Raw genomic sequence first — 87,275 nt, forward strand, 5'->3', positions numbered from 1 at the left:
CGTCTTGTTCTTCTCCAACGCGTCCAGGTCACCCGTGAACTGCGGAATCGTGCACGGATTGATCGGTACGTGGTCGGCCATGCCCCCGCCCCCAGGTATGGATCTGCCTGCGCCAGCCCAACTGTCTACCGACGGGCGTTCTGAGATGCAAGTTCGAATTCCGCGTGTCAGGCGCCTAGCGGCGCCAGAACAGGTGGTGGGTCACCCCGCTCGGGCTGGGGACCACGTCCCGGTGGAAGCGGTCGAGGAGGTCGTCCGGGGACTCCCACAGGCGCAGGCCGGAGCCGAGTTCCACCGGCGAGACCGCGACGTGGAGCGTGTCGACCAGGTCGGCGTCGAGGAACTCGCGGACCGTGGTCACCCCGCCGCCCAGACGGACGTCCTTGCCCTGCGCCGCCTCGCGCGCCCGGGCCAGGACGGTGGCCGGGTCGGCGTCGATGAAGTGGAACGTGGTGTCGGAGACGGTGAGGGAGGGGCGCGGGTGGTGGGTCATGACGAACACCGGGGTGTGGAAGGGGGGTTCGTCGCCCCACCAGCCCTGCCAGTCGGGGTGGTCCTCCCACGGGCCGCGGTAGGGGGTGAACTTGTTGCGGCCCATGATCTCGGCGCCGATGTCGCGGCCCCAGTCGCGGGTGAAGCAGTCGTCCAGGCCGCGGCTGCCGCCGGGTTCGGTGCGGCCCGGCCAGCTGGCGGTGGCACCGGCCCAGGAGAACAGGGCCGAGGGGTCGATGGCCGAGCCGAAGGGGTGTTCCAGGCTCTGGTCCTCGCCGGCGCCGAAGCCGTCGCGGGAGACCATGAAGTTGTGGACGCGGAGGAGCTGGGGGTGGGTCGTCATACCGGTCGCCTCTTCCTCTGGTGGTGGAAGGGAGACTGCCGGTCCGGGCAGAACTCATCGGTGCGGACGCGGAACGGCGCGCGTACACGCCACCTTCGGCGTAACACCGGCGCGGCGCCGTCGGGACCCGTGCCTGGCATCGCCGTATGGGTGTGGACATCACGGTCCTGGTCGTGAACCGGGACCACTTGACGGACCTGGCCCCGGAGGACCGGCTGCGGGTGGTGCAGGAGGCGGCGTACGGCGACGGCGATGCCGTACGGCGAGCTCGCGGGGCGGGAGCCGGGGCAGTGGATCGCCGGGTTCGAGGAGTTCGCCGAGCTGGTGCGCGGCCGGGCCGAGGTGGTCGACGAGGCGGAGCGCCGGGGTGGGGGGTGGGGGGGATCGGTCTGCCGATCTGGTCAACGGCGACGGCGTCGGCGTGGCCGGTGCCGTCAGAGGATCGCGACCGGGGCCACCGGGGTGCCCGTGCCGCCGACGAAGGGTTCGGGCATCGCCGACAGGAGGAAGGTGTAGCGGGACGCTTCCGCACAGGCTGTGGACAGTGGTTCGAGGTTCCAGTTCTGGCCTTGGTGCATGCCCATCTCGACCAGGTGCAGCGCGTGCACCGGGAGCCAGAGGCCGTCGATCTCCGGCGGGAAGATCTCGAAGGTCAGGGTGTCGTTCGCGACGGCCGCCACGTCGCGGGCGTGGAACCACTCCGGGGTGCGGACCGACAGCCCGGGGGACGGGAAGCCGTAGCCGTGCTTGTCGCCCGCCAGGTAGACCTGGATCTGGCCGGTGCGGACGAGGACGACGTCACCCGCGCGGACGGTGACCCCGCCGAATTCCTCCGCCTCCGCCAGGTCCTCCGGGGTGACGGCGTGGCCGCCCGGGAGCCGGTCCAGGCCCTTGGCGCGGGCCACGTCCAGCAGGACCCCGCGCGAGACGATCGGCGCGGCCTTGTCGATGCCGCTGAACTCGGCCCGGCCGTGCGCGGTGATCGTGGAGGCCGGGCGGCCGTTGTAGATGCGGCCCGAGTGCGAGACGTGTGTCAGGGCGTCCCAGTGGGTGGCAGCCTGGAGCCCCATCGTCACGGCGTCGTCGCTGCACGCCACGGTGCCCGGGCCGAACAGCTCCTGGTTGATCTGGACCATGGTGTGCAGGGGGTTGATCCGCCCCGGGATCATTCCGGCCTGCACGCCGTCCTCCCTGAGGGGAAGCGCCAGGGGGACGCGCCGCCCCGTGCGGGCCTCGGCCGCCGCCGCCCGTACGACCTCCTCCGTGATCAGGTTCAGGGTGCCGATCTCGTCGTCGGCTCCCCAGCGTCCCCAGTTGTTGACGCGCTTGGCGATCTCGTGGAACTCGGGGGGCAGGGTCATGGCCGCCATCCACTCCTTGAACGAACAGGGGCTTGTGGGAAGGGATCTGACTGGTCATAGAATCTAACGGACCGTCAGAAAAAGCGGGAAGGGGCCGGACGTGGGGAACTTCTTGGCAGGCAGGGTCGTGGCCGTCACCGGCGCCGGCCGGGGCATCGGCCGGGCCGTTGCGCTCGCCGCCGCCACCGAGGGCGCCAAGGTCGTCGTCAACGACTACGGCGTCGGGATCGAGGGGAACGCGCCCACCAGCGAGGTGGCGGAGGACGTCGTCAAGGAGATCCTCGCGGCCGGCGGCGAGGCCGTCGCCGTCGCCGACGACATCTCCACCATGGCCGGCGGCCAGCGCATCGTGGACACCGCCCTCGCCCGGTACGGCCGCCTCGACGGGGTGGTGTGCGTCGCGGGCATCCTGCGCGAGCGGATGCTCTTCAACATGTCCGAGGAGGAGTGGGACCCCGTCGTCGCCACGCACCTGAAGGGCACCTTCACCGTCTTCCGGGCCGCCTCCGCCGTCATGCGGCGGCAGGGCTCGGGCACGCTCATCGGGTTCACCAGCGGCAACCACCAGGGCTCCGTCGCCCAGGCCAACTACAGCGCCGCCAAGGGCGGGATCATCTCCCTCGTCCGCAGCGCCGCCCTCGGCCTCCACAAGTACGGGGTCACCGCCAACGCCGTCGCCCCCGTCGCCCGCACCAGGATGTCCGCCAACGTCCCCATGGAGCTCAAGGAGATCGGCGAACCCGAGGACGTCGCCGCCCTCGTGACCTACCTGCTCAGCGACCGCGCCGAGGCCGAGGGCATCACCGGGCAGGTCTACACGATCGCCGGACCGAAGATCGCCGTCTGGGCCCAGCCCCGCGAACTGCGCGCCGGGTACGCCGAAGGGGCCTGGACCCCCGAGAAGATCGCCGACTTCCTCCCCGGCACCGTCGGCACCGACCCGATGCCGATGCTCGCCCAGCTGGAGGCCATGGCCAAGGCGGCCGCCGCCAAGGACCGCCCGAACGCGTAGAAGGGGAGGGGGCGTGGACTTCAGCTTCGGGGCCGAAGCCGAGGAGCTGCGCGGCCGGGCCGCCGCCTGGCTCGCCGGGCACCTCGTCGGCCCGTACGAGGAGGCCCTCGGCCTCGGCGGGCCCGGCAGCGAGCACGAAGGGGTGGAGGCCCGCCGCGCCTGGGAGCGGGAACTGGGCCGCGGCGGCTGGATCGGCCAGGGGTGGGAGGAGGAGGGCTACGGCAACCGGCGGCTCTCCCTCACCGGCCAGGTGGTCTGGGCGGAGGAGTACGCCGCCGCGCGCGCCCCCGCCCGGGTCGGACACATCGGGGAGAACCTCCTCGCCCCCACCCTGATCGCCTACGGCAGCCGCGAACAGAAGGACCGCTTCCTGCCCGGGATCGCCCGAGGTGAGGAGCTGTGGTGCCAGGGCTACAGCGAACCCGGCGCCGGCTCCGACCTCGCCGGGGTGCGCACGGCCGCCGTGCGGGACCCGGCGGACGGGCGGCTGCGCGTCACCGGTCAGAAGATCTGGACCTCCCTCGCCCGCGAGGCCGACTGGTGCTTCGTCCTCGCCCGCACCGGGGCCGGCTCGCGCCGCCACCACGGCCTGTCCTTCCTCCTCGTGCGGATGGACCAGCCGGGGCGGGTGGAGGTCCGGCCGATCCGGCAGATGTCGGGGACCGCCGAGTTCAACGAGGTCTTCTTCGACGGGGCCGTCGCCGAGGAGGTCGTCGGCGGCGAGGGCAACGGCTGGACGGTCGCCATGGGGCTGCTCGCCCTGGAGCGGGGGGTCTCCACCCTCGTCCAGCAGATCGGGTTCGCCGCGGAACTGGAACGCGTGGTCGCGGCGTACGCCGCTTCGGGCACGCCCGATCCGGTGCTGCGCGAACGCCTCGTACGGCAGTGGGCCGAGCTGCGGACCATGCGGTGGAACGCCCTGCGCACCCTCGGGCGGGCCGGGGACGCCGGGGCGCCCAGTGTGGCGAAGCTGCTGTGGGGCGGCTGGCACCGGCGGCTCGGCGAGCTGGCGGTGGCCGTCCGCGGTGCGCGGGCGACCGCCGGGCCGGGGCTGTGGGCGCGCGGGGTCCCGTACGAGCTCGGGCTCGACGAGGAGCAGCGCCTGTTCCTGTTCACCCGGGCCGACACGATCTACGGCGGCTCGGACGAGATCCAGCGGAACATCATCGCCGAGCGGGTGCTCGGCCTGCCTAAGGAGCCCAGATGAGGGGCGTCGTGTTCGACGGCAAGCAGGCCCAGGTGGTCGGGGACCTGGAGATACGGGATCCGGGGCCGGGGGAGGTGCTGGTCGCGATCGGCGCGGCCGGGCTGTGCCACAGCGACCTGTCGGTGATCGACGGGACGATCCCCTTCCCGCCGCCGGTGGTGCTCGGGCACGAGGGGGCCGGCGTCGTCGAGGCGGTGGGGGCGGGGGTGACGCACGTGGCGCCGGGTGACCACGTGTCCCTGTCCACCCTGGCCAACTGCGGGGCCTGTGCGGACTGCGACCGGGGCCGGCCGACGATGTGCCGCCGGGCGATCGGGATGCCGGACCGGCCGTTCTCGCGGGGCGGGCAGCCGCTGTTCCAGTTCGCGTCGAACTCGGCCTTCGCGGAACGGACCCTGGTGAAGGCCGTGCAGGCGGTGAAGATCGCCGAGGACATCCCGATGACCTCGGCCGCGCTGATCGGCTGCGGGGTGCTCACCGGGGTGGGGGCGGTGCTGAACCGGGCGAAGGTGGGGCTCGGGGAGACCGTCGTGGTCATCGGGACCGGCGGGATCGGGCTGAACGTCATCCAGGGCGCGCGGATCGCGGGGGCTTCGGTGATCGTCGCCGTGGACGCGAACCCGGCGAAGGAGGCGGTGGCGCGGCGGTTCGGGGCGACGCACTTCGTGGACGCGTCGGCGGCCGGGTCCCTCGCCGACACCTCGGCGGCCGTCCGCGAGGTCCTGCCGACCGGCGCCGACCACGCCTTCGAGTGCGTGGGCAGCGTGCAGCTGATCCGGCAGGCGGTCGACCTCCTCGACCGGCACGGGCAGGCGGTGCTGCTCGGGGTGCCGGGGTTCAAGGAGGAGGCGTCCTTCCTGGTCTCCTCGATGTACCTGGACAAGACGATCATGGGCTGTCGGTACGGGTCCTCGCGCCCGCAGCGTGACATCGCGCTCTACGCCGAGCTGTACCGGAGGGGGGACCTGCTGCTGGACGAGCTGGTGACGGAGGTCTACCCGGTGGAGGACTTCGCGAAGGCGGCGGACGACGCGCACCACGGGCGGGTGGCGCGGGGGGTGCTCACGTTCTGAGGAGACCCGGTGGCCCGGTGTGCGTCACGCGCGCCGGGCCACCCACACGACGGCGAGGGCCGGGGCCGGGACGGCGAGGACGGTCCACAGGCGGCTGAAGCCCGCGACCTCGGTCCCCAGGGCCACCGGCAGCAGGGCGAGGACGCCGAGGAGCAGGACGGCGAGCGCGGGCAGGTGGGTGGCGGGCTCGAAGCGGCGCAGCCGCCGCAGGGCCGCCGGGGACAACTCCGACGCGAGGGAGGCGCCCGCGATGATCAGCCAGGGCCCGAGGAGGGCGCACAGGCCCACGGTGACCAGCGGCGCCGTGCGGTGGAAGACGGACCGGGTGCCGACGCCGACCTCGGGGTGGGCGGGGGCGAACCAGACGTCGACGGACGCGCCCGGTGCGGGGGCGTCCTGCGTGAGGACGGCCCGCACGGGGACCTCGCGGGGCCCGTCGTCGTAGGGGACGCGCAGGATCGCGTCCGTCTCGTAGTAGCCGTCGTGGTCGTCGGTCGGCGGGGTGCGGTCCGGCTCGCCGGTCAGCCGGACGATCTCGGCCCCGTGGCGGTCGTACCCGGCCCGTTCCAGACGTTCGGTGCGCCGGCCCTCCTCGCTGGAGCCGGTGACGGCGACGACCACGGCGGCCGCGGTGGCGAAGGGGACGCCGAAGGAGAGGAGGTACCGCAGCACGTGGCCCGGGCGGCGTGCCGCGGGGGCCGCGGGGCCGGGCGGGGCCTTGACCAGTGAGACCTTCGGCGGTCTGCGGCCGGCCAGGTGGGAGGCCGCGGCCCAGCCGGCGGCGAAGAGGGCGGAGGCGGCGGCGAGGGCGGACTCGACGGCGAGCGGCGGGTACGGGCTCACCCCGGCCAGGCTGCACACGACCGCCCCGAGGGCGCTCGCCAGCATCAGCCATCCCGTGGTGGCCGTCCACCGGGTGCGTCGTGGTGCGTACGTCCTCTTCATGGCCCCCGCCCGTTCGAGACGGGAAGGATACCGGGGTCAGTCCGCCAGGCGGCCGAAACGGCCCTTGTGGAAGAGGAGGGGGTCGCCCTCGCCCTCCGCCCCCATGGCCTCGACGCGGCCGACGACGATGAGGTGGTCCCCGCCGGTGTGGACGGCGTGGATCCGGCAGTCGATCCAGGCGGGGACGGCGTCGAGTTGCGGGGAGCCGGTGGCGGGGGCGGGCCGGTGGGAGACACCGGCGAACTTGTCGGCGCCGCTGACGGCGAAGGCGCGGCAGAGGTCGCCCTGTTCGGCGCCGAGGATGTTGACGCAGAACACCCCGGCGCGGGCGATGCGCGGCCAGGTGGCCGAGGTACGGGCCACCATGAAGGTGACCAGGGGCGGATCGAGGGAGAGCGAGGCGAAGGACTGGCAGGCGAAACCGGCCGGGCCCTCCTCCCCGTCGGCGGCCGGGGCGGTGATGACCGTGACCCCGCTCGCGAAGTTGCCCAGGACGGCACGGAACTCGGCGGGGCCGACGGGCGCGCGCTCGTCCTCCCCGACGGCCCGCAGATCGGGGCGCGGAAGGGCGTCGACGTGCGCGGAATCGGGCTCCCGGGCCGCGGAGGTGGGGGAGCCGGCTGACCTGAGGTATCGGACGACGGTGGCCGCCATCCCTGCGTGTCCCATCACCCCACGATTGAACCTGACGGTTCGTCAGATGAGAAGGGGCGGGAAGGGGCGGCGCCGAACGGGTGAATCCGGACGGGCGTGGGGGCCCGTGCGCCCTGCGGTGCGCGGGGGCTGGGCATGGTGGCGAGCGACTGCGTGGCGCCTACCTGTGGAGGAACAGATGCTCGGCACCGACTTCCGTACCGGATCGCCCAACTGGCTCGACCTCGGCAGCCCCGACACCGGTGCGGCCGCCGCGTTCTACCGGGCGGTCTTCGGCTGGGACTTCGTCTCCGCCGGGCCCGAGGCCGGCGGGTACGGGTTCTTCCAGCAGGGCGGCCGGACCGTGGCCGCGCTCGGACCGCTGACGGAGGAGGACGCGGACTCGGCGTGGACCGTGTACTTCCAGAGTCCCGACATCCGGGCCACCGCCGACGCCGTGATGCGCGCGGGCGGGCAGGTGCGGGTGGCGCCGATGGACGTGATGGGGGAGGGCTGGCTGGCCCAGTTCACCGACCCGCAGGGCGCGCGGTTCGCCTCCTGGCAGCCCGGGAAGACGGGTGGGCTGGAGGTGGCCTCCGCCGAGAACAGCCTGGTGTGGGTGGAGCTCCACGTGCCGGACCCGGAGGCGGCCCTCGGCTTCTACGGCCGGGTGTTCGGATGGCGCTCGGCGGAGATGGAGGCGCCGGGGATGACGTACCGGGTGCTGAGCCTCGCCGAGGGCGACCAGCAGGCCACCTCCTTCGGCGGGGTCGCGACGCAGGGGGAGGGGGCGGGCGGGGCGTCGGCGATCCCGGCCCGCTGGGTGCCGTACTTCCACGTGGCGGACGCGGACGCCACCGTGGCGGCGGTCGAGGGGGCCGGGGGCGCGGTGCTGATGCCGGCGGCGAACGTGCCGGACGTCGGGCGGATCGCCTGGGGGGCGGACCCGGCGGGGGCGGTGTTCGCGGTGCTGAGGCCGGATCCGCGGATGTAGGTCCGGCGGCGCCCGCCTCAGCGGCCGAGGAACTTCGGGGTGCGGCGTTCCACGAAGCCGGCCACGCCCTCCTGGGCGTCGGCGGTGGCCATGTTGAGCTCCTGGGCGGTGGCCTCGGCGGCGAGCGCCGTCGCGCGGTCGCCGTCCAGGGAGGCGTTGACCAGCTGCTTCGTCAGCGCGAGGGCGCGGGTCGGGCCCTGGGCCAGGCGCTCGGCCCATGCGCGGGCGGTCGCCTCCAGATCGTCGGCCGGGACCACCTTGTTGACGAGGCCCAGGCGGGCGGCCTCCGCGGCGGGGACGGCGTCGCCGAAGAACAGCAGCTCCTTGGCCTTGTGGGGGCCGAGGAGGCGGGCGAGCAGGTAGGCGCCGGCGCCGTCGGGGACGAGGCCGCGGCGGACGAACACCTCGATGAAGCGGGCCGGTTCGGCGGCGATGACGAGGTCGCAGGCAAGGGCGAGATGGGCGCCGATGCCGGCGGCGGTGCCGTTGACGGCGGCGATGACGGGCTTCTCGCAGTCGAGGACCGCGGTGATCAGGCGTTGGGCGCCCAGGCGGATCATGCGGGCCACGTCGCCGACGACGCGGTCGGCGGCGGTGGCGGGGGCGCCCCGGAGGTCGGCGCCGGCGCAGAAGCCCTTGCCGGTGGCGGTGAGGACGACGGCGCGGGTGGCGGGGTCGGCGGAGGCGTCGGCGAGCAGGGCGATGACGCGTTCGCGCTGCTCCCAGGTGAGGGCGTTCATGGCGTCGGGGCGGTTGAGGGTGATCCAGGAGACGCCGCTCTCGAAGCGGTGCCGGATCTCGTCCGAGGGGGTCTCGGGGGTCATGGAACTCCGTTCGGGGGGTTGGTGCCGGGTGCCGGGTGCCGGGTGCCGGGTGCCGGGTGCGGCCGGGCGGGCCGCTGCGCGGGGCGAGGTCCCCTACCCTCCCCCAGCCTCCGTCCGGGGGGACCCCCACTTCCTCCGTTCCCAGGGGCGGAGCCCCCAGGAGCGGGGGCCGGGGCTTGGCCCGGGGAACGGTGGAAGGGCGGGGTGGGGAGGTCCGGTCGGGCTAACGACAGATGGCCAGGGCGTCCAGTGCCACCGCCCCCTGCCCCCGCGGCAGCACCATCAGCGGGTTGATGTCCAGCTCCGACAGTTCGTCGCCCAGTTCCAGCGCCATCCGCTGGACCCGCAGGACGACCTCCACCAGCGCGTCCACGTCCGCCGGCGGAGCTCCCCGTACGCCGTCCAGCAGCGCCGCGCCGCGCAGTTCGCCGAGCATCGTGCGGGCCTGGTCCTCCCCGAAGGGGGGCACGCGGACCGCCGCGTCGCGCAGGACCTCCACCAGGACGCCGCCCAGGCCGACGGTGACGGTCGGGCCGAAGAGGGGGTCCCGGGTGACGCCGACGACCATCTCCACGCCGCGTTCGACCATCTGGCAGACCAGGATCCCGTCCAGCGGGACGTTCTCGTAGCGGGCGATGTCCGTGAGCTCGCGGTAGGCGTCGCGGATCTGGCTCGCCGAGGTGAGACCGACCTTGACCAGGCCGAGTTCCGTCTTGTGGGCCAGCTGGGGGCCCGAGGCCTTCATCACCACCGGGTACCCGACCAGGCCCGCCGCGCGGACGGCGGCCGCCGCGCTGGTGACCAGCTGCTCGCGCGGCACCCGGATCCCGTAGGCGCGCAGCAGCTGCTTGGCGGCGTGTTCGCTGAGCTGCTGGCCGGGCCGCATCAGGGCCCGGGCCTTGCGGTGGGAGGGGGACGGGGTGCGGGGGGCTTCGTCGAAGGGGGAGCGGTAGGCGGCCGTGAAGCGGTGGTGGCCGAGGTAGGCACGGACGGCGGTGATGCAGTTGCCGAAGGTGCGGAACGTGGCCACGCGGGAGGACCCGAGGAGGGTGGTGCGGTACGCCTCCTCGGTGCCGACGGGGGAGCCCCAGATGACGCAGACCAGCTTGTCGGTGGCTTCGGCGGCGTCGGCCAGGTCCTGGGCCAGCTTGTCGCTCATCGGGGGGAAGGGGCCGGTGATCGGGCAGATCAGGACGCCGACGGAGGGGTCCGCCAGGATGGCGTCGATGATCTTCCGGCCGCGCCAGTCCCCGACGGGATGGCCGCCGTTGTCGACGGGGTTGGCGACGTTGAGGTACGACGGGATCCACTGGTGGAGCTCGGCCTGTTTGGCCTCCGAGAGGGTGGGGAGGGTGAGGCCGGCCTCGGTGGCCAGGTCCGAGAAGTGGGCGCCGGTGCCGCCCGAGATGGAGTAGACGACGACGCCCTCGGCCTGCGGTGGCCTGGCCCGGGCGAGGAGGGCGGCGGTGTCCTGGAGTTCGTCGAGGCCGTCGACGCGGATGACTCCGAACTGGCGCATGGCGGCGTCCACCACGGTGTCGGCGCCGGTCAGCTTGCCGGTGTGGGAGGCGGCCGTGCGGGCGCCGGTCTCGGTGCGGCCGACCTTGACGGCGACGACGGGGACCCCGTTGCGGGCGGCCCGGTCGGCGGCGAGGAGGAAGGAGCGGCCGTCCTTGAGGCCTTCGACGTAGCAGGCGATGGCGCCGACCTCGGGCCGCTCGGCGAAGTAGGAGATGAAGTCTGCGGTCTCCAGGTCGGCCTCGTTGCCCGTGGGGGCCCAGTGGGAGAGGCGGATGCCGAGTTCCTGGAGGGCGTGGACGGGCCGCCCCTGGTGGCCGGACTGGGTGATCAGGGCGATGGCCGGGCCGTCGAGGTCCTCGCGGAACCTCTCGAAGGCGTTGAGATTGGTGTTCGGGCCGAGCAGGCGCAGGCCCGAGCGCCGGACGGCGGCGGTCAGCCGGGCCTGGGCGGCGGCGCCGCTCTCGCCGGTCTCGGCGAAGCCGGAGGCGAAGGCGACCGCGAACTTCACCTTGGTGTCGGCGAGTTCCTCGATGACCGGGACCGGGTCGGCGACCAGGAGGACGGCGAGGTCGACCTGTTCGGGCAGCTCGGCGACGGAGGGGTGGCACGGCAGCCCGAAGACGGTGGTCCGGGTGGGGTGCACGGGGTGGACGCGGGCGCCGACGCGGTCGGCCCACGCGATCAGCTGCCGGGTGATGCCGGTGTTCGGCCGGCCCTCGGTGTCGGAGGCGCCGATGACGGCCACCGACTCGGGCCGGAAGAACCGGTCCAGGTCGGGCACGTCGGAGTGCAGGGGCCGGCCGCTGACGTCCAGTTCGGCCGCGTCCCCGGCGGTCGGTGCCGCCGTGGAGTGGACGGCGGTCCTGGGGGTCTCCCCGCAGGCCTCGACCCGTGCGCGGAAGTCGGTGGTGAGGGTGCCGTGAGTGGATCCAAGCATCGCTTCGCCCGCCCTGCTCGATGAACCTCGATGGAGTCGTCGGTAGCTGACGTCATGTCAGATTACTGAACTGACGTGCCGTCAGGAACAGGGATGCATCGGAAAGGTGGTGGAGGTGGTGTGCCTGAACCGTGGCAGAGGTGTTCGGGCGCCGTCCAGACCGGAACCGGCCGAGGGCCTGTCGCGACCGGGAGGGTTCACCGTGACCGGAAGTCGGCTCGCGGGACGGGCGGACGCGGAGCGGCTGGTATTACTGGGGCATGCAGGAAGAGATTGCACGCTCCGCGATCGACACGTTCATCTCGGCGTTCAACGCCTCGGACGACAGCCATGTGACCGCCCTGCTCTCCCAGGCCCTGACCTCGGACGTGGTCTTCTGGGGGCCGTTGGGTCGCAGCGAGGGAATCGCGGCGATCGAGCGGTTCGTGCTGGACATCCGGCGCCACCCGGCGGGGACCGGCACGATGGTGCGCTGCTCGGCGGTGGACATGCCCGACGAGTGGGCCCGGTACCAGTGGGTCTTCACCACGCCGGACGGAGGTCCCCGCCTGGCGGGGACGGACGTCGTCCATCTGCGACGGAGCCTCATCGACCAGGTCATCGTCTTCGCGGGCGAGATCGAACCGCGCACCCGGTGAACCCTGCGACGACACGCTCTAGCGCGCGAGGGCCCTGGAGATGCGGCGGGCGTCGCGGGCCAGTTCGCGGAACATGCCGCTGAGGGGGTTGGTGTAGCCGGTGAAGTACAGGCCGGGGGCTCCGGGGGTGGTGCGGGGGCCGTGGGCCAGGGGGCGGCCGCGGTCGTCCAGGACACCGAGGTGCCCCACCAGGGCCTCCAGGCCCCGGCGGTAGCCCGTCGCGGCGATCACCGCGTCCGGGGTGATCGCCGTTCCGTCGGCGAGGAGGACGCGGTCCCCGTCGAAGGAGGCCACTGCGGCCACGGGTTCCACCCGGCCGGTGCGGACCGCGTCGATCAGGCCCACGTCCTGGACCGGGATCGCCCCCTGCCGCGCCCGGCTGTACAGGCCGGTGGCCGGGCGCGGGAGCCCGTACGCCGACAGGTCGGGTATCGAGGCCTTCGCGACCAGCGCCCCGAGGCGGTCCACGAGCCGGACCGGGAGCCGCCGCACGAGGATGCCCGTGCGCTGCGCCGGCCAGCCGAGCGTCGAGCGGCGCACGATGTGCGGGGCGGTGCGGACCGCGAGGCGCACCCGGGCCGCCCCGCCGTCGGCGAGGTCCACGGCTATCTCCGCGCCGGTGTTGCCGACGCCGACGACCAGCACGTCCCGCCCCGCGTACGGGGAGGGCTCGCGGTAGCCGGAGGCGTGCAGCAGCCGCCCGGTGAAGCTGTCCGCGCCGGGCCAGTCCGGCAGGTGCGGGGTGTGGTTGAAGCCGGTGGCCACCACCACCGCTCCGGCGGCCAGGAGCCGGCCGCCGGAGGCGTGCAGGGTCCAGCCCTCGCCGTCGGCGGCGCGTTCGATCCGGGTCACCTCGACGCCGGTGACCAGTTCCAGCGCGTGGTGCTCGGCGTACTTCTCCAGGTAGCGGACCACGTCGGCCCGGGCCACCCAGCGTCCGAAGCGGCGCGGGATCTTCAGGCCCGGCAGGGCCGACAGCCGGCGGGTGGTGTGCAGGCGCAGCCGCGCGTAGTGGCCCCGCCAGGAGGTGGCGACCGCGTCCGACCGTTCGACGACCACCGCGCGGATCCCGCGGGCGCGCAGCGCGGCGGCGACGGCCAGGCCGCCGGGGCCCGCGCCGATCACGTACACGGGGCGGGGCTGGGTGCTGGTCAGGTCGGGTGCGGGCGCGGGCATGAGGAGTGAGCGTATCGACACACAGGGTTGTTGGGTCTCGGTCGAGGAGGGAATCGATTGCGGATCGGTCACGGGGCCGGAGGGCGGGCGCGGAGGGCCCGGCGCGGCTCGGCCGCAGAGGGGAGCGAACCCTGACAAAGTGGGTCGTTCCGGTGGTCCGGTGACGGAGAGGAGCGCGTGATGTGGCAGCCCGACGGGTGGGACGTGCGCGTCCGTCTCGGTGTCCTCACCCCGCACGCCGACGTCGGCCCCGAGTCGGAACTGCGCGCCATGGCCCCGGCAGGGGTCGGCCTGCACTACGCGCGGGTGCCGTTCGGTGCGATGGGGCGCGGCGGTGCGATGGCGGAGACGATCCCGCTGGCGCCCGTACGGGCCTTCGCCGAGTCCCCGCGGGTGGACGAGGCCGCCGCGCTGCTCGCGGACGCGCCGGTGGCGGTGCTCGCGTACGCCTTCACCAGCTCCTCGTACGTCATCGGGGCGCGCGGGGAGGCGTACCTGCTGGCCCGGCTGCGGGAACGCGCCCACGGCCTGCCGGTCGTCGCCACCTGCGCCGCCGCCGTCGAGGCGCTGCGGGCCCTCGGGGCGGGGCGGGTCGCGCTCGTCGACCCGCCGTGGTTCGACGAGACGCTGAACGAACTGGGGCGGGGCTACTACGAGGAGGCCGGGTTCGAGGTCGCCTACGCGGCCCCCTGCGGGCTGCCCGGCGGGCAGGCGCAGGTGACGCCGCGGGCGCTGCACGACTGGGTGGCGGGGCAGGTCGGGGACGCGGCGGACGCGGTGGTGATCGGCGGGAACGGCTTCCGTGCGGTCGGTGCGATCGCGGCCCTGGAGGCCACCCTGGGCCGTCCGGTGCTCACCGCGAACCAGGTCCTGCTGTGGTCGGCGCTGCGCGCGGCGGGCGCGGGGGCGGGCGGTGTGGAGGGGTACGGGCGGCTGTTCACGGAGGTCGTCTGAGGCCTTGCGGGATCGCCGCCGATCCGCTGAACTGACGTACCGTCAGATCGAGTGGAGGGTGGCGGTCCATGCAGACCATCTGGCTCAGCGGGGCCGAATGGCTCGCCGTGCTGCGCACAGGCCTCGGCCTGTGGTGGCTGGAGAGCTGGCGGCACAAGGACAAGAAGGGCTGGTTCGAGCGCGGCACCGGCATCGCCTGGGCCGCCGACGTCGCCGGCAGGCACCGGTGGTCCTTCGTCAGGACCGGTTTCGCGTCGGTCGTCCAACCGCGGCCGCGGCTGATGGCGTACGTCGTCGTCTACGCGGAACTCGCCCTGGGGCTCGGCCTGGTGCTGGGGTTCCTGACCCCCGTCGCCCTGATCGGCGGGCTGCTGCTGAACCTGCTCTACCTGGTGCTGATGATCCACGACTGGGCCGAACAGGGGCAGAACGCCATGATGGCCCTCATCTCGGGCGTGGCGTTCTTCGCCATGGCCTGGCAGACCTGGTCCCTCGACGCTGCGATCGGACTCTTCCTGTGAGCACGGTGCGGTACGACCTCCCCGAGTCCGACGAGTTCACCCGCACCTACTGGGACGCCGCCGCCGAGGGGCGGCTGCTGCTGCGGCGGTGCGCCGACTGCGGGCGCGCCCACCACTACCCGCGCGAGTTCTGCCCCTTCTGCTGGGCCGGTGAGGACCGGGTGGCCTGGGAGGGGGCGAGCGGCCGCGCGACCCTCTACACCTGGTCGGTGGTCCACCGCAACGACCTGCCGCCGTTCGGCGAAAGGGTCCCGTACACGGCCGCCGTCGTGGACCTGGAGGAGGGGCCCCGGATGATGACCGAGGTCGTCGACTGCCCGGCGGAGGAGCTGCGCGTCGGCATGCCGTTGCGGGTGGCCTTCCGGGAGGCGGCCGAAGGGGTGTGGATCGCGGTGTTCCGTCCCTGAAGGGGTGGTTTGTTCGGGCGTCGAGCTCTGAAAACCCTCAACTCTCTTGTCCGCACAGCGGGCGGACCGACAGGATCGGGCCAGGCAAAGCGCCACCGCACATCCTCTGACCAGGGATGTTCCGTCACACGGGCTGAAACCGTGTGGTGTGGGGAGGGCGCGGGAAACGCCTTCTGTGCTCAATGAGGGGAAATTCAGAAATGATGAGCATTTCGCGCAAGCTGAAGACGGGCGCCGTCGCCGTCGCCGCCACGATCGCCCTGCCGGTCCTCGGCCTGGCCACCGCCACGCCGGCCGCCGCCGGCAGCTGCGACTTCGGCGGCGGCGCCGGTGACAGCTGCACCTCGCGGTTCGTCCCGACGGCGGCGAACTGTGCGGGCATCTTCGACTACCTGCGCTCGCACGGCGGGAACATCGGCCGGATGAGCAACACCTTCCAGAACGAGTGGCGCCAGTGCGCGGCCGGCCCGATCGCCGGCGGCTTCGGCAAGGGCTGACCGGCCCCCGCAGCATCGGACGGCGCCCCCGCGAACTCCCGCGGGGGCGCCGTCCCGCGTCGCGCCGCAGGGGGCCGGGTTCACGGCCAGAGCAGCTCGCGGGTCCAGTCGCCGGACCCGCCGCGGCGGTAACGCAGGCGGACGTGGCGGCGGGCGGCGTCGCCCTGGAAGAACTCCGCCTCCGCCGGCTCCAGGACGTAACGGGTCCAGGTCGGCGCCGGGGCGTCCGGCTCCGTTCCCGCCCGCTCCCAGGCCGCCGCCGAAGCCTCCACCAGCTCCTCCCGGGATCCCAGAACCTCGCTCTGCCGGCCCGTGAGCGCCGCCGCCAGCGCACCGCGCGAGCGGACCGCCAGGTCCGCCCGGCTCTCCCGCTCCCCGCATGCGGTGACCCGGCCCCGGACGCGGACCTGCCGGCCCACCGCCGGCCAGTAGAAGACCAGCGCCGCCTCCGGCCGCCCGGCCAACTGGCGGCCCTTGGCGCTGGTGGCGTGCGAGGCGAAGTGCCAGCCCCGCTCGTCCGCCTCGTGCAGCATCAGGATCCGCGCGTCGGGCCGGCCGTCCGCGTCCGCCGTCGCCAGGGTCATCGTGTGGGGTTCGGCCTGCCCCGCCCGGGCGGCGTGCACGAACCACTCCCGGAACAGCTCCACCGGCCCCGCGGGCGCCGAGGCCGCGTCGAAGGCGGGCAGGACGGTGTCCCAGACGCGCAGGGAGTGCAGGACCTGGTGGAACTCGGAGTCGTCGCCGGTCATGCCGCCAGGCTAACGGGGCCGTCGGGTCCGGCCCCGTCGCGGGCCGCCGGGCCGGTGACCGCCACCGCCCGGGCTCCCCGTAGGGTGCGGCCCATGCGCACCTCCCGAGCCGCCGCCCGCACCCTGGTCGCCGTGGCCGTGGCGGTGGTCCTGGCGGCTCTCGCCGCCGCCGGCTGCCACCGGCCCGGAGGAGCCGCCCTCGCGGCCGAACTGGACCACCCCGTACTCGCCGCCGTCCTGGCGGCCGTCGCCCTCACCGGGGCCGCCCTGCTCACCTCCCGCCGTCCGGCGGTGCGCAAGGGCGCCGCCCTCGGCCTGGCGGGGGCGGCCGTCGCCGGGGTGCTGGCGGTCCCGGCGTACGCCGTGGTGGCCGACCCCTTCCCCGGCCTGGAGTGGGACGTCCCGGCCCCCGACGGCTCCGGCCGGCGCCTGGTCGTGGAGCGGGGCCTCGGGTTCGGCGACGCGGCCTGGAGCATCCACATCGACACCGGCCCGCTGCCCGCGGCACGCCGCTGGCCGGTGGCCTCGTACACCCCCGCGTACCCCAGGGGCGTCCTTGAGGCGCAGTGGCGGGACGCGTCCCACATCCGGCTGATCGACTTCGACCATGCCCACCACGACCTGCGTATCGCCCCCGACGGAAGGCCCCTCGACGCGCTGGACTGGTAGCCGTGGCCCCGAGCCCGCCCGGATCAGGCGATCGGGACCGCCGTGCCCGTCACCTCGATGCCCGCCGCCGGGTCCGCCGGCACGCCGACCGTGATCAGGCTCGGCCGGCCCATGTCCACGCCCTGGTGGACGGTGAGGACCGCAGGGACGTCCACCAGGTCCAGGCTCCGCAGGTACCCGCCCAGCGCGGCGGACGCCGCACCCGTCGCCGGGTCCTCCACCACGCCCCCCGGCGGGAAGGGGTTGCGGGTGTGGAAGACCGTCGGCGACTCGCGCCGGACCAGGGTGATCGTCGTCCAGTCCCGGCGGGCCATCAGCGCGCCCAGCGCCGCCATGTCGTAGTCGAGGTCCGCCAGCCGCTCCCGGCTCGCGGCCGCGATCACCGGGTGCCAGGCCCCCGCGTACGCCGCCCGCGGCGGCAGCTCCGGGTCCAGGTCGGCGGCCGACCAGCGCAGCGCGGCCAGCAGCTCCGCCAGGTCCGCCGCGGAGATCTCCGCCGTGCGCGGCGCCACGCTCACCAGCGTGGCGACCACCGCCCCGTCCGGGCCCGCCGAGGTGGTCACCGGCACCGGGCCCGCCTGGGTGTGCAGCAGCAGCCGGCCCACCCCGTACCGCTGGGCGTGTGCGACGGCGGTGGCGATGGTGGCGTGCCCGCAGAACGGGACCTCGGTCTGCGGGCTGAAGTAGCGGATGTCGAGCTCCCCGTCCTGCCGGGGAACCACGAAAGCCGTCTCCGAATAGCCGACGTCCGCCGCGGTGGCGGCCATCGCCGCCTCGTCCATCCCGGTGGCGTCCAGCACCACACCCGCGGGGTTCCCGCCGAGCGGGTCGGTGCTGAAGGCCACATAGCGCAAGAGGTCCATGCGGGGAACGTAGCCGTGCGCCTACCGGGCGTCAAAACCATTCGGTCAAAGGTGAGTTGACGCAGGCCGTGGCCGGTCCGCGCTCACGCCCAGGTGAGCAGTCGCCCGTTCGTTCCGACGCCCACCGCGAACCCCAGGGCGATGCGCCGCGCCCCCCGGCTCGGCCGCACCGCGTGGAAGAACCGCGGATCCAGCAGCAGCGCCTCCCCGACGCGCGGGGCCAGCTCGATCGACTCGGCGCCCCGCACCACCGTCTCGTCGTACCCGTAGTACGCCGACAGCCGGTGCGCCTCGTCCTGCGGCTGCCAGCGGTGGCGCCAGATGACCGTCTCACCGCCCTCGGGCGGCACGCTCAGGTACAGGTTGAACGCGAACTGCCCCATCAGCGGCACGTCCAGCAGATCCCCCTCGTACTCGCGCAGGGCGTCGTCGAAGTGCACCTGGAACCCCTGGTTCGGCTCCCGGGCCACCCCGTCGCCCATCGCCCGGCCGCCCCTGCGGCCGACCTCCACCCCGCCCGGCCAGGCCGCCGCGAGCGCCTCCCGGCTCGTACGGAACGGGTCGAACGACAGGCCCAGGCCCCGCCAGGCCTCGTGGTGGCCCTCCAGCGCCTTCCAGTAACCCTCGGCGACCCCGCCGTCCGCCATGTGGTCGCTGACGCCCACCCCGAACCGCATCACCGGCGGATCGATGCGGGCCTGCTGGTACGAGTCGAACGGCTGGGCCTCCAGCGCGGCGAGCACCTCCGCGCACCGCTCCTCGGAGAGGAAACCCGGGACCCGCACCGCCGCGCAGCGGCCGGCGGCGAGCCCGGCGAGCAGCTCGTGCGTGAAGGCGGGCGCGGTGACGGCGCGGAAGAACGGGTCGTGGGGCGGTTCCGGGGCGGCCGACACGCCCCGCGTGGATCGTTCTGCTTGTTCTGACGTCATTCGACGGCCCCCCGGGCGCTCGGAAAGACAACAGAGAACAACAGCACTTACACGGGATGCGTCCCACTGGTCGTACGGAAGGCCGACTTGGCGTCGAGCTCCAGCGCCTGGCGGCCGGCCTCCAGGGCCTCCATCGCGATCCGCCGGCCGACCTCCGCCTGGAGCTCCTCCAGCGGGCTGCCCGGCGCCCCCCATCTGAGGGACTGGTCGTCGTTCGTATCGGCCGGGACAGCGGTCATCGGCGGACCTCCGCGCATTTCGGTGTGGGACGCGTCACACAGGGTGAGGCACCGTCAGGCTACGCGCAAGCCCGCACCGGCCGCCGGGGTTCCGTCCAAGCAGCCTGTGCTTACGCAGTTTTGACGGTCCCTCAGGTGGGCATCTCGCGCAGCGTCCGCTCCAGGAGCGCCCTGGCCTGCACCGACAGCGGATGCTCCGACGTCACCACCCGGTCCAGGTCCCGCACCAGGGCCTTCAGCTGGTTCACCGCTTCGGGCGTACGCCCCCGGATCCCCAGCAGCACCAGCACGAACGTGAACCGGAACCGCATCACCAGGTTCGAGTCCGGCGGCTGCGACGCGTCGCGCAGTGCCGCCCGGATCACCTGCTCCGCCTCGTGCGCCCGGTCCTGGCGCAGTAGCGCGTGCGTCAGCGTCTCCCGCGCCCGCAGGATCTCCGGCGTCGACGGCGGCCAGTGGTTGCGCCGGCTGATGTCCAGGATCTGCCGGGCCTCCGCCTCGGCCTCCGCGTGCGAACCGAGGGCGAGCATCGTACGGGCGAGGGTGTTGCGCATCACCAACGTGTCGTAGTGCTCCCGGCCCCGGACCTCGTTTTCCGCAGCCACGATGGAGCGCAGCATCACCTCCGCCTCGCCCTCCCGCCCGGACTGCTCGTTGATCGCACGGGCCAGCTTGTGCCGGCTGGCGAGCGTGTCGGCGTGGTTCTCGCCCAGAATCCGCGTCCGGGCCCGTACCACCTGCTCCAGCACCCGCTCCGCCTGCGGCAGCTGCTCCCGGTCCAGGTGGATACGGCCCTGCTCGTGGCGCAGGCCCAGGATCTCCCGGTCGTCCACGTCGAACCCGAAGGAGCCGCAGCGCTCCACCATCGGCAGCACCAGGTCGTACGCCGACCCCAGCAGCCCCGTCGCGATCAGGTAGCGGGAGGTCAGCCGGGCCAGCTCCAGGGCCTCCGCGCGCACCGTGCGGTCCGACAGCTTGAGGTCGCCGAGCAGACAGGCCCGGGACACCTCCAGCGCGTGCGGGGCGAGAGCCGCCCACAGCGGCCAGTTCGCCGGATGGTCGGGATTGCGCAGATGGGTCGCCGACAGCACCAGCTGCACGGCCAGCCCGTAGTACTCCGCGGACCGCTCCCGCACCTCCCCGTCCTCGCGCAGTACCCCGTGCACCACGGGGTGCATGGTCAGGACGTGTGCCAGGTCGCGTTCCGCGACGCCCTCCCGCTCGTACGCCTCCACCAGCCCGAACTCCTCCAGCCCCGCGAGGGCGGCGCCGGTGCGCGCCGGGGTCACGCCGGGGAAGAGGGAGGAGCGGGCGAGCGCCGGGCCGGACAGCAGGCAGCGGTAGGGGATCGGGGCGATGCTCAGACAGGCGAACACCTTCAGCAGGGCCGCCGCCTGCCCCAGCTCCCGCTCGCCCAGCAGGTCCAGGGCGATCCCGCAGGACTTCTCCACGATCTCCCGCCCCAGCAGCTCGCTGAGGTGCGGCCCGTCCTGGCCCGCCGCGAGGTCGACGCGGGCGGCGACCGTGGCGCGGAAGGCCTCGAAGTCGCGGATGTCCGTGGCCAGGGAGATCTGGCTCTCGCTGACGGCCCGGATCACGTCGGCGGCGTGGCGCAGCGCCAGCGGCAGCCCGCCCAGCTCGCGCGACAGGCGGCGCGCGTCCTCGTTCGTCCCGCCCAGACCGCCGGTCCGCTCCAGCAGCATGGACGCGCCGTCGGTCTCGTCCAGCAGCGGTACCGGCAGGACGCGGGTCCAGTCGCCCCAGGCCTGCTGGCGACGCACCCGGCTGGTGACCAGCACCGTGCCGCGGGCGTTCTGCGGCTTGCGCAGCCAGCCCGTCCCGCTGGAGACGGGGCCGTCGCGGGGGCCGAGGCGGTCGGGGTCGTCGGCGTTGTCGAACACCAGCAGCCAGGGGTCGGGGCACTCGTTCAGCAGGGTCCAGACCAGGTCCATGGCCGTACCCAGCAGCCAGGCCCGTTCCACCGTGATCGACGGGGCCCCCAGGTCGCGGGCGATCATCCGCATCCGCAGGCTCAGCTCCGGCATCGACACCCACCACACCCGGCGCCCGTCGCGCTGCGCCCGGTCGGCCGCCTCCAGGGCGAGCCGGCTCTTTCCGGAGCCGCCGAGTCCGGCGAGTACGTGGACCTGTCGGCGGGCCCGCTCCGACAGCAGGTCCGCCACCAGCCCGAGCCGTTCCTGCCCCTTCAGCTGGCCCTCCTCCAGCTGCCCGTACGGGGGCGGCGGGAAGGGCGCCAGGTCCGGCTCGCCGGCGGCGGGCGCGGGAAGCTCGGGCCGCCCGTCGGGCTGGCCGGGGACGCGCAGGGCGATGTCCCTGAACTCGGCGTCCGCCTCCTCCCCTTGGGCCACCCGCTCCAGCGCCTTCCGGACGGCCAGGTAGGAGGCGGCGGTGCGGTCGGCGGGCTGGATGATCGAGAAGTGGTCGGCGGTGACCACCCCGCCCTTGGGGAACACGCCGCGGGCGACGACGGGCGGCACGATGTCGTCGGCCGACCCGCCGTAGGCGCGCACGGGGATCGGGCACTCCTGGTCGCCGTGGGAGCGGGCGTGCACCACCGCGCTCAGCACCGTCCGCTGCGCCTCGGTCACCGCCCGGTCGAAGGGGCGCAGCTGCCTCTCCTGCGGGTGGTGCCAGAGCTTGAGCCGTTTGCGGACGGTGAGGAAGAACCCGGAGCCGGTGTTGGGGCAGGCGAACATGGTGAAGTGCTTGATGCGGTGCAGGTCGCGCCCTTCGCCGTTCCACAGCTTCCGGGCGAGGAAGCGCTGGACGACGAGGCCGCCCTGGCTGTGGGTGACGATGACGATCCGCTCGGCGTCGGCGAGTTCGGTCTCCAGGAAGGTGCCGAACTGGTCGGCGATGTCGTCGGTCTCGGCTACGCGCCGGTCGGGGCGCAGGCGCACGAGGGGGGAGTCGTACCGGAAGCGGTGGACGCTGAGCCAGCCCGCGAGCTCGGGGTCGGTGGCCAGGAGCCCGTGGAACGCCGTCCACACGCGTGCGGAGGAGAACAGGCCGTGCACCAGCACGAGGTGGACGCGTGTCCGTACCGCCATCGCGAACCTCCGCAGCCATGAAGGGTGTTGAAGCAGATGGAATTCGGTCGCAGATGAAGAGAACCGGCCGGGTCAATGATGCATGAGGCGCGTCCGGGCGAACCACAACGGGACGCGCCCGGAAACGGGACGGCGGCGGCCGGCCCGCCGGCGGACGCCCCCGCGTCCCCCGGCGTCCTCCGACCCCGCCCGATCGTGCCCCCGTCCGGCCCCCGCGCCCCCGCGGGGGCGCACCGGCGGTTGCTGACGACTGGCGGCGGAGCAAGACTGGTGGTATTGGCGTGAAACGGCGCCCGCTCGCGTTCCGGGATCACCCTCGCGCAAATGATGAAATGTCAAATGATGAATTCTTAACCGTCGGTCCTCTCGCTCAGGAGGTGCCCCATGAGCAGGACCCGCCCGATCAACTGCATCATTCCTCCGTACATTCTCGACAAGCTCTTGGAAAGCCCGGACAACGACGTCCGACAGGCCGCCCTGGACACCCTGCTGACCACCGCCCGACTGCGGGGTGAACGCATGGTCCGCGCGTCCCTCGCGGGGGCGACCGCCACCGCCGGTGACGGGCGGCGCACCATTTTCGACTGCGACGAGGGGGTGACGCTGCGCCGCGCCACCCTGGTCAGGACGGAAGACGGACCGGAGTCCGCGGACACGGCGGTCGACCGGGCCTTCGACGGGCTGGGCCTGACGCGCGATTTCTACCGGGAGGTCTTCCGGCGCAATTCGATCGACGACAACGGAATGCGCCTGGACGGCTACGTGCATTTCGACGTGCAGTACAACAACGCGTTCTGGGACGGCCGGCAGATGATCTTCGGTGACGGGGACGGGAAGGAGTTCGGCAATCTCACCGGATCCCTCGACGTGATCGCCCACGAGCTGACGCACGGCGTCACCGAGAGCACCGCCGGACTCGAATACCACAACCAGTCCGGGGCCCTGAACGAATCGATGTCGGACGTATTCGGTTCACTGGTCAAGCAGTGGTCGCTGAAGCAGCGGGCCGAGGACGCCGACTGGAAGATCGGCGCCGAGGTGTGGACCCCGGGAATCGGTGGTGACGCCCTGCGGTCGCTGAAGGAGCCGGGCCAGGCGTACGACAACCCCCAGTTCGGCAGGGACCCCCAGCCCGACCGCATGAGCAAGTTCATGCACCTGCCCGACACGCCGAGGGGGGACTCGGGCGGGGTGCACTTCAACTCCGGCATCCCGAACAAGGCGTTCTACCTGGCCGCCGTGGGCATCGGCGGATTCGCGTGGGAGGGCGCGGGACACGTCTGGTACGACGCGCTCAGGGCGTCGACCGCCGACGCGAGCTTCCAGGACTTCGCCGACACCACCTTCCAGAAGGCCGGGGAGCTGTTCGGGGCCGGCAGCCCCGAACAGTCGGCCGTGCTGGCGGCATGGGCCGGGGTGGAGATCCAGATCAGCGGTGTCCCCAAGGCCCGGGCCTTCGCCGTCAGCGGGAACGGCCGCGTGGGCCGCGAGGACGGCATCGCGGCCCTGTCCCGCCAGCTCGGGGAGCTGAACGCCAAGGTGACGGCGCTGGCCAAGGACCTGGCCACGATGAAGGCCACCAGGTGAAGGTGACGCTGGAGACGTACGGCGGGCTGGCGGCGGCGAGCCGCCGCCCGCCCGAGGTCCTGGACACGGCTGCCCTGCCCGCCGCCGCGGCAGCGGAACTGGGCCGCCTGATCGCAGCCGCCGCGGCGGACCCCGCGGCGGCCGCGGACGGCGGCGCGAGAGACGCGATGGGCTACACGATCACGATGGAGGACGGGCCTCGAACGACGACCCTCGAACAGTCGGACGCCACCATGACCCCGGCCTTCAGGAGCCTGCTCACCTGGCTCAGGGCGCGTACGGCCGGCGGATCCCCTCGTCGCTGAGCACGTGCTCGCGAGGGCCGCGCACCCCCTCAGCCGCGCCCCAGCAGCACCGTCCCCGATGAGCAGAACCAGCCCCCCGTGCCCGACGCCAGGGCCACCTCGGGCAGGCCTTCGCCGCCCCGCCTGGTGACCTGGCGGTCCGGGCCCGCCTCGCCGCGCAGCTGGCGGACGGCCTCCACCAGCAGGAACAGGCCGCGCATGCCCGGGTGGCAGGCCGACAGGCCGCCGCCGTCGGTGTTGACCGGGAGCTCCCCGTCCCGCAGCAGGCGGCCCTTCCCCACGAAGGATCCGCCCTCCCCCTTGGCGCAGAAGCCGAGGTCCTCCAGTGTCACCAGGGTCATGTACGTGAAGGCGTCGTAGATCTCGGCGAGGTCGACGTCGGCCGGGGTGAGCCCCGCGCGGGCGAAGGCGAGACGGCCCGAGACGGCCGCGGGGGAGACCGTGAAGTCCTCCCACTCCGACATCGTGGTGTGGGACACGGACGTGCCGGTTCCCAGGACCCAGACCGGGGTCTTCGCGCTGTCCGGTACGTACTCCTCCGCCGCCAGGAGCACCGCGCAGCCGCCGTCCGAGCGGATGCAGCAGTGCAGCTTGGTGAAGGGGTCGGCGATCGGGTCGGACGTGAGGACGTCCTCGACGGTGATCGGGTCGCGGAACATCGCGTCGGGGTTGGCCGCCGCGTTCGCCCGTGCCTGGACGGCCACGGAGGCGAGCTGTTCCAGCGTCGTCCCGTACTCGTGCATGTGCCGGCGTGCGGCCATGGCGTACTTCGCCACCAGCGTGTGCCCGTACGGCACCTCGAACTGGAGCGGCCCCCGCGACCCGAACGACAGGTTCGACGTGCGCCGCCGGGCCTTGACGTCGGCGCGGGCCGTCGACCCGTAGACCAGCAGGACGGCGTTGGCGTGGCCGGCGGCGATGGCGTCGGCGGCGTGGGCGGCCATCACCTCCCACGTCGATCCGCCGACGGACGTCGAGTCGACCCAGGCGGGCCGCAGGCCGAGGTACTCGGCCACCTCCACCGGGGCGAGGACGCCGAGGCCGGCCGAGGCGAAGCCGTCGATGACGGAGCGGTCCAGACCGGAGTCGGCCAGGGCCCGGCGGGCGGCCTGGGCGTGCAGGGCGTAGGGGGTCGGGCCGTCGACCCGGCCGCAGTCCGAGAGGGCGACGCCGACCACCGCGACCCGGCGGCGGGGTGCGGGAAGGGACGGGGGCACGGGCGGTGCAGACAGGGGTCCAGGCATGGAAGGACGGTACATCTGACGATACGTCAGATGTAACCCCGCGCCCCGCGTCCGCCCCCAAGGTGCGTCCTCCGCACCCTGTGCATCTCGGCCCCGCCGCCCTAACATGACGCCCCGTCAGAAACGGGAGGAGCCTCGACGATGGATGCCGCCTTCACCGCGGAGCAGGACGAGATGCGCCGTACCCTGCGCGAGATCCTGGCCAAACACTGCGGCCCGGACGAGGTCAAAGCCGCCGTCCGGACCGGCGCCGGACACGACCCCGGGCTGTGGCAGCAGCTCTCCCGGCGGCTCGGCCTGCCCGGCCTGGCCATCGCCGAGGAGTACGGCGGCGTCGGCTGCGCGCCCGCCGACCTGGTGCTGGCCTGCGAGGAGACCGGGCGCGTGCTGCTGCCCTCCCCGCTGCTGGCCACCGCCGCGCTCGCCGCCCCGCTGGTCGCCGCCCTCGGCACCGCCGCCCAGCGCTCGGCCCTGCTGCCCGCGCTCGCGGCCGGGGAGCTGACCGCCGCGCTCGCCGTCCCGGGCCCCGCCCTGTCCACGGCCCTCGCCCTGACCGGCGACAACGCCCCCGGCGACTGGGCCGGCGGGGGCCGGGCGGGCGGGGTGCAGGCCCGGGCCGTGGCCGGCGGCTGGCGGCTCTACGGGGAGGTCGCCCAGGTCCTCGACGGGCACAGCGCAGGCCTGCTCCTGGTCGCCGCGCACACCGGCGGCTTCGCCCGGGCCCGGACGCTGCTGTTCCTCGTACGGGGCGACGCGCCCGGACTCGTACGGGCCCGGCAGACGACCCTCGACGAGACGCGCCCGCAGGGACGCGTCCAGCTGCGGGACGTCCCGGCCGAACTGCTCGGCGCCGACCCCGACCCCGGCACCGCCCCCGGCGCCGCCCCCGACCCCCTCGCCGCCCTGACGGCCGCCGGCCGGCACGCCGCCGCCGTCCTCGCCGCCGAGGCGGTCGGCGCGGCCGGGCACGCGCTGGCCCGCACCGTGGACCACGTGCGCCGGCGCGAGCAGTTCGGACGGCCCGTCGGCTCCTTCCAGGCGGTCAAGCACCGCCTCGCCGACCTCTACGTCCAGGTCCAGGCGGCCCGCTCCGCCGTCTACTACGCCGCCTGGGACGCCGAGCAGGGCGGCCTGGCCCTCGCGCAGGCGCTGGAAGCCCTGCGGGTCACCGCGGGCGAGGCCATCCAGCTGCACGGCGGCATCGGCTTCACCTGGGAGCACGACGCCCACCTCTACTTCAAGCGGGCGGCCGGCGACGAACTGCTCTTCGGCCCGGTCCACCGGCTCCGCGGGCACGCCGCGCAGCAGGCCGGCCTCTTCGCCGCGGCCGGCCCGGCGACCTCCGACCCCTCCGCGACTCCCGAGAAGGCGGCCGTCTGATGGCTCCCGGTGCGACCCTCCCCGTCAAGCTCGTGCAGAAGGTCTCCTCGACCCGCCTCTTCGCCAGGATCGCCCCGCACTTCATCCCCGCCATGGACAAGGCGGTCCACCGCCTCACCGGCGGAAGGGTGCTGCTCAGCGCCCGGATGCTGCCCGGGGTGATCCTGACCGCCCGGGGTGCGAGGAGCGGTGAGCCCCGGACCACTCCGCTCGCGTGCATGCCGGAGGACGGAGGCGCGAGCTGGCTGCTCATCGGGTCCAACTTCGGCCGCCCCGGCCACCCGGCCTGGACCGGGAACCTGCTCAGGAACCCGGACGCGGACGTGAACTGGCAGGGGCGGGACATCCCGGTACGGGCCCGCCTGCTGGAGGGGGCCGAACGGGCGGAGGCGTGGCGGGCGGTGCTGGAGTTCTGGCCGCCGTACGCGACGTACCAGGCGCGCATCGAGCGCGAGATCAGGCTGTTCCGCCTGGAGCGGCGCTGACCGCGGTCCTACGGGAGCCTGCGCCGGCGGCGGGCCCCCCGGAGGGGTCCGCCGTCACCTGGTCGGCTTCTTGCCGGTGATGCCCAGGTGCACGAGCAGCGCCAGGTTCGGCTTGAGCTCCGCCTGCTTGACACCCCAGGTCTGGAAGCCCTTCTGGTGCGAGGCGACCGCGGCCAGCATCGCCACCAGCGAGCCGGCCATCGCCGCCGGGCTGAGGTCCTTGTCGACCCTGCCCTTGGCCTGGAGCTCCTTCATGGACTCCGTAAGGGAGTTGGTGACCGAGTTCAGGATCTTCATGCGGATCTTGTAGAACCGCTTGTCGCCCTCGGCCGCGCCGAGGTCGACCACGCGCAGGATCGCGTCGTTGCGCCGCCAGAAGTCCAGGAATCCTTCGACGAGTTCCTCGGCCGCCGCCCAGCCGGCCTTGCCGACCCAGGTGCGGCCCTCGACGAGCGCCGTCAACTGCGCGCCCTCCGTCGCCATTTGCTCGGCGATCTCCAGGACGGCGCCTTCGACGTCCGGGAAGTACTGGTAGAAGGTGGCGGGGCTGGTACCGGCCTTGCGCGCGACGTCGATCACCTTGACGTCGCGGTACGGCGAGGTGCTGAGCATCTCGCTGAGGCAGTCGAGCAGCTTCTGCCGCGTCGCCTGGCCGCGCCGGCCGGCGACACGCCCGTCGACGGTGCGTACTTGTCCTGTCATGCCGTCAGCTTACCGAGGGGGCTCCGGCGCGCTATTCGGCCGCCTGCAAATGGGGTTACGGCCCCACCGACCAGCCAGGGAGCGTGCGCGGGGCCTTCCGCGGCGGCGGATTCCGGCCGCCGCGCAGCCCGGTGCTCCCGTGCCGGGAACCGCGCGTCCACCGTGCTCCCGCACCTCCGCGCGACCGGCGGACCCCCCTCCGTATCGCGGCTTATCCCCCGAATAGTCTTATCAACAGGGTGTGGACAACCTTTCGGGCGGACCATGTCCAACAGGGACGACCCTGCACAAACGGAAGGAACCTCCCCATGGTCGCATTCGCGGAAGGCTCCCCCTGCTGGGTCGACGCCTCGCTGCCCGACGTGGAGGCGGGCAAGCGCTTCTACGGCGAGCTCTTCGGGTGGACCTTCGGCGAGAGCGCGGGCCCCGCGTACGGCGGCTACACCCAGGCCTACAGCCGCGGCCGCAACGTCGCCGCCCTCGCCCCCAAGCCCGACGGCCGCATGCCCACCGTCTGGGGCGTCTACCTGTACACCTCCGACGCCTACGCCTGCGCGGCCCGCATCCGCGCCGCCGGCGGCCAGATGGTGATGGACCCCCAGCCCGTCGGCCCCTACGGAACCGCCGCCATGGCCGCCGACCCCGGCGGGGCCGTCTTCGGACTCTGGCAGCCCGGCACCCACCACGGCTTCGAGGCGCAGGACGAGCCGTACACCTACTGCTGGGCCGAGCTCTACACCCGCGCCCGCGACGCGGTCGACGTGTTCTACGCCACGGTCTTCGGCTACGTCCCCGAGGACCAGGGCGACCCCGGCGCCCCCGCCGAACCGGCCGCCGAGTACCGCCTGTGGTCCCCGCCCGGCAGCGCGCCCGGCGCCGCCACCGCCGTCCTCGGCCGCAGCCTGATCACCGACGCCTTCCCGGAGATCATGCCCGCCCACTTCCTGGCCTACTTCGCCGTCCCCGACTGCGACGCGAGCGTGGCCACGGTGCAGCGCCTCGGCGGCCGCGTCACCGCCGATCCGTTCGACACGCCGTACGGCCGGATCGCCGTCGTCGCCGACAATCAGGGGGCCGTCTTCGCCCTCCTGTCGGAGCCGCGCGGCGACGGAGACCCGGAGCCGGGGCCGGACCGGGCGCGGGCCTGACAGAATCAGGATTGCGCGACTCCCGGCCACGGGCCCGGAGTCGGACAGCGGGCCCGGGCAGAGGGCTCGTACGGGGAGGTGTGGAGGCGAGTGGTGGAGCAGCTGACGCAGCACGACCCGAGACGGATCGGCCCCTTCGAGGTGCTGGGACGGCTCGGCGCCGGCGGCATGGGGCTGGTCTATCTCGCGCGGTCGGCGTCCGGCCGGCGCGTCGCGATCAAGACGGTGCGCACCGAGCTCGCCGAGGACCAGCTCTTCCGCGTGCGGTTCACGCGCGAGGTGGAGGCGGCCCGCGCGGTGTCCGGCTTCTACACCGCGGCCGTGGTCGACGCCGACCCGCGCGCGGCCGTGCCGTGGCTGGCGACCGCGTACGTGCCGGCGCCCTCGCTGGAGGAGATCGTCAACGAGTGCGGGCCGATGCCCGTCCAGGCCGTACGGTGGCTCGCGGCCGGCATCGCCGAGGCGCTGCAGTCCATCCACGGGGCGGGCCTGGTCCACCGCGACCTGAAGCCGTCCAACGTGCTGGTCGTCGAGGACGGGCCGCGCGTGATCGACTTCGGCATCGCCAGCGGCGTGTCCAACACGCGGCTGACGATGACGAACGTGGCCGTCGGCACCCCCGCCTACATGTCGCCGGAGCAGGCCAAGGACTCGCGCAGCGTCAAGGGCGCCAGCGACGTGTTCTCGCTCGGCTCCACCCTCGTCTTCGCCGCGACCGGGCACCCGCCGTACCACGGGGCGAACCCGGTCGAGACGGTGTTCATGCTGCTGCGCGAGGGCCCCAACCTCGACGGGCTGCCGGACGAGCTGCGGCCGCTGATCGACTCCTGCATGCAGATGGAGGCCACCCAGCGCCCAACCCCGGCCGACCTCCAGGCGCAGCTGGCCCCGCACCTCTTCGACGGCGGCGACGACAGCGGGACCGCCTCGGCGTGGCTCCCGGCGCGTGCCGTCGCCATGATCGAGGCCCGGCGCGCCGGCCACCGCACGCCCGCCCCCGGCGTGCCGTCCCCGGGCGGCCCCTCGCGGGCCCCGCGGGGCGGCTCCGCGGCCGCTCCCGCCTCCGGGCACGCGCCGGCCTCCGGGCACGCGCCCGCCCCCGGCCACTCCCCGGCGCCGCCCCTGTCGGGGCCCGCCACGCACCGCAGGCCCGCGCGCGGCACCGCCGACCCCTTCACCGACCCGCGGACCGGGCAGGCCCTGCCGCCGCGCCCGGACCGGCCGCCGATGGCGCCCGTCTCCGCGCCGTCGGGCGCGCCCGTGAGCCTCGGCGCCTCCCCGGTGCCGATCGGCCCCGGCCCGCGCGCCACGGCCTCGGCCCCGGCCGGGCTCGCCGCCTCCGACTCGGCGACCGGCTGGGTGCGGCCGCCGGCCGGCGTGCCGGCGTCCGCCGCGGCCCCGGTGGCGACCCCGTCGGTACCGGCCCCCGGTCCGTCACCGGACAGCGGGCGCTGGCGGCCGTGGCGCTTCCGCATGTCGAACGAGGTGTGGGGGACCCCGACCGTCGCGGGTGACCTGCTGTACGTGACCTCCTTCGAGGTGCACGCCCTGGACGTCGGCAGCGGGCGGCGCCAGTTCAAGACCCGTGACGTCGCCTGGTCCATGGCGGTCGCCGACGGCCGCATCCACGCCTCCGACGGGCCCTCCCTGTTCGCCCTCGACGCCAAGGACGGCTCCGAGCGCTGGCGGCTGAACGCCGACGCCTGGGTGTACGCCCTGCGCGCCGAGCGGGGCACCGTCCTCACCGCCACGCGCGGCGGCGGCGTCCAGGGCTGGGAGGCCTCCAACGGGCAGAAGCTGTGGGAGCTGAGCGGCGCCCAGTCCGACTTCGAGACGCCGGAGGCGGCCCCCGTCCTCCACGACGGCACGGTCTACGTCTGGCAGGACGCCCGGCTGCGCGCCCTCGACGCCCGCTCCGGACTGGAGGCCTGGTCGTACCCGGTCGGCGACGCGGCCTCCTGCGGGAACGTCCCGGTCCGGGTCACCCCCGCCCCCGACGGCAACGTGTACGTGGCCGCCGGCACCCGGGTGCTGTCCGTCGACCGCGCCTCGGGCCGGGTGCGCTGGCACTTCGAGGCGCCCGCCGTGTTCCTGGCCCCGCCCGCGTTCGCGCCGGGCCCCGCGGTCACCGGCGGCGGGGTCTACCTCGCCGACTACCTGGGCACCGTCTACGCCCTGGACGCCGCCACCGGCAAGGACCGCTGGCGCATCGCCACCGAGCCGCGCCCCGCGGCGGACCCGGTGCTGGTGGCCGGCGGCAACGTCCACCTGGGCGCGGGCAGCGCCCTGTACACCCTCGACGCGGTCACCGGCACCCCCAAATGGCGGTTCGCGGCCGGCGGGGAGATCACCGGCCCGCCGGTCGTGGCCGACGGCCGGGTCCACTTCGGGTCGGCCGACCACTGCCTGTACACCCTGGACGCGGCGGGCGGGCAGCTGCGCTGGAAGCTGGCCACGGGCGGCGAGATCACCGGTGCGCCGGTGGCGGAGGCGGGCGTGGTGTACGCGTGCAGCAAGGACCGCTGCGTCTACGCACTGGACGCCGCCAAGGGCACGGGCACCCGTACGGGCGGCTGACGGGAGGGGCCGGGGCGCACGGCGTCCCGGCCCGGCTGGAAGCATCCCGAAACCGCCCGTAACACCCCACATGGGCGGTCCGTCAGCGTGCTCCGGGGCCCCTCCGGGTCGCATTCCGCACCGGGAGTGACAGGATGGGACCCATGAGCAACGTCTACTTCGACATCAACATCGACGGCCAGCCGGCCGGCCGCATCGTCTTCAACCTCTTCGACGAGGTCGTCCCGAAGACCGCCCAGAACTTCCGCGAGCTGGCCACCGGCCAGCACGGCTTCGGCTACGCGGGCTCCCCGTTCCACCGCGTCATCCCGCAGTTCATGCTCCAGGGTGGTGACTTCACCCGCCAGAACGGCACCGGCGGCAAGAGCATCTACGGTGAGAAGTTCGCCGACGAGAACTTCGAGCTGAAGCACGACCGCCCGTACCTGCTGTCGATGGCGAACGCCGGCAAGAACACCAACGGCTCGCAGTTCTTCATCACCACGGTCGTCACCCCGTGGCTCGACGGCAAGCACGTCGTCTTCGGCGAGGTCGTCGAGGGCAAGGACGTGGTCGACGCCATCGAGAAGCTGGGCTCGCCCTCCGGCGCCACCCGCGCCAAGATCGAGGTCGCGGCCTCCGGCGTGGTCGACGCCGCCTGATCCGCCCTTCACGGACGCCGACGGCCCCGCCCCCTCCCGGGGAGCGGGGCCGTCGCCGTGCGGGCCGCACTGAGCAAGATCGTCGGTGTCGGTGGCCACTGGTAGCGTGTTCCGCCGTTGTCCTCGGGGGAAGGAATCGCGCCATGGTGGCCGGTCGGCATGTGAAATTCACCGCAGTGATCGTCGGAGTCGTGCTCTCGCTCACGGGCTTCTCGGCCCACGGCAGGCACGGAGGCAGCAGCGGCGGCCACGGCTGCTCGTCGGGCAAGAGCAGCCACAGCAGCAGCAACGACAACACCGGCACAAGCAGCGGCACCAGCGGCACCGGCAGTGCCAAGGGCAAGAAGAGCGACGCGCCCGCGCACGCCACGGTCGTCTCCTGCGCCGCGCCCGGACGTCCGAAGGCCGTCCTCCAGGTCACGTCCGACCTGGACACCCAGCGCACCGTCGACGTCCCGCTCACCTTCGAGGGCAACGCCGGCACCGTCGACCGGGTCTCCGTCCGCCTCACGCTGAAGCCCCGCGAGAGCCAGACGGTCACCGTCGCGATGTCCAACGCCGGCAAGGTGAACGAGGTCCAGCGCTGCCAGGTCGGAAGGATCAGCTGACCGGCCGACCGGCGACCGGCCGACCGGCGACCGGCTGTCCACTGACGGCTACGGCCGGTCGCCCGGCCCCCACGGTTCGGGCTCCGCGGCCCGTGGCCGGACCAGGGGGTCCAGGTCCAGGTCGCGGCCGCGGGGCCGGTAGCGGCGCCCGCGCATGACCGCCGCCGCCAGGAGCAGCAGCGCGCCCGCGCCGAAGGCGCTCGCGAGCCCGTCGCCCAGGCCCTGCCCGTCGGGGCCGACCGACAGCCCCCCGGCCGCCTGTCCCTGGCGGACCATCCACAGCACCGCCACACCGAGCACCACCACGCCCGCCAGGGCCATGAGCAGCCGCGAGCGGCGTACGGCGGCGACCAGCGCGAGCAGCGCCGCGAAGAGCATCGGCAGCAGCAGCGAGCCCAGCAGGGCGGGTGGGTCGGTGGTGACGCCGGAGCCGGAGAACAGCTCCTCTACACGGTAGTCGCGGCCGGGCCGGCCGTCGTACCAGGCGCGCAAGGGACTCCAGACGGCGGCGGCCGCACCGATCAGACCCATGAGCGCGCCGATTGCGTTGCGGATCATGCCCGGCCCTCCGGGGTAGGGGTCGTGACCCCGACGCTAGCCCGGGGCCCCCGGGCCCGCACGCCGGTCGTGGCGTCCGGGGGCGGGTCCGGGGCGGCCGCGCCGTCCGGTGCCTCAGGAGGCGGCGCGGGTCGCTTCGACGCGGGTGCGCAGCGCCTCGTTCATCGCGGTGAAGTTCCGGGCCGTGCCCTCCAGCAGCTTGCCGAGGAAGGGGACCAGCAGGCCGCGGAAGCGTTCGCCGTGCTCCAGTCGGGTGGTGCGGCCCGGGCCCTCGGAGATCCGGAAGAAGTGCTCGCCGTCGAAGAGGCCGCGGACGAGGAAGTGCCCCGTCCAGCGCAGTTCCGTCGCGGGCACGCAGACCACGACCGTGGGGCGGAAGGCGGTGGGCTTCCCCGACTCCGCGTACATCGTCAGCCGGAGCCGCTCGCCGGGCGCGAGCTCGCCGCCGGCCTGCCGGATGAACGGGTTCCAGACGCAGTAGCGGGGCAGGTCGGTCAGGACCCGCCAGACCTCTTCGGGAGTCGCGTCGATGGTGATCTCGGTGATGATGTTGCGTCGCATGTGCCGTGTTCCTCGCGGTGACGTGGTGCTCTCACCGAAGGGACGCGGGGTGTGCGGCTGCCGCCGGGTTCGGTGCAGGGATGCAACCACGGATCGGGCGGCCCGAGGCCGGGGGAGGGGAGGTCTTCGCTGGTGGCAGAGAGAACGGAGGATGGCCTTCCGGGTGTGGACCCGCCACGGCCTACGTGGTGTCCTGCGTCGACGCCGACACCGCCCGCCCCTCCAGCACCATCGAGGTCACCTCGCGGCTGGACCGCACCGCCACCTTCTCCGTGAACCTGCGCCGCGAGGGCGTCGGCGGGAGCCTCGTCGAGACGGCCACCGCCCTCGTCACCCTGGAACCGCGCCAGACCGGCAGGCAGGTCGTCCCACTGCGCGCCACGGCCCGGGCGGGCGACGTCGGGGACTGCCGGATCACGGAGGTGGCCACGGTGGCCGGGACCCCTTCCCCGAGCCCCTCCGCCACCCCTGATCAGCGCAGCCGGAACTCGGTTCCCGGTCGGCGCCGTGCGAACAGCTCCGCCTGGCGGTCGGCCGGGAGGTTCCCCAGGGCGATCAGGGCCGGGGCCTGGGCGAGGGCCTGCTGCAGCGCGGCCTGCTTCGCCGACCACAGGGCCCGCACGGTGCCCTGGACGCCCTCCGTGGGGAACGAGGCCAGCGTCCGGGCCGACCGCAGGGCCGCCGCGAGCAGCTCCCCGGGCTCGGCCAGCTCCGAGACCAGGCCGATCTCGTACGCGCGCCGTGCGGAGAGCCGTTCCGCCGTGCCCATCAGGGACATCCGGGCGACCTCGCCGAAGGGCATCCGCTGGGCCATGTACACGGCCTCGTAGGCGCTGACCATCCCGTACGAGGTGTGCGGGTCGAAGTAGGTGGCGGTGGTGGCCGACACGATGAACTCCGCCTCGCCCAGCAGGTAGAACGCCCCGCCGCAGGCCATGCCGTTGACGGCCGCCACCACCGGCTTCCACAGGTCGTTGGCCTTCGGGCCGACGCCCACCAGCGGGTCGTCCACCGAGTACGGGGAGGCCGGCTGCGGGACCTGCGCCGAGCGGTCGATCCCGGTGCAGAACGCGGCCGTGCCCGCGCCCGTCACCACCACCGCCCGCACGCCCTCGTCGAACCGTAACTCTCCCCACACCGCGGCCAGTTCGGCCGCGGTGTCCAGGTCGATCGCGTTGTGCCGCGACTCCCGGTCCAGGGTGACGACCGCGACCCCGCCCTCCTCGTCCCGCTCCACCCGCAGCGTCACGGCTTCTCCAGGATCCAGCGCGGCACGGCCATCCCGCCCGTCTCGGTGAACACCACCTGCACCCGCGCCCCGATCCGCAGCCGGGCCGGGTCCACCGAGTCGAGCGGGGCGTCGGCGGAGCTGACCAGGTTCCCGGCCAGCCGGATGTGCGGGGCGTCCGCGAGCTCCACCAGGATCACGTTGTACGGCGCCTGCGCCGCGTACGCCGGCAGCAGCGGCGGGTGCGGCAGGACGTAGGACCAGATCCGGCCCCGCCCGCTCATGAGGCGCCACTCGGAGTCGAAGGACCCGCAGTGCGGGCAGCAGGGCCGGGGCGGGAAGCGGAGCCTGCCGCAGGCGGCGCAGGCCTGGACGCGGAGCTCGCCGCGGGCGGCGTGCTCCCAGAAGGGGGCCCCGTCCTCGTCGGGGACGGGGAGCAGCAGCCGCAGTTCGTCGGCGTCGGGGGCGGTGGTCATCGTGCGACTCCTCGATGCGGGATTCGGGCGGGTTCGGGGCGGGGTTCGAAGGGCGGGGTTCGAAGGGCGGGGTGCAGGCGGGATTCAGGCGCGGAGGAGGATCGCGGACGTGGGGACGCCCTCGCCCGCCGTCACCAGGCAGGTCGCGGCGTCCGGCACCTGGGCGGTGGAGGTGCCGCGCAGCTGCTTGACGCCCTCGTTGATCAGGTTGAAGCCGTGTACGTACGCCTCGCTGAGCCCGCCGCCCCCGGTGTTGATCGGGAGCCGGCCGCCGATCTCCAGCGCCCCGCCCTCGGTGAAGGCTGCGCCCTCGCCGCGCCCGCAGAAGCCGTATCCCTCCAGGGAGAGCGGGATCAGCGGGGTGAAGGCGTCGTAGATCTGGGCGACGTCCACGTCGGCCGGCCCGAAGTCGGCCTGCTTCCACAGGTGCCGGGCGGCGGTCCAGGCCGGCCCGGACAGCGGGTCGTCGTTCCAGTAGTTGACCATCCCGTGGTGCTGGGCGGGCAGGCCCTGGGCGGCGGAGTGCACGTAGACGGGCTTCTGCCGGCAGTCGCGGGCCCGCTCGGCGGAGACGATGACGCAGGCCAGCGCCCCGTCGGTCTCCAGGCAGTTGTCGAAGAGGCAGAGCGGGTCGCTGATCATGCGTGAGGTCATGTACATCTCGCGGGTCAGCGGGCGCTCGTACATCATCGCCGCCGGGTTCTCGTTCGCCCGGTTGCGGCAGGCCATCGCGACGTTGAAGAGGTGGTCGCGGGTGGCCCCGTACTCGTGCATGTAGCGGCGGGCCAGCATGCCGATCTCGTCGGCGGGCCGCAGCAGCCCGAACGGGCGGGTCCACTGGCCGGGGGTGGGCAGCTGGACGGCGGTGTTCTTCCAGGGGCGCGGGCCGGAGCCGCGCTTGCGGGAGCGCCAGGCGACGCCGACGGTGGCCTGGCCGGTGGCGATGGCGGCGGCGAGGTGGCCGACGGTGGCGCAGGAGCCGCCGCCGCCGTAGCCGACCTTGGAGAAGAAGGTGACGTCGCCGGCGCCGATGGCCTTGGCGACCTCGACCTCGTCGGTCTCCTCCATCGTGTAGGAGGCGAAGGCGTCCACCTCGCCGGGGGCGATGCCCGCGTCGGCGAGCGCCGCCAGGATCGCCCGGCAGGCCAGTTCCTTCTCCGGTGCGGGTAGCCGCTTGGCAAAGGGGGTCTGGCCGATGCCGACGATTGCCGTAGCGTCCTTGAGCGTTGCCGCCATCGCCACCTCCGCGGTGCGCCGGTACTGCTGACAGCCGCGAAGGCTACAGCTAATCTGACGGATAGTCAGCTACTGGGTTCCCAGGGAGGGGCGGGCGATGGACCGAGCCGGCTACGAGGACCACGGCGACACCGACGCGTACGGGCCCGGATCGGCCGCGACACGACCCCCGGCCGCGGAGACGGCCGCGGCCGGCCCCCGCGCGGCGGACCCCGCCGACCCCGCCGACCCCGCCGACCCGCGCGGCGACCTGCGGTGGGGGACCGTCGCCGCCCTCGTGCGGGACGCCGCCCGCCGCCACGCCGGCCGCGAGGCCGTCGTCGACGGCCGCACCCGCCTCGACTACGCCCAGCTCGGCGAGCGCGTCGAGCGGGCCGCCGCCGCCTGCCTCGCGGCGGGCGTCGAACCCGGAGACCGGGTCGCCGTCTGGGCCCCCAACACCGTCGACTGGATCGTCTCCGCCCTCGGCGCCGTCACCGCCGGCGCGGTCCTCGTCCCCCTCAACACCCGCTTCAAGGGCGCCGAGGCCGCCTACGTCCTCCGGCGCAGCCGCGCCCGCCTGCTCTTCGTCACCGGCACCTTCCTCGGCACCTCCTACGTCGCTTCCCTGCGCCGCGCCGCCGCCGAGGGCACCGGCACCGGACCGCTGCCCGGGCTGCCGCACCTGGAGCAGGTCGTCGTCCTCGCCGACGACGCCCCCGCCGACTTCCGCACCTGGAAGGACTTCCTCGCCGGCGGCGACGGCGTCCCGGCGGCCGCCGTCCGCGCCCGCGCCGACGCGATACCCCCCGACGCCCCGTCCGACATCATCTTCACCTCGGGCACCACCGGAAGCCCCAAGGGCGCCGTCATCACCCACGCCCAGACCCTGCGCTGCTACGCCGTCTGGAGCGAACTCGCCGGACTGCGCGAGGGCGACCGCTACCTCATCGTGAACCCCTTCTTCCACACCTTCGGCTACAAGGCCGGGATCATCGCCTGCCTGATGCGCGGCGCCACGATGGTCCCCCAGCCCGTCTTCGACGTGGACACCGTCCTCGCCAACATCGCCGCCGAGCGGATCTCCGTACTGCCCGGACCGCCCACCCTCCACCAGTCGCTCCTCGACCACCCGCAGCGCGACCACCACGACCTCTCCGCGCTGCGCCTGGTCGTCACCGGCGCCGCCGTCGTCCCCCTCCAGCTCGTCGAACGGCTCCGCGCCGAACTCCGCATCGCCACCGTCCTCACCGCCTACGGGCTCTCCGAGGCGAGCGGCATCGTCACCATGTGCCGCCGCGGCGACCCCGCCGAGGTCATCGCCGCCACCTCCGGCCGGGTCATCCCCGGCACGGAACTGCGCATCGCCGCCCCCGACGGCACCGCCCAGGACCCCGGCACCCCCGGCGAGGTCTGGGTGCGCGGCCACCACGTGATGCGCGGCTACTTCGAGGACCCCGAGGGCACCGCCCGCACCCTCACCCCCGAGGGCTGGCTGCGCACCGGCGACGTCGGCGTCCTCGACGGCGGGGGCAACCTGCGCATCACCGACCGGATCAAGGACATGTTCATCGTCGGCGGCTTCAACGCCTACCCGGCCGAGATCGAGCAACTCCTCGGCCTGCACCCCGACATCGCCGACGTCGCCGTCATCGGCATCCCCGACCCCCGCCTGGGCGAGGTGGGCAAGGCCTACGCCGTCCGCCGCCCCGGCTCCACGCTCACCGCCGACGACCTGATCGCCTGGTCCCGCCGCGAGATGGCCAACTACAAGGTGCCGCGCGAGGTGGAGTTCGTCCCGGCCCTGCCGCGCAACGCGAGCGGCAAGGTCCTCAAGACCTCACTCCGCGCCCGCCGCTGACCCCCGGCAGCCGCACGAGACCCCGCCCCGCCCCTGACCGGGCCCGCCGGGGACCCGCGTTAGCCTGCACGGGTGAGCGTGCACCAGACATTCGTCCGAATCCGCCGGTCCGCCCGGGCCCGGGCCTGGGCCGCCGGCGGGGCCGTGGCCGCGCTGGCCGCCGCCACCGTCACCGCCCTGCTGCCCGGGCCGCCGGCCGCGCCCGACGACGACTCCCCGGCGCAGGCCGCCCCGCAGAAGCCCGGACTGACCGCGGCCGTCTCCGCCCCCTTCAGCGCGTTCACCGAGGGCTACGACTGCTACCGCATCCCCACCCTCACCACCACCAAGGACGGCACCCTGCTGGCCATCGCCGAGGCCCGCACCTCCGGCTGCGACGACATCGGCGACATCGACCTCGTCCTGAAGCGGTCCACCGACGAGGGCCGCACCTGGGGGCCGATGCAGGTCATCCGCGGCGCCGGGGACCCCGGCGCCTTCGGCAACCCCGCCCCCGTCGTGGACTCCGCCTCCGGCCGCATCACCCTCCTCCACGCCTACAGCACCTGGACCCCCGACGCCGCCGGCAACCGCGTCCGCGGCCCCCGCGAACTGCGCCTGGCCCACAGCACCGACGACGGCGTCAGCTGGACCACTGACCCCGAGCCCCAGCCCCGGCTCAAGGGCCCCGACTGGGCCTGGGTCTCCGTCGGCCCCGGCCACGGCGTCCAGCTCACCCCCACCCGCCCCGACCGCCCCGGCCGCCTCGTCGTCAGCGCCGACTACCGGACCGAGTCGGGCGAGTCCGGAGCCCAGCTCCTCTACAGCGACGACGGCGGCCTCACCTGGAAGCCCGGCGCCCGCTGGGGCGCCCCCGAAGGCACTCCCGCACCCAACGAACCCGCCCTCACCGAGCTCCCCGACGGCCGGATCTACGTCAACGCCCGCTCCACCGCCACCTGCGGCACCTCCGACCACCGCGTGTCCGCGATCATCGACGACGCCTCGGCCCCCGAGGTCCCCGCACCCGGCTTCGTCCCCGTCACCGGCCTCCCCGCCCCGCCCGCCTCCGGATCCGTGCTCCAACTCCCGGGCGGACCGCTGCTGCTGTCCGCGCCCAGCCGCCCCGGCGCCGAGTTCTCCGACCGCTGGACCCTGGCCGTCCGCACCTCCCGGGACGAGGGCCGCACCTGGTCCCGGGACGGCGCCGTCGTCCTGCGCGAACGCGCGGGCTACTCGGACATGGCCGCCCTGCCCGGCGGCCGCGTCGGCCTGCTCTACGAGACCGCCAACGGCACCCCCCACGGCTACATCAAGTTCACCGCCTTCGGCCCCCACGAGCTGCGGGCCGCCGCCGAGGACCTCACCCCCCGCCGCACCGACGACGCCACCCCGCACCACAACGACGCCGTCGTCCACGGCGCCCCCCGCCTGGGCAACCGGCCCGACGGGGGCCGGGCCATGCGCTTCGACGGCAAGGACGACTTCCTGCGCCTCATCGACTGCCCCGACGAACTCCGCGTCGGAGCGGGCGACTTCGCCGTCTCCACCTGGGTCAAGTACAAGACGCGCGGCCAGGACCGGGACAGCGGCCGCCGCCAGCCCCTCTTCTGGGCGTACGGACAGGGCCCCGCCGCCCCGCAGATCCGCATCGAGGCCGATCCGGCCACCGGCCGCCTCGAAGCCACCGTCAACCCGGGCACCGGCCCCGTAGCGGTGACCACCCCGACCCGCACCGACGACGACGCCTGGCACCACGTCGTCCTCCAGCGCAGCGGCGGCCGCCTGGAACTCTCCGTGGACGGCGCCCCGCCGGCGACCGCCCCGGCCGCCGGCGACCTCCGTCCCACCGGGCCCTTCACGATCCACCTCGGCACCCAGCCCGACTACAAGGCCTTCTACGCGGGCGCCCTCGACGACGTACGCGTCTACGGCCGCGCCCTGTCCCGCAACGACATGGCCCGCCTGCGCGACGGCAACGACGTCACCGACCAGGAACGCGTCCACCTCCCCTTCGACCACATCCGCTGACCCCCGCCCCCGCCCTAGCCGTATTGGGCCGCCGGCTTGCGCGCCAGCAGCAGGCGCCAGCGGGGGCTGCCGTCCTCGCGGAGGCCGAAGGGGGGCAGCGGGAGCGTCTCCACGGTGAAGCCGGCCCGCTCCAGGTCCGTGCGGACCGGGCCGAAGGGGAAGGTGCGGTAGTACATGACGAAGGGCGGCCGCCACACCGCGTTGCGGACCCGCATCGCCGTGTCGAAGCCGGCCACCGCCCACCACAGGGGCGAGGTCACCGGGATCGGCGCACCGACGGGGAAGGCGAAGACCCCGCCGGGGCGCAGGGCGCGGTGGACCCCGCCGAAGAGGGCGGGGCGCTCGGCCGGCAGGAAGTGGCCGAAGGCGCCGAAGCTGACCGCGAGGTCGTACGTGTTCCAGAGCCGCTCGGGCAGGGCCAGCGCGTCGGCCCGCACGAGGTCCACGCCCTCGGGGTGCGCCCGGGCGGCTTCCGCCAGCATCCCGGCGCTGACGTCGACGCCGGTGACCCGGTCCCGGCACAGGCGGCGCAGCATTCCCAGGCCGGCGCCGGTGCCGCAGCACAGGTCCAGGCCGGAGCCGAAGGAACCCTCCTCCTGGGCGAGGGCCTCCTCGACGGCGTCGAGCATGCGGTCCGGCGTGCGGAAGGGCGTCCCGTCGAACTTGGGGGCGAGCAGGTCGTAGCCCCGCTCGACCGAGGAGAGGGCCTGGACGGCCAGTTCGCGCAGGCTCGGGCCCTGGGAGGTGAACACGGGCCCAGCCTAGCCACCGGGCGGTGGGGCCGGGACGGGCGCGGTACACCGGACCACGGCGTGCGGGCCTGCGGGCGGAAACGCGGAAACGCGGCGGCCGCGGTGGTCCCCCTCCGGCCACCGCGGCCGCCGCTCCCCCGTACGGTCCCCGCGCGGGCCCGCCCGGATTCCCCCGAATCCCCCGTGGGCGCCCCCGCACGGACCCCCGTGCGTCGTGCGTCGTGCTCCTTACCGGTGGTGCATCCCCCGTGGTGCTCCCCCGTCTTCCCCCGTCTTCCCCCGTGCTCCCCGCGTGGTCCCCCGTACGTCCTCGGGCGGTTCCCCCGTACGTCCCCCGTACGACCGCTCAAGGTCCCCCGTACGTCCCACCCGCGGGTCCCCCGTTCGTCCTGCCGTGTTCTCCCGCGGTCCTTACGGAAGCGGGCCGGACGCGTGGTTGTCCATCGCCACGATGTCGATGTCCGAGGCGTGGTTGTCGAGCGGCTTGTCGCCCGGCTTCGTACCGGCCGGCGGCTGGGCCGGCTGGTCGTCCAGCGGGTTGATGTCGGCGCCCGAGGCGTGGTTGTCGAGCGGTCTGATGTCGCCGTCGAGCGGCAGGATGTTCTCGTTCGTCGCCATCGACTCTCTCCTGGTCCTGTGTGGGTCCTGATGGTTGGCGGGCCCGTTCGGCGATTCCCCCGTGGACCGCCGAACGGGTAATCCACCAGCCGGCCCGGGTGCCCCCCGACGCCCCGGGTCGATGCACTCATCCTGCCGCGCGGCGATAAACGAACGATGAACGCGTCCGTCCATCGAGCCGGACTCCAGGTCAGGCGCCTAGGCGGCGAGTTCCGCCGCCAGCAGGGCCCGCACTTCGGCCAGTTCCGCCGAACCCAGTTGGAGGAACACGGTCTCCGCGTCCCGCCAGCACGCCCGCGCCCGGTCGGGCTGGCCGAGCTGCCGCAGTGCCTTGCCGAGGACGGTCAGCACGGTGGCCCGGCGCCACTCGCCGCCGATCCCGCGCAGGGCGATGGCCTGCTCGGCGTGTTTCGCGGCGAGGGCGGGCCGCAGGGCGGCCAGGTGGGCCTCGGCGAGCCGGAAGTGGGTCACGCCCTCCCACAGCGGCTGGCGGTTGTCGTGGAACAGCGACAGGGCCTCGCCGAGCTGGTCCAGGGCCTCCGTGAGCCGGCCGGCCTGGGTGAGGGCGATGCCGAGCGCGTAGCGGCCGTTGGCCAGGCGCAGGGTCAGGCCCATGCGGTCGTATATGGCGATGCCCTGCTGCGCGAGGTCGATGGCGCTGGACAGCCGGCCCAGGACGACGTGGATCCGGGAGAGGTTGCACAGGGCGCTGGCCTCGCCGATGAAGTTGCCGTCGGACCGGAAGTTCTCGATGGCCTCCAGCAGGAAGCGCTCTCCGTCCTCGTGCCGCTTCTGGTAGAGCGCGATGATCCCGCGGTCGTTGGGCGCCCAGCAGCTGGGCAGCGGGTCGCCGGCCAGCCGGGCCAGTTCCATGGCCTGCCGGGCCTGTTCTTCGGCCTCGTCGAAGCGGCCCACGAAGAGGTGGACCATGGTGAGGGTGGTGCGCGCCCGGCCCTCGGCGCGCGGGTCCCCGGCGGCGCGGGCGGCCTCGCACAGGGTCAGCGCGGCCGACTCGTACTGCTTGGAGTTGGCCCCGGACTCGGAGAGGTCCTTGGCCGCCCACAGCAGGTCCACGGCCCGGCGCAGGGCGTCCGGCCGTCCGGCGGACTGCCGTACGCAGGCCAGCAGCGGGTCGGCCTCGGCGAACAGCCAGTCCAGGGCCGCACGGGGTTCGGTGAGGACGAGGCCGGGGTGGCGGGTGGCGGACAGGTGGGCGGGCAGGCGGTCGCCGGGCCGCTCCAGGGCGTACACGCGGGAGGCGGTGGCGAGGTAGAAGTCGAGGAGCCGGTCGAGGGCGGCCTCGCGTCCGCCGGCGGGCTGCTCGTCGCGTTCGGCGCAGGCACGCGCGTAGAGGCGTACGAGGTCGTGGAAGCGGTAGCGGCCGGGGGCGGCGGATTCGAGGAGGGAGCAGTCGACTAAGGCCTCCATGAGGTCCTCGGTGTCGTGCTCGGGCAGGTCGAGGACGGCGGCCGCGGCGGCCAGGGAGATGTCGGGTCCGTCGGCGAGGCCGAGGAGGCGGAAGGCGCGCTGCTGGGCGGGCTCCAGCTGGCCGTAGCCGAGCTCGAAGGTGGCCTTGACGGCGAGGTCGCCGGACTGGAGTTCGTCGAGGCGGCGGCGTTCGTCGGCGAGCTTGGCGGCGAGGACGGACACGGTCCAGGTGCGGCGGGCGGCGAGCCGGGAGGCGGCGATGCGGATGGCGAGCGGCAGGAACCCGCAGGCGCCGACGACGTCGAGGGCGGCCTGGCGTTCGGCGCCGACGCGTTCGGCGCCGACGATCCGGGTGAACAGCTGCAGGGCCTCCTCGGGGCTCATCACGTCGAGGTCGACGAGATGGGCGCCGGCGAGGCCCGACATCCGGACCCGGCTGGTGACGAGGGCGGCGCAGCCCGCGGTGCCCGGGAGCAGCGGGCGGACCTGGGCGGCGTCGCGGGCGTTGTCGAGGAGGACCAGGACGCGGCGGCCGTCGAGGGTGGAGCGGTAGAGGGCGGCCCGGTCGGCGGGGGAGTCGGGGATGGCGCTGTCGGGGGTGCCGAGCGCCCGCAGGAAGGAGCCGAGGACGGCTTCGGGGAGGGCGGGGCGGGGCTCGGTGCCCTGGAGGTCGACGTAGAGCTGGCCGTCGGGGAAGTGCGGGCGGGCGGCGTGCGCGACGTGGACGGCGAGGGTGGTCTTGCCGACGCCTCCGATGCCGGCGAGCGCGGAGACGGCCATGACCTGCCCGTCGGAGCCCGAGAGGATCTCGCCGAGCTCGCCGACGAAGGGGGTGCGGCCGGTGAAGTCGGGAATGGTGGCCGGGAGTTGGGCGGGGCGTACCAGTGCGGGGGCGGCGGCCGGGGCGGGGTCCTCGGCGCGGGCCAGTTCGGCGTCGGCGTTGAGGATGCGCTGCTGGAGGGCGGAGAGCTCGGGCCGCGGGTCGACGCCGAGTTCCTCGGCGAGGAGGCGGCGGGTGTCCGCGTACACGGCGAGGGCCTCGGCCTGCCGGCCGCTGCGGTAGAGGGCGAGCATCAGCAGTTCGCGCAGCCGCTCGCGCAGCGGGTGGGCGGCGGTGAGGGCGGTGAGCTCGGAGACGGCCTCGGCGTGCTGGCCGACCTCCAGGTCCAGGTCGAGGCGGGTCTCCAGCAGCTGGATGCGCCATTCGGTGAGCCGGGTGCGCTCGGTCTCGGCGTGCGGGCCGGGGACCCCGGCGAGGGGTTCGCCGTCCCACAGGTCCAGGGCGCGGGCCAGCAGCGTCCGGGCGAGGGCGCGGTCCCCCGCGGTGCGGGCCTTCTCGGCGTCGGAGGCGAGGCTGCGGGCGATGCCGAGGTCGAGGGCCTCCTGGTGGCGCAGCCGGATGGCGTAGCCGCCGGCGTCGCTGACGAGCAGCTCGGGGTCGAGGACCTTGCGGAGGCGGGAGGCGTAGGTGCGGATGGTGGCGAGGGCCTGCTGGGGCGGGTCCTCGCCCCAGATGGCGTCGATGAGCTCGGGCGCGGTGGCGGTGCGGCCGTCGCGCAGCAGCAGCGCGGCGAGCAGGGCGCGCTGCTGGGGGCTGCCGGAGGGCAGCGTCTCGCTCCCGCGCCAGGCGCGGACGGGTCCGAGCACGGCGAACCGGTTGTCTCCGGGGGCGGGTGTGCCGGGTGCCCCGGGCGTGCCGGGACCGTCGGAGTCGCTCGGCTGGTGCGGGATGGCCGGTCCGCCGTCCATCTTTCCTCCCCCTGCCTTCCGTCGGGTTCCGTCGGTTTAAGGGTCAGTCTGCCCTGTGTTGCGCGTACGCGTCAGCCCGCGGCGGAGCCATCCGCTCCTGGCCGGGGAACGACTGGCGCCGGAATAGCTGACGGTTCGTCAGATCGACGCTACCGTGAGAGCCATGGAGACCTTCCCCAAGATCATCTCGGTGGACGACCACACGGTTGAACCTCCTCACGTCTGGCGGGACCGGCTCCCGTCCAAATACCGCGACACCGGCCCCCGGATCGTCCGCGCCCCCCTCAGGGAAATGACCTTCCTCGGCGGCAGGTTCGCCCCCGTCATGGGCGCGAAGGGCGACGAGGGCCCCGTGGGCGACTGGTGGGTGTACGAGGACCTGCACCGGCCGCTCACCCGCCTCGACACCGCCGTCGGGTACGACCGTGACGAGATCAAACTGGAAGTCATCACCTACGAGCAGATGCGCCCCGGCTCCTTCTCGGTTCCCGAGCGCCTCGCCGACATGGACGTCAACCACGTCCAGTCCGCCCTCTGCTTCCCCACCTTCCCCCGCTTCTGCGGCCAGACCTTCACCGAGGCCAAGGACCGCGAACTCGGCCTGCTCGGCGTGCGGGCCTACAACGACTGGATGGTGGAGGAGTGGTGCGGGCCCCTCGCGCAGGGCCGCCTCATCCCCCTGACCCTCATCCCGCTGTGGGACGCGCGCCTGGCCGCCGAGGAGGTGCGCCGCAACGCCGCGCGGGGGGTGCGCGCCGTCGCGTTCTCCGAGATACCCCCGCACCTGGGGCTCCCGTCCATCCACACGGACGAGTGGGACCCCTTCCTCCAGGCCTGTGACGAGACCGGCACGGTCATCGCCATGCACATCGGCTCCTCCTCGCGCATGCCCTCCACCTCGGCCGACGCCCCGCCGGCCGTCGGCTCCACCATCACCTTCGCCAACTGCTGCTTCTCGATGGTCGACTGGCTGATGAGCGGCAAGTTCGAACGCTTCCCCCACCTGCGGATCATGTACGCCGAGGGCCAGATCGGCTGGATCCCGTACATCCTGGAGCGCGCGGACGTGGTCTGGGAGGAGAACCGCGGCTGGGGCGGGATCGCCGACAAGGTCCACCGCCCGCCGTCCGAGCTCTTCGCCGAGCACGTCTTCGGCTGCTTCTTCGACGACGCGTTCGGCCTGAGGAACCTCGGCTCGATCGGCGTCGGCAACGTCCTCTATGAGACGGACTACCCGCACTCCGACTCCACCTGGCCCAAGTCGCGGGAGGTCGGAGAGGCCCAGATGGGCCACCTCGACCCGGACGTCGTCGAGCGCATCGTGCGCGGCAACGCCATCGACCTCCTCGGGCTCACCCCCGAGGGACTCTGGCCCGGGCCCTGAGACGGCGGAAGGGGGGCGGGGACCGCCCGGCCCCCGCGCCCCACCGCCCGCGGTGGATCAGGCGGCGGGGGCCCGGCCGGCCGCCACCACCGGGCGGACGTGGGCCAGCAGCAGCTCCAGGAAGCGGTCCGGGCGGCGCAGCGCCGCGAAGTGGCTCGCGTCCTCGATCAGCGCGAAGCCCTTCACCGGCGCCTCGACCGCGTCGAAGTACGCCCGGGCGCGGGCCGCCGGGGTGATCACGTCCAGGGCGCCCTGGAACACGAAGAACGGGATCTCGAAGCGGGTGCCGTCCGCCCAGTCGTCGAAGCCGTGCGTACCGGTGACGACCGGCTCCGAGAAGCCCTGTCCCTTGAAGTACGCGGCGATCTTGCCGGGGGAGTAGAGCGGCGACAGCCACATCGACCCCAGGACCACCTTCTTGAGGGTGTCCAGCGTGAGCGGGTCGCTGCCGGCGCACAGCTTGTCGTACGCCGTCCGCTGCGCCGGGGTCCAGCGGTTCGGGTCGCAGCCCATCGCCTCGACCTTCGCCGCGGCCTTCGCCTTGCCAGCGGCCCGCAGCCGCGCCAGGGTGGCGTCGTAGGCCGAGGTGTCCCGCCCGGCCTCCAGGACGTTCTGGTCGGTGCCGACGTACGCCGAGAACAGCTCCGGGTGGCTGCGGGCCAGCCGGAGCCCGAGGACCGTGCCGAAGGAGCTCGGCAGCAGCACCACCCGGTCGACGCCGAGGCGCTCCCGGACGTGGTGGACGACCTCCAGCGCGTCCGCGTACAGCCGCTCGAAGGCCGGCGCGCCGCCCTGGCCGGCGGGGCCGCCGTGGGCGAAGGTCAGCCCGGCGCCGCGCATGTCCCAGCGGACCAGGGTGAAGTGCCGCTCCCAGGCCCGGGTGCGGGCCCCGTAGGGGGAGTGGGCCGCGCCCGGACCTCCGTGGAGCTCCAGCAGGACGGGATTGGCCCGGTCCTCGCCGCGGACGGAGATCCACTGGTCGATGCCGCCGATGCGGACGAAGCCCTGCTGGTCGATGCCGTTCGGCGCGTCGATGCGCATCAGGCGGGCGTGGGTCGAACGGCGTACGGCGCGGTGGGCGAGGAGGCCGGCGACGGGAGCGGCGAGCGCGGCGGCGGTGGTGGCGGCGATGATCCCGAGCATTATTGTTTCCCCCAGACACTGTTTTGCTGATGTGGGGGAGGATACGGCAAGGAGCCTCCGTGTAAAGGGGGTTGGGGCGCGGGCGGCGGGCCCGCCCGAAGGGCCGGAATCCCGCCATCCCAGCGGCGCGCGAGGCCCGGACCTTGCACCCCGGCCCGTCGCCGGGGCATGCTTCGCCAGGGCAAAGGCGGGAGGGATCATGGCGGTGGACAAGCGGTCCGTGGTGACGGCAGTGCTGTGCGCCGTGGCGGCGCTGGGCGCCTCGGCGGCGGTGGCCGAGCTGGTCCCGCCCCCCGAAGCGGCCGCCCCCGTGCACGCCAAGTCGGCCGCACCCACCGGCTCGCCGAGCGGATCTTCGCGTCCGCAAGCGTCCAAGCCGCAGCTGGGCAAACCCCAGTCGGCCCCCGTCGCCCCCAAGCCGGGCAATGCCGCCACCTTCACCGGCGCCCTCTTCACCGGCAGCCTGGAGGGCGACCACTTCTGCACGGCCACGGTCGTCCGCAGTCCCGGCAAGAACCTGATCGTCACCGCCGGCCACTGCCTCCTGGAGGGGGCGCAGACCCGCGACGGCGGAGCCGTCTTCGCACCCGCGTACGCGAACGGCGTCGCCCCGTACGGCGTCTGGAAGATAGAGCAGGTCTACGAGGACAAGCGCTGGGCCGACGACACCGACGACGACTACGACCTCGCCTTCGCCCGCCTCGCCCCCGACGACAAGGGCCGCAACATCGAGGACCTCACCGGCGGAGCCGTCCTGGACGCCAGCGGCCGCGCGGGCGAGCAGGTCACGGTGACGGGCTACCCCGCCGACCGCAAGGTCCCCCGCACCTGCACGGCGGTCGCGGTCCGCACCAGCGAGCGCGAGCAGCGCTTCGACTGCGCCGACTTCCCCGGCGGGACCAGCGGCAGCGCCTGGCTCGGCCGCGACGGCAAGATCATCGGCATCCTGACGGGCGGCGACACCGACGACGTCTCCACCAGCACCGTCCTCGGCGACTACGCGGCCCAGCTCTACGCGAAGGCCACGGCGCCGCAGCGCTGAGGTTCCCCGCCCCGGCTGCGCGCCGCCCTCGATGAGGGTCCAGCCGGGGGAGACGTCGTCCAGGGGGCCGACGTTCTCGTACCGGCCGTCGACCGGCGTCGCGGCGCGGTCGGCCGCGCGGCACCCCCGTCCGTTCTGTGCCGGGCCGGGACCTCCCGGACCCAGGCCCGCCGCCTAGCATGGGAACGTGCATTCGAATGAAGGCGGGCCCGCGCCAGCGGAGCGCCCCCCGCTCACGCCCGCCCTCACCGGCACCGAACTGGCCCGCTGGTACTGGACCCTGGCCGAGCTGTCCGAGCTCGCCCGGCGGCTCGGCGTACCGCGCGGCGGCGGCAAGACCGCGCTCACGGAGCGCCTGAGGGCCGTGCTCGACGGCGAACCGCCCCCCGCGGCCGCCCCCCGCCGGGCCGCGGCCGTCCGGCAGCTCTCCGCCCCGGTGGACGGCGCCACGGTGATTCCCGAGGGGCAGCGGTGCAGTCAGGTGCTGCGGGAGTTCTTCCGGCGGGAGATCGGCCCGGGATTCCACTTCGACGGGTACATGCGCGCGTACATCGCGCAGAACGCCGGCCGCACGCTCGCCGACGCGGTCGCCCACTGGCACCACACCCGGACGGCGGCGGCCGAACCCCAGCCGATCGACGCCCAGTTCGAGTTCAACCGCTTCCTGCGCGCCTGGCACGCCGACCACCCGTCCGGCACGAGGCACGAGGCCCTCGCGGCCTGGCGCGCCCACCGCTCGGCACCGCGGCACCCCGCCGGGTCCGCCGGACCGGCCGGCCCGGCAGGAAAGGGCGTTGAGCCGTCGGGGCGGGCCGGCTGACCGCTACCTGGTGTTCGGCTCGGCCGGCGTCGGCCGGGAGACCTCGGAGGCGGTGTGGGACGAGCGCCGCGCGGAGCGGGCGCGCGGGGCCCCGTCCTGGGTCACGAGCCCGAGGTGGACGGGCTCGGCCGGGGCCCCGGCGAGGAGGTCGTGCAGGCGCGGGGGCCAGAGGGGTTCGCCGAGGGTGGCGAGCCGCTCGGGCGAGACCCACTGCCAGTGGATGCCCGGGGCTTCGAGCACGGGTTCCCGGTGCGGGCCGGTGGTGACGTAGATGTGCTCGTGCTGCCGTACGGGGATGCCCTCGTGGGTGAAGTCGTGCTCCCAGGTGCACAGCAGCCGCTGCGGCTCCAGGTCGGTCCACCCGGTCTCCTCCCGGAGCTCCCGCCGCACGCACTCCTCGGGGGTCTCACCGGGATCCATGCCGCCGCCCGGGGGCAGCCAGTGGATCCCGACCTCGACGTTGTTCTCCCGGAACAGGAACACCGATCCGCTGGGGGAGAGGACGACAATGCGCGCTGCCTGACGAGGAGTTCTCATCAACGCAGCGTACGGCGGGGCCGGGCCGGGCGGGAGGGGTCGGGCGAGGGGTGCCGGCGGCCGGCACCAGGTCGTCGCCGGATTCCGCTTCGTGCCGGCGGGGGGTGGTCCGGAGCTGATCTTCGCTGTAGAGTTGCTCTTGAGCTCGCGGCCGGGGAACCGGCGGTGGGACCGGCGTTGGTGGTCCAAGGAAAGGCACCCCACTTCCTGTGGGGGGATGCAGGTGCAAGGCCTGCCCAGCGCTCGATCAAGGCCCCGGCCTCCTCAGGGAGGCCGGGGCCTTCTGCATGCCCGGGGCCGGCGCGCGTGCGTTGACCGCGTCGATCGCGTCGATCACATAGGGTTGCGCACATGAACACCGGACCGGCACCCCGCCACGCACGGATTGGCCATCCGGTGGAGGGCTGATCGCGCGACGGGTGCCACGCGCGCACCCGCTCCGTTCGCCACGCGGACCTCCCGGCATTCGCCCCGCCGCGAGTCCGTTTTCCGTGTCGAACACCCACGAGGTCAGCCGCATGACAGCCACGTTCAACCACACCATCATCGCCGCCAAGGACCGCACCGAGTCGGCCCGCTTCTTCCGCGATCTGCTCGAACTCCGGGACGCGCCGTCCTGGGGCCCGTTCGCCAACGTCCAGCTGGCCGACGGCGTGCTCCTGCAGTTCGCCGAGCCGCCGGTGGACATCCAGATGCAGCACTACGCCTTCCTGGTCGACGACGACCTGTTCGACCGCGCGTACCGCCGGCTGTGCGATCAGGGCGTCCGGCACTGGGCCGACCCGCAGATGCGCCGTCCGGGCGAGACCAACGACGAGCACGGCGGCCGGGGGGTCTACGTCAAGGACCCCGCCGGACACCTGATCGAGCTGATCACCCGCCCGTACCTGTAACGAGCGGCGACACCGGCCCCGCGCCGCCACCCCGAACCGGAACCCGACTCGCCGGTACATGTGATCAGCTGAGGTACCGTCGGGGGGATGAGCAAGCACCGCCGAGCCGGATCCGGATCCGGTCCCGCCCCCAGCCCCCGCGCCCGTACGACGGAACGCGGCCGGCGGCGCGGGGGTGCCCGGCGGCGCGGTTCGGCGGGGCGGCCGCCGCGGGCGCTGGTGCTGGTCGCCACCGCCGGGCTGCTGCTCTTCGGGGCCGGCTGGGTGCACGCCCTCTACGAGCAGCCCGGCGCACCCGTGACCCCGACCCGTACCGACGCCCGCCCCAAGGCACACGCCGGGGCCCCCGAGCACGCCGCGCGCGGGGGCGCCCGTCCCGACGCCCTCCAGGGCCTCCCGGCCGCCGCGCTCAGCGAGGCCACCCGGGCCCGCATCCCGGCCGAGGCGCGCCAGCTGGTCCTCGTCACCGGCGAGGCGAAGGACTCCTCGGAGTCCACCGCCGCCCTGTACACCCGCCGCGCCCCCGGCGGCGACTGGGTCCGGGCCGCGCAGTGGCCGGCCCGCAACGGCGCCAGGGGCTGGTCCACCGGGCGCGAGTACGGGGACCTGACCTCCCCGCAGGGAGTGTTCTCCCTCAGCGACGCCGGAGGCCTGCTGGCCGCCCCGCCGGGCACGAAGCTCCCCTACGACCGGGACCCCGGCTTCGTCGCCACCGGCCGCGGGGTGAACGGGGAGTCCCTCGCCGGCTCCTTCGACTACGTCGTCGCGATCGACTACAACCGCCGCCGGGGCGTGTCGCCGCTGGACCCGGTCATGCCGGACGGCGAGGGCCGGGGCGGCAACATCTGGCTCCACGTGGACCACGACGGCCCCTCCCAGGGCTGCATCGGCCTGCCCAGGGCCGCGATGAAGCAGCTCCTGGAGACCCTGGACCCGGCGGCCCACCCGGTCGTCGCGATGGGCCCGGCCGGCTTCTGACCCGGACCGCGCGCCGTCCCGGCCCCGGAGCCGGACGACGCCGCTTCCGCCGTGCGCGCAGCGCCCGACCCCTTGCCTGACAGACCGTCAGATAGAACGATGGCGCCCGGCACCGCACGGCGAACCGGCATACGAAGGCGAGGCGGGACGGCCATGGCACGCGTGTTTCCGGAAGGCCGGCTGGCGTACGGGATGCAGCTCCCGGTCCAGTCGCAGAGCACCCTCTACGCCGAGCCGTGGGAGGCCTCGGCCGGCGCGGCCGATCTCGCCGAGGTGGCGCGCGCCGCCGACCGGGCCGGCTTCGGGTACCTGGCCACGTGCGACCACGTGGCCATCCCGCGCCGGCTCGCCGGGCCCATGGGCACCGTCTGGTACGACCCGGTGGCCACCCTGGCCTTCCTGGCCGGGATCACCGAGCGGGTACGGCTCCTGAGCCATGTCGCGATCGTCGGCCTGCGCCACCCGCTGGCCATCGCCAAGCAGTACGCGACCCTCGACCACCTGTCGGGCGGCCGGCTGGTCCTCGGGGTCGGGGCCGGGCACGTGCGGGAGGAGTTCGAGGCGCTGGGGGCGGACTTCGCGCGCCGCGGGCCGGTCCTCGACGAGACCCTGGACGCCCTGCGCGCCGCCCTCGGTCCGGAGGAGTTCCCCGAGTTCGAGGGGGAACGGTTCTCCTTCCGCGACCTCGGCCAGTTGCCCCGCCCCGCCCAGCGCCGGGTCCCCGTCTGGGTCGGTGGGTCCTCCCCGGCCGCCGTCCGCCGGGCCGCCGTGCGCGGTGACGGCTGGCTCCCGCAGGGCGACCCGCGCGACCGGATCCCGGCGCAGGTCGCCCGGATCCGGGGGCTGCGGGAGGAGGCCGGGGTGGAGGGGCCCTTCGAGGTCGGGGCGATCACCGAGGCCCTCTACGTCGGCGAGCCCGGCTGGGACACCGGCCGGCGCACCCTCACGGGCAAGGCGGAGCCCCTCGCGGAGTCCCTGAGGGAGTACCGGGCGCTGGGGGTGGACCAGGTCCAGGTCCGCTTCCGCAGCCGCGACCGGGCCGAGCTCGTGGACCAGATCACCGCTTTCGGGGCCGAGGTGGCCCCGCTCCTCAACGACTGACCACACGGACAAGGGGGTACCCGTGGGCAAGCTGGACGGGCGCGTCGTCATCATCACCGGTGCCGCGCGCGGGCAGGGCGAGCAGGAGGCGCGGCTCTTCGCCGCCGAGGGTGCCAGGGTGGTGCTCGGCGACGTGCTCGACGAGCAGGGAGCCGCCGTCGCCCGCGAGATCGCCGAGGAGCACGGCGCGGGCCGTGCCCGGTACGTACGGATGGACGTGGCCCGGGAGGAGGACTGGGCGGCGGCGGTGGCCGTCGCGAAGGAGGCGTTCGGCCGGGTCGACGGGCTGGTCAACAACGCGGGCATCCTGCGCTTCAACGAGCTGACGGCGACCCCGCTGGAGGAGTTCCAGCAGGTGGTGCAGGTCAACCAGGTCGGCACCTTCCTCGGGATCAAGGCGGTGGCCCCCGAGATCGGGGCGGCGGGCGGCGGGACGATCGTCAACACCTCCTCGTACACGGGCCTGACGGGCATGGCGCACGTGGGCGCGTACGCGGCGACCAAGGCGGCGATCCTCGGGCTGACGCGGGTGGCGGCGCTGGAGCTGGCCGCGCGGAACGTCCGGGTGAACGCGATGTGCCCCGGCGCGGTGGACACCCCCATGGCCAACCCGGGTCTGCTGGACCCGGCCGGGGTGACGGACGAAGCCCGGCAGGCGATGGCGGACCTGTACCGGAAGGTGGTGCCGCTGGGGCGGGTGGGGCGGCCGGAGGAGATGGCGCGGCTGGCGCTGTTCCTCACGTCCGAGGACTCCTCGTACATCACCGGCCAGCCGTTCGTCATCGACGGGGGCTGGATGGCCGGGGTCAGCCTATTCTGACGGCGCGTCAGTTGACCTCTTCGCCGGTCTTGACGCCCCCATCCGGCGGTGGAACAGTCGGACCATCGAATCTGACGGAACGTCAGAAACCTAAGGACGGTGAACCCCTTGGAATTCGGGCTCTTCGTGCAGGGATACGTGCCTGAGGCGCGGTCCAAGGTCGACCCCGAGGCAGAGCACAAGGCACTGCTTGAGGAGACCCAGTACGTCATCCAGGCCGACAAGTCCGGCTTCAAGTACGCCTGGGCCTCCGAGCACCACTTCCTGGAGGAGTACTCCCACCTCTCGGCCAACGAGGTCTTCCTCGGCTACCTCGCAGCCGCCACCGAGCGCATCCACCTGGGCTCCGGCATCTTCAACCCCCTCGCCCCGGTGAACCACCCGGTGAAGGTCGCCGAGAAGGTCACCATGCTCGACCACCTCTCCAAGGGCCGCTTCGAGTTCGGCACCGGACGCGGCGCCGGCAGCCACGAGATCCTCGGCTTCCTGCCCGGCATCACGGACATGAACCACACCAAGGAGATCTGGGAGGAGACCATCGCGGAATTCCCCAAGATGTTCCTCCAGGAGGAGTACGAGGGGTTCCAGGGCAAGCACTGGTCGCTGCCGCCGCGCAAGATCTTCCCCAAGCCGTACGGCAAGGCCCACCCGGCCATGTGGTACGCCGCCGGCTCCCCGTCCTCGTACGCGATGGCGGCGAGGAAGGGCCTCGGCGTGCTGGGCTTCAGCGTCCAGAAGGTCTCGGACATGGAGTGGGTCCTGGAGCAGTACAAGACGGCGATCCAGGAGGCGAAGGCGGTCGGCGCCTTCGTGAACGACAACGTGATGGTCACCTCGACGGCGATCTGTGCGGAGACGCACGAGAAGGCGGTCGAGATCGCGGTCAACGCGAACATGAACCGCTTCCAGTCGCTGGTGTTCCGCTACCACGACACCTTCCCGCGGCCCGAGGCGATCCCGCAGTGGCCGGAGACGCTGCCGGAGTACAACGCGGAGATCATCGAGCTGCTCATCGCCGAGGAGCTGCTGATCTGCGGTGATCCCGCGGAGGTGCGCGCGCAGTGCAAGCGGTGGGAGCAGGCGGGGGCGGACCAGCTGTCGTTCGGCCTGCCGACCGGGGTGTCGTACGAGGACACGATGACGACGATCAAGCTGATCGGGGAGCACGTGATCCCGCACATCGACACGGACCCGGTCCACCGCACGACCCGCTTCCGCCAGTCCGCGTAGCCGGTCCCGCCGGCGGGGCCATGAACAGCCCCGTCGGCGTTTGAGGCGAACGGGGTCCGGGGCTTGCCCCGGTGAACGGAGGAAGGGCGGGGCGGGGAGAGGGCCCCGCGCAGCGCCCACCCGGCACGCCACCGCACCGCAAGCCGTACCCCACGGGAAGGGAGCCCCCATGCTCGACCACCTCATCCGCGGAGCGACCGTCGTCGACGGCACCGGCGCCCCCGCCCGCGTCGCGGACGTCGGCCTGCGCGACGGCCGCATCGCCGTCGTCGCGCCCCCCGGCACCGTCGACGAGGAGGCCCGCACCAGCGAGGACGCCACCGGCCTGGTCCTCACACCGGGGTTCATCGACCCCCACACCCACTACGACGCCCAGCTCTTCTGGGACCCGTACGCCACCCCCTCCATGAACCACGGCGTCACCACCGTCGCCGGCGGCAACTGCGGGTTCACCCTGGCGCCCCTCAACCCCGACCGCCCCGAGGACGCCGACTACACCCGCCGGATGATGAGCAGGGTCGAGGGCATGGCCCTCGCCGCCCTCGAAGAGGGCGTCGACTGGTCCTGGTCCGGCTTCGGGGAGTACCTCGACGCCCTCGAAGGGCGGATCGCCGTCAACGCCGGCTTCATGGTCGGCCACTGCGCCCTGCGCCGCCACGTGATGGGGGAGGACGCCACCGGCGCCGCCGACCCCACCCCCGCCCAGCTGGACGCGATGCTCGCCCTCCTCCACGACGCCATGGACGCCGGCGCCTGGGGGCTGTCGACCACCCAGTCCTCCACCCACTCCGACGGCGACGGCGCCCCCGTCGCCTCCCGGCACGCGAAGCCCGCCGAGCTGCTCGCGCTCGCCCGGGCCGTCGGCGAGCACGAGGGCACCCAGCTCGAAGCCATCGTCGCCGGCTGCCTCGACCAGTTCTCCGACGAGGAGATCGACCTCTTCGTCGACATGAGCGCGGCCGCCGGCCGGCCCCTCAACTGGAACGTCCTCACCATCGACGCCGCCGTCCCCGAACGGGTCCCGCGCCAGCTGGTCCCCAGTGAGCGCGCCCGCAAGGCGGGGGGCCGGATCGTGGCGCTGACCATGCCGATCCTCACGCCCATGAACATGTCCCTCGGCACCTTCTGCGCCCTCAACCTCATCCCCGGCTGGGGCGAGGTCCTCGCCCTTCCCGTCCCCGAGCGCATCGCCAGGCTCCGCGATCCCGCCGTACGGGCCGGGATGCTGCGCCGTGCCGACAGCAAGGAGGCCGGGGTCTTCCGGCGCCTGGCGAACTTCGGCCGGTACGTCATCGGGGACACCTACAGCAAGGAGAACGAGGGGCTCAGCGGGCGCGTCGTCGGCGACATCGCGGCCGAACGCGGGCAGGACGCCTTCCAGTGCCTGGTCGAGATCTGCGCCCACGACGACCTGCGCACCGTCCTGTGGCCGATGCCCACCGACAACGACCCGCAGACCTGGGCCCTGCGCGCCGAGACCTGGCAGCACGAGGACGTCATGCTCGGCGGCTCCGACGCGGGCGCGCACCTGGACCGGATGTGCGGGGCCCCCTACACGACCCGGTTCCTCGGCGACTGCCTGCGCGGCCGCAGGCTGGTGCCGCTGGAGCAGGCGGTGCGGATGCTGACGGACGACCCGGCCCGGCTGTTCGGGCTGCGCGAGCGCGGCCGGATCGCCGAAGGCTGGCACGCGGACCTGGTCCTCTTCGACCCGGAACGCATCGAGGCGGGCCCGGCCACGCTGGTCCACGACCTGCCGGGGGACAGTCCGCGCCTGGACTCCCGGGCGATCGGGATCGTGTCGGTACGGGTCAACGGGGTCGAGACCGTCCGCGACGACGAGGTGACCGGCGCGATCCCGGGGATCGTGCTCCGGTCGGGCCGGGACACGAGGACGGTGAGCACCCGTTGAGCGGTCGGCAGGCGCAGCGGTTGTACGTCGGCGGGGAGTGGGTCGAGCCCGACGGCGGTTACTACGAGGTGGTGAACCCGGCGGACGAGTCCGTGGTCGGGCTGGCCCCGGAGGCCTCGCGGGCGCAGGCCGAGGAGGCGGCCCGGGCGGCGGCGGAGGCGTTCGGACCGTGGTCCCGTACGCGGCCCGAGGAGCGGGCGGCGATCCTGGACCGGGCCGCGGACGTCATCCAGCGGGAGTTCGAGCCGTGGGCGGAGCTCGCCCGGGCGGAGACCGGCGCCCCCACGGGGATCGCCCGCGGGATGCAGGTCGGGGTGGGGGTGGCGCGGTTCCGGCGGTACGCGAAGGGCGCGCTGGAGCCGGTTGAGCGGGGGCTGCCGCCGCAGGTCACCGAGGCCGGGCCGATGGGGGCGGCCTCGGTGCTGGGGGCGCTGGAGGTGCGCCAGCCGGTGGGGGTGGTCACCTGCATCACCTCGTACAACAACCCCTGGGCGAACCCGGCGGGCAAGGTGGCGCCGGCCCTGGCGATGGGGAACACGGTGGTGGTCAAGCCGGCCCCGCAGGACCCGCTGTCGGTGTTCCGGATGGCGGAGGCGCTGGCGGAGGCCGGGATCCCGCCGGGGGTGGTGAACGTGGTCTCCGGGCAGGCGGTGGAGGTCGGCGAGGCGGCGGTGGACTCCCCGTACGTGGACATGGTGTCCTTCACCGGCTCGACGGGGGTGGGGCAGCGGATCGCGGAGGTCTGCGGGCGGTCCATGAAGCGGCAGCTGATGGAGCTGGGCGGCAAGGGCGCGGCGGTGGTCTTCGCGGACGCCGACCTGGACGCGGCCGTCATGGGGATCGGCACCACCTTCTCCTTCTACAGCGGGCAGATCTGCACGGCCCCGACCCGGGTGATCGTCCAGCGGTCGGTGTACGCGCAGCTGGTGGAGAAGCTGACGGGGTACCTGGCGTTCATGAAGGTCGGGGATCCGGCGGTGAAGGGGACGGTGGTCGGCCCGGTGATCTCGGAGGCGCACCGGGACCGGGTGGAGTCGTACGTGGAGCTGGGCCGCAAGGAGGGGGCGCGGATCGTGTGCGGCGGGCAGCGGCCGGTGGTGGGGGAGGGGCGCGGTTTCTACGTGGCGCCCACGCTGCTGGTCGACTGCACCAACGACATGCGGGTGGTGCGGGAGGAGATCTTCGGGCCGGTCGTCGTGGTCGTCCCCTTCGAGGGGGGCGAGGACGAGGCGGTGGCCCTGGCCAACGACAGCGACTACGGGCTGATCAGCTACGTGTGGTCCGGGGACGCGGCGCGGGCCTTCCGGGTGGCGCGGCGGCTGCGGGCCGGCGGGGTCGGCGTGAACACGATCGGCCGGAACATGGAGGCGCCGTTCGGGGGCTTCAAGCGGTCGGGGGTGGGCCGGGACGTGGGCTCGTACGCGCTGCACGCGTACAGCGAGGTCCAGTCGATCGTGTGGGCGGGGTAGGGACAAAATTGCCTCGGGAAATTTTCTAATCGGACATTACGGACGCAGCTGCGATTTCCGCATTCCGGAACCCCGTGTTCGGCGCCTGCGAATCGGGCGCGGGGGTGCGAATGGATCTTGCAATCCCGCGTCGTAAACTGCTCACGGATTGAAATTCCAAGGCGATTCATTGCGCGGACATCTGGACTTCATCCGGACTTAACCAGTCCAGATGTGGAAATCGCACCCTCTACCGTCCTTTCACATGACACAGCTGGACGAGCGGCCTCGGGTCGGAGACACGGTAAGCGGCGTGGCCGAGGGCGACGGCGAGGTCCGCGGCAAAGGCCTCGGCAAGGGCTCCGTCGGCCTGGTGGGCAGCGCCGTCATCGGCATCTCCACCGTCGCCCCCGTCTACTGCCTGACCTCCACCCTCGGCTCCACCGCCGGACAGGTCGGCCTCCAGATGCCCGCCGTCTTCCTGGCCGGCTTCCTGCCGATGCTGCTCGTCGCCTTCGCCTACCGCGAGCTCAACAAGGACATGCCGGACTGCGGCACCTCCTTCACCTGGACCGTCAAGGCCTTCGGCCCGCGGATCGGCTGGATGTGCGGCTGGGGCCTGGTGATCGCCACGATCATCGTCCTGTCCAACCTGGCCGGCGTCGCCACGTCCTACTTCTGGCTGCTGGCCGGCGAGATCACCTCCGATCCGGACATCGCCGCGCTGGACCACAACAAGTTCGCCCACATCGCCACCTGCCTGGCGCTCATCGCCACCGCGACCGCCATCAGCTACCGCGGCATGACCGCCACCAAGGGCGTCCAGTACACCCTCGTCGGCCTCCAGCTCGTCGTCCTCGCGGTGTTCGTGGCCATGGCCTTCCAGAAGGCCTCCGCCGGCGCCTTCGACACCGGCGTGCACTTCTCCTGGCAGTGGATGAACCCCTTCGCGGTCCAATCCATGGGCGCCTTCACCGCCGGACTCTCCCTCTCGATCTTCATGTACTGGGGCTGGGACACCTGCCTCACCGCGAACGAGGAGACCATCGGCTCCGCCAAGACCCCCGGCCGCGCCTCGCTCATCGCGATGGTCGTCCTCGTCGGCTCCTACCTCGCCACCGGCGTCGCCGCCCAGCTGGCCGTCGGCTCCGGCGACAAGGGCCTGGGCCTCGGCAACCCGGAGACCTCCGGCAACGTCTTCGCCGCGCTCGCCGGCCCCGTGATGGGCCCGGTCCTCGGCATCCTGCTCTTCGTGGCCGTCCTGGCCTCCGCCGCCGCCTCGCTCCAGACCACCTTCATCCCGGTCGCCCGCACCGTCCTCGCCATGTCCACGTACGAGGCCCTGCCCGCCTCCTACGCCGAGGTGCACCCGCGCTTCAAGACCCCGGGACGCGCCACCGTCACGGCGGGCGTCGCGACCGGCGCGTTCTACACGGTCATGACCCTGGTCAGCGAGAACGTCCTCACCGACACGATCTTCGCGCTCGGCCTGATGATCTGCTTCTACTACTCCCTGACGGCCTTCGCCTGCGCCTGGTACTTCCGCGGCGACCTGCGCCGCTCCGCCCGCGACCTGTTCTTCAAGGGCGTCTTCCCCGTCCTGGGCGGCCTGCTCCTGGCGGCGGTCTTCGTCAAGACGCTGGCCGACGCCTGGGACCCGTCGTACGGCTCCGGCTCCACCATCCCGGGCCTCGGCGTCGGCAGCGTCTTCGTCATCGGCGTGGGCCTGCTGGCCCTGGGCGTGGTCATCATGCTGATCACCCAGCGCCGCAGCCCGGCCTTCTTCCGCGGCGAGGTCCTCACGAAGTCGACGCCGTCACTGGTGGTCGAGGACTGAGCGTCACACCAATGAGGGGGTGGGCGGTGACCCGGGGTGCGGCGGGGTCGTTGGGCCGGGCATGACTGCCATCAAGCGCACCCTGTCCGCCCTGGTCCTCACCGGAGGCGCCGCCCTCGCCCTCACCCCCGCCGCCGCACAGGCGGCCGACGGGCCCACGCTGGAGAACCAGCCCGTCGTCGAGCGGGTCGTCGACATCGCCGGCCACCCGGGCCAGGCGGTGCAGGACACCAAGACCGCCCTCGCCGTCACCGGCGCGGCCGCCAACAGTGCGACCAAGTCCACCCAGGGCTCCCTCGCCGGCGCCGACACCGCCCTGGACGGCGGCCTGCCGCAGGCACCGACGGTGAAGTGAGACCCCTTCCGATTGACTTCGGAATGTAATCCGAAGTACGTTGAGTGGGTGCTGACGCCGACGATCTCCTTCTCCGAGCTTTCAAAGAACTCGAAGCGCGTGGCCGAGACGCTGGACAGGGCCAAGCGCCTGCATGTGACACGCCGCGACGGCGAGGACATGTATCTGACCACGGCCGGCCATGATCAGCAGCGAGAGGAAACGGCCGACATCACCGCCCGCCTGTTCGCGGCTCTGATGACCACTGACAGCGGCGCGAGAGCCATAGTTCTCGCGCTGCCTTCAGTGTTCCCCTGGGTCCGCCATCTGGCGGCTGACGAGATGCGCCAATTCGTCGAGGAGCTGACACACGCGGCGCAGGACATCGCCGAACTCGACGTCCACGCGAATCTGCACCGGGTGATCACCGAGTGGCGGGCCACTGCCCGCATCCTCGCCGACCCCGAGCTGGCAGCACGCCTCACCAGTCCCCTTCCGGATGAGGACCATGGAGAGCTCGTCGCCCCGTGACGCCCAAGCGAGGTGACGAGGTCGCCCCGCCGCCGGTCGCCGGAGAGTGGTGCCTGCGCTTCGCCACGAACGAGGCGGCCAAGGGGTGGGGTGAGTTGGCGGCGGAGGCGCCGGGCAACACCCGCCGTTGCTACGAGGCCCTGCGCGGTGATCCGCAGGCCCAGGTGGACCCGGATCGCCAGCACCGGCTCCGGGGACGCCTCGCCGTGCGCACCCTCGGAGGCGCGTGCTATCCCCAGTGGGAGTACGAAGTGACGTCCGGTGGGCGGGTGCGGTACCTGGTGGACGAGGCCAGGCGCACGGTCTGGCTCGTCGCGGCGGGCACGCGGCACCCCAAGGACACCGAGTAACGCGGGGAGGGTGGCGGAGGCCGCTCAGCCCCAGGTGCGGGAGCAGAGGGCCAGGCGGTAGCCGTCGGGGTCGGCGATGGTGACGCCGTACTCGTCCCAGTACGGGTTGTTGGACGGCACCTGCTGCCCGCCGCAGGCGATCAGCCGGCGGACGAGGGCCGCGTCGGGTTCCTGGCCGAGGTAGACGACGAACAGATCGTCCACGGTGGGTGTCGGTTCGACGGGGTTCTCGGGGTCCCGGGTGAGCTCGAAGTGCCACCCGCCGCCGGTCGGGCCGACCATGACGAGGTCGTGCTCCCCGGGAACGTGCCCCGAGGTCCGCCACAGGACGTCGAGCCCGAGCCCGTCGACGTAGAACCGCTCGGCGGCCGCGAGATCGCGGGAGGGGCGGGCGACACGGACGTGGGCGTGTGCATCGATCATGCGGGGAGGCTACGGCGGCCCGGCGACTCCGGGGGCGGACGAGCGGGCGGTCTGTCAGGTGGGGCGGGGCGGGGGCTTCGGGGTGGGCGGTGCACCCTGGGGCGGGGTCGGGGGAGCGTCGGGGGTTTCCCGCCAGTCCACTGTCCTTCCGGGCCGGTCCGGCCTGTCAAGGGCGCTCCTTCGTCGCGTCGCTGCGCGATGGCCTTCGGCCACCCTTGACAGACCGGCCCGTCCCGGAATGCCAAAGACTGTCGGGAACCCCCCGAAGGAACGGGCCGGCCAAGGGACACATGTCCGACGCGGTCCGGGGAAGCCCGACCCCTTCCGCCCGGCAGACCGGGCATCCGGCCCCGCTGCGATCCCGCCGCCACCCCCGGGCAGCCGGGTCGCCCCAGATCGCTACGCGCTCCTGCCCAAACAGCGTCCGACGACCGTCCGTGGCTGATACCCCCGCCCCATGTCGACCAGGAGGGCACAGGGATGCTCCCCGCGCGACAGATCGCTACGCGCTCCTCGAATCTCAGCGGCCGGCGGCCGCCTTGGGTTGATACCGGAACAAAACGACGCACCGATCGGCCTCCCGGGGCAGTGGGGGCGTCAGGGGGTCGCCGGATTCCGTTTGTTGGCCGTCGCTGATGGTTTCGCGGCTGGATCTCGTGTAAAGTCGATCACGAGCTCGCAGCCGGGAAACCGGCGGTGGGACTGGCGTTGGTGGTCCAAGGAAAGGCACCCCACTTCCTGTGGGGGGATGCAGGTGCAAGGCCTGCCCAGCGCTCGATCAAGGCCCCGGCCTCCTCAGGGAGGTCGGGGCCTTTGCGTTGGCTACTTCCGTTCGGCCGCGCTGCGTTCCACGCAGAACTCGTTGCCCTCGGGGTCGGCGAGGGTCACCCAGCCGGCGCCGTCGGGCTTGCGGTGGTCGCCGACCAGCGTGGCGCCGAGCGCGACGAGACGTTCCACTTCCTCGTCGCGCGTGCGGTCCTGCGGCTGGAGGTCCAAGTGCACCCGGTTCTTGACCGACTTGGTGTCGGGCACCTGGATGAACAGCAGCGTGCCCCCTTCCGTCGCGAGCAGTGCCTCGGGGTCGCCCGGCGAATCGTCCGCGTGCAAGGCCCCGTTGAGGACCTCGGCCCAGAACCGGCCCAGCGCGTAGGCGTCTTGGCAATCGATGGTGATGTGCCTGATGAGGGAAGTCATGGGCGCACACTAGCCGCACTCGTGTCGACAGGCATAGCGTTTACTTGCATTCCATTGCAATGAATGGGTGGAGTTCGTTGCGTTGAATTTCGGATCGTTGCAACGATTACAGCGTTCTGAACTGGCGTTACGTGCGCTTTTCGCAACGACGGTGTTGTCAGATCTTGGAATGCAACGTAGCGTTTCTCATGTCAGAAACCAGCGGGCCGAACGGGGCGCGCGATACCGATCAAGGAGAGCACCATGCAGACGTTCGCCACGGCCACCCCGGTCTCCGCCGTCCTGGACATCCCCGCCGGTCGCGTCCAGCTCATCGCCTCCGACCGCACCGACGCCACGGTCGAGGTCCGCCCCGCAGACCCCTCCAAGGGCCGCGACGTGAAGGCCGCCGAGCTGATCGAGGTCGCCTACACCGACGGCGTCCTCCGGGTCGTGGCCGCCGACGCCAAGAACCGGATCACCGGCAACTCCGGCTTCGTCGACGTGACCCTCCAGCTCCCCGCCGACTCGCACGTCGAGGCCAAGCTCGCCGCCGGCGAGGTGCGGGGCAAGGGCCGCCTCGGCGACTTCGTCCTCGAAGCCGCACAGGCCGAGGTCAAGCTGGACGCGACCGCCGCCGTCCGCGTCACCGTCCAGTCCGGCGACGTCTCCCTCGGCCGCGTGGGCGGCCCGGCGGAGGTCAGCACCCAGAAGGGCGAGATCACCATCGCCGAGGCTACCGCCGGCGTGGTCACCCTGACGACCCAGCACGGCAACATCACGGTGGGCGCCGCCCGTGGCGTCGCCGCCTCCCTGGACGCGGGTACCGGCTACGGCCGCATCAGCAACGCCCTCCAGAGCTCCGAAGGCACCGTCCCCCTGAACATCCAGGCGACCACCGCCTACGGCGACATCACCGCCCGCACCATCTGACGCCCCAGGGGCTGATGTCCGGCCCATGGTGCGGACACCAGCCCAAGGCGGCCGCCGGCCGCTGAGATTCGAGGAGCGCGTAGCGATCTGTCGCGCGGGGAGCGTCCCTGTGTCCTCCTGGTCGACATGGGGTGGGGGTATCAGCCACGGACGGTGGTCGGACGCTGAAGGGGCAGGAGCGCGTAGCGATCTGGGGCGACCCGGCTGCCCGGCGTGGGGGACGGGGTCGCAGCGGGGCCGGATGCCCGGTCTGCCGGGCGGAAGGGGGCTCGCTTCCCTGGACCGCATCAGAGGTCATGGGCTTGGCCGGCCCGTTCCTTCGGGGGGTTCCCGACAGTCTTTGGCATTCCGGGACGGGCCGGTCTGTCAAGGGTGGCCGAAGGCCATCGCGCAGCGACGCGACGAAGGAGCGCCCTTGACAGGCCGGACCGGCCCGGAAGGACAGTGGACTGGCGGGAATCCCCCGACGCTCCCCCGACCCCGCCCCAGGGTGCACCGCCCACCCCGAAGCCCCCGCCCCGCCGTAAAAGAAGGTGCGGGTGCACGCGGGCGCGGCCTAGCTTGAGGCGGTGAGCAGCGACTATCCATTCGCCGACGGCTACAACCTCGTCTGGGATCTGACCGGCTTCGGTGACGCGGACGAGGAGATAGTCGAGTCCGCCTCGCTGTCCCGGGACCAGTTCCTGAAGATCCGGCACCTCTTCGTGCTGGGGGACGACCCCTGGATGGTGGCGGGCGAGTACCGCGTGGCGCCGAGCATCTGGGCGCACGTCCGCCGCGCGGTGCCGGGTGTCCGGTTCCAGCGCGATGCCGACTACTTCCTCGGCGCCCGTCAGGCCCTGCCTGACGGGCGCTTCTGGCGTCCGGCCCCGGGCGTGGCGGCGCCGGGACCGATCCCGCCGTTCTAGGCGGTGACCCCGCCGAGGAAGGCGGTCCAGGTGGAGGGGCTGACCTTCAGCTCAGGGCTGGCGGCGAGCTTGGAGTCCCGGACGTGGACGGTGTCGGTGCAGGTGGCGACCTCGACGCAGTCGTCGCCCTGGCTACTGCTGTACGTGGACTTGTGCCAGGAGAGGGCGACCTCGACGCAGCTGTCGCCCTGGCTGCCGCTGTAGCTGCTCTTGAACCACCGGAGCTGGGAGCTGTTCACAGGGATCCTCGCAATCGCATCAACAGGCCCGCGCTGTCCGCAGGATTGAGGGCCTGGATGCGAAGCTTCGCATACTGCTGCTGGAGGTCGCTTACGGCTTTCGGGTCGGAGATGACCTGACCCGCCTTCTGGCCTTCGCTGTAGCCCCACCACTGGTGTTCTGCGGATTCAAGCAGGCGGAAGGGACCATCTGTGCCTGCGTGTTCCGGGCTGACCGTGGGCATGAGCTGGATGTCAATGTTGGGAAGCTGGGCGCATCCGAGCAGGTGGTCGATCAGTTCGCGTGTCACTTCCGCTCCGCCTGTTTGGCGCTCAATCACCGTCTGCTCGATGATGAAACTGAACGTGGTGTAGGGGGTGCGTGTCAGCACCTTCTGCCGGTTCAAACGCAAGGTGATGCGGTCTTCCGCGTCCTCCACCGTGGGCCTGGGCGGCACGTTCTCGATCTGCGCCCGCGCGTAAGCCTCTGTTTGCAGCAGCCCCGGCACCGACCTGGACTCGTACGTGTCGAGGGCGATCGCTTCCTCCTCCAGTTCTGCCCACCGCCTGAACCAGGACGCCAGCCCGCGCCTACGAGTCAGCTGTTTGGCCGCGATCTGAAGGACGCCGAAGGCATCCAGAACGTCTTCAGCCTTGTTCACGAACTTCACGGACGGATGCCGGCGCCCCTGTTCCACGGACGCCACGTACTGCACCGAGTAGCCGACCTTCGGTGCGAACTGCTCCTGCGTGAGGTCAGCGCGTTTGCGGAACGCCTTCACCGTCTCACCGAAGTTCTTCAGGTCCGGATCGGGTTCCGTCTGGTCGTCACCGCCGCTGCCCTTGCCAGCCGTCATCACGGTCACCTCCCGAGTCATCATGCTCACGGTCGGTGACAGCCCCTGTCCAGAGGGGCAGCTACTACTCTTCTTCAGTAGCAGTCGAGGCGCTGGGAACTCCCCAGCCCACCCGCCACGTTCAACCCATGACCGCACCCTCCCGCCCCACCCCGCCCCTCGTACGCACGTTCACTCAGCGTTTCAGCTGCACCCCCCGCGGCGCCCGCCTCGCCCGGCAGCTCGCGCTGGTCTCCCTTCACGACTGGGGCGTCCCCGAAGGCACCGCCCTCTCCGACGACGCCGGGCTCCTCGTCGCCGAGCTGGCCTCCAACGCCGCCACCCACGGCCGCGTCCTCGGCCGGGACTTCGAGCTCAGGATGGTCCTGCTGGGCGGCGGTGACCCGCACTCCGCCGGGGTCCTGCGCCTGGAGGTGTCCGACCCCCGGCGGGACCGCCGGCCCGCCGTCCAGCCGCACGCGTACCAGGCGGAGGCGGGCTACGGCCTGCGCATCGTGGACGCCGTCGCCGCCGACTGGGGGGTGGTGGACCGCATCATCGGCAAGACCGTCTGGGCCGAGCTGACCACCCTCAGGGCTCCGGCAGCACCAGGACGCTGACGCTGTAGCCCGTCGGGTTGACCAAGCGGCCGCACGCCATGTCGATCCGTACGTCCTCGGCGCTCACCCCGGACCGCGTCAGCTCACGCAGGTACGTCCGCAGCTCGCCCTCGTCCAGCGTCGAGAACCGGTGCTCCCACCGCCCCGACGCCTCCCGCTCCCGCCGGGCGTCGGCCTCCCGGCGCCCCCGCTCCTTGCGCTTGCGCTGACCCGGCATCCGGCCCCGCCCCCTTCCCCGCCGCCTCCAGGGCGGCCCCACGTCGGGCGATTAGCATGCGCGCCGGTGCCGTGAACAGGGAAGGCGGGCGGGCGGAATGGCGGTGACGGGCTTGGCCGGGGACGGAGTCGGCCGGGATGGAGTCGACCGGGACGGAGGTGACGGGGACCGGCGGCCCGAGGTGCTCGCCGGGCTGCTCAGGGCCGCCCGGGTCGGGCCCGGCGGGCATGCGGCGGCGGTGCGCCGGGTGGCCGGCTGGCTGGGCGGTGCCGTGGGCGGCTCCGCGCGGATCGAGGCCGCCGGGCGGCCCGACGGCCGGGCGGGGGACGGATCCGGGGCCGCGTCCCCGGACGCCGCCCTCCTGCGGGACGTCGCCTCCGGCAGCCCCCGGTCCGCCGTGGTCGCCGAGCCCGGGCGGCATCTGAGGATGCTGGCCCTCGGCGCCGAGCGGCCGCACCCGGTGCTCGTCGTCACCCGTCCGGCCCCCTTCGGCGAAGCGGACGCCGGCCTCGTCGCCCACGCCGCCACCGTCCTGGAGTTGCTCCTGTCCGCCGGTGAGGCGGAGGCCCGGCGGCGTCGGCTGGCCGAGGCCGGGGCGGGGGTGCGGCTGTCGGTGCTCCAGCTGCTCATGGGCGGGGAAGTGGCCCTCGCCCAGCGGACGATGGCCGGGCTGCGGCCGGGGCTGCTGGACGCGGAACGCGTGGTCGTCTTCGTACTGGAGGCCTCGCAGGTCGACCGGGGCGAGGTCGCGGCGGCCTGCGAGGCGCTGCTCGCCGGGCGGGCGCTGGTCGTGCGGTGTCCCGCGGACGACGGGCACGTCATCGTCGTCGCTCCCGTCGGGGGCGGTGCGGAGAGCGCCCTGAGCGCGTTCGTCGCCGGGCGGGACGGGGTGTTCCTGGGGGCCAGCGACCGCCACCCGCTCTCCCGCGTCGCGGCGGGCTACGACGACGCCGTCCGGAGCCTCGCCGCCGCGCGGTTGATGCCCGGGCGGACGGCCGGTCACACCGCCCGGGTCGGGTTGCCGGACGTACTGGACGCGGAGGCTGCCGCCGCCTGGGCGGCGGCGTTCCTGCGGCCGCTGGCGGCGGTCCCGGCGCACGAGCGGTACGCGCTGACGGCCACCGTGCGGCTCGGGCTGGAGTTCACGGCGGTGAACGCGGCCCGGCTGCTGGGGATCAGCCGCAACACCGTGCGGGCGCGGATGGACCGGGCGGCCGCCCTGTTCGGGGTCGATCCGGGTGACGTACGGGACCGGGCGGCCCTGGACCTCGCCCTGAGGTTCGAGGACCGGCAGCGGGCGGATCCGGGTCGCGCCGCCCCGGCCCTGCGGGGCCTCCTCGCCGCCGCCCCCGTGCGGGCCTGGGCCCGTGACCTGCTCGCGCCGCTGGGCGCCGACGAGCGGGACCTCGGGAGGACGCTGCGGGACTGGGTCGGGGAGAACTGCGGGGTGGAGCCCGCCGCCCGGCGCCGGGGCGTGCACCCGCAGACCGTGCGCGAGCACCTTCGCGGAGCCGAGGGGCTGCTGCGGCGGCAGCTCGTCACGGGCGGGAGCGGGCTCTACGAGGTGGTGCTCGCACTCATGGCCGCGGGGGCGCCGGAGCCCGCGGAGGGGGACCGGCACCAGTGGCATCCGGGCCGGTCAGGGGCGGGGGACCGTGCACCGGTGACACCCTCGTGCCCCGTGACCGTGCAGCCGTGAGGTGGCGGCAGGTCGAGCGGGGCCCTAGTTTTCCCCTCAGCGGCGCCCCCCTAGGCGCCGTCAACGGGGGGGTCGGAGCCGCAGGTTCCGATCCGGCACGCGGGAGCGTGTGACGCCGAACCGGGCCCGGAGCCGCCGCTGCGCTCCGGGCCCGGTTCGTCGTGGCGGGGGGACGGGGCCCGCCCGGGCCCCGGGCCGCTACTTCTTCGTCGGCAGGGCCGGGAGCGACGGGAGCTTGCCCGGGTCGCTCTTCTGGAAGGTGTCCTGGCCGGCGCCCTCCCAGGTGACCTTCAGGGTGGTGGCGTCGACCGAGTCCACCTTGCCCTTCGAACGGGTCGCACCGGGCGGGCACTTCAGGTCGAGGGTGGCACCCGAGGCGGTGCCCTCGCAGGTCAGGCCGGAGGCGGCCTCGACCACGAGCGCCTTCTGGCCCTTGACCGTGAGCACCACGCTCTTGCCCGGCGTCTGCATCGAGATCCAGCCGCCGTCCAGGGAGCCCGCGCCCGCGCCCGCAGCCGGACTGCCCGTGCTTGCGGCGGCAGTCGGGGCGGCGGTCGGCGTCAGGGCGGCCGCGGGGGCCTTGCTGGGCTTGGCGTCCGCCTTCGAGGAGTCGCTGCCGCAGGCGGTGAGGGTCAGGGCGGCGGCCAGGCCGGCGGCGGCGAAGGCGGTGATGCGCAGGGTGCTGTGCACGGGAGGGTCCCCCAGGAAAGCGAGTCGACTGGAACGAACGGTGGAACGGAACGCGCCAAAGTACCAGCCGTACCGGCGGGCCGAGGCACCCGCAGACACGCCCCGCCGGGCCCGGCCGGTTCCGGTCGCGGTGTCCCGAAGCGGTCCCGGTTCCGTCCCGAAGCCGTGGTCCGGGCGTGGTCCGGGCGTGGTTCAGAGGTACTGGGCGTAGTCGTCCAGGGTGCGCAGGACCTCCGCCTCATGGGCTGAGGGGAGTTGCAGGACGACCTCCTCGACGCCCAGTTCGGCGTAGTGGGCGAGCTTGCCGGGGTGGGGAAGGACGGCGTACGGGACCACCTGGAGGGTCTTGGGGTCGCGTCCGGCGTCCTCCCAGACCCGGCGCAGCACCGGCAGGTTCTCGGTGAGGCCGCCGCCCCCGATGGGCAGCCAGCCGTCGGCGTGGTCGGCGACGGCGGCGAACAGCTTGGGGCCGGCGGCCCCGCCGATGAGGGTGCGCGGTCCGTGCAGCCGCTTCCCGCCGGGGAGTTCGCGCGGGGGCGTGGCCGGCTTGGGGTGGGCGTGGCTGGCCTGGACGGAGCCGTACGGGCCCTCGTAGGCGGTGGGTTCCGGGGACCACAGGGCGCGCATCAGGGCCATGTGCTCGCGGACGCGTGCGCGCCGGGTGGGCCAGTCGACGCCGTGGTCGGCGGCCTCCTCGACGTTCCAGCCGTAGCCGATGCCGAGGGTGAGGCGGCCCCCGCTGAGGTGGTCGAGGGTGGCGGCCTGCTTGGCGAGGCCGATGGGGTCGTGCTGGGCGACGAGGGTGATGCCGGTGCCGAGGTGGAGGCGGCGGGTGACGGCTGCGGCCTGACCGAGGGCGACGAAGGGGTCCAGGGTGCGGCCGTACTGGTCGGGGAGGTCGCCGCCCATGGGGGCGGAGGTGGCGCGGCTGACCGGGATGTGGGTGTGCTCGGGGAGGTAGAGGCCGGCGAAGCCGCGCTCTTCGAGGGCGTGGGCGAGGCGGGTGGGGGAGACGGTGCGGTCGGTGAGGAAGATGGTCGTGGCGATCCGCATGGGGGCACCTCCGAGTCGTCGGGAGGGCCAAGGTACGGGGTTCCGCGTGCGGGTGGCAGGTGATCGGGGCGGGGCGTCAGGCCTGCGGGTAGCGGGCCAGCCAGGCCGGGGTGGTGTGGAGGGTGGGGCCCTGGGTCATCTCCAGGGCGAAGTCGTCGGCCATCTCCAGGAGCGTGGCGCGTCCCTCCAGTTCGGCGAGCCAGGCCGCCGGGAGGGCCGTTTCCCCGTGGAGGGCGCCGAGCAGGGCCCCGCACAGGGCGCCGGTGGCGGTGGAGTCGCCGCTGTGGTTGACGGCCAGGCGCAGCCCGTGCCGGACGTCCTCGGCGACGAGGGCGCAGTGGACGGCGATGGCGAGGGTGTCCTCGGCGGAGCGGCCGTCGCCGGGGGAGAGGGACTCGGCGGGGCCGGGGCCGGGGCCGGGGGCGGTTTCGGTGACCAGGGCCCTGCGCAGGGCGTCGGTGACGGGCTGGTGGCCGGGGCGGGCGGTGAGGAGGGCGAGGGCGCCGCGGACGGCGGTGTCGAGGGGTTCGCCGCGCGTGAGGCCGTGGACGATGACGGCGAGGGCCCCGGCGGACAGGTACGCGGTGGGGTGGCCGTGGCTCTGGGCGGCGCACTCGACGGCGAGCTGGAGCACCAGGCCGGGCTCCCAGCCGACCAGGAGGCCGAAGGGGGCCGAGCGGACGGTGGCGGCGGCGTCGCGGGCGGTGGGGTTCTTGGGCTGGTCCAGGGTGCCGAGGGTGTCGTCGGCGAAGCCGGTCAGGCAGGCCCGGTCGGGGTCGCGCCGGGCGTAGAGCCACTCCTCGCGGGCGAGCCAGCCGTTGTCCGCGCGGCGCTCGTCGGGGCCCCAGTCGTGCTGGGTCGCGGCCCAGCGGAGGTAGGCGCGGTGGACGTCGGTCGGGGGGTGCCAGCCGCCGGTGTCCCGGCGCACGTGGGCCCGTATCAGGCCGTCGACGGTGAACAGGGTGAGCTGGGTGGCGGCTGTGACGGTGCCGCGGCGGCCGTGGGCGGCGGCGGGCTCGGTGAGACCGGCCGGGCCGTGGGCCTCGCGGATGCCTTCCAGGGAGAGGCCGGCGACGGGGGCGCCGAGGGCGTCGCCGATCGCGGAGCCGAGGAGGGTGCCGCGCACCCGGCTGCGGAAGTCCTGCTGTTCGGTGCGGCCCCACAGGGCGGTGGTCAGGTTGGTGGCCGGGTTGGCGGCCGGGGTGGTGGGGGCGGTTGCCCCGGCCGCCTCCGCCGCTGTGGCCGTACCGGTGCCCGCGGCCGTGCTCGTCGTTGTGTCCATGCCGTTCCCCCCAGAGTCTGGCGCGCACTGTAGTGGACGGTTCGACCGGTTTCGGAAGGAGTCCGTCAGGTCGCCCATAAGTGAGCGGAGAACGGCCGGATCGCGAGCGGTTCCCGCCGGCGAGATGATCAGTGGCACGTTTTGCCACTCGTCTTCGCGTCGGCTGGTTCCAGCCATGTCCTGTTCACGCCCGGTTCGCCGGGCGCCCGGAGTCTCGACGCCATGAAGAAGGCCCTCCTCGCCGCGACCGCCGTCGCCTCCGTTCTCACCGCCTCCCTCGTCGTGGCCCCCGCCGCCTCCGCCTCCGGCTGGGAATGGCCCGGCCGCCACCACGACCGCACCTCCATCCCCTTCACCGAGGCCACCGTCACCGCCGCCGCGGACGGCTCGTACGCGCTGGCCTGGAACGCCAAGGGCACCGGGCACGTCGAGATCAAGGCCGACGGCAAGGTCGTCGCCCGGGGCGGCGCCCGGGGCCGGGTCACGGTCAGGGGGCTGCCCGCCGCCGACCGCCAGTGGTTCGACTTCAAGGCCGACCACGGCCAGGGCCTGCACCTCGCCGACCGCCGGATCGCGCTGGAAGGCACGGTCAACTTCCGCGACGTCGGCGGCTACCGCACCACCACCGGCCAGTGGGTCAAGATGGGCGAGGTCTACCGCTCCGACGCCCTGGACAAGCTGACGGAGAACGACCGGGCCACGCTCCGGCGGCTGCGCGTGAAGACCGTCTTCGACCTGCGCTCCCAGGACGAGCGGACCAAGGACGCCGACCGGCTCCCGGACGGCGCCCGCTACGTCGTCGCCGACGTCTTCGCCGGCTCCGGCGCCTTCCGGACCCCGCCCACGTCCCCCGACGAGGCCGTCCGGGCCATGATCGGCGCCGAGCGCAGCATGGTCGGCGGCGAAGGCGGCAGGAAGGCCTACGCGCAGGTCCTCGACGGGGTCCGCGACGACCGCGCCCACGCCGTCCTCTTCCACTGCACGGCCGGCAAGGACCGCACCGGCTGGGCCGACGCCACGCTGCTGACCGCCCTCGGCGTCCCGCAGGAGACCGTGCTGGCCGACTACCTGGCCAGCAACGACTACCGCAGGGCCGCCAACGACGCGATCCTCTCGCACCTGCCGGCCCCGCAGGCGGCCGTCTACAAGCCGCTGCTCGACGTCCGCCCCGAGTACCTGAACGCGGGCTACGACGAGGTCAAGGCCAGGTACGGCACCTTCGACCGCTACCTCAAGGACGGCCTCGGCATCGACGCGCGCGAGCTGCGCGAGCTGAAGCGGGACCTCCTCGTCGGCTGAACCCTCCCGTCCCGGCTGCTCAGTCCAGGACCGGCAGCAGCTCCGGCAGGTGCCCGTCCGAGGCCCGCGCCGCGTCCTGGCGCTCCCGCGGCACCTCCCCGTACAGGGTGGTCCGGGCCCGGGCCGGCCGGCCGGCCGCCTCCGCGACCGCGACCAGGTCCCGGACGGACTTGTACGAGCCGTACGAGGACCCCGCCATCCGCGAGATCGTCTCCTCCATCAGCGTCCCGCCCAGGTCGTTGGCCCCGGAGCGGAGCATCTCGGCCGCGCCCTCCGTCCCCAGCTTCACCCAGCTCGTCTGGATGTTGGGGATGTGCGGGTGCAGCAGCAGCCGGGCCATCGCCGTCACCGCCCGGTTGTCGCGGACCGTCGGGCCGGGCCGGGCGATGCCCGCCAGGTAGACGGGCGCGTTGGTGTGGATGAAGGGGAGCGTCACGAACTCCGTGAACCCCTCCACCCCCTTGGCGAGGGCGCTCTCCTGGATGCGGGCCAGGGTGCGGAAGTGGCCGAGCCAGTGCCGGGGCTGGTCCACGTGCCCGTACATCATCGTCGACGAGGAGCGGATGCCCAGCTCGTGCGCGGTGGTGATGACCTCGGTCCAGTCCGCCGTCGGCAGCTTGCCCTTGGTGAGCACCCAGCGGACCTCGTCGTCGAGGATCTCCGCCGCCGTGCCCGGGATCGAGTCCAGCCCGGCCTCCTTGGCGGCCGTCAGCCAGTCCCGTACGGACATCCCGGTGCGGGTGGCGCCGTTGACGACCTCCATCGGGGAGAAGGCGTGCACGTGCATGCCCGGCACCCGCTGCTTCACCGCCCGCGCGATGTCGAAGTACGCCGTCCCCGGCAGGTCCGGGTGGATGCCGCCCTGCATGCACACCTCGACGGCGCCCACCTCCCAGGCCTGCGCGGCCCGGTCGGCGACCTGCTCCAGGGAGAGGGTGTACGCGTCGGCGTCGGTGCGACGCTGCGCGAAGGCGCAGAACCGGCAGCCGGTGTAGCAGACGTTGGTGAAGTTGATGTTCCGCGTGACGATGTACGTGACGTCCTCGCCCACCACCGACCGGCGCAGGTCGTCCGCGATCCGGCACAGGGCGTCCAGCGCCGGGCCGTCCGCGTGCAGCAGGGCCAGGGCCTGCTCGTCGGTGAGCCGCTCCGGGTCGTCGGCGGCCCGCGCCAGCGCGGCCCGTACGTCGGTGTCGATCCGCTCGGGGACCATGCCGGGGGCGGCCGCCTCGCGCAGGGCCTCCCAGTCGCCGTAGACCTCGTCGAAGTCCTCGCGGCGGTCGCCGGTGCGGCCCTCGGTGTCGATCGCGGCGTGCAGGTCGGTGCGCCCGCTGGAGGTGAAGGCCTCCTCGGGTTCCTGCCAGGGGTGCCCCTCGACGGTGGCGTCCGGGCGGGCCAGGCCGGTCTCCGGGTCGGCCAGCGCCCGTACGTGGGGCAGCAGCCGGGGGTCCAGCCAGGGCTCGCCGCGGCGCACGAACTCCGGGTACACGCAAAGCCGTTCGCGCAGCTCGAACCCGGCCGCCGCCGACTGCTCGGCGAGGAGGTCGATCTGGGGCCAGGGGCGTTCGGGGTTGACGTGGTCCGGGGTGAGGGGGGAGACCCCGCCCCAGTCGTCGATGCCGGCGCCGATCAGGCGGGCGTACTCGCCGTCGACCAGGTTGGGCGGGGCCTGGAGGCAGGCGGAGGGACCCATGATGTGCCGGGCGACGGCGATCGTGGCGACCAGGTCGTCCAGTTCGGCATCCGGCATGCCGCGCATCGCCGTGTCCGGCTTGGCGCGGAAGTTCTGGATGATCAGCTCCTGGATGCCGTGGTAGGAGCGGGCGATCCGGCGCAGCGCGAACAGCGACTCGGCGCGCTCCTCGTACGTCTCGCCGATGCCGATGAGCAGCCCTGAGGTGAAGGGCACCGAGGAACGGCCGGCGTCCTCCAGGACGCGCAGCCGGACGGCGGGCTCCTTGTCGGGGGAGCCGTGGTGCGGGCCGCCGGGCTCGGACCACAGCCGGGTGGCGGTGGTCTCCAGCATCATCCCCATGGACGGGGCGACCGGCTTGAGGCGCTGGAAGTCCGCCCAGGACATCACGCCCGGGTTGAGGTGGGGCAGCAGCCCGGTCTCCTCCAGGATCCGCACGGAGATGGCGCGCACGTAGGAGATCGTGTCGTCGTAGCCCTCCGCCTCCAGCCACTCGCGGGCGTCGGGCCAGCGGTCCTCGGGCTTGTCCCCGAGGGTGATCAGGGCTTCCTTGCAGCCGAGGGCGGCGCCCCGGCGGGCGATGTCGAGGACCTCGTCCGGCGACATGAACATCCCGTGCCCGGCCCGGCGCAGCTTGCCGGGGACCGTGGCGAAGGTGCAGTAGTGGCACTTGTCGCGGCACAGCCGGGTGAGGGGGATGAACACGCTCTTCGAGTACGTGATCACGCCCGCGCGGCCGGCGGCCGCCAGGCCCGCGTCGCGGACCCGGGCGGCGGAGGCGGCGAGGTCCTCCAGGGCCTCGCCGCGCGCCTGGAGCAGCACGGCCGCCTCGGTCGCGTCGAGCGCGACGCCGTCCCGGGCCCGTCGGAGCGCGCGGCGCATCGCGTTGTCGGTCGGAGCGTCACTCGGAGTGGTCATACGGGGAGCATACGATTCACCCGGGCGTCGTTGGAGGGCGTCATCGCATCAGCTCACCGGCGTTGACCAGCAGGGACTGGCCGGTTATCGCCCGTGCCCGGTCGGAGGCGAGGAAGACGGCGGCGTCCGCGACGTCCCCGTCGGTGGCGAGGTCGGGCAGGGCCATCCGGTCGGTGAGGCGGGCGTGGACCTCGGCCTCGGGGACGTTCTCGGTGTGTGCGGTGAAGGTCACGAAGGCCTGGACGGGCGGGCCCCACATCCAGCCGGGCAGCACGGTGTTGACGCGGATCCGGTGCGGGCCCAGCTCACGGGCCAGGGAGTACATGGCGGAGGTCAGGGCGCCCTTCGAGGCGGCGTAGGCGGCCTGGCGGACCTCGTTGGGCGCGGCCACGGCGGACTGGGTGCCGATGAGGACGACGGAGCCGCCGCCGGCCTTGAGGGCGGGCAGGCAGGCGCGGGTCATGCGCAGGGTGCCGAGGAGGTTGACGTCGAGGATCTGCTGCCAGGTCCCGAAGTCGGCGTCCTCCAGGCCGCCGAAGTAGGAGTCCCAGGCGGCGACGTGCACGACGGCGTCGATACCGCCGAAGCGTTCGGCGGCGAGCGCGGCGAGGGCCTCGCACTGCCTCTCGTCGGTGATGTCGGTGGGCAGGTACGCGGTGTGGGCGCCGTCGGGGTCGATCTCGGCGGCGGACTTGGCCAGGTTGGCCTCGGTCCGCGCGCCGAGGACGGCGTTCCCGCCGTCGCGGACCACGGCGGCGGCCACCTGGTGGCCGAGCCCGGCCCCCACACCGGAGACGACGACGGTCTTCCCTCGCAGCAGCATGGCGCGCTCCCGTGTCACTCGTACGGTATCTGACGGCGCGTCAGAGTAGGCGGCCGCGGCCGAGGGGGGAAGGGGCGCGGGGGCCCGACAGGCCCTAGCGGCGCCCCGAGGCGTCCAGGTAGATGTTCACGGCGACCCAGGTGAACCACAGCAGCGGGACGATCGCCACGTAGGCGAGCGGCCGGGCGTGCACCGGCGGGCCCTCCTCCAGCGGCTGGCGGCCGGGTGCGGGGGTGGGGTGCGGGAGCTTGCCGAACTTCATCGCGGCGATCAGGTTCCAGATCAGCGTGAACGGCGTGAAGATCACCAGCGAGAAGGGGCTCCACCAGCCCTGGCACAGGGTCTTCGTCGTCATGACCCGGACCAGCGCCCGGCCGCACTGGCGGCAGAAGGGGCCGTTCAGGGTGTGGAACCGCATCATGACCAGCACGCCGACATGGGCGCGGACCGCGAAGTTCGCCGCCTCCGGGGCCCCGCAGTTGCGGCAGCCCGGCGCGGGCGCGTGGGCGTACGGGGGCGCGTACGCGGGGTCGTACGGTGCGGCGCCCGGGCCGCCCTGCTGGGTGGGGAACCCGGTGGGGGGCTGCGCGGGGTATCCGGCGCCGGGATTGGTCGGGTAGCCGACGGGGTACTGGCCCGCCGGCGGCTGGGCGTACGGATTCGGCTGCTGGGCCGCGGTGCCCGCGTACGGGTTCGGCGGGACCGGAGCCCCGGAGTGGGGCAGGGGCTGCTGCGGCGGCGGGGTGGTCATGACAGGCCTTCGGGGTCGGCGGCGCGGGCGGGAGAGCGGTGGCCGAGGGGCGGAGGCAGGGCGGTGAACGGCCTGGACCACGGCCCGCTCCTCCGTCCGGATGCCTTCACGGAAGGGGGAGGTGTCGTACACCAGTGCTCTCGTCTGGCCTGAAAGTACCAGCAGTTGGCGTGCTCCCGTCGGAACGCGCCCGGCCGTCAGGGAAACGGACTGAATTCCAACGAAACGTGCCGGGACGGTCTTTCGGGGTGTTCCGGACAGGGGTGGAGGTCCCCGTCGGGCGGGGCCGGAGTCCCGCAGGAGGCGGGCTGGACGACCTGGGCCACAGAGGGGTGAAGCCGAGACGAATGGTGTGCCATATCTGCGGGGGTGACGGCGAGTCGTATCCGAATACCTGATAGACAGAAGAATCACGGCCCGACCGGCCGTGCACCTGACTTCGCCGGCCGCCTTGGGGGGATCGCCGCACCGTGAAGCCGCTTCACCGTCATGTAGTCAACACCTCGCGCAAGGTGTTGTGCACGGCCGCCCTCGCCGCCAGCCTCACCACCGCGGCCGTCGTGACCAACACCCCGGTCGCCGGCGCGGGCGAGGCCGAACCCACCCCGGACAGCCCGCAGGCCGCCGAGCGCGGCGACGCCCGCCTCGACCTGCCGGGCCAGCTCGCCGACCCCGTCGTCCCGCCCGCCGCGGGCGGGGGTACGGCCGCCGAAGGCGCCGCCGGCATCCCCGCGACCGCCCTGGACGCCTACAAGCGCGCCGAGCTCGCCGTCGGCGCCGCGCTCCCCAAGTGCAAGCTGCCCTGGCAGCTGATCGCGGGCATAGGCCGCATCGAGTCCGTGCACGCCTCCGGCTACGGGCTCAAGGACGACGGCACCACCGAGAAGCCGATCCGCGGCCCGCGCCTCGACGGCAACGGCTTCGCGAAGATCCTCGACACCGACAAGGGCGAGTTCGACGGCGACACCGAGTACGACCGCGCCTTCGGCCCCCTGCAGTTCATCCCCTCCACCTGGGCCACCTGGAAGGCCGACGGCAACGGGGACGGCAAGCGCGACGCGAACAACATCTACGACGCGGCGCTGGGCGCCGGCCTCTACCTCTGCGCCGGCGGCAAGGACCTCTCCAACCCGGCCGACCTCGACAAGGCGATCCTCAGCTACAACCAGTCGCGCGAGTACGTGAACAGCGTCCTCGGCTACATGCGCCAGTACCAGCAGGACGGCACGGCCGGCATCCCGAACCCGCCCGTCGGCAACTACCCGACCCCGCCCGCGCCGCACGTGCCCACCCCGCCGCACGTCCCCACCCCCAACCCGCCGGCGTCGAAGCCGACGCCCGGGCCGGACCCGAAGCCCACCCCGAAGCCGACCCCCGACCCGTCGAAGCCCACCCCGACGCCGGACCCGTCGAAGCCGACCCCGGCCCCCGCGGCGCTGGCCAAGCTGGAGCGGGTCGGCGACGGCACGCCGGCCGCCGAGGCCGGCAGCACCTTCGCGGACGGCGTCCGGTTCAAGGCGGTGCTCAGCGACGGCAAGCCGGCCGTCGGCCAGGCGGTGGTGGTCGCCGTCGAGCAGGACACCACCGGCGGCACGGGCTTCGTCTTCGGTGACGAGTCGAGCGTGGTCGTCCGTACGGACGCCCAGGGCATCGCCACGGCCCCGCGCCTCAAGGCGGGCCCGAAGGCCGGCACCTTCACCCTGCGGGCCACGGCCTACGACGCCAAGAGCCAGTTCACCGTGGCCCTGGACGGCAAGGTCACCGCGAAGCCGCTGGTGCTGACCCGTACGGGCGGCTCCGGCGCGGTCGAGGTCGTGGCGGGCGCCTCCGTCAAGGGCCTGGAGATCCTGGCCGCCCGCGGCGACAAGCCGGAGGCCGGGGTGCAGGTCACCGCCCAGCTGGTCACCGGCACGCCCGGCGCCTGGGTGCCGGTGGACCCGAAGACCGCGAAGGGCCCGTTCTTCAAGGGCGCGGCGGACGGCCAGAAGCTGTTCACCGTCCAGCCGGCCAAGACCGGGGACGACGGCAAGACGGTCCTGCCGGAGCTGCTGACCACGGACGCGCCCGCGGGCACGTACCACCTGCGGCTGACCACGGCGGACGGCGCGGAGCTGGTCCTGGACGTCACGGTCACCGCCCCCAAGGCGGCGCCGAAGGCCTGACCGTGGCCGCGGGGCCGCTAGACCCGTACGCACGCACACGACGGCACGGCCGGTCGCCCAGGGCGACCGGCCGTGCCGTCTTCGGTGTACGGGGCCCGGGGTTATACCGGGGTGTCCTGGACGGTGGTGAAGCCGGTGCCGCAGGCGCCCGCCAGGTTCGACGCGGTGAACGGCGTGTCGGAGGTGGTACAGACGGCCTGGTGCAGCTCGCCCTCCCGGTCCAGCAGGGTCACGTAGAGGGAGCCGGGGTTCGCCTCGGTGACGGACGCGGCGGTGTCCGTGACGCACGTGGGCGCGTTCGCGAGGATGCCGAGGTTGATCCACACGCCCGGGTTCCGGCTGTCGTTGAGGAACGCGTGCCCGTGCCGGTCGGTCGCCACCCGGAAGATCAGCGGCGTGGAGAAGTTCAGGTAGTCGGGTGCGGCGGTGGCGATGTCGCGGGCGGTGGCGCACTTCTTGCGGTGCTCGCCCTCGTGGTCGTCCTCGGACCGGGTCGGCTTGGTGCTCCCCGCGTGCGCGGCCGGCTTGGCGGCCTTGGCGGGATGGGAGGCCTTCTTCTTGGGCTGCGGGTCGAGGTGTACGCCCCCCGCCGCCGCGGACGGTGCCATGAGGGCGCCGAGGAGCACCGCTCCCGACAGCGCCGAGATGCCCCGTGCGGCCCAAGCGAGCTTCGTCATCTGTTCCTCCGTGAGTGCAGGCCGGATGTCCGCGACCCAACATCCCCGATCCGGAACGGGACGCACGCGCAACGTCACGGTTCGTCACTCAGGGGAACCAGTGCTCGACCCCCGAACGGAGGCAGGAATGCTCCGGACGGAACAGGAAGGAGCCCCACGGGAAGGAGCCCCAACAGGCAGGAGCCCCGCCCCTTCCGTTCGCACGGAGGGGGCAGGGCTCCTTGGGTACTGCGATATCCGACCGCGATCCGGTCGGCCTGGCGACTAGGCCGGGGTGACGTTCTCCGCCTGCGGGCCCTTCGGACCCTGCGTGACGTCGAAGTTCACCTGCTGGTTCTCCTCCAGGGAGCGGAAGCCAGAGGCGTTGATCGCGGAGTAGTGGACGAAGACATCCGGGCCGCCGCCGTCCTGGGCGATGAAGCCGAAGCCCTTTTCAGCGTTGAACCACTTCACGGTTCCGGTAGCCATGAGCCCTCCTATGGGCCAAAGGGTCGCCCTGCTCCAGAACCTGCTAAGAAGTCTGAAAACTACAAAAGCCTGCGGGTTACATGCTCCGCAGGCCTCGTACTGCAAGGGAAACCAAACTGCAACTTGCGTCGAGCCTAGCACGCACCCTCGGGGCGAGACCAGAGGGAAAGATCACGTCACCCGGACGTTTGAGACCCGCTCGAACGCTGACGGAGAAGCGCGGCTAGTCTCGCGATGTGGACGTCTATCGCAGCCGGCCCAGGGTCGGCCACATCCAGTTCCTGAACTGCATGCCCCTCTACTGGGGACTCGCGCGCACCGGCACGCTGCTGGACATGGAGCTGACCAAGGACACCCCCGAGAAGCTGAGCGAGCGGCTCATCCAGGGCGACCTGGACATCGCCCCCGTCACCCTCGTGGAGTTCCTCCGCAACGCCGACCGCCTCGTCGCCCTCCAGGACATCGCCGTCGGCTGCGACGGCCCCGTCATGTCCTGCGTGATCGTCTCGCAGGTCCCGCTGGAGCAGCTGGACGGGGCCCGGGTGGCCCTCGGATCGACCTCCCGCACCTCCGTCCGCCTCGCCCAGCTGCTGCTCGCCGAGCAGTACGGGGTGCGGCCCGACTACTACACCTGCCCCCCTGACCTGGGGCTGATGATGCAGGAGGCCGAGGCGGCGGTGCTGATCGGCGACGCCGCGCTGCGCGCCTCGCTGCACGACGCGCCGCGGCTGGGGCTGGCCGTGCACGACCTGGGACTGATGTGGAAGGAGTGGACGGGGCTGCCGTTCGTCTTCGCCGTCTGGGCCGCCCGCAAGGACTACCTGGCCCGCGAACCCGAGATCGTCCGGGAGGTCCACGAGGCCTTCCTCGCCTCCCGGGACCTGTCCCTGGAGGAGGTCGTGAAGGTCGCCGAGCAGGCGGCCCGCTGGGAGGCCTTCGACGCCGGACTGCTCCAGCGCTACTTCACCACGCTCGACTTCCGGTTCGGTCCGGAACAACTCGCCGGAGTGAGGGAATTCGCGCGCCGTACGGGGGCGGACACGGGCTACGCCGCGGATGTGGCCGTGGAGTTGCTGAAGACCGGCGTCGCGGAACGGTGATCACCAATACCCCGGGGATCTTCCCCGGGGATCTTCCGCTTCACTGAACGGGAATGTTCCGTTTGCCGGTAATTCGTTCGCCTTTCGCATTTCCGTCGCACGCGCCCCGAGAAGCGGGAGAAGATCGGCGGGGCGGAATACGGGCGGGCGGGGGAAGCGCATGGCATTCGGCAGGAACAGGGCGAGCGCGGAACCCCCGGAGCCGGTTCCCTGGGAGGGGATCACCCGGTTCACGGTCGGCCGGTCGCTGCGCGACGCGGTGCGCGCCTCGAAGCGGGGCGCGGGGGCGCACGCGCTGCGCGTCCCGCGCGTGCGCGGCGGGGAGGAGCTGATGGTCCCGGCCCTCTACATCGCGCCGGCCGGGCCCGGCGGCGTGTCCCTGCGGCAGGCGGGCTTCCGGCTGTACGAGGACGAGGGCTGCACCCGGCCGCTGTGCTCGGTGCTCCCGGAGGACCCCGGCGGCGAACATCACCGGGTGACGGACGCGGCCGGGCGCGAGGCCGGCACCGTCCACCGCACCCCGGCGGCGCAAAGGCTGGTCCGGCACGGCTGGTGGCTGGAGCAGCCCGGGCACCCGGAGGTGGCCGCCCCGCGCGGCTGGGCCGAGGGGGGACCCGGGCGGATCGTCGGGCGTGGCGTCGGGAAGGTCCTCGGGAGCGTCGTCGACAACGTCCTGAGCCTGGGCGCCGAGGACACGGGCGCGGCCCCGCTGAAGCCGGTGCTCTGGAAGGCCGGGCAGGAGACCGTGCTGACCTTCCGGCCCTCCCAGGGCCCCCGCTGGTACGAGCTCGCGGCGGAGGGCTGGCTGGACAAGCGGCTGGCCTTCGCGCTGGTCGTGCTCAGGGAGAGCGAGGTGTGGGGCGCCGGCCGCCGCTGACGCCCCGGTCCTTCCGGCCCCGATCCGCCGGACACCCCCTAAGGTGCTGCTGTCCGGGTGACCACGCAGCCCGGGGACAGGGGGGACGCGATGCAGCCGCTCGAAGCCGGCGAGCCGCGGACGATCGGCGCCTACCGGCTGCTGGGCCGGCTCGGCGCGGGCGGCATGGGCCGGGTCTACCTGGGGCGCAGCGCGGGCGGCCGGACCGTCGCCGTGAAGGTCGTGCACCCGCACTTCGCCGCCGACACGGAGTTCCGCACCCGGTTCCGCCGCGAGGTGGAGGCCGCGCGGCGGGTGGGCGGGGAGTGGACCGCGCCCGTGCTGGACGCCGACCCGGAGGCGGCCGTGCCGTGGGTGGCGACCGGATACGTGGCGGGGCCCTCGCTGGACCGGGCGGTCGCCGGGCACGGCCCGCTGCCGGAGGCCTCGGTGCGGGCCGTGGGCGCCGGGCTGGCCCGGGCCCTGGTGGCGGTGCACGGGCTGGGCCTCGTCCACCGGGACGTGAAGCCGTCGAACGTGATGCTGACCCTCGACGGGCCGCGGCTGATCGACTTCGGGATCGCCCGGGCCACGGACGGCACCGCCTCCCTGACCTCAACCGGGGTGTCCATCGGCTCGCCCGGCTACATGTCCCCGGAGCAGATCCTGGGGAAGGGCGTCACGGGCGCGTCGGACGTGTTCTCGCTGGGCGCGGTCCTGGCCTTCGCGGCGACCGGCCGGCCCCCCTTCAGCGGCGACAACTCCGCGACCCTCCTCTACAAGGTGGTGCACGAGCCGCCGGAGCTGGAGGGCGTCCCGGCCGGGGAGCTGCGCGAGCTGATCGCCTCCTGCCTGGCCAAGGCGGCGGCCGGGCGGCCGGCCCCCCAGGACCTGGCGGCCGCGCTCGGCGGGGCCCTGGGCGCCCCGGGCTGGCTGCCGGCCCCGCTGGTGGAGGAGGCGAGCCGGGCGGCGGTGGCCCTGCTGGACCTCGACGCGGATGCCTCCGAGGCCGGTGCGGCGCTGCCCGGCGCGGGCGCCGCACACGGGGCGGGCGGCGCGTCCGGGTTCGGGGAGCCGGCCGCGTCCGGGTCCGGGCCGGTGCCGTTCACCGAGGGGTCCTACGGCGGGCCCGTCGGGGTCGGTTTCGGGACGCCGGACCCCTCGTACGGGCCCCCGCCCGGGTACGCCGCGAGCGCGGGGCCCTACAGGTCCGGTGCGGCGGGCACGGGCGGCTCCGGGGCCGGGTCCGGCAGCGGGCCGTACGGACCGGGCACCGGGGGCGGGGTGTACGGCGCACCGACCGAGACGGCCGGTCGCGGCGGGGTGCCGCAGCCGCGGACCGCGCCCGGCGACGGGCGGCGCGGGCTCACCCTCAGCGCGGCCGGCCGCCGCTTCAGCTGCACCCTGGTGCTCGGTGCGGCCGCGGCCCTGGTGGCCCTGTCGGGCGGGCTGTACGGGATGGGGCTGCTGCCCGGCCAGGGGGACACCCGGGACGCGGCGGTGGGCAGGCCCCCGACCGCCTCGACCCCGCAGCCCGCCGGCTCCGCCCCCTCCTCCTCCGGCTCCGCCGCGCCGAAGGGAACCCGCGACGAGGTGCCCGAGCAGTTCATCGGCACCTGGAAGGGCACCGTCACCACCACCATCAAGGCCACCACCGAGTTCGAGATCACCATCAAGGCCGGCAAGGTCGGCCAGGTCGTGGCCCGGGACAAGTCGGTCCTGCCCGTCCTCGGCACCGACTGCAGCGGCGACTGGAGGCTCTCCTCCGCCACCGACGGCTCCCTGGTCCTCGACAGCTCGGTCGGCTCCAACCCGGCCCCGGGCATCTGCTCCGGCGGCTCCGCCGACGAGCGGTTCACCCTCACCCCCGGCGGCACGCTGCACTACCGCTCGGGTGACCGGGGAGCCGGCAACCCCGAGGGCGACCTCGTCCGCAGCCCCTGAGCGGGGTCCCCGCCCCCTGGCGGACCGGTCGGGGCCCTGGCGTAGGCTGGCTCGGTCCGGACCCTTGACACACCGCCGAAAGGTGACCCACCGGTGACCGACCTGGCCGCACTCCAGTCCGTGCTCGACCGCGCCGCCGCGGGGGGCCGGATCACCAAGGAAGAGGCGCTCGACCTCTACCGGCACGCCCCCCTGCACGCGCTCGGCCAGGCCGCCGACGCGGTGCGCCGCCGCCGCTACGCGGGGACGGAGCACATCGCGACGTACATCATCGAGCGCAACATCAACTACACCAACGTGTGTGTCACGGCCTGCAAGTTCTGCGCCTTCTACGCGGCCCCCAAGGACACGAAGAAGGGCTGGACCCGCGGCCTCGAAGACATCCTGCGCCGCTGCGCGGAGACCGTCGAGCTCGGCGGAACGCAGGTGATGTTCCAGGGCGGGCACCACCCGGACTACGGCGTGGAGTACTACGAGGAGCACTTCTCCGCCATCAAGAAGGCCTTCCCGCAGCTGGTCATCCACTCCCTCGGCGCGTCCGAGGTGGAGCACATGGCCCGCATCTCCGGCGTCTCGGCGGAGGAGGCCATCCGGCGGATCCACGCCGCCGGCCTCGACTCCTTCGCGGGCGCCGGCGCCGAACTCCTGCCGGAGCGGCCCCGCAAGGCGATCGCCCCGCTGAAGGAGTCCGGCGAGCGCTGGCTGGAGATCATGGAGATCGCCCACAAGCTGGGCGTGGAGTCCACCTCCACCATGCTGATGGGCACCGGTGAGACCAACGCCGAGCGCATCGAGCACATCGCGATGATCCGTGACACGCAGGACCGCACCGGCGGCTTCCGCGCGTTCATCCCGTACACGTACCAGCCCGAGAACAACCACCTCAAGGGCCGGACCCAGGCGACCGTCTTCGAGTACCTGCGCATGATCGCCATCGCGCGGCTCTTCCTCGACAACGTCGCCCACATCCAGGGCTCCTGGCTGACCGTCGGCAAGGAGGCGGGCCAGCTCGCCCTGCACTACGGCGCCGACGACCTCGGTTCGATCATGCTGGAGGAGAACGTCGTCTCCTCCGCCGGTGCCAAGCACCGCTCGAACCGCCAGGAGATCATCGACCTGATCCGCAAGGCCGGCCGCGTCCCGGCGCAGCGCGCGACCACGTACGAGCACCTCGTCGTGCACGAGGACCCGGCGAACGACCCCGTCGACGACCGCGTCGTCTCGCACATCTCCTCGACCGCCATCGAGGGGGGCACCGCGCACCCCGAGCTGAAGCTCATCTCCACGAACTGACGCGGACCGACCGCCGATGCTGACGCTGCACGCCGCCGAACTGCTCGTCACCGGGCCGGACGCCGCCCCCCTGGAGGCCGGCGCCGTCCTGGTGGAGGGCGACCGGATCGTCCGCACGGGCCCGTACGGGGAACTCGCCGCGGCAGCGCCGCACGCCCGCGTACGGCGCTGGCCGGGGGTGCTCACCCCGGGTCTGCTGGCGCGCGGGGCGGACGTGCTGCTGGAGGGGACGTACTACCCCGACGACCCGTACGAGGTCACCGAGCTCGGCGCCGCACCGATCACCGGCGCCGAGGCCCTGGAGGCCCTGAAGCTGACCGAGTCCCGCTGGGGCAACAGCGCCCGGCGCGGCACGCAGAAGCTGCTGGCGCGCGGGGTGGTGGCGGTGGCCGGGCGGTTCACGATCCCGGCGGTGCGCACGGCGGTGGTCCGCTCGGGCCTGGCCGTCGTCCCGCCCGCCCCCTACGAGGGCGCGCCGGCACTGGACCCGCTCATCGGGCGGGAGAGCGCGGGGCAGGCCTTCCACGGGGTGCTCCAGGCGGGCGCCGCGGCCCGGTTCGCGGTGTTCGCGGTGGCTGACGCGGCCGAGCTGCCGGTGCGCGGGGCGACCACCTGCGTGGCGACCGTCATCGGCGGCCGGCTGCTGCACCGGCGGCGGTAGCCCTCCGGCTCACGGGCGAGGCCACCGCGCCGCCCCCGGGGCGGGCCTGAGAGGATGGGCGGGGCGGCACGAGCCGGCCGGCCCGCCCGCCGGCGCACCGCCGCACCCACCGCCACACCCACCGAGCACCGAGGGGCCACCACCAGTGACAAGGGCTTCCCTGGACAAGCAGCCGCACGAAGTCGCCTCCATGTTCGACGGCGTTGCGGAGAAGTACGACCTCACCAATGACGTCCTCTCCCTCGGGCAGGCGCGCCTGTGGCGCAAGGAGGCCGCCAAGGCGGTCGCCGCCCGCCCCGGCCACACGGTGCTCGACCTGGCCGCCGGTACCGCGACCTCGTCCCTCCCGTACGCCGCGACCGGCGCGTACGTCGTCCCCTGCGACTTCTCCCTCGGCATGCTCCGGGAGGGCAAGAAGCGCCACCCGTGGCTCCCCCTGACGGCGGGCGACGCGACCCGGCTCCCCTTCAAGGACGACGTCTTCGACACCGTGACGATCTCCTTCGGGCTGCGCAACGTCCAGGACACGGACGCCGCGCTGCGCGAGCTGTACCGGGTGACCAAGCCCGGCGGGCAGGTCGTCATCAGCGAGTTCTCGCAGCCGACCTGGGCGCCGTTCCGCACGGTCTACACCGAGTACCTGATGCGCGCCCTGCCGCCGGTGGCCCGCGCGGTGTCCTCCAACCCCGACGCGTACGTGTACCTCGCCGAGTCCATCCGCGAGTGGCCGGACCAGCCGGCGCTGGCCGAGCTGCTGCAGAAGGCCGGCTGGGGCAAGGTCGCCTGGCGCAACCTGAGCGGCGGCATCGTGGCCCTGCACCGCGGTGTCAAGGTCCAGTAGCGTCCGTTGGCATCCGTGGAACCTGTGGACTACCAGACCCTCCTGGACCGGATCGCGGCGGACGTCGCCCCGCTGATCGGCAGCGGCACCCCGGCCGAGTACATCCCGGCGCGGGGGGGGGGGGGGGGGGGGGGGGGGGGGGGGGGGGGGGGGGGGGGGGGGGGGGGGGGGGGGGCGGGGGGGGGGGGG

The 87,275-nt window shown here is 73.5% G+C and carries 83 protein-coding genes and 1 pseudogene; 46 read left to right on the top strand and 38 right to left on the bottom strand.

Annotated features, from left to right (window positions below):
• Nucleotides 1–175: 175 nt before the first annotated feature.
• On the bottom strand, nt 176–835 hold the full coding sequence (locus WDV06_RS11825) for a dihydrofolate reductase family protein (protein WP_395509633.1): 660 nt from the start codon (nt 833–835) through the stop codon (nt 176–178).
• Nucleotides 836–1,269: 434 nt separating this feature from the next.
• Entirely contained in the window at nt 1,270–2,196 is a 927-nt protein-coding gene (locus WDV06_RS11830) for a cyclase family protein (protein WP_395509634.1), read from the bottom strand.
• A 100-nt stretch (nt 2,197–2,296) separates the two neighbouring features.
• Between WDV06_RS11830 and WDV06_RS11835 the strand changes: the two genes are divergently transcribed.
• The 3 genes from WDV06_RS11835 to WDV06_RS11845 are packed head-to-tail and all read left to right on the top strand — an operon-like array spanning nt 2,297 to nt 5,488.
• The gene (locus WDV06_RS11835) at nt 2,297–3,208 is read left to right on the top strand and encodes an SDR family oxidoreductase (protein WP_395509635.1); all 912 of its coding nucleotides are present in this window, start codon (nt 2,297–2,299) and stop codon (nt 3,206–3,208) included.
• A 13-nt stretch (nt 3,209–3,221) separates the two neighbouring features.
• A complete protein-coding gene (locus WDV06_RS11840) occupies nt 3,222–4,415 on the top strand; it encodes an acyl-CoA dehydrogenase family protein (protein ID WP_395509636.1) in 1,194 nt (397 codons plus the stop codon).
• On the top strand, nt 4,412–5,488 hold the full coding sequence (locus WDV06_RS11845; RefSeq protein ID WP_395509637.1) for a Zn-dependent alcohol dehydrogenase: 1,077 nt from the start codon (nt 4,412–4,414) through the stop codon (nt 5,486–5,488). The genes WDV06_RS11840 and WDV06_RS11845 overlap by 4 nt, the downstream gene beginning before the upstream one ends.
• A 24-nt stretch (nt 5,489–5,512) precedes the next feature.
• On the opposite strand, the gene WDV06_RS11850 is transcribed toward WDV06_RS11845, so the two are convergent.
• The gene (locus tag WDV06_RS11850) at nt 5,513–6,433 is read right to left on the bottom strand and encodes a hypothetical protein (RefSeq protein ID WP_395509638.1); all 921 of its coding nucleotides are present in this window, start codon (nt 6,431–6,433) and stop codon (nt 5,513–5,515) included.
• 36 nt (nt 6,434–6,469) lie between these two features.
• The gene (locus tag WDV06_RS11855; protein WP_395509710.1) at nt 6,470–7,087 is read right to left on the bottom strand and encodes a flavin reductase family protein; all 618 of its coding nucleotides are present in this window, start codon (nt 7,085–7,087) and stop codon (nt 6,470–6,472) included.
• Nucleotides 7,088–7,265: 178 nt separating this feature from the next.
• Here WDV06_RS11855 and WDV06_RS11860 point away from each other — a divergent pair, with 178 nt between their 5' ends.
• Nucleotides 7,266–8,060 (top strand): VOC family protein, encoded by a 795-nt coding sequence (locus WDV06_RS11860; protein ID WP_395509639.1) that lies wholly within the window; start codon nt 7,266–7,268, stop codon nt 8,058–8,060.
• Nucleotides 8,061–8,077: 17 nt separating this feature from the next.
• Here WDV06_RS11860 and WDV06_RS11865 read toward each other — a convergent pair whose 3' ends face one another.
• Both WDV06_RS11865 and WDV06_RS11870 read right to left on the bottom strand, forming a co-directional pair.
• Nucleotides 8,078–8,884 (bottom strand): enoyl-CoA hydratase/isomerase family protein, encoded by an 807-nt coding sequence (locus tag WDV06_RS11865; RefSeq protein WP_395509640.1) that lies wholly within the window; start codon nt 8,882–8,884, stop codon nt 8,078–8,080.
• A gap of 223 nt (nt 8,885–9,107) precedes the next feature.
• Nucleotides 9,108–11,342 carry an acetate--CoA ligase family protein gene (locus WDV06_RS11870; protein WP_395509641.1) on the bottom strand — a complete coding sequence of 745 codons (2,235 nt, stop codon included), beginning with the start codon at nt 11,340–11,342 and terminating at the stop codon, nt 9,108–9,110.
• A 260-nt stretch (nt 11,343–11,602) separates the two neighbouring features.
• On the opposite strand from WDV06_RS11870, the gene WDV06_RS11875 reads away from it, so the two are divergent.
• A complete protein-coding gene (locus tag WDV06_RS11875) occupies nt 11,603–11,980 on the top strand; it encodes a nuclear transport factor 2 family protein (protein ID WP_362147226.1) in 378 nt (125 codons plus the stop codon).
• Nucleotides 11,981–11,998: 18 nt separating this feature from the next.
• On the opposite strand, the gene WDV06_RS11880 is transcribed toward WDV06_RS11875, so the two are convergent.
• Nucleotides 11,999–13,156: a flavin-containing monooxygenase gene (locus WDV06_RS11880; protein WP_395509642.1), complete on the bottom strand. Its 1,158-nt coding sequence runs from the start codon at nt 13,154–13,156 to the stop codon at nt 11,999–12,001.
• A gap of 180 nt (nt 13,157–13,336) precedes the next feature.
• On the opposite strand from WDV06_RS11880, the gene WDV06_RS11885 reads away from it, so the two are divergent.
• The 4 genes from WDV06_RS11885 to WDV06_RS11900 all read left to right on the top strand — a co-directional run bounded on the left by WDV06_RS11885 (nt 13,337) and on the right by WDV06_RS11900 (nt 15,535).
• On the top strand, nt 13,337–14,110 hold the full coding sequence (locus WDV06_RS11885) for a maleate cis-trans isomerase family protein (protein ID WP_395509643.1): 774 nt from the start codon (nt 13,337–13,339) through the stop codon (nt 14,108–14,110).
• 68 nt (nt 14,111–14,178) lie between these two features.
• The gene (locus WDV06_RS11890) at nt 14,179–14,631 is read left to right on the top strand and encodes a DoxX family membrane protein (protein WP_395509644.1); all 453 of its coding nucleotides are present in this window, start codon (nt 14,179–14,181) and stop codon (nt 14,629–14,631) included.
• Entirely contained in the window at nt 14,628–15,038 is a 411-nt protein-coding gene (locus tag WDV06_RS11895) for a Zn-ribbon domain-containing OB-fold protein (RefSeq protein WP_395509645.1), read from the top strand. Before WDV06_RS11890 ends, WDV06_RS11895 begins: the two co-directional genes overlap by 4 nt.
• Nucleotides 15,039–15,241: 203 nt before the next feature.
• Complete coding sequence (locus WDV06_RS11900) at nt 15,242–15,535, top strand: hypothetical protein (RefSeq protein WP_395509646.1); 294 nt, start codon at nt 15,242–15,244, stop codon at nt 15,533–15,535.
• An 80-nt stretch (nt 15,536–15,615) separates the two neighbouring features.
• Here the strand turns inward: WDV06_RS11900 and WDV06_RS11905 are convergent, their stop codons facing one another.
• The gene (locus WDV06_RS11905; protein ID WP_395509647.1) at nt 15,616–16,284 is read right to left on the bottom strand and encodes a pyridoxine/pyridoxamine 5'-phosphate oxidase; all 669 of its coding nucleotides are present in this window, start codon (nt 16,282–16,284) and stop codon (nt 15,616–15,618) included.
• A 93-nt stretch (nt 16,285–16,377) separates the two neighbouring features.
• On the opposite strand from WDV06_RS11905, the gene WDV06_RS11910 reads away from it, so the two are divergent.
• Nucleotides 16,378–16,953, top strand: coding sequence for a hypothetical protein (locus tag WDV06_RS11910; RefSeq protein ID WP_395509648.1), 576 nt, complete (start codon nt 16,378–16,380; stop codon nt 16,951–16,953).
• A gap of 23 nt (nt 16,954–16,976) precedes the next feature.
• Here the strand turns inward: WDV06_RS11910 and WDV06_RS11915 are convergent, their stop codons facing one another.
• From WDV06_RS11915 to WDV06_RS11930, 4 genes are all read right to left on the bottom strand, one after another.
• A complete protein-coding gene (locus WDV06_RS11915; protein WP_395509649.1) occupies nt 16,977–17,816 on the bottom strand; it encodes a PhzF family phenazine biosynthesis protein in 840 nt (279 codons plus the stop codon).
• A gap of 83 nt (nt 17,817–17,899) precedes the next feature.
• Nucleotides 17,900–18,709, bottom strand: coding sequence for a 2OG-Fe(II)-dependent halogenase WelO5 family protein (locus tag WDV06_RS11920; RefSeq protein WP_395509650.1), 810 nt, complete (start codon nt 18,707–18,709; stop codon nt 17,900–17,902).
• 83 nt (nt 18,710–18,792) lie between these two features.
• The gene (locus tag WDV06_RS11925; RefSeq protein ID WP_395509651.1) at nt 18,793–18,984 is read right to left on the bottom strand and encodes a hypothetical protein; all 192 of its coding nucleotides are present in this window, start codon (nt 18,982–18,984) and stop codon (nt 18,793–18,795) included.
• A 131-nt stretch (nt 18,985–19,115) separates the two neighbouring features.
• On the bottom strand, nt 19,116–22,055 hold the full coding sequence (locus WDV06_RS11930; RefSeq protein ID WP_395509652.1) for an alpha/beta hydrolase: 2,940 nt from the start codon (nt 22,053–22,055) through the stop codon (nt 19,116–19,118).
• 384 nt (nt 22,056–22,439) lie between these two features.
• Between WDV06_RS11930 and WDV06_RS11935 the strand changes: the two genes are divergently transcribed.
• Both WDV06_RS11935 and WDV06_RS11940 read left to right on the top strand, forming a co-directional pair.
• On the top strand, nt 22,440–23,642 hold the full coding sequence (locus WDV06_RS11935) for a M4 family metallopeptidase (protein WP_395509653.1): 1,203 nt from the start codon (nt 22,440–22,442) through the stop codon (nt 23,640–23,642).
• Nucleotides 23,639–23,947, top strand: coding sequence for a protealysin inhibitor emfourin (locus WDV06_RS11940; protein ID WP_395509654.1), 309 nt, complete (start codon nt 23,639–23,641; stop codon nt 23,945–23,947). Before WDV06_RS11935 ends, WDV06_RS11940 begins: the two co-directional genes overlap by 4 nt.
• 29 nt (nt 23,948–23,976) lie before the next feature.
• Here the strand turns inward: WDV06_RS11940 and WDV06_RS11945 are convergent, their stop codons facing one another.
• Complete coding sequence (locus WDV06_RS11945; RefSeq protein ID WP_395509655.1) at nt 23,977–25,191, bottom strand: thiolase C-terminal domain-containing protein; 1,215 nt, start codon at nt 25,189–25,191, stop codon at nt 23,977–23,979.
• A 141-nt stretch (nt 25,192–25,332) separates the two neighbouring features.
• Between WDV06_RS11945 and WDV06_RS11950 the strand changes: the two genes are divergently transcribed.
• Nucleotides 25,333–26,571 carry an acyl-CoA dehydrogenase family protein gene (locus tag WDV06_RS11950; protein ID WP_395509656.1) on the top strand — a complete coding sequence of 413 codons (1,239 nt, stop codon included), beginning with the start codon at nt 25,333–25,335 and terminating at the stop codon, nt 26,569–26,571.
• Entirely contained in the window at nt 26,571–27,056 is a 486-nt protein-coding gene (locus tag WDV06_RS11955) for a nitroreductase family deazaflavin-dependent oxidoreductase (RefSeq protein WP_395509657.1), read from the top strand. The genes WDV06_RS11950 and WDV06_RS11955 overlap by 1 nt, the downstream gene beginning before the upstream one ends.
• Nucleotides 27,057–27,110: 54 nt before the next feature.
• Here the strand turns inward: WDV06_RS11955 and WDV06_RS11960 are convergent, their stop codons facing one another.
• Entirely contained in the window at nt 27,111–27,758 is a 648-nt protein-coding gene (locus tag WDV06_RS11960; RefSeq protein WP_395509658.1) for a TetR family transcriptional regulator, read from the bottom strand.
• 308 nt (nt 27,759–28,066) lie between these two features.
• On the opposite strand from WDV06_RS11960, the gene WDV06_RS11965 reads away from it, so the two are divergent.
• From WDV06_RS11965 to WDV06_RS11980, 4 genes are all read left to right on the top strand, one after another.
• Nucleotides 28,067–28,906 (top strand): VOC family protein, encoded by an 840-nt coding sequence (locus tag WDV06_RS11965; protein WP_395509659.1) that lies wholly within the window; start codon nt 28,067–28,069, stop codon nt 28,904–28,906.
• Between the two features lie 90 nt (nt 28,907–28,996).
• Nucleotides 28,997–31,483, top strand: coding sequence for an outer membrane protein assembly factor BamB family protein (locus WDV06_RS11970; protein ID WP_395509660.1), 2,487 nt, complete (start codon nt 28,997–28,999; stop codon nt 31,481–31,483).
• Between the two features lie 143 nt (nt 31,484–31,626).
• A complete protein-coding gene (locus tag WDV06_RS11975) occupies nt 31,627–32,124 on the top strand; it encodes a peptidylprolyl isomerase (RefSeq protein ID WP_395509661.1) in 498 nt (165 codons plus the stop codon).
• A 161-nt stretch (nt 32,125–32,285) separates the two neighbouring features.
• Entirely contained in the window at nt 32,286–32,732 is a 447-nt protein-coding gene (locus WDV06_RS11980; RefSeq protein ID WP_395509662.1) for a hypothetical protein, read from the top strand.
• Between the two features lie 48 nt (nt 32,733–32,780).
• Here the strand turns inward: WDV06_RS11980 and WDV06_RS11985 are convergent, their stop codons facing one another.
• The 6 genes from WDV06_RS11985 to WDV06_RS12010 form a co-directional block, all read right to left on the bottom strand.
• The gene (locus WDV06_RS11985; RefSeq protein WP_395509663.1) at nt 32,781–33,290 is read right to left on the bottom strand and encodes a hypothetical protein; all 510 of its coding nucleotides are present in this window, start codon (nt 33,288–33,290) and stop codon (nt 32,781–32,783) included.
• 114 nt (nt 33,291–33,404) lie between these two features.
• Nucleotides 33,405–33,851, bottom strand: a complete 447-nt coding sequence (locus WDV06_RS11990; protein ID WP_395509664.1) for an SRPBCC family protein — start codon at nt 33,849–33,851, stop codon at nt 33,405–33,407.
• Nucleotides 33,852–34,032: 181 nt separating this feature from the next.
• Entirely contained in the window at nt 34,033–34,281 is a 249-nt protein-coding gene (locus WDV06_RS11995; RefSeq protein ID WP_395509665.1) for a hypothetical protein, read from the bottom strand.
• A gap of 42 nt (nt 34,282–34,323) precedes the next feature.
• Nucleotides 34,324–35,100 (bottom strand): enoyl-CoA hydratase/isomerase family protein, encoded by a 777-nt coding sequence (locus WDV06_RS12000; protein WP_395509666.1) that lies wholly within the window; start codon nt 35,098–35,100, stop codon nt 34,324–34,326.
• Nucleotides 35,097–35,555, bottom strand: a complete 459-nt coding sequence (locus WDV06_RS12005; protein ID WP_395509667.1) for a Zn-ribbon domain-containing OB-fold protein — start codon at nt 35,553–35,555, stop codon at nt 35,097–35,099. The genes WDV06_RS12000 and WDV06_RS12005 overlap by 4 nt, the downstream gene beginning before the upstream one ends.
• Nucleotides 35,556–35,639: 84 nt before the next feature.
• Nucleotides 35,640–36,791 (bottom strand): lipid-transfer protein, encoded by a 1,152-nt coding sequence (locus WDV06_RS12010; protein WP_344163078.1) that lies wholly within the window; start codon nt 36,789–36,791, stop codon nt 35,640–35,642.
• 97 nt (nt 36,792–36,888) lie between these two features.
• On the opposite strand from WDV06_RS12010, the gene WDV06_RS12015 reads away from it, so the two are divergent.
• Nucleotides 36,889–38,631, top strand: a complete 1,743-nt coding sequence (locus WDV06_RS12015) for a FadD3 family acyl-CoA ligase (RefSeq protein WP_395509668.1) — start codon at nt 36,889–36,891, stop codon at nt 38,629–38,631.
• A gap of 72 nt (nt 38,632–38,703) precedes the next feature.
• Nucleotides 38,704–40,641, top strand: a complete 1,938-nt coding sequence (locus WDV06_RS12020; RefSeq protein ID WP_395509669.1) for an exo-alpha-sialidase — start codon at nt 38,704–38,706, stop codon at nt 40,639–40,641.
• 14 nt (nt 40,642–40,655) lie between these two features.
• On the opposite strand, the gene WDV06_RS12025 is transcribed toward WDV06_RS12020, so the two are convergent.
• The 3 genes from WDV06_RS12025 to WDV06_RS12035 form a co-directional block, all read right to left on the bottom strand.
• Nucleotides 40,656–41,393, bottom strand: a complete 738-nt coding sequence (locus tag WDV06_RS12025; RefSeq protein WP_395509670.1) for a class I SAM-dependent DNA methyltransferase — start codon at nt 41,391–41,393, stop codon at nt 40,656–40,658.
• 411 nt (nt 41,394–41,804) lie between these two features.
• On the bottom strand, nt 41,805–42,011 hold the full coding sequence (locus tag WDV06_RS12030) for a hypothetical protein (protein ID WP_395509671.1): 207 nt from the start codon (nt 42,009–42,011) through the stop codon (nt 41,805–41,807).
• Between the two features lie 198 nt (nt 42,012–42,209).
• The gene (locus WDV06_RS12035; RefSeq protein WP_395509672.1) at nt 42,210–45,188 is read right to left on the bottom strand and encodes an AfsR/SARP family transcriptional regulator; all 2,979 of its coding nucleotides are present in this window, start codon (nt 45,186–45,188) and stop codon (nt 42,210–42,212) included.
• Between the two features lie 163 nt (nt 45,189–45,351).
• Here WDV06_RS12035 and WDV06_RS12040 point away from each other — a divergent pair, with 163 nt between their 5' ends.
• Nucleotides 45,352–46,572: an amidohydrolase family protein gene (locus WDV06_RS12040; protein ID WP_395509673.1), complete on the top strand. Its 1,221-nt coding sequence runs from the start codon at nt 45,352–45,354 to the stop codon at nt 46,570–46,572.
• A gap of 57 nt (nt 46,573–46,629) precedes the next feature.
• Here WDV06_RS12040 and WDV06_RS12045 read toward each other — a convergent pair whose 3' ends face one another.
• The gene (locus tag WDV06_RS12045; protein WP_395509674.1) at nt 46,630–47,715 is read right to left on the bottom strand and encodes an alpha/beta fold hydrolase; all 1,086 of its coding nucleotides are present in this window, start codon (nt 47,713–47,715) and stop codon (nt 46,630–46,632) included.
• Nucleotides 47,716–47,914: 199 nt separating this feature from the next.
• On the opposite strand from WDV06_RS12045, the gene WDV06_RS12050 reads away from it, so the two are divergent.
• A complete protein-coding gene (locus tag WDV06_RS12050) occupies nt 47,915–48,757 on the top strand; it encodes a trypsin-like serine peptidase (protein ID WP_395509675.1) in 843 nt (280 codons plus the stop codon).
• 187 nt (nt 48,758–48,944) lie between these two features.
• Nucleotides 48,945–49,577, top strand: coding sequence for a DUF6434 domain-containing protein (locus WDV06_RS12055; protein ID WP_395509676.1), 633 nt, complete (start codon nt 48,945–48,947; stop codon nt 49,575–49,577).
• Between the two features lie 3 nt (nt 49,578–49,580).
• On the opposite strand, the gene WDV06_RS12060 is transcribed toward WDV06_RS12055, so the two are convergent.
• Nucleotides 49,581–50,114 carry an NUDIX hydrolase gene (locus WDV06_RS12060; protein ID WP_395509677.1) on the bottom strand — a complete coding sequence of 178 codons (534 nt, stop codon included), beginning with the start codon at nt 50,112–50,114 and terminating at the stop codon, nt 49,581–49,583.
• 518 nt (nt 50,115–50,632) lie between these two features.
• Here WDV06_RS12060 and WDV06_RS12065 point away from each other — a divergent pair.
• The 11 genes from WDV06_RS12065 to WDV06_RS12115 all read left to right on the top strand — a co-directional run bounded on the left by WDV06_RS12065 (nt 50,633) and on the right by WDV06_RS12115 (nt 61,548).
• Nucleotides 50,633–51,007 (top strand): VOC family protein, encoded by a 375-nt coding sequence (locus WDV06_RS12065; RefSeq protein WP_395509678.1) that lies wholly within the window; start codon nt 50,633–50,635, stop codon nt 51,005–51,007.
• 87 nt (nt 51,008–51,094) lie between these two features.
• Entirely contained in the window at nt 51,095–51,985 is an 891-nt protein-coding gene (locus tag WDV06_RS12070) for a L,D-transpeptidase family protein (protein WP_395509679.1), read from the top strand.
• A gap of 153 nt (nt 51,986–52,138) precedes the next feature.
• The gene (locus WDV06_RS12075; RefSeq protein ID WP_395509680.1) at nt 52,139–53,086 is read left to right on the top strand and encodes a TIGR03619 family F420-dependent LLM class oxidoreductase; all 948 of its coding nucleotides are present in this window, start codon (nt 52,139–52,141) and stop codon (nt 53,084–53,086) included.
• 22 nt (nt 53,087–53,108) lie between these two features.
• A complete protein-coding gene (locus tag WDV06_RS12080; protein WP_395509681.1) occupies nt 53,109–53,906 on the top strand; it encodes an SDR family NAD(P)-dependent oxidoreductase in 798 nt (265 codons plus the stop codon).
• 108 nt (nt 53,907–54,014) lie between these two features.
• Nucleotides 54,015–55,136, top strand: coding sequence for an LLM class flavin-dependent oxidoreductase (locus WDV06_RS12085; RefSeq protein ID WP_395509711.1), 1,122 nt, complete (start codon nt 54,015–54,017; stop codon nt 55,134–55,136).
• A 169-nt stretch (nt 55,137–55,305) separates the two neighbouring features.
• A complete protein-coding gene (locus WDV06_RS12090) occupies nt 55,306–57,048 on the top strand; it encodes an N-acyl-D-amino-acid deacylase family protein (RefSeq protein WP_395509682.1) in 1,743 nt (580 codons plus the stop codon).
• On the top strand, nt 57,045–58,517 hold the full coding sequence (locus WDV06_RS12095) for an aldehyde dehydrogenase family protein (RefSeq protein WP_395509683.1): 1,473 nt from the start codon (nt 57,045–57,047) through the stop codon (nt 58,515–58,517). The genes WDV06_RS12090 and WDV06_RS12095 overlap by 4 nt, the downstream gene beginning before the upstream one ends.
• 244 nt (nt 58,518–58,761) lie before the next feature.
• A complete protein-coding gene (locus WDV06_RS12100; protein WP_395509684.1) occupies nt 58,762–60,333 on the top strand; it encodes an APC family permease in 1,572 nt (523 codons plus the stop codon).
• Between the two features lie 61 nt (nt 60,334–60,394).
• Nucleotides 60,395–60,688: a hypothetical protein gene (locus WDV06_RS12105; protein WP_395509685.1), complete on the top strand. Its 294-nt coding sequence runs from the start codon at nt 60,395–60,397 to the stop codon at nt 60,686–60,688.
• 48 nt (nt 60,689–60,736) lie between these two features.
• Nucleotides 60,737–61,198 carry a prevent-host-death family protein gene (locus WDV06_RS12110; protein ID WP_395509686.1) on the top strand — a complete coding sequence of 154 codons (462 nt, stop codon included), beginning with the start codon at nt 60,737–60,739 and terminating at the stop codon, nt 61,196–61,198.
• A complete protein-coding gene (locus WDV06_RS12115; RefSeq protein WP_395509687.1) occupies nt 61,195–61,548 on the top strand; it encodes a hypothetical protein in 354 nt (117 codons plus the stop codon). Before WDV06_RS12110 ends, WDV06_RS12115 begins: the two co-directional genes overlap by 4 nt.
• A 24-nt stretch (nt 61,549–61,572) precedes the next feature.
• Here WDV06_RS12115 and WDV06_RS12120 read toward each other — a convergent pair whose 3' ends face one another.
• The gene (locus WDV06_RS12120) at nt 61,573–61,971 is read right to left on the bottom strand and encodes a VOC family protein (protein ID WP_395509688.1); all 399 of its coding nucleotides are present in this window, start codon (nt 61,969–61,971) and stop codon (nt 61,573–61,575) included.
• Nucleotides 61,972–62,799: 828 nt separating this feature from the next.
• Nucleotides 62,800–63,165: pseudogene (locus WDV06_RS12125) on the bottom strand (VOC family protein); the annotation flags it as partial.
• Between the two features lie 243 nt (nt 63,166–63,408).
• On the opposite strand from WDV06_RS12125, the gene WDV06_RS12130 reads away from it, so the two are divergent.
• Together WDV06_RS12130 and WDV06_RS12135 are read left to right on the top strand one after the other, a co-directional pair.
• Nucleotides 63,409–64,077 (top strand): DUF4097 family beta strand repeat-containing protein, encoded by a 669-nt coding sequence (locus WDV06_RS12130; protein WP_395509689.1) that lies wholly within the window; start codon nt 63,409–63,411, stop codon nt 64,075–64,077.
• A 569-nt stretch (nt 64,078–64,646) separates the two neighbouring features.
• Nucleotides 64,647–64,985: a hypothetical protein gene (locus WDV06_RS12135; protein ID WP_395509690.1), complete on the top strand. Its 339-nt coding sequence runs from the start codon at nt 64,647–64,649 to the stop codon at nt 64,983–64,985.
• Here WDV06_RS12135 and WDV06_RS12140 read toward each other — a convergent pair.
• On the bottom strand, nt 64,982–65,224 hold the full coding sequence (locus WDV06_RS12140; protein WP_395509691.1) for a DUF397 domain-containing protein: 243 nt from the start codon (nt 65,222–65,224) through the stop codon (nt 64,982–64,984). The two genes, WDV06_RS12135 and WDV06_RS12140, sit on opposite strands and share 4 nt — an antisense overlap.
• Nucleotides 65,221–66,060 carry a helix-turn-helix domain-containing protein gene (locus WDV06_RS12145; RefSeq protein WP_395509692.1) on the bottom strand — a complete coding sequence of 280 codons (840 nt, stop codon included), beginning with the start codon at nt 66,058–66,060 and terminating at the stop codon, nt 65,221–65,223. The genes WDV06_RS12140 and WDV06_RS12145 overlap by 4 nt, the downstream gene beginning before the upstream one ends.
• Before the next feature lie 128 nt (nt 66,061–66,188).
• On the opposite strand from WDV06_RS12145, the gene WDV06_RS12150 reads away from it, so the two are divergent.
• Nucleotides 66,189–66,659, top strand: coding sequence for an ATP-binding protein (locus tag WDV06_RS12150; protein WP_395509693.1), 471 nt, complete (start codon nt 66,189–66,191; stop codon nt 66,657–66,659).
• Here WDV06_RS12150 and WDV06_RS12155 read toward each other — a convergent pair.
• Nucleotides 66,631–66,876, bottom strand: coding sequence for a hypothetical protein (locus WDV06_RS12155; RefSeq protein ID WP_395509694.1), 246 nt, complete (start codon nt 66,874–66,876; stop codon nt 66,631–66,633). The two genes, WDV06_RS12150 and WDV06_RS12155, sit on opposite strands and share 29 nt — an antisense overlap.
• A gap of 103 nt (nt 66,877–66,979) precedes the next feature.
• On the opposite strand from WDV06_RS12155, the gene WDV06_RS12160 reads away from it, so the two are divergent.
• A complete protein-coding gene (locus tag WDV06_RS12160) occupies nt 66,980–68,575 on the top strand; it encodes a helix-turn-helix domain-containing protein (RefSeq protein WP_395509695.1) in 1,596 nt (531 codons plus the stop codon).
• A 198-nt stretch (nt 68,576–68,773) separates the two neighbouring features.
• Here the strand turns inward: WDV06_RS12160 and WDV06_RS12165 are convergent, their stop codons facing one another.
• The 3 genes from WDV06_RS12165 to WDV06_RS12175 form a co-directional block, all read right to left on the bottom strand.
• On the bottom strand, nt 68,774–69,265 hold the full coding sequence (locus WDV06_RS12165) for a hypothetical protein (protein ID WP_395509696.1): 492 nt from the start codon (nt 69,263–69,265) through the stop codon (nt 68,774–68,776).
• A 192-nt stretch (nt 69,266–69,457) separates the two neighbouring features.
• Nucleotides 69,458–70,318 (bottom strand): TIGR03619 family F420-dependent LLM class oxidoreductase, encoded by an 861-nt coding sequence (locus WDV06_RS12170; protein WP_395509697.1) that lies wholly within the window; start codon nt 70,316–70,318, stop codon nt 69,458–69,460.
• Between the two features lie 76 nt (nt 70,319–70,394).
• Nucleotides 70,395–71,600: an ADP-ribosylglycohydrolase family protein gene (locus WDV06_RS12175; RefSeq protein ID WP_395509698.1), complete on the bottom strand. Its 1,206-nt coding sequence runs from the start codon at nt 71,598–71,600 to the stop codon at nt 70,395–70,397.
• 222 nt (nt 71,601–71,822) lie between these two features.
• On the opposite strand from WDV06_RS12175, the gene WDV06_RS12180 reads away from it, so the two are divergent.
• The gene (locus tag WDV06_RS12180; RefSeq protein WP_395509699.1) at nt 71,823–72,899 is read left to right on the top strand and encodes a tyrosine-protein phosphatase; all 1,077 of its coding nucleotides are present in this window, start codon (nt 71,823–71,825) and stop codon (nt 72,897–72,899) included.
• A gap of 19 nt (nt 72,900–72,918) precedes the next feature.
• Here WDV06_RS12180 and WDV06_RS12185 read toward each other — a convergent pair whose 3' ends face one another.
• The 3 genes from WDV06_RS12185 to WDV06_RS12195 all read right to left on the bottom strand — a co-directional run bounded on the left by WDV06_RS12185 (nt 72,919) and on the right by WDV06_RS12195 (nt 77,084).
• A complete protein-coding gene (locus WDV06_RS12185; protein ID WP_395509700.1) occupies nt 72,919–75,510 on the bottom strand; it encodes a bifunctional FO biosynthesis protein CofGH in 2,592 nt (863 codons plus the stop codon).
• Between the two features lie 40 nt (nt 75,511–75,550).
• Nucleotides 75,551–76,333 (bottom strand): SDR family oxidoreductase, encoded by a 783-nt coding sequence (locus WDV06_RS12190; protein ID WP_395509701.1) that lies wholly within the window; start codon nt 76,331–76,333, stop codon nt 75,551–75,553.
• Between the two features lie 94 nt (nt 76,334–76,427).
• Entirely contained in the window at nt 76,428–77,084 is a 657-nt protein-coding gene (locus WDV06_RS12195; protein ID WP_395509702.1) for a hypothetical protein, read from the bottom strand.
• A gap of 470 nt (nt 77,085–77,554) precedes the next feature.
• Between WDV06_RS12195 and WDV06_RS12200 the strand changes: the two genes are divergently transcribed.
• On the top strand, nt 77,555–79,246 hold the full coding sequence (locus tag WDV06_RS12200; protein ID WP_395509703.1) for a lytic transglycosylase domain-containing protein: 1,692 nt from the start codon (nt 77,555–77,557) through the stop codon (nt 79,244–79,246).
• Between the two features lie 101 nt (nt 79,247–79,347).
• Here the strand turns inward: WDV06_RS12200 and WDV06_RS12205 are convergent, their stop codons facing one another.
• Nucleotides 79,348–79,923, bottom strand: a complete 576-nt coding sequence (locus tag WDV06_RS12205) for a hypothetical protein (protein WP_395509704.1) — start codon at nt 79,921–79,923, stop codon at nt 79,348–79,350.
• A 264-nt stretch (nt 79,924–80,187) separates the two neighbouring features.
• Nucleotides 80,188–80,391 (bottom strand): cold-shock protein, encoded by a 204-nt coding sequence (locus WDV06_RS12210; RefSeq protein ID WP_007265804.1) that lies wholly within the window; start codon nt 80,389–80,391, stop codon nt 80,188–80,190.
• A 236-nt stretch (nt 80,392–80,627) separates the two neighbouring features.
• On the opposite strand from WDV06_RS12210, the gene WDV06_RS12215 reads away from it, so the two are divergent.
• From WDV06_RS12215 to WDV06_RS12240, 6 genes are all read left to right on the top strand, one after another.
• Entirely contained in the window at nt 80,628–81,491 is an 864-nt protein-coding gene (locus tag WDV06_RS12215) for a menaquinone biosynthetic enzyme MqnA/MqnD family protein (protein ID WP_395509705.1), read from the top strand.
• A gap of 160 nt (nt 81,492–81,651) precedes the next feature.
• Nucleotides 81,652–82,368 carry a hypothetical protein gene (locus WDV06_RS12220; RefSeq protein WP_395509706.1) on the top strand — a complete coding sequence of 239 codons (717 nt, stop codon included), beginning with the start codon at nt 81,652–81,654 and terminating at the stop codon, nt 82,366–82,368.
• Nucleotides 82,369–82,458: 90 nt separating this feature from the next.
• A complete protein-coding gene (locus WDV06_RS12225; RefSeq protein ID WP_395509712.1) occupies nt 82,459–84,291 on the top strand; it encodes a serine/threonine-protein kinase in 1,833 nt (610 codons plus the stop codon).
• Between the two features lie 93 nt (nt 84,292–84,384).
• The gene (gene mqnC / locus WDV06_RS12230) at nt 84,385–85,584 is read left to right on the top strand and encodes a cyclic dehypoxanthinyl futalosine synthase (RefSeq protein ID WP_395509707.1); all 1,200 of its coding nucleotides are present in this window, start codon (nt 84,385–84,387) and stop codon (nt 85,582–85,584) included.
• A 16-nt stretch (nt 85,585–85,600) separates the two neighbouring features.
• On the top strand, nt 85,601–86,245 hold the full coding sequence (locus WDV06_RS12235; RefSeq protein ID WP_395509708.1) for an imidazolonepropionase-like domain-containing protein: 645 nt from the start codon (nt 85,601–85,603) through the stop codon (nt 86,243–86,245).
• A gap of 145 nt (nt 86,246–86,390) precedes the next feature.
• A complete protein-coding gene (locus WDV06_RS12240) occupies nt 86,391–87,086 on the top strand; it encodes a demethylmenaquinone methyltransferase (RefSeq protein ID WP_395509709.1) in 696 nt (231 codons plus the stop codon).
• Nucleotides 87,087–87,275 lie beyond the last annotated feature (189 nt).

Source organism: Streptomyces racemochromogenes, assembly GCF_044129415.1.
Taxonomy (GTDB): domain Bacteria; phylum Actinomycetota; class Actinomycetes; order Streptomycetales; family Streptomycetaceae; genus Streptomyces; species Streptomyces racemochromogenes_A.

Coding starts and splice junctions, on each gene's coding strand:
- WDV06_RS11945 (WP_395509655.1), bottom strand. CDS start 25,191: ATGCCTGGACCCCTGTCTGCACCGCCCGTGCCCCCGTCCCTTCCCGCA.
- WDV06_RS12190 (WP_395509701.1), bottom strand. CDS start 76,333: ATGCTGCTGCGAGGGAAGACCGTCGTCGTCTCCGGTGTGGGGGCCGGG.
- WDV06_RS11885 (WP_395509643.1), top strand. CDS start 13,337: ATGTGGCAGCCCGACGGGTGGGACGTGCGCGTCCGTCTCGGTGTCCTC.
- WDV06_RS11935 (WP_395509653.1), top strand. CDS start 22,440: ATGAGCAGGACCCGCCCGATCAACTGCATCATTCCTCCGTACATTCTC.
- WDV06_RS11855 (WP_395509710.1), bottom strand. CDS start 7,087: ATGGCGGCCACCGTCGTCCGATACCTCAGGTCAGCCGGCTCCCCCACC.
- WDV06_RS12065 (WP_395509678.1), top strand. CDS start 50,633: ATGACAGCCACGTTCAACCACACCATCATCGCCGCCAAGGACCGCACC.
- WDV06_RS11950 (WP_395509656.1), top strand. CDS start 25,333: ATGGATGCCGCCTTCACCGCGGAGCAGGACGAGATGCGCCGTACCCTG.
- WDV06_RS12145 (WP_395509692.1), bottom strand. CDS start 66,060: ATGACGGCTGGCAAGGGCAGCGGCGGTGACGACCAGACGGAACCCGAT.
- WDV06_RS11875 (WP_362147226.1), top strand. CDS start 11,603: ATGCAGGAAGAGATTGCACGCTCCGCGATCGACACGTTCATCTCGGCG.
- WDV06_RS12060 (WP_395509677.1), bottom strand. CDS start 50,114: ATGAGAACTCCTCGTCAGGCAGCGCGCATTGTCGTCCTCTCCCCCAGC.
- WDV06_RS11985 (WP_395509663.1), bottom strand. CDS start 33,290: ATGATCCGCAACGCAATCGGCGCGCTCATGGGTCTGATCGGTGCGGCC.
- WDV06_RS12070 (WP_395509679.1), top strand. CDS start 51,095: ATGAGCAAGCACCGCCGAGCCGGATCCGGATCCGGTCCCGCCCCCAGC.
- WDV06_RS11990 (WP_395509664.1), bottom strand. CDS start 33,851: ATGCGACGCAACATCATCACCGAGATCACCATCGACGCGACTCCCGAA.
- WDV06_RS12150 (WP_395509693.1), top strand. CDS start 66,189: ATGACCGCACCCTCCCGCCCCACCCCGCCCCTCGTACGCACGTTCACT.
- WDV06_RS12195 (WP_395509702.1), bottom strand. CDS start 77,084: ATGACCACCCCGCCGCCGCAGCAGCCCCTGCCCCACTCCGGGGCTCCG.
- WDV06_RS12075 (WP_395509680.1), top strand. CDS start 52,139: ATGGCACGCGTGTTTCCGGAAGGCCGGCTGGCGTACGGGATGCAGCTC.
- WDV06_RS11910 (WP_395509648.1), top strand. CDS start 16,378: ATGCGCACCTCCCGAGCCGCCGCCCGCACCCTGGTCGCCGTGGCCGTG.
- WDV06_RS11880 (WP_395509642.1), bottom strand. CDS start 13,156: ATGCCCGCGCCCGCACCCGACCTGACCAGCACCCAGCCCCGCCCCGTG.
- WDV06_RS12050 (WP_395509675.1), top strand. CDS start 47,915: ATGGCGGTGGACAAGCGGTCCGTGGTGACGGCAGTGCTGTGCGCCGTG.
- WDV06_RS12205 (WP_395509704.1), bottom strand. CDS start 79,923: ATGACGAAGCTCGCTTGGGCCGCACGGGGCATCTCGGCGCTGTCGGGA.
- WDV06_RS12090 (WP_395509682.1), top strand. CDS start 55,306: ATGCTCGACCACCTCATCCGCGGAGCGACCGTCGTCGACGGCACCGGC.
- WDV06_RS12210 (WP_007265804.1), bottom strand. CDS start 80,391: ATGGCTACCGGAACCGTGAAGTGGTTCAACGCTGAAAAGGGCTTCGGC.
- WDV06_RS11900 (WP_395509646.1), top strand. CDS start 15,242: ATGAGCATTTCGCGCAAGCTGAAGACGGGCGCCGTCGCCGTCGCCGCC.
- WDV06_RS12180 (WP_395509699.1), top strand. CDS start 71,823: ATGAAGAAGGCCCTCCTCGCCGCGACCGCCGTCGCCTCCGTTCTCACC.
- WDV06_RS11915 (WP_395509649.1), bottom strand. CDS start 17,816: ATGGACCTCTTGCGCTATGTGGCCTTCAGCACCGACCCGCTCGGCGGG.
- WDV06_RS12225 (WP_395509712.1), top strand. CDS start 82,459: ATGCAGCCGCTCGAAGCCGGCGAGCCGCGGACGATCGGCGCCTACCGG.
- WDV06_RS12175 (WP_395509698.1), bottom strand. CDS start 71,600: ATGGACACAACGACGAGCACGGCCGCGGGCACCGGTACGGCCACAGCG.
- WDV06_RS11825 (WP_395509633.1), bottom strand. CDS start 835: ATGACGACCCACCCCCAGCTCCTCCGCGTCCACAACTTCATGGTCTCC.
- WDV06_RS12170 (WP_395509697.1), bottom strand. CDS start 70,318: ATGCGGATCGCCACGACCATCTTCCTCACCGACCGCACCGTCTCCCCC.
- WDV06_RS12005 (WP_395509667.1), bottom strand. CDS start 35,555: ATGACCACCGCCCCCGACGCCGACGAACTGCGGCTGCTGCTCCCCGTC.
- WDV06_RS12120 (WP_395509688.1), bottom strand. CDS start 61,971: ATGATCGATGCACACGCCCACGTCCGTGTCGCCCGCCCCTCCCGCGAT.
- WDV06_RS12105 (WP_395509685.1), top strand. CDS start 60,395: ATGACTGCCATCAAGCGCACCCTGTCCGCCCTGGTCCTCACCGGAGGC.
- WDV06_RS12015 (WP_395509668.1), top strand. CDS start 36,889: ATGGACCGAGCCGGCTACGAGGACCACGGCGACACCGACGCGTACGGG.
- WDV06_RS11890 (WP_395509644.1), top strand. CDS start 14,179: ATGCAGACCATCTGGCTCAGCGGGGCCGAATGGCTCGCCGTGCTGCGC.
- WDV06_RS11960 (WP_395509658.1), bottom strand. CDS start 27,758: ATGACAGGACAAGTACGCACCGTCGACGGGCGTGTCGCCGGCCGGCGC.
- WDV06_RS11975 (WP_395509661.1), top strand. CDS start 31,627: ATGAGCAACGTCTACTTCGACATCAACATCGACGGCCAGCCGGCCGGC.
- WDV06_RS12045 (WP_395509674.1), bottom strand. CDS start 47,715: ATGCTCGGGATCATCGCCGCCACCACCGCCGCCGCGCTCGCCGCTCCC.
- WDV06_RS11930 (WP_395509652.1), bottom strand. CDS start 22,055: ATGGCGGTACGGACACGCGTCCACCTCGTGCTGGTGCACGGCCTGTTC.
- WDV06_RS11905 (WP_395509647.1), bottom strand. CDS start 16,284: ATGACCGGCGACGACTCCGAGTTCCACCAGGTCCTGCACTCCCTGCGC.
- WDV06_RS11925 (WP_395509651.1), bottom strand. CDS start 18,984: ATGACCGCTGTCCCGGCCGATACGAACGACGACCAGTCCCTCAGATGG.
- WDV06_RS12030 (WP_395509671.1), bottom strand. CDS start 42,011: ATGGCGACGAACGAGAACATCCTGCCGCTCGACGGCGACATCAGACCG.
- WDV06_RS11860 (WP_395509639.1), top strand. CDS start 7,266: ATGCTCGGCACCGACTTCCGTACCGGATCGCCCAACTGGCTCGACCTC.
- WDV06_RS12130 (WP_395509689.1), top strand. CDS start 63,409: ATGCAGACGTTCGCCACGGCCACCCCGGTCTCCGCCGTCCTGGACATC.
- WDV06_RS11850 (WP_395509638.1), bottom strand. CDS start 6,433: ATGAAGAGGACGTACGCACCACGACGCACCCGGTGGACGGCCACCACG.
- WDV06_RS12100 (WP_395509684.1), top strand. CDS start 58,762: ATGACACAGCTGGACGAGCGGCCTCGGGTCGGAGACACGGTAAGCGGC.
- WDV06_RS12040 (WP_395509673.1), top strand. CDS start 45,352: ATGGAGACCTTCCCCAAGATCATCTCGGTGGACGACCACACGGTTGAA.
- WDV06_RS11830 (WP_395509634.1), bottom strand. CDS start 2,196: ATGACCCTGCCCCCCGAGTTCCACGAGATCGCCAAGCGCGTCAACAAC.
- WDV06_RS12155 (WP_395509694.1), bottom strand. CDS start 66,876: ATGCCGGGTCAGCGCAAGCGCAAGGAGCGGGGGCGCCGGGAGGCCGAC.
- WDV06_RS11865 (WP_395509640.1), bottom strand. CDS start 8,884: ATGACCCCCGAGACCCCCTCGGACGAGATCCGGCACCGCTTCGAGAGC.
- WDV06_RS11845 (WP_395509637.1), top strand. CDS start 4,412: ATGAGGGGCGTCGTGTTCGACGGCAAGCAGGCCCAGGTGGTCGGGGAC.
- WDV06_RS12235 (WP_395509708.1), top strand. CDS start 85,601: ATGCTGACGCTGCACGCCGCCGAACTGCTCGTCACCGGGCCGGACGCC.
- WDV06_RS12035 (WP_395509672.1), bottom strand. CDS start 45,188: ATGGACGGCGGACCGGCCATCCCGCACCAGCCGAGCGACTCCGACGGT.
- WDV06_RS11965 (WP_395509659.1), top strand. CDS start 28,067: ATGGTCGCATTCGCGGAAGGCTCCCCCTGCTGGGTCGACGCCTCGCTG.
- WDV06_RS11955 (WP_395509657.1), top strand. CDS start 26,571: ATGGCTCCCGGTGCGACCCTCCCCGTCAAGCTCGTGCAGAAGGTCTCC.
- WDV06_RS12220 (WP_395509706.1), top strand. CDS start 81,652: ATGGCATTCGGCAGGAACAGGGCGAGCGCGGAACCCCCGGAGCCGGTT.
- WDV06_RS11870 (WP_395509641.1), bottom strand. CDS start 11,342: ATGCTTGGATCCACTCACGGCACCCTCACCACCGACTTCCGCGCACGG.
- WDV06_RS12185 (WP_395509700.1), bottom strand. CDS start 75,510: ATGACCACTCCGAGTGACGCTCCGACCGACAACGCGATGCGCCGCGCG.
- WDV06_RS12010 (WP_344163078.1), bottom strand. CDS start 36,791: ATGGCGGCAACGCTCAAGGACGCTACGGCAATCGTCGGCATCGGCCAG.